This window comes from Telluria sp. ZT3P39 (assembly GCF_059685935.1).
In genome coordinates, this window is record NZ_JCASIH010000017.1 from 1 (window position 1) to 90146 (window position 90146).

Genomic DNA, 90146 nt, shown 5'->3' on the forward strand with positions numbered 1-90146 from the left:
CGTAGAATCTTCCATGTGAGCCGGTTGCATGTTGATCTCCTAAGTCTAAGTTTCGAACTCTCAGGTTAGGACTCAATCTGCAAATCGGCTCACTTTCTTTTCATCATAGGATCTACGTGTCAACGCAAGGCCAAGCGCAGGCGCGCAGCTTCGTATTCCGCTTTAAGCCGCTCGACCATCTCGGCCACGGTCGGCACGTCGTGCATCAGGCCCACGCCCTGGCCGGCGCCCCAGATGTCGCGCCAGGCCTTGGCGCTGGCCGAACCAAAGCTCATCTTGCTCTTGTCCGATTCCGGCAGGTTGTCCGGGTCGAGCCCGGCCGCGACGATCGACTTCTTCAGGTAGTTCCCGTGCACGCCGGTGAACAAATTCGTGTACACCACGTCCGCCGCGCTCGACTCGACGATCGCATTGCGGTACTCGTCGCTGACGTTCGATTCGCGCGTGGCCAGCCAGCGCGAGCCGATGTAGGCAAAATCGGCCCCCATCGCCTGCGCCGCCAGGATCGCGTCGCCGGTGGCGATCGAGCCGGACAGGGCCAGCGGTCCCTTGAAAAATTTGCGCACCTCGCCCACCAGCGCGAACGGCGACAGCGCGCCCGCATGGCCGCCCGCGCCCGCCGCCACAAGAATCAAACCGTCCACCCCTGCTTCCAGCGCCTTTTCCGCATGCCTGATCGACACCACGTCGTGCATCACGATGCCGCCATAGGCGTGCACGGCGTCGAGCATCTCTTTTGGTGGCGCGCGCAGCGAGGAAATGATAATCGGCACCTGGTGCTTCACGCAGACTTCGACGTCGTGTGCCAGGCGGTCGTTCGACTGGTGCACGATCTGGTTGACCGCGATCGGGCCGACGCGCACGCCCGGGTTGGCGTCCTGGTAGGCGGCCAGCTCGCGCTGCAGGTCGGTCAGCCAGGTGTCGAGCAGCTCGGCCGGGCGCGCGTTGAGCGCCGGGAAGGAGCCCACGATGCCGGCCTTGCACTGGGCCGCCACCAGCGCGGGTCCGCTGGCGATGAACATCGGCGATGCGATGACGGGAAGGGACAGGTGTTGCAGCACGGGTGGCAAGGTCATGAAGGCTCTCGCTGGTCAGGTTGAATGCGGTTGAAGGACAGGGGCTCCGGGCATTATGCAATGAAAAAAGAACGGTCGTGCTAGATTCTGGCCTCTAAACGTCGGCGTCGAGCAATTGGCCGCCCTCGATGCGGGCGGCGCCGGCCCGTACCAGCGCGTTGCTCGCCCACGCCGCCAGCTCGCCTGCATCGCGCTCCAGCAAGCGGGTGCGCACGCGCTCGACCAGCGGAATCGAGGCCAGCAGCCCGGGCAGCGCATCCAGCGCCAGCGCACGGCGCTCGAGCAGTAAAAACTTGAGCAGCACCTTGACGGCGTTTTCGCCGTTGCGCACCGGATCGGCGCTCAGGTAATCCAGGCGCGAGCGCGCCCGCCCCAGGGCCGCGCCGACGTCGCCAAAGACCACGCCATGGCCGGGAATCACGACACGGGCGTCGAGCGTGGCGATCAGGTCGAGCGTCGCGCCTACCTCGGCGAACCCGGGTTCGCCCGCCAGTTCGGGAAAGACCACGCCGAAGCCGTTTTCCCACAGCGCGTCGCCGGAAATCAGCACGCCTTCCTGCTCGCAGAAGAACAGCAGCGCATGCGGATCGTGGCCGGGCGCGGCCACGATCCGCATGCGCAGGCCGCCCAGTTCCACGACCTCGCCGGGCGCGAGGGTGGCATCGAAAGTAAAACGATCGCATTGCTGGCCGGTGGCGCGGTAACTGAGCGCCTCCTCGTCCCAGGCCGCGACCGTGAAAGCGTCGAGTGCGGGAATCGCCGTGCGGCAGCCATAGGCTGCCTGCAGCAGCGCGTTGCCGCCGCAATGGTCGGAATGCAGGTGGGTATTGAGCAGGCGCGCGAGCGGGCGGCTGCCCAGGGCATGGCGCACCAGCGCCAGGGTCTGCGCGGCGTGGGTGGCATAGCCGCTGTCGACCAGGGCGGCGCCGTCAGGGCCGGTGAACAGGATGTTGTTGGACGAGAGCCAGCCGCGCTCGAACACGCGCATCGATGCGGGCAGGCTCAGGTCCGCGGACACCAATCAGCCCCAGTCGATTGCAGCTTCGCGGCGCCGGATTTCGGCCCATACCGCGCGCTTGTAGTCGTCGCCGGCCGAACCCCAGGCGACGATCTCGTCGATCGTGCGGAGGCACCCCCGGCACAGACCGGTATCGGGCGCCATCTGGCACAAATTGATGCAGGGCGAGGGAACGGGGGTTTGCAGTTCTGGGTTCATCGACATGGTGGTGGAGCAAGGGAACACCGACCATTATCGCCTGTTCCTGGAAAACCGCTTATCGTTCCTCAGGGAAAGGCGATTCGGGCGCAACGGTCGTCAAGTTGCGCCATTGTGTTGTTTTGCGCGCGATTTTTTCAGTGAATCGCGTTGGATCTATCAGGCAACGTTCGTGGATGCCTTCGCACACTTTCTCGATTTCATCCCACGCTTCGACCCGGAAACGCAGCCGCCGCCCCTCGACCGCCAGCACCTCGCCGCGAATGGTGAGGGTCATCCCGGGAGGCGTCGGCGCCAGGTGCTGGAAGCTGACCATGGTGCCCAGGCTCTGTTCGCGCGGCCAGTCCACGTAGGGCATGATCCCGTGCAGACAGGCAAGTTCCATCATTCCGACGAGAAAACCGGTGGCGAGTACGTCGGGCATGTCGCGGCAAAAAGGGGTATCGTGATACAGCCGGGGCACGCTAGCGTGCCCCGGCACCGTATAAGACCATTCGAAACGAAGGCCGGGCAGGAGTTGGGGAGACATGGGCACAAGCTTACCGTACCGGTGTCATGCATGCATGAGTTGCCGGGGACGGAAAGCGTACAGCTGCAAGGCTGCCGTAAGTATGCGGGCCGACATTGAGGCAAGCACAAACAGGAGAGCCAATGAAGCTGAACAACAAACTGCTGGCACAAGTACGTGCCGCTACCCGATCTTTCTGGGGCCGTGGCCCCGCCAACGCCCAAATGGTCGTCGAGGAAACCCTGAAGAACGCCTCGGCCATGCAAAGCGCGGCGCAGCGCCAGATGCGCAGCATCGGCGTCGGCGTCTCCGCCACGGCGACCGATCCCTTCGAAGCCGAACTCGGCGTCAATTTGCCGGGTAAATTTATCGACGGCAGCCACACTACTCCCGCCGGCAGCCGCGACTACAAGCTCTACGTGCCGTCCAGCCACGCCGGTAAGCCGACGCCGCTGATCGTGATGCTGCACGGCTGCACCCAGGATCCCGACGATTTCGCCACCGGCACCAAGATGAACGAACTGGCCGAAGAAATGGCCTGCCTCGTGCTCTACCCCGCGCAGAGCAAGGCGGCCAACGCCTCGCGCTGCTGGAACTGGTTCAATGCGATCGACCAGCAGCGCGACCAGGGCGAGCCCTCGATCATCGCCGGCATGACGCAAGCCATCATGGCATTGCATCCGGTCGACCCGGAGCAGGTCTACGTGGCGGGATTGTCGGCCGGCGGGGCGATGGCGACCATCATGGGCACGCTGTATCCGGACCTGTATGCCGCCGTGGGCGTGCATTCCGGATTGCCGTTCGCCTCCGCCAACGATTTGTCGTCGGCCATGGCGGCGATGAAGGGCGACTTCCTGCGCGCCCAGGCGCCGGGACGGCCGCTGCCCATCATCGTGTTCCACGGCGACCAGGACACGACCGTGCATCCGGCCAATGGCGACGAACTCATTGCCCAAGGCGCGCAACACCTGCACGAGCAGCCGGCCGTGGAGCCGGGACGCGTGCCGGATGGCCATGCCTATACCCGCACCCTGCACCGGCGCAACGACGGCGCCGTCCATGCCGAATACTGGCTGATCCACGGCGCCGGCCATGCCTGGTCGGGCGGCAACGCGCGCGGCAGCTATACCGATGGCCGCGGACCGGATGCCAGCCGCGAAATGCTGCGCTTTTTCCGCACCGCGCGCTAGCCCGGCTCAGCGCCCGGGCTGGGTGCGGCCTCGATGTGCGCACGCAGGCAGGCCGGGCACCAGCAGCCGGTCGACTCTTGCGGCAGCGGCACCGGCACGGCTTGCGGCAGCGCCGTGCACCAGCACGGATCGAGACTGCCTTCCACCATCGCACAATGGAATTCGGCGCCACAACGGGTACACCTGCTCACGTCCTGCTCCTGTGTTGATTGAAATACATGGTTCGATAGAGTCGTGCGGACGGCCATAAAATACAACAAGAGGCCATATAATGAGCACAAGGACTACCCTGTTGCCTTAAAATCTCGCAACATTTATTTTGGACGCTCCATGAACGCACCCCTCAGCAGCTTGAATTCCGACGACCAACGCAACGACCTGACCAAGGTGTCGCCGCAGATCAAGGCACAGATCCTGGCCGAGGCGCTGCCTTACATCCGTAATTTCCACGGCAAGACCATCGTCATCAAATACGGCGGCAACGCCATGACCGACGAGCGCCTGAAGCATGGCTTCGCCCGCGACGTCATCCTGCTCAAGCTGGTGGGCATGAACCCGGTCGTGGTGCACGGCGGCGGTCCGCAGATCGACAATGCACTGAAAAAAATCGGCAAGCAAGGCACCTTCGTGCAAGGCATGCGCATCACCGACGAAGAGACCATGGAAGTGGTCGAATGGGTGCTGGGCGGCGAAGTGCAGCAGGACATCGTCATGCTGATCAACCACTACGGCGGCCAGGCAGTGGGCCTGACCGGCAAGGACGGCGGCCTGATCCGCGCCCGCAAGATGAGCATGCCGGACAAGGAAAAGCCGGGCGAATTCGTCGACATCGGTTTCGTCGGCGAGATCGAAGCGATCAATCCGGCCGTCGTGAAAGCGCTGCAGGACGACGCCTTCATTCCTATCATCTCGCCGATCGGCTTCGGCCAGGATGGCCAGGCCTACAACATCAATGCCGACGTCGTCGCCGGCAAGATCGCGGAAATCCTGAAAGCCGAAAAGCTGATCATGATGACCAATATCGCCGGCGTGCAGGACAAGGCGGGCAACCTGGTCACCGACCTGTCGGCGCGCGAGATCGACGAAATGTTCGAAGACGGCACGATTTCGGGCGGCATGCTGCCGAAAATCTCGTCCGCACTCGATGCCGCGAAGTCCGGCGTCAATACCGTGCACATCATCGATGGGCGCATCGAGCACTCTTTGTTGCTCGAAGTCTTGACCGAACAGGCTTTTGGCACTATGATCCGGTCGCACTAAAACATTTGTGGCGGAAATCTCCGCCACAGATCATCGCGGTGGGCCCTGCCCACCGGGAATCTACCCGCCCTTGTAGCTCAGTGGTAGAGCACTCCCTTGGTAAGGGAGAGGCCACGTGTTCAATCCACGTCAAGGGCACCATTCTCCCCCCAGCACGACCCCTCCCGCTTCAGTACACCCGCTCTACCGTCATGCCGCGTTTGCGCAGCAATTCCGGCACGCCACGCTTGCCGACCAGGTGCAGCAGCCCCACCGCCACCTCGTAGCCCAGCCTTGCGGCATCGTTCACCGCCAGCATGGTCGCCACCATCCAGGGTTTCAATCGTGCGACGGCGGCCGGGTCCATGCCCTGCTGCGTCAATCCGGCTTCGATGCGCGCGCGGCATCGATCTCGAGCGCCAGCGTGGGCGCGGCCGCCACCGCTGCGCGGATGCGCGGCTCGAGCGGATAGTAATCGGCGCGGCCGGCGTGGATGGTGCCGTACAGGTGCAGGGTGTGGCCGTTTGCCGTGACCTTGAACAGCGCGCCGCGCTCGGCCGCGAAGGCCTGGAGCGCCGTCAGGAACAAGCTGAAGAAGACCACTATAATCGAACGTCGCATCCACCTTCTCCCGTCTGGTCCCGAATCGTGTCAAATCATACCCCTGGCTCCCCCGTCTGGCTGTTCGATCTGGACAATACCCTGCACGACGCCTCGCACGCGATCTTCCCCGCCATCAGCGCGAACATGAACACCTATATCGCGCGGGTGCTGGGCGATGGCGTCACGCCCGCCAGCCAGGAGCGTGTGGACGCCGCGCGCCTGGGCTACTGGAAGCGCTACGGCGCGACCCTGCTCGGCATGATCCGCCACCACCAGGTGTGCGCGGCCGACTTCCTGCACGTCACCCACGACCTGGGCGCGCTCGAGAAGCTGGTGCGCTTCGAAAAAGGGCTAGGTACCCTGCTGCGCCGTCTCCCGGGCCGCAAGATCCTGCTGACCAACGCGCCGACGCGCTATTCGACGGACGTCATGCGCCACCTGGGCCTGGGCCGCCATTTTTCGCACCACATCGCCATCGAGCACATGCAGGTGCACCGCCAGCTGCGTCCCAAGCCATCGAGCCTGATGCTGCGCCGCCTGCTGCGCAAGCACGGCGTGGCGGCGCGCCGCTGCATCCTGGTGGAAGACACGCTGGCCAACCTGAAGAGCGCCAGCCGCCTCGGGCTGCGCACGGTCTGGGTCACGCAATACCTGCGCATGGCCGACCCGATTGGAAAAGCGCCGTTGCCGCGGACCCTGAAACGCCCCGGTTACGTCGATGTCAAAGTAAAATCCGTGCGGCAGCTGCCGGCGCGCCTGCACCGGTTGCGCTAAACAGATAACAAACTACTAGGGATCACATGGCAAGTACGAAGCCTGGGCAACGCAAGCTGCAAATCCTCCAGGCCCTGGCCTCGATGCTCGAGCAGCCCAAGGGCGAGAAGATCACGACCGCGGCGCTGGCCGCGCGCCTGTCGGTGTCGGAAGCGGCGCTGTACCGCCATTTCGCCAGCAAGGCGCAGATGTACGAGGGCCTGATCGAATTCATCGAGTCCAGCGTCTTTGGCCTGATCAACCAGATCGCCGAGCGCGAGGAAGACGGCGTGGCCCAGGCCCATGCCATCCTGCAGATGCTGCTCGCCTTTGCCGCCAACAACCCGGGCATGACGCGGGTGCTGATCGGCGACGCCCTGGTCGGCGAGGACGAGCGCCTGCAGCTGCGCATGAACCTCTTCTACGACAAGATCGAGCTGGCCTTCAAGGGCGCGCTGCGCATCGCCGTCACCCAGCAGCACGGCCTCGAGGCCGACGTCGCGGCGCGCGCCAGCCTCCTGGTGAGCTACGTCACCGGGCGCTGGCACCGTTTCGCCAAGACCGGCTTCAAACAGAATCCGGCGGAAGGCACGGCCCTGCAGCTGTCGCTGCTGCTGGCCGCTTGAGCAGGATCGCGAACGACGCCATGGATACGCAGGAAGTCTTCGCACTGCTGGACGATGCCGGCTCGCCCGGCCTTTCCCGCTCGCGCCTGTACAGCCGCCACGCCGGCACGCTGACCTGTGACGAGGCCGCGCAGTGGCCAGGGCTGCTGCAGGCCATGCAGGAAGCCTTGGGACGCGGCCTGTACGCGGTGCCGCTCTTGAGCTACGAATTGGGCGCCCGCCTGCAGCAGCTGCCTGCGCATCCGATCGCGCTGCCCCTGGCCCAGGTGCTGCTGTTCGAACAGTGCGAGCTGCTGGAAGCGGCCCAGGTCGAGGCCTGGATCGCGACGCGCGCGTCGTCCCTGGACCCGTCCGGCGTGGCAGGCATCACGCCGAATGTCGACGAAGCCGTGTTCACCGAGGCGATCGGCCGCATCCGCGACTACATCGCCGCCGGCGACACCTACCAGGTCAATTACACCTACCGCCTGCGCTTCGAGGCCTTCGGTCCCCTGGTCGCCCTGTATGCGCGCCTGCGCGCGCGCCAGCGCGTGCCTTACGGCGCCCTGATCACCCTGCCCGATGGCGGCGCGGTGCTGTCCTTCTCGCCCGAGCTGTTCGTGCGCCACGATGCCGGCACCCTGCTGGCGCGCCCGATGAAGGGCACGGCGCCGGCCAGCGGCGACAATGCCATCGACGACGAGCGTGCGCGTGCGCTGGCGCTGGACACCAAGAACCGCGCCGAGAACCTGATGATCGTCGACCTGCTGCGCAACGACCTGGGACGGGTCGCCGTCACCGGCAGCGTGCAGGTGCCGGCCCTGTTCGACGTGCAGCGCTACGGCAGCGTGCTGCAGATGACGTCCACCGTGCAGGCGCGCCTGCGCACCGGCGTCACCCTGGAAGAGATCTTCGCCGCGCTCTACCCCTGCGGCTCGATCACGGGCGCGCCCAAGCGCCGCACGATGGAGATCATCCACGAACTGGAGCCGGCCGCGCGCGGCCTGTACACGGGCGCGATCGGCTGGTTCGACCCGGGGCCGCCAGGTGCGGCCATCGGCGACTTCTGCCTGTCGGTCCCGATCCGCACGCTGGTACTGGGCGCCTCGCAGGGCGGCACCCGCAAGGGTGAACTGGGCGTGGGCGCCGGCATCGTCCATGACAGCGATGCGCAGGCCGAATACGCCGAATGCCGGCTCAAGGCGCGCTTTCTCACCGGCCTGTCCAACGAGTTCGAGATTTTCGAAACCATCCGCGCGAGCTGGGACGACGGCTGCCGCCACCTGGAGCAGCACCTGGAACGCCTGGCCGGCTCCTGCCGCGCCTTCGGCCATCCCTTCGAGCCCGAAGCCGCGCGCGCCGTCTTGAGGGACGCCTGCCTGGCCCTGCCGCCGGGCCAGCTGCACCGCCTGCGCCTGTCGGTGGCGCCCTCGGGCGCATTGAGCGTGCAGGCCGCGCCGCTGCAGCCCCTGAATGAACCGGTGGCGGTGCTGCTGGCCAGTGAGCCGACCCAGTCGGGCGACGTCTTCCTGCGCCACAAGACGAGCGTGCGCAGCCGCTATGACGCGGCCTGGCGCGCGGCCGAGGCGCATGGCGCTTTCGACACCCTGTTCTTCAACGAGCGTGGGGAATTGACCGAGGGAGGACGCAGCAATGTGTTCGTGCGTTTCGGGACCGCGTGGTACACCCCGCCGGTGTCCTGCGGCCTGCTGCCGGGCGTGATGCGCGGCGTGCTGCTGGGGGCGCCCGCCTGGCATGCGAGCGAGCGCGTGATCACGCGCGCGATGCTGGAAGACGCGGACGACCTGGTGGTCTGCAATGCGCTGCGCGGGCCGCTGCGCGCCGTGATCATCGACGACGCGCCGGACGGCCTGCAGCAGCCCTGAATTACAGCGCGAGCGCCTGCTCGATCTTGCCGACCAGCGCAGGATCTTCCGGCGTCACCTTGCTCGGGAAGTGCTCGAGCACCTTGCCGTCGCGGCCGATCAGGTATTTGGTGAAGTTCCACTTCGGCGCCTGGCCGGTGGCTTTCGTCAGGCTGGCGTGCAGGGGATTCGCATCCGGGCCGGTGACCACGCTCTTGGCGAACATCGGGAACTTCACGCCATAGGTGTTGTAGCAGAGGTCGGCGATTTCTTTCGCGTTGCCTGGCTCCTGCTTGCCGAAGTCGTTCGACGGGAAGCCCAGCACCACCAGGCCGCGGCTGCCGTACTTGGCGTACAGCTTTTCCAGCCCTTCGTACTGCTTGGTGAAGCCGCAATAGCTGGCCGTGTTCACCACCAGCACCACCTTGCCCGCGTACTGGCAGAGGTCTTGCGGGGTTTCGTCTTGCAGGCGCTTGAAGTTCTGCTTGAGGATGGCGGGACAGGCGGCCAGCGGACGCGCCGCGGCCGGCGCCGTGGATGCCTGCGCGGCAGCCGGCTGGGCGAAGCTCACGGCGGCAACAGCGCCGAACAGCAGGATCGTATTCTTGAACATGGCAGGAAGTCCGGGGGGTTATGGTGGCACGATTGTAACGCAGCCGCCCCGCCGCCAACCCGGTGAATGCGGGTCAAGAATGCAGGCTGCGGTGCTCGATCTTGATGCAGTGGTTCATGACGACGTCGAGCCCGGCGGCACGCGCCATGTCGGCGGCCGGCTGGTTCTCGATATCGAGCTGCATCCACAGGCAGCCGGCGCGCACGGCGATGGCTTCGCGCGCGATCGGCGGGATGTCTTCGGACTTGCGGAAGCAGTCGACGATGTCGATGCGCTGGCCGGTCGTGGCCAGCACGTCCGCCACTTCGCGCAAGCTGGCGTAGACCTTCTCGCCCAGGATGGTGTCGCCGGCATAGCTCGGGTTCACCGGGATCACCTGGTAACCGGCTCCCTGCAGGTATTCGGCCACGCCGTAGCTGGCGCGGTCCGGCTTGTTGGACAGGCCGACGATGGCGACGGTCTTGCTGTCGTTGAGGATCTGGGTAATGCTTCTCATGGGTGGCGTTCGCTATGCTTCGATTCAAGGGTCGCCATCAGCTTATCAGGTTTGCATCGTTCCAGCGCGCGCGCTGGCGCCGGGCGGGCAAACGTGAAAAGATGCGCATTCAATCACCCCCAGCTCCTCCCATGCGCCTGCCTGCCCTCCCCTGCCTTGCCGCCGTCCTGTTGACCTTATCTGCTGCCGCCTGCGCCGGCACGCCGCTGTCCGCGGTCGAACAAAGCATCGTGCCCGTTGCGGCCTGGGGCGGCACCCCGGCCGACGCATCCAAGGCGCGCCGCCACACCATCTCGCAGATCACCCTGCACCACCAGGGCGAGCCGTTCAAGCCCGGCACCGATCCGCAAGCCTACCTGCGCCGCCTGCAGGCCTGGTCGCGCGCCACCAAGGGCTGGCTCGACATCCCCTACCACTACGTGATCGACCTCGACGGCCGCGTGTACGGGGCGCGCGACATCGCTTTTGCCGGCGACACCAATACCGACTACGACCCCGCCGGCCACGCCCTGATCGAAGTGGTCGGCAATTTCGAAGAAGTGGAGCCGAACCAGCAGCAGCTCGACGCGGTCGTCGACCTGATGGCGCTGCTGGCGGCGAAATACCAGGTCTCGCTCGACGACATCCGCAGCCACCGCGACCATAGCGACAAGACCGTGTGCCCGGGCGCGAACCTGTACCGCTACGTGAAAGAGGATTATTTCCGGCACAAGGTGGCGCTGCGGCTGGCGGGGGAGCAGGCCGGGAAGTAGGGTGGGCGGCTTCGCCGCCCGCGCGTTCAACCAGCGGACGAATAGCCGCGCGTGGATTGCACGCATGATTTGAACGCGCGGGCGGGAGACCCGCCCACCCTACGGGCAGGCGTATGCCGGCCGATTATCACAGCCTGCGCCCCGGCTGATTACGCCCGCCCTGCTTCAGCACGAAAGTCTGCCCAGGCTGTCCAGCCACCGGCTCGAAGCTGATCTCGGCATCGACGTCGCGCGAGAAGAACAGCGTGTCGCTCGATGGGAAGATCTCGATCTTGCCCTGCCCGGTCGCCTGCGCGAAGTAGCGCTCGCCCTCGCGCGTGAGCTCCATCACGAAGCCGGGACGCAGCTCGTAGCGGCCGGCGAGCGCATCGAAGGACGCGTTGGCCAGCTTGACCGCCTGGCGCGGGGCCGGGGCGTCGCCGGTGCGCGGCTGCAGCAGCTCCTTGCCCTCGGTGTGCTGCACCACGCCGGTGACGGCGCCTTTGGCGTCGCGCTGGAACACGAAATACTCCAGCGTGCCGGGAACGAAGAACTCGTTGGCGGACAGCGGCTTGACCGCAATCTGCCCGCGGCCCGTGCGCTGCATGACCAGGCTGTTGCCCTCGCGGCGGAACACGCGCTGCACGCCTTTCTCGACTTCAAAGCTGCCGGCCAGGCCCTCCAACTGTGCCGGCTGCAGCGCGACCTCGGTGAATTCGCGGTATGGCTTGCCGATCGCAAGGGCGGCCGCCTTGCGCGCCACCACGCCGGGGCTGGCGGGGCCGCTATCGCTGTTGGTCAGCACCGCCACGTAGAGGTGTTGTTCAGGCAGGCGCATCGCATACGTCGAGAAGCCATTGATGCCGCCACCGTGGCCTATCAGCGGCGCGCCCTGCACCTGCGCGATCTCCCAGCCATAGCCGTAGTTGGTCTCTTTTCCGTCGCCCAGGCGGTACGAGGTAAAGGCGTGCTTCAAGCTGGCCGGCTTGAGCAGCCGGCCGCCCTGGAGGGCCGCATCCCAGCGCGCCAGGTCGTCCACGGTCGACACCAGCGAGCCGGCCGCGTAGGGCTGGCTCATGCTCAGCGGCTGCGATGGCCCGAAGCCCTTGTCGGTACGGGTATGGCCGGCAGCGCGCGCACCCTTGCTGCGCTCGAAGCCTTCGTAGGCCGTGTGCTGCATGCCGAGCGGGACGAACAGGCGCTGCTCGACGAATTTCGCATACGGCTGCCCAGAGATCTTCTCGATGATCGCGCCGAGCAGGAAGTAGCCCGAATTGTTGTAGCGGAAGCGGCTGCCCGGCTCGAATTCCAGCGGATCGTTCTTGAACGAGTCGACCATCTGGGCCACGCTCAGGTCCTGGGTCATCCGGCTCATGAAATCCGGCTTGCCGGTGTAGCTCGGGATGCCCGAGGTATGGGTGAGCAGGTGCTCGATGGTGATCTTCTTGCCCTGGGCCGGATAGTCGGGCAGGTGCTTCGTGATGTCGTCGCCCAGGGCCAGCTTGCCCTCTTCCACCAGCATCAGGATGCCGACCGCGGTGAACTGCTTGGTGATCGACCCCAGGCGCAGGACCATGTCCGGAGTCATCTTGACCCCTTGCTTGACGTCGGCCATGCCGTAGGCCTTGCGCAGCACGGTCTTGCCATCCTTGAGCACGATGACGGTGGCGCCCGGCGCGTCAGCCTGGAAATAGGGTGCGATCGACGCATCGATGCGGCTGGCCAGGTCCTGCGCGGCCAGCGGGGCCTTGGCGGTGTCCCCAGCCAGGGCAGGATGGGCATGGCACAGCAGCAGAGCGGCGGCGCAGAGGGTGGTACGAAGCAGCATGGTCGGACTCCTTTATGTTGTTGTTAAACCCATCAATACTGTGCACCCGGCTGGCCGCGGCCGCAATCGGTCGCCGATCAGTGGTCGTTTCGACGGGACCAATGGGCGGATTCGGGGACTGGCCGGTGAAAGCGGCACCGGGGCCGACGACGGAACAAGCTCAGGACAGCCTGGCGGAGGTGAGGAACAGCCAGGTCACGGCGATGACGACCAGGCCGGTGACGGTCATGCACGACCAGGTGAAGAACCAGGCCGACAGCACGGTGGCCTGCAGCACCCGCTCGAACAGCACGCCCAGCGTGAAGTCGAAGGCGGCCAGCAGCGACCAGCGGCGCATGTAGAGGGGCAGGTAGCGGCTCATGCGCTGGTTGTGGCGGCGCGCGGCATGGCGCTCGACCAGGTCGCGTGCGGCGTTCACGTCGCGGAACAGCCAGTCGAAGAACAGGAAGCGGTACAGGGTCTGGCCGAACGGGGCTTCGCCTGGGGCTTGCCGTTCGTCGCCGGGTGGCGGGATCGTTGGCATGGTGGACTCACGGTCACGGTGTCGGGAACATACTAAGCCGAGTACGAGGCCGACACTAGCACGCGCATAAAAAAAAGGCAGCCCGAAGGCTGCCTCTCTTTGGTCCGCTTGACGCGGATGCCGTGAAATCAGCGTCCTTTCGAACGCAGCTTCTGGATCGCAGCCAGCTGCGCGATCGCCGCGGCCATTTCGGCCTGGGCTTTCGCGTAGTCCATCTTCGATTCCTTGTTCAGCATCAGCTCTTCGGCCTGCTTCTTTGCTTCCAGTGCTTTCGCTTCGTCCAGGTCGCTACCGCGGATCGCGGTATCGGCCAGCACGGTCACGCCGTTCGGCTGCACTTCGAGGATGCCGCCGGCGACGAAGACGAACTCCTCGCCGCCGCCAGCCGTCTGGATGCGCACGGCACCGGGACGGATGCGCGTGATCAAGGGGGTGTGGCGTGGATAGATACCCAGCTCACCCGCTTCACCCGGCAACGCGACGAATTCGGCCTGACCGGAGAAGATCTGCGCTTCGGCCGAAACCACGTCCACTTGCATAGTGTTTGCCATGTCTGTCCTTCAGGTTAAGAAACCAGCTTAAGCAGCAGCCAGTTTCTTGGCTTTCTCGATGGCTTCCTCGATGGTGCCGACCATGTAGAAGGCCTGCTCCGGCAGGTGGTCCAGTTCGCCCGATGCGATCATCTTGAAGCCCTTGATCGTGTCTTTCAGCGAAACGTACTTGCCTGGTGCGCCGGTGAAGACTTCGGCGACGTGGAACGGCTGCGACAGGAAACGCTGCATCTTACGGGCGCGGGCGACGACCAGCTTGTCTTCCGGAGCCAGTTCGTCCATGCCCAGAATCGCGATGATGTCACGCAGTTCCTTGTAGCGCTGCAGGGTGTTCTGCACGGCGCGCGCGGTGGCGTAGTGCTCTTCGCCGACGACGAGCGGGTCCAGCTGGCGCGAGGTCGAATCGAGTGGGTCGACCGCAGGGTAGATACCCAGCGAAGCGATGTCACGCGACAGAACGACGGTCGAGTCCAGGTGGGCGAAGGTGGTCGCTGGCGACGGGTCGGTCAAGTCATCCGCAGGGACGTAGACGGCCTGGATCGAGGTGATCGAACCGGTCTTGGTCGAGGTGATGCGCTCTTGCAGGCGGCCCATCTCTTCGGCCAGGGTAGGCTGGTAGCCCACTGCCGACGGCATACGGCCCAGCAGTGCCGAGACTTCGGTACCGGCCAGGGTGTAGCGGTAGATGTTATCGACGAAGAACAGCACGTCCTTGCCTTCGTCACGGAAGGCTTCGGCCATGGTCAGGCCGGTCAGCGCGACGCGCAGACGGTTGCCTGGTGGTTCGTTCATCTGACCGTAGACCATTGCCACTTTCGAGTTGGCAGGGTTTTCCAGGTCGACGACCTTGGCATCGGCCATCTCGTGGTAGAAGTCGTTACCTTCGCGGGTACGCTCGCCCACGCCGGCGAACACGGACAGGCCCGAGTGCGCTTTGGCGATGTTGTTGATCAGTTCCATCATGTTGACGGTCTTGCCGACGCCGGCGCCGCCGAACAGGCCGACTTTACCGCCTTTGGCGAACGGGCAGACCAGGTCGATGACCTTGATGCCGGTTTCCAGCAGGTCGGTCGATGGCGACAGTTCGTCGTAGGCCGGCGCATCGCGGTGGATCGAGGCCATGCGTTCGTGGCTGACCGGTCCGCATTCGTCGATCGGGTTGCCCAGTACGTCCATGATGCGGCCCAGGGTCGGGGTACCGACCGGGACCATGATCGGAGCACCGGTGTTCTGGATGATCATGCCGCGACGCATGCCGTCCGAGCTGCCCAGAGCAATGGTACGGACCACGCCGTCGCCCAGCTGTTGCTGGACTTCCAGGGTCAGATCCGAGCCTTCCATTTTCAGTGCGTCGTACACTTTCGGCATGGCGTTACGTGGGAATTCCACGTCAACCACTGCGCCGATACACTGAACGATTTTGCCATCAGCCATGTTCGTTCCTTCAGAAATATAATTAGATTCTTGTGCTATTTGATCGGTTGGGGACAGAGTACCGCTCGCTTTTGCTCGCTTAACTCTTTCCCCAAGGGCTTAGCTTAGTTAAACAGCTGCTGCGCCGGAAACGATCTCGGAGAGTTCTTTGGTAATCGCAGCCTGGCGGGTCTTGTTGTAGACCAGCTTCAGGTCGCTGATGACACTGCCGGCGTTATCGCTCGCGGCCTTCATCGCGACCATGCGTGCCGATTGCTCGGACGCCAGGTTTTCAGCAACCGCCTGGTACACCAGCGCTTCCACGTAACGCACCAGCAGCTCGTCGATGACGACTTGCGCTTCCGGTTCGTAGATGTAGTCCCAGCTGTGCGCGCCCGCTTCGGTCTGCAGGTGCTTGGCCGGCAGCGGCAGCAGCTGCTCGACCATCGGTTCCTGCTTCATCGTGTTGATGAACTTGGTGTAGCACAGGTAGACAGCATCGAGCTGGCCTTCCTGGTACGCGTCCAGCATCACTTTGACCGGGCCGATCAACTTTTCCAGGTGCGGCGTATCGCCGAGCTGGGTCGCTTGCGAAACCAGTTTCATGCCCATGCGGTTCAGGAAGCCCAGGCCCTTGTTGCCAATGGCAACGGCCTCGACGCGGTTGCCCGCCTGTTCCTGTTCGCGCGCCTTGACGGTTACCTGGCGCAGGATGTTGGTGTTCATGCCGCCGCACAGACCCTTGTCGGTCGTGACGACGATGTAACCAACGGCCTTCGCTTGCACGTGCTTGGCTTGCGCCATGAACGGGTGCGTGTATTCCGGGTTTGCGGTAGCCAGATTGGCGGTGATGTTACGAACCTTGTCACTATAGGGACGGGCGGCGCGCATGCGATCCTGCGCCTTGCGCATTTTCGATGCGGCGACCATTTCCATCGCCTTGGTGATCTTCTTCGTATTCTCTACGCTCTTGATCTTGCCACGAATCTCTTTGCCTGCTGCCATGAGTCCTTACTCCTTCCGCGCACCGGCGCCGCCCTCAGGCGACGCCGGTCCGACGATTAATATGCGCCGGATTTCTTGAAATCAGCAATGGCGGCGGCCAGCGCAGCTTCGCCGTCCTTGTCCAATTGCTTGGTTTCGTCGATCTTCGACAGCAGGGCAGCATGGCCCGACTTCAGGAAGTTGTGCAGTCCATGCTCGAACGGCAGCACTTTCTTGACTTCGATGTCGTCCAGGTAGCCTTTGTTGACGGCGAACAGCGATGCGGCCATCAGCGAGGTCGACAGCGGCGAGAACTGCGGCTGCTTCAGCAGTTCGGTCACGCGCGCGCCACGGTCCAGCTGCTTGCGGGTCGACTCGTCCAGGTCGGATGCGAACTGCGCGAACGCAGCCAGCTCACGGTACTGGGCCAGGTCGGTACGGATACCGCCCGACAGGTTCTTGATGACCTTGGTCTGTGCAGCACCACCGACGCGCGACACCGAGATACCGGCGTTGATCGCAGGACGGATACCGGCGTTGAACAGCGAGGTCTCCAGGAAGATCTGGCCGTCGGTAATCGAAATCACGTTGGTCGGCACGAAGGCCGAGACGTCGCCAGCCTGGGTTTCGATGATCGGCAGTGCGGTCAGCGAACCGGTCTTGCCGGTGACGGCGCCGTTGGTGAACTTCGACACGTAGTCGGCGTTCACGCGTGCTGCGCGCTCGAGCAGGCGGCTGTGCAGATAGAACACGTCGCCTGGGTAAGCTTCGCGGCCTGGTGGGCGGCGCAGCAGCAGCGAGATCTGGCGGTAGGCGACTGCCTGCTTCGACAGGTCGTCGTACACGATCAGCGCGTCTTCGCCGCGGTCGCGGAAGTATTCGCCCATCGCGCAGCCCGAGTAGGCCGAGATGTATTGCATCGCTGCCGATTCCGACGCCGATGCGGCGACGACGATGGTGTATTCCATCGCGCCGTGCGTTTCCAGCGAGCGCACGATGTTCTTGATCGTCGAAGCCTTCTGGCCGATTGCGACGTACACGCAGGTGACGCCCTGGCCCTTCTGGTTGATGATCGCATCGACTGCCACGGCCGATTTACCGGTCTGGCGGTCGCCAATGATCAGCTCGCGCTGGCCACGGCCGATCGGCACCATCGCGTCGATCGACTTGATGCCGGTCTGCATAGGCTGCGACACGGATTCGCGGGCGATGACGCCTGGGGCGATCTTTTCGATCGGGGCGGTCAGCTGTGCATTGACAGGACCCTTGCCGTCGATCGGCTGGCCCAGTGCGTTGACCACGCGGCCACGCAGTTCAGGACCGATCGGCACTTCCAGGATGCGGCCGGTGGTCTTGACGATGTCGCCTTCCGAGATGTGCTCGTAGGCACCCAGGATGACCGAGCCGACCGAGTCGCGCTCGAGGTTCATCGCCAGGCCGAAGGTGTTGCCAGGGAATTCCAGCATCTCGCCCTGCATCACGTCCGACAGACCGTGGATGCGGCAGATACCGTCGGCGACGGAGATCACCGTGCCTTGATTGCGAACGTCAGCCGAACCTTCGAGGCCCTGGATGCGGCTCTTGATCAGTTCGCTGATTTCAGATGAATTAAGTTGCATGAGTGCTAACTCCTAATGTTTTTGATGCGTAGGGCAAGGGCGCGGCGCGGGCGGGCGAAATGCGATGTTCGGTTACGACACCAGCGCAACATGCATCTGTTGCAGCTTGGCGCGTACCGAGGTATCGAGCACCTCGTCGCCGACAACCACGCGCACACCACCGATCAGCGAAGGGTCCACTGTTACCGTTGGGTTCAGCTTGCGGCCAAATTTCTTTTCCAGCGTAGCGACCAGCTGAGCCAGCTGGTCACCCGAGATCTCGAAGGCGCTGAAGATGCTCGCATCGGCGGCGCCTTCGTGGGCGTTCTTCAGTGCCGCAAACTGGACGGCGATCTCGGGCAGCAGGGTGACGCGGCCGTTTTCGGCCAGCATCGCGATAAAGTTCTTCGCTTCAGCGTTCAGCGGCGACTTGACCAGGGACGCAATCGTGTCGCCCAGCTGTGCCGGCGTGACGTTCGGGTTGCTGGCAAAAGCCTGCACGTCGGGATTGGCGCCGATCTGGCCCAATTCCGATGCGATGGCCGACCAGGCGGCCATGTCGCCCGACTGGGCAACACGGAACAGCGCTTCGGCGTAAGGGCGGGCGACGGTTGCGATTTCTGCCATGATCAGAGCTCGGTCGACAGTTTCGACAGCAGGTCGGCGTGGGCCGCTGCGTTCACTTCGCGCTTGAGGATCTGCTCGGCGCCTTGCACTGCCAGTGCGGCAACCTGGCCACGCAGTTCTTCGCGGGCACGGGTTACTTGCTGCTCGGCGTCGGCTTTGGCTGCGGCGACGATACGGGCGGCTTCTTCATTGGCGGTCAGCTTGGCTGCGTCGATGATCTGGGCAGCGCGCTTTTCGGCGTCGACAATGCGCTTCTGGACTTCGTCACGGGCGCCTGCCATTTCAGCCTGCACGCGCTTTTCAGCGGCGGCCAGGTCGGCCTTGCCACGGTCAGCGGCGGCCAGGCCATTCGCGATCCTCTCAGCGCGCTCATCGAGCGCTTTCATCAGTGGAGGCCACACGAATTTCATCGTGAAGCCTGCCAGGATGAGGAAGACCACGAGCTGTGCAAACATCGTTGCGTTAAGGTTCACGGTATTTTCCTTCTCACAAAAACGGATGCCGAACCGTGATGGTTCGGCCCTTCAAAACCTGAGATGCGTCGTCTTAGACTGGGACGAACGGGTTCGCGAACGCGAACAGCATGGCGATACCGACGCCGATCAGGAATGCCGCGTCGATCAGACCAGCCAGCAGGAACATCTTGGTCTGCAGGGTGTTCATCAGTTCTGGCTGACGTGCAGAAGCTTCGAGGTATTTACCGCCCATGATGGCGATGCCGATGCAAGCACCGATAGCACCCAGGCCGATGATCAAACCGCAAGCCAGTGCAACAAAAGAAAGGTCAGTCATGAGTTACTCCAAAAGTTAAATTGAAAACTAGATTAAAAACTACAACTTCTTTACAACCACTATCCGTTCGATGCTTGCGGCGCCGATCAGTGGCCTTCATGGGCCTGACCGAGGTACACAAGCGTCAGCATCATGAAGATGAAGGCCTGCAGGAACACGATCAGGATGTGGAAGATCGCCCAGATCGAGCCTGCGATTACCTGGCCGACGAAACCGAAAATGGTCGCGGTCGAACCAAGCAAAGCGATCAATAGGAACAGCAGCTCGCCAGCAAACATGTTGCCGAACAGTCGCATACCGAGCGACACCATTTTTGCTGCGTATTCGATGATGTTCAGCAGGAGGTTGAACGGCGCCATCCAGATGCCAAACGGTGCTGCAAACAGTTCGTGGAGCCAGCCGCCCAGGCCCTTGATCTTGATGCCGTAGAAGAGCATCAGGATCAGCACGCCGAGCGAGATGCCGATGGTGCCGTTCAAGTCGGCAGTCGGGACCACGCGGTGGTAGGGGAAGACGTTTTCCACACCCGCCAGGCTGAACAGGTACGAGAACATGTCGACCGGCAGGAAGTCCAGCGAGTTCATCAGCGCTACCCAGACGAACACGGTCAGCGCCGCGGGAGCGATGAAGCTGCGGTCGCCGTGAACGATCGCCTTCGACTGGTCTTCGACCATCTCGACGAGCATCTCGACCGCGGCCTGGAAGCGACCCGGCACGCCCGAGGTGGCACGGCGAGCTGCCATCCACATGACCAGGCAGCCGATCACGCCCATGGCGATCGACCAGAACAGCGTGTCGTAGTGAACAACGGAAAAATCGACCGGACCGTTCTGATGCTGGTTCGACAGGTGGCCCAGGTGGTGTTTGATGTATTCTGAAGCGGTTGGCGCGTGTGCCGCTGCGCCATCTACAGTTGGATTCGCCATTATCGGTGCCTAAATAATAAGATGATGTAACTTTTCAGCGCCACGATGAACCCGGCCAACAAGGCCAGCCAGTTCAGCTCGTGGTACAACTTGGCGCTTGCGAACAGGAGCGCAAGCGTCAACGCAATCTTTACAAATTCCCAGATGAAGAATGTCACGGGGCTCGCGCCGCCCGGCCTTTGGGTACCGGCATACAGGCGAACCGCCATGATTGCATTGGGCACAACACAGCACAATCCGCCCAATACCGCAGAAAACATCGCAGCCAGTCCCCCCAGTAGTGCGGCGATGAGGCCTACGACTACCGTTGCCAACAATTGCAGGGAGACGATGCGCAGCATGTTTTTCTTATTCCGCGCTAGCGCATTGGGACGAGTTACGATGTGGTAATTACACGAATCAGCGGGATTATAAGTGGTTATACGGACGCGAGTCAAACGTTTCCGGTCTTATAACTGAGGCGTAAAGATGCTCTGAAAACGACAGAAAAGGTACTGAAATCTCTATCTTTTCAAATACTTAACGGATGAGCGTTCGTAGGGTGGTCGGCTCTGCCGACCGCGCGTTCAACCGGCGGGAGCGTGCAGCGCTGCGAGATGCATACGCTTCTTGAACGCGCGGTCGGGAGGACCCGACCACCCTAGGTCAGGACATCGTTCACGCGCGCAGGCGCGCCAGCACGCCATCGAGGATATCGAGGTCGGCGAAGTCGATGATCAGCTGCCCCTTGCCCTTCGCCCCCATCTTGAACATCACCGGGGTGGCAAGCTTGTCCGACAATTCTTCTTCCAGGCGCACGATGTCGCCCGGCTTGTCCTTGGCCCGGGCGCTCGCTTCCGGGCTCGCCTGTTCCTCGATCGCGCGCGCCACCATCTTTTCGGTCTCGCGTACCGACAGGCGCTTGGCGATCACCTGGTTGGCCAGGGTGATCTGGTGCGCGCTGTCGACCGCCAGCAGGGCCCGGGCGTGGCCCATGTCGATATCGCCCGCCATCAGCATGGTCTGGACCGGCGAGGCCAGGTTAATCAGGCGCAGCAAATTCGAGACCGCGCTGCGCGAGCGGCCGACCGCGTTGGCCGCCTGCTCGTGGGTGAAATCGAAATCGCTGATCAGGCGCTGGATGCCCTGCGCTTCCTCGAGCGGGTTCAGGTCTTCGCGCTGGATGTTCTCGATCAGGGCCATGGCCGCGGCGGACTGGTCGTCCACTTCGCGCACCAGCACCGGGATTTCCTCGAGGCCAGCCATCTGGGCCGCGCGGAAGCGCCGTTCGCCGGCGATGATTTCGTAAGGCACCTTGGCGCCCTCCCCCAACGGACGCACCAGCACCGGCTGCATGATGCCCTGGGTCTTGATCGACGCGGCCAGTTCGCTCAGCGAGGTTTCGTCCATGCGGGTGCGCGGCTGGTATTTACCGGCCTGGATCTGCGTCACGCGCAGGGACGACGGCGCCTGGGGCGGCGCCGGTTCGCTGTCGCCGCCAAGCAGTGCGTCGAGGCCGCGGCCGAGGCCTTTCAATTTTTTGGTTGCCATTTCTGTGTCAGCTCTCTTTTCTGAATTACATAGTCTTGATGCGTTCGACCATTTCGGCGCCGAAGGCGATGTACGCCTGCGCGCCCTTGGACGAGGGGTCGAACACCACGCCGGGGATGCCGTAGGACGGCGCTTCGGCCAGGCGCACGTTGCGCGGGATGATGGTGGTGAACACCTTGTCGCCGAAGTGCTGCTCGAGCTGGCCCGAGACCTGCTGCGACAGCGTCATGCGCGGATCGAACATCACGCGCAGCAGGCCGATGATGCGCAGGTCGGTGTTCAGGTTGGCGTGCACCTTCTTGATCGTGTTGACCAGGTCGGACAGGCCCTCGAGCGCGTAGTACTCGCACTGCATCGGGATGATCACGCCGTGCGCGGCGCACAGGCCGTTCAGGGTCAGCAGCGACAGCGCGGGCGGGCAGTCGACCAGGATGAAATCGTAGTCCTGGCTTACCGCGGCCAGGGCGTCCTTCAGGCGGCGCTCGCGGTTCTCGAGCGAGACCATCTCGACCTCGGCGCCGGCCAGCTCGCGGTTGGCGGGCAGCACGTCGAAGCGCCCTGCCTCCGAGCGCATGCGCGCGGTGGCGACGTCGGCCTCGCCCAGCAGCACCTGGTAGATCGAGCTGGACAGGGACGCCTTGTTGATGCCGGCGCCCATGGTGGCATTGCCCTGCGGGTCGAGGTCGACCAGCAGCACGCGCTGGTCAAGCTTGGCCAGCCCCGCCGACAGGTTGACGCTGGTGGTGGTCTTGCCGACGCCACCCTTCTGGTTCGCTACGCAAAAAATCTTCGCCATCTATTCTTATCCATGGAAGCAATGATACGGTGCAAGGAGCAAGACGCTATACCGTTCATACCGTACAAACCATTTTAATGGTTTGTATTGTATAAACGGTATAAACGATTTATATGGTTTATTCTGTTTAGTTCGAACCTGCCGTGGCGCGCTCGACGAACACCAGGTGGCGTTCCGCCCCCAGCTTTGGCACCTGCAGCGGCTGCAAACCGGTCACTTTCCATTCCTCGGGAATGCGCTCCTGCTCTTCCGGCGGCGCCACCCCTTTCAAGGCGATGAATTTTCCGCCCTCGAGCAACAGGTGACCCGACCAGTTCAGAAAATCGGACAGGTCGGCAAAAGCACGCGAGGTAATCACGTCGAATTTTTCACTCACCTCGAGCTCCTGGACCTTCATCGTGTACACGGTGACATTCACCAACTCGAGTTCCGCTTTGACCTGCTTGAGGAAGGCGGTTTTCTTGTGCACGGTGTCGATCATCGACACTTTCATGTCGGGACGGCAGATGGCCAGCACGATGCCGGGCAAGCCCCCGCCCGCCCCGACGTCCAGCACATTGCGGGCGCCGGCGAAAGCAGGCACGGCCGCGAGCGAATCGAGCAGGTGGTGGGTCACCATCTGCATCGGGTCGCGCAGCGAGGTCAGGTTATAGACGCTGTTCCACTTGTTCATCAGCGCCAGATAATCCAGCAGTTGTTCCTGCTGGGCCTGGGTCAGGTCGAGTTGCATCTCGGCGATGCCGTCCTTCAGTACCTGCGCCAGCGCGGCGCGGTCAAAATACTTCATTCAGCCAGCTCCGCGTCGGTGTTCGTGTTTGTGGTGGTAAAGCCCTTGGCGCCGCGTTTTTTCAGGTGCACCAGCAGTAGCGAGATCGCCGCCGGGGTCACGCCGGAAATGCGCGAAGCCTGGCCAAGCGTCTCCGGACGCCCCTTGTCGAGCTTCTGGCGCACCTCGAAGGACAGCGCGGTGATCTCCAGGTAGTCCAGGTTCTCGGGCAATTTCAGGTTTTCGTAGTGGTCGTGACGCTCCACTTCCTTGGCCTGGCGGTCGATGTAGCCGGCGTATTTCAGCTGGATTTCCACCTGTTCCTTGACCGCTGGATCTTCCACGCCGGGGCCGGCCAGCGCTTGGCCTTCCATGCCATGCATCGTCATCAGGGTGTCGTATTGCACACCCGGGCGGCGCAGCAAATCGGCCAGGTTGTATTCGCGCTCGATCGCCTGCCCTACCACGCGCTCGGATTCGCTTGCTGCCAAAATGCGCGGGTTGACCCAGGTCGAGCGCAGGCGCTCGAGTTCGCGGGCGACGGACTCGCGCTTGGTCTCGAACGCGGCCCACTGGGCGTCGCCCACCAGGCCAAGCTTGCGGCCGATTTCCGTCAGGCGCATGTCGGCATTGTCTTCGCGCAGCGACAGGCGGTATTCCGCGCGGCTGGTGAACATGCGGTAAGGCTCGGCCACACCCTGGGTGGTCAGGTCGTCGACCAGCACGCCAAGATAGGCTTCCGAGCGGCCCGGGGTCCAGGCTTGCTCGCCCTTGGTTTGCAGCGCGGCGTTCAGGCCGGCCAGCAAGCCCTGGGCCGCAGCCTCTTCGTAGCCGGTGGTGCCGTTTATCTGGCCGGCAAAGAACAGGCCCTTGATCGACTTGGTTTCGAGCGAGGCTTTCAGGGCGCGCGGATCGAAATAATCGTATTCGATCGCATAGCCCGGGCGCAGGATGAAGGCGTTTTCCATGCCCTTCATCGAGCGCACCAGGGCCAGCTGCACGTCGAACGGCAGGCTGGTCGAGATCCCGTTCGGGTAGAACTCGTTGGTCGTGAGGCCTTCCGGCTCCAGGAAAATCTGGTGCGATTCCTTGGTGGCGAAGCGGTGGATCTTGTCCTCGATCGACGGGCAGTAACGCGGACCGACGCCTTCGATCACGCCCGTGTACATCGGGCTGCGGTCCAGGCCGGCGCGGATGATGTCGTGGGTTTGCTCGTTGGTGTGCGTGACCCAGCATGGCACTTGGCGCGGGTGCATCGCGGCATTGCCCATGACCGAGAACACCGGCACCGGATCGAGGTCGCCCGGCTGCTCGGCCAGTACCGAGAAATCAATGCTGCGGCCGTCGATGCGCGGCGGCGTGCCGGTCTTCAGGCGGCCTTGCGGCAGCTTGAGTTCCTTCAGGCGGCTCGACAGCGACATCGCCGGCGGGTCACCGGCGCGGCCGCCGGAATAGCTTTGCAGGCCGACGTGGATCTTCCCGTCCAGGAAAGTCCCGGCGGTCAGCACCACCGCGCGGGCACGGAACTGCACGCCAACCTGGGTGACGGCACCGACGACGCGATCGCCCTCCACCATCAGGTCGTCCACGGCTTGCTGGAACAGCCACAAATTCGGCTGGTTTTCGATGCGCGAACGGATGGCCGCCTTGTACAGGATACGGTCGGCCTGGGCGCGGGTGGCGCGTACGGCCGGGCCCTTGGACGAATTCAGAATGCGGAACTGGATGCCCGACTCGTCGGTGGCGATGGCCATGGCGCCGCCGAGCGCGTCGACTTCCTTGACGAGGTGGCCCTTGCCGATACCGCCGATCGACGGATTGCAGGACATTTGTCCCAGGGTTTCGATGTTATGGGTCAGCAGCAGGGTCTTTTGACCGGTGCGCGCGGACGCGAGTGCGGCTTCGGTGCCGGCATGGCCGCCGCCGACGACGATGACGTCGAATTCAGTTGGAAATAGCATGATGTGCGCAAGGCGAGGAGACTGATGCGCGATTATAGATTCTTTTTTCTTGCGGGACTCTTCATCGGTCCGAAAACGACAGATTTTGTTTCACGTGGAACAAACTACGCGGCTAAAAGAAAAGCCGGGCAAGCCCGGCTCTATGTTTCACGTGGAACAATCACCACCCGATCTTGATAAACGCATCGTAGGCCGTCTTGAGGATCAGTCCGGACACGACGACCAGGAACAGCTTGCGGACAAAGCCGCTGCCATGTTTCAAGGCCAACCTGGTGCCGATCAGCGAGCCTGCCACCTGGCACCCCGCCATCATCAGGCCTAGTTGCCACAGCAAGTGTCCGCTGTACCCGAACCACATCAGGGCCGAGAAATTGCAGGCCACGTTGACGATCTTGGCCGCCGCCGAGGCGCTGAGAAAATCGAAGCCGAAGAAACGCACGAACAGGAAGATCAGGAAGCTGCCGGTCCCCGGCCCGAAAAAGCCGTCATAGAATCCGATGGCTGCACCGATCCCGATTGCCCAGTAGCGTTCGGCCAAGCCGCTGTGCACCGGCGCATGCACGGCGCCGAGATCTTTCTTCTTGAATGTATAGACGGCGACCGCCACCAGGATGATCGGCAGCAGCGTCCGTACGAAATCGGCCGGCACCCGCGTGACGGTCCAGGCTCCGGCAAACGACAGGACGAAGGCCGCCATGGCAGCCGGCGCCGCCGTGCTCCACGCTACCCTCACCCGGCGCGCGTAGTTCACCGCCGCGGCACTGGTCCCGAAGATGCTGGCGAACTTGTTGGTCCCCAGCAGCGTCGCGGGAACTTCCTTCGGCAGGACGGAAAAAATGGCAGGGATCTGGATCAGGCCGCCGCCACCGACAACGGCGTCGACCAGCCCGGCGGTAAAGGCGGCAACGCCGAGCCAAGCAAAATCAATCATGGGACAAGTCAAAGGAATGCAGAGGCTGCATTGTACGGCAGCGTTCCGCCCGCCGCGACAGGCTGCGGATGGGGTAAGCTGATGCGATCACACTTGGGGAGACACCGCATGACCGCTTTCGCCTTCAGCACCGTTGCCACGATCCTGTCGGAACCCGGCATCACCACGCGCCTCGGCGAGGTCGTCGCGGAACGCTTTCCGGGCACGCGGCGGGTACTGGTCGTGACCGACGCGGGCTTTCTTCGCACCGGCCTGCTCGACCTGCCTCAACGGAACCTGGAGCAACACGGAGTGAAGGTCGCGGTGTTTTCCGGTGTCGTAGCCGATCCGCCAGAAGCCGTCGTGCTCGATGCGGTCGATGCCGCCCGACGCCTGGAGGCCGATCTCGTGCTCGGCTTTGGCGGCGGCAGTTCGATGGACGTGGCCAAGCTGGTGGCCGTGCTGGCGGCATCAACACAGCCGCTCGGCGAAATCTACGGCATCGGCAAGGTGACGGGAAAACGCCTGCCGCTGGTGCAGGTGCCGACCACGGCCGGTACCGGATCGGAAGTGACGAACATCGCCATCGTCACCACCGGCGCCACCGCCAAGATGGGCGTGGTCGCGCCGCAGCTGTATGCGGACCTGGCCATCCTGGACGCGTCCCTGACCCTGGGCCTGCCGCCGCTGGTCACGGCCGCCACCGGCATCGATGCGATGGTGCACGCCATCGAGGCCTATACCAGCAAGCACAAGAAGAATCCGTTGTCGGACGCGCTGGCGCGCGAAGCGCTGTCGCTGTTATCACGCAACCTGATCCGGGCTTGCGAACAGGGCAGCGACCTCGAAGCGCGACAAGCCATGCTGCTCGGCGCTTGCCTGGCGGGCCAAGCTTTCTCGAACGCGCCGGTGGCGGCCGTGCATGCGCTGGCCTATCCGATCGGCGGCATCTTCCATGTACCGCATGGACTGTCGAACTCGCTCGTGCTGCCGCATGTCCTGCGCTTCAACCTGCCGCAGGCGGGCAAGCTGTACGCGGAACTGGCCGGCATCGTGGTGCCGGAAGCAAGCGGGAGCGAGGGGGCGCGGGCGGAGGCGTTAATTGCTTTTATGCAACAAATAGCCAAGCTGACGGGAATTGAGACGACGCTGCGCCAGCTCGGCATCCAGGAATCGGACCTCGACCGGCTGGCGCATGACGCCATGCTGCAGACCAGGCTGCTCGGTAACAACCCGCGCGACGTCACCCTCGCCGACGCCCGCGCGATCTACGCTGCTGCCTTATAAAGCAGCAGGGTGCCGCTTGAACCGCGCACCTAGTTCCCCAACAATTCCACGGCGGAACAAGAGCACGCAGATGATAAAGATCAGGCCGATGACCATGCCGACCGAGTCGCCCAGGGTCGCAAACCATTCGATGCCGAGCGTCTCCGCCAGCCAGGCGCCCAGGTCGCCCAGCTTGTTTTCCAGCGCGATCACCAGGAAGGCGCCGAGGATGGGCCCGGCCATCGTTCCCATGCCCCCTACGAGCGTCATCAGGATCACCAGGCCCGACATGGTCCAGTGCACGTCGGTCAGGGTCTCGAAGCCCAGCACGACCGTTTTGGTGGCCCCTGCGAGCCCTGCCAGCGCCGCCGACAGGACAAAGGCGAGCAGTTTGTAGCGGTCGACGTCGTAACCGAGCGAGATGGCGCGCGGCTCGTTCTCCTTGATCGCCTTGAGCACCTGCCCGAAGGGCGAATGCACGATCCGCACGATCAGCGCAAAACCCGCCACCGCGATCGCCAGCACCACGTAATACATCGTCAGGTCGCTGGACAGGTCGAGCACCCCGAACAGGCGCCCGCGCGGCACGCCTTGCAGGCCATCCTCGCCGTGGGTCAGCGGCGAGCGCAGCGCGGCGAAATACACCATCTGGGCCAGCGCCAGCGTGATCATCGAAAAATAGATGCCCTGGCGGCGGATGGCGAGCGCCCCGATCAGCAGTCCCAGCAGGCTGGCGGCCGCCACGCCCAGCAGGATGCCCAGCTCGGTCGGCAGCCCGACGACCGTCAACAGGTGCCCGGTCACATAGCCGGCGCTGCCGAAAAAAGCGGCATGCCCGAAAGAGAGCAAGCCGGTGAAGCCGATCAAGAGGTTGAAGGCACAGGCGAACAGCGCGAAGCACAGCAGCTTCATCAGGAAGACGGGATAGGCGAAGAAGGGCGCCGCCAGGAACAGCGCCAGCGCGAGCAGCGCAGGTAAGTACGCGATTTTCTTGTTCATTATTTCTCCTTGCCAAACAGTCCGGCCGGGCGCAGCAGCAGGACGATCACCATCACGACGAACACGACAACTTCGGAGCCTTCCGGATAGAACACCCGCGTGAGGCCTTCGATGACGCCCAGCGCCAGCCCGGTGAGGATGGAGCCGAGGATCGAGCCCATGCCGCCGATCACGACCACGGCGAACACGACGATGATCAGGTTCGAACCCATCAGCGGCGTGACGTTGATGACGGGGGCCGCCAGCACGCCGGCAAAGCCCGCCAGCGCCACGCCGAAGCCATAGGTGAGCGTGACCATCAGCGGCACGTTGATGCCGAAGGCTTCGACCAGTTTCGGGTTTTCGGTGCCAGCGCGCAGGTAGGCGCCCAGGCGGGTCTTCTCGATGACGAACCAGGTCGACAGGCAGACGACCAGGGAGGCGAGCACCACCCAGGCGCGGTAGTTCGGCAGGATCATGAAGCCAAGGTCGGTGGCCCCGGCCAGCTGTTCCGGCACGTCGAGCGTCTGGCCGGAGACGCCGAAGAAGGAGCGGAAGGTCCCTTCCAGCAGCAGCGTGATGCCGAAGGTCAGCAGCAGGCCGTAGAGGTGGTCCAGCTTGTACAGCCAGCGCAGCATGGTGCGCTCGATCAGGATGCCGAGCAGGCCCACCAGGATTGGCGCCAGCAGCAGCATCGTCCAGTAGTTCATGCCGAAACTGGTGACGCCGATATAGGCGGCAAAGGCGCCGACCATGTAGAGCGCGCCGTGGGAAAAGTTGATGACGTTGAGCAGGCCGAAGATCACGGCCAGGCCGAGCGAGAGCATGGCGTAGAAGGAGCCGTTGACCAGGCCCAGCAGGAGCTGGCTGAGCAGGGCTTGGTGGGGGATGCCGAAGATTTCCATGGGGACGCTTGAACTAGGGGATCGTTTCGGAACGGATGAGGCAATTCATGCCACGCCTTGGTCCCGCTGCTCTAACACGTCGTCCCGGCCTTCGCCGGAACGACGGTTTTACGGTTGGCGGTGCAATCAGTCGGCAGCGCTGCTCTTCACTTCCACAACGCGCACTTGCTCTCCGCCTTCTTCGTATATGCCTGGTCGCCCGGGATGGTGGCGACCACCTTGTAGTAATCCCAGGCGCCCTTCGATTCCTTCGGCGTCTTCACTTGCATCAGGTACATGTCGTACACCATGCGGCCGTCCGCGCGGATGACGCCGTTCTTGGCGAACATGTCGTTCACCGGGGTTTTCTTCAGCTGCGCCATCACCTGGCCGGCGTTGTCGGTGCCGGTGGCCTTGACGGCGTTCAGGAACTGCATCGTGGCCGAGTAGTCGCCCGCCTGCAGCATCGACGGCTGCTTCTTCATCTTGGCGAAATAGCGCTTGGCCCAGGCGCGCGACTCGGGGGTGCGGTCCCAGTACCAGCCGTCGGTGAAATACATGCCCTGGGTGGTGTTCAGGCCCAGGGTGTGGATATCGTTGATGAAGACCAGCAGGCCGGCGATCTTCATCTTCTTGTTCAGGCCGAACTCGTTGGCGGCCTTGACCGCATTGATCAGGTCGCCGCCGGCATTGGCCATGCCCAGCACCTGGGCCTTGGAGGCCTGCGCCTGCAGCAGGAAGGACGAGAAGTCCGAGGCCGACAGCGGGTGCTTGACGCTGCCCAGCACGGTGCCGCCGCCCGCCTTGACGACGTCGGACGTGTCTTTCTCGAGCGACTGGCCGAAGGCATAGTCGGCGGTCAGGAAATACCAGGATTTGCCGCCCTGCTTGAGCATGGTCGAGCCGGTACCGCGCGCCAGCGCCACCGTGTCGTAGGCGTAGTGGACGGTGTAGGGCGTGCACTGTTCGTTGGTCAGTTGCGCGGTGCCGGAACCGATCGCGATGAAGACCTTTTTCTTTTCCGCGGCGACCTTGGCCATGGCCAGGCTGGCGCCCGAGTTGGTGCCGCCGATCAGCAGGTCGACGCCCTGCTGGTCGAACCATTCGCGCGCCTTCGAGGCCGCGATGTCCGGCTTGTTCTGGTGGTCGGCCACGACCAGCTGGATCTTCTTGCCGTTGACGGCCCCGCCCATGTCGGCGATCGCCATGCGGATGGCTTCCGCGCCGCCATTGCCGTCGACGTCAGAGTAGACGCCGGACAGGTCGGTAATAAAACCAATCTTGATGATGTCGCCCGAGATGGCGGCGGCGGGCGCTTGTGCCGCGGCGGACATGGAGAGGCTGAGGCAGGCAGCAGTGGCGAGGGCGATGGCGGTAGGTTTCATGTTGTCTCCGTTATGGTTATACACATGCGTTTGCGGTTGATTACACGCCGAGCAGCTCGGTGAGCACCGGCATCCTGGTGGTGAGTTCCGCGGCAGCGATGGTCTCCACCACCTGTCCGTGTTCGATCACATAAAAGCGGTCCGCCAGCGGGGCGGCGAAGCGGAAGTTCTGCTCGACCATGACGATCGTATAGCCCTTGGCCTTGAGCGTCGTGATCATGCGCGCCAGGCTTTGCACGATGACCGGCGCCAGCCCTTCGGAAATCTCGTCCAGCAGCAGCAGGCGCGCGCCGGTGCGCAGGATGCGCGCGACCGCCAGCATCTGCTGCTCGCCGCCCGACAGGCGCGTGCCTTGGCTGTTGCGGCGCTCGTACAGGTTGGGAAACATGGCGTAGATCTCGTCGAGCGTCATGCCCGTCCCTGCCCCGCCTGCTCCCTTTGTGCTGAGCTGGGGCGGCAGCATCAGGTTTTCCTCGGCCGACAAGGAGGCAAAGATCCCCCGTTCTTCCGGGCAGTAGCCGATGCCGAGGTGGGCGATTTTGTGGGTGGGCAGGCCGATTGCTTCGACACCATTGACCCTGATCGAGCCGGTGCGGCGCCCGGTCAGGCCCAGGATGGCGCGCAGCGTGGTGGTGCGCCCGGCGCCGTTGCGACCCAGCAGCGTGACGACTTCGCCCGCTTCCACGGTCAGGCTGATGCCGTGCAGGATGTGGGATTCGCCATACCAGGCGTGGAGGTCGGCGATCTCGAGGGCGGCCGTCATGGGTGCGCTCCTTCGAGGCCCGCATCGCTGGTGCCCATATACGCTTCCATCACCTGCGGATTGCGCGAGACCTCGGCATAACTGCCTTCGGCCAGCACGGCGCCGCGCTGCAAGACGGAAATGCGGTCGCAGATGCCGGCCACGACACGCATGTTGTGCTCGACCATCAGGATGGTGCGCCCGCCCGAGACCTTCTTGATGAGTTCGGTGACCCTGTGGACATCTTCATGGCCCATGCCCTGGGTAGGCTCGTCGAGCAGCATCAGTTCCGGTTCCATCGCCAGGGTGGTGGCAATTTCCAGGGCGCGCTTGCGGCCGTAAGGCAAATCCGCCGTGAGGGTGGTGGCAAAACTCTCCAGGCCGACTTCGGCCAGCAGCGCCAGCGCCCGTTCGTCCAGCTGCTTCAAGTGTCGGGTGCTGCGCCAGAAGTGATAACTGGTGCCGAGCTGGCGCTGCAGGCCGATGCGCACGTTTTCCAGCACGGTCATGTGCGGGAAGACGGCGGAGATCTGGAAGGAACGGATGATGCCCATGCGGGCGATCTGGGCCGGCCGGGCGGCGGTGATGTCGCGCCCGTTGAAAAGAATCTGTCCGGACGTGGGAACCAGGAATTTGGTCAGCAGGTTGAAGCAGGTGGTCTTGCCGGCGCCGTTCGGGCCGATCAGGGCGTGGATGTGGCCGCGCTCGACTTGCAGATTGACCTCGCTGACGGCCGTGAATCCCTTGAACTCCTTGGTGAGTTGTCTTGTCTCCAGGATGACATCCGCCATTGAATCTCCAGACAGGTGGTGCTGCAAACGACAAAAGCGCGCGAGGATACCTTGTTAAATAATACATACAAGGCCGGATTGTCACAATACGGCCGCGCTGCGAGTTCAGTGCAAATCTGCCGTACCGGCGCAAGCCGGTTGTGCAAGTTTGCACAAGCACGCCCGCCTGATCAGCCGGCTCGGGTTTTCTGGGCCAGGATGTCTTGCGCCGCCTTTTCCGCGATCATGATCGTCGGTGAATTCGTGTTGCCAGAGGTGATGAACGGCATGATCGAAGCATCGACCACGCGCAGCTTGCCGACACCGCGCACGCGCAGGCTGCTGTCGACCACCGCCAGCGGATCATCCAGGCGCCCCATGCGGCAAGTGCCGACCGGATGGAAAATCGTGGTGCCGACCAGCCCTGCCGCCTCGGCCAGCTCGTCCTCGGTCTGGTATTGCGGGCCCGGCACGAATTCCTGCGGCTGGTAGCCGGCCAGGGCCGGTGCGGCCACGATGCGGCGCGTCAGCGCCAGCGCCGCGGCGGCGGTCTTGCGGTCAAGCTCGGTGCTCAGGTAGTTCGGCGTGATCTTCGGCGCGGCATGACTGTCGCTCGAGGCAAGGCGCACGTGGCCACGCGACGTCGGCTGCAGGTTGCAGACGCTGGCGGTAAACGCCGGGAAGCGGTGCAGCGGATCGCCGAACTTGTCCAGCGACAGCGGCTGGACGTGGAATTGCAGGTTTGGCGCTGGCAGGTCCGGCGACGAGCGGGCAAACGCACCGAGCTGGGACGGCGCCATCGACATCGGCCCGCTCTGGAAGCAAGCGTATTCGAGCCCGATCAGGGTCTTGCCGAACCAGTTGGTGGCGCGCGTGTTCAGGGTGGTGACGCCCTGCACCTTGAAAATCATGCGCAGCTGCAGGTGGTCTTGCAGGTTGGCGCCGACCCCGGGCAAGTCGGCCACCGGCGCAATACCGTGGCGCTGGAGTTCGCCCGCGTCGCCGATGCCGGACAATTGCAGGATCTGCGGCGAGCCGATCGCACCTGCGGCGAGCAGGGTTTCGCGCTGCGCGGTGGCAGTCAAAGCCTGTCCACCGCCGGTAAATTGCACGCCGGTGCAGACCGGGCCCTGGGGCGTCTCGGCGAACAGCAAACGCTCGACGTGGCAGCCGGTCATGATGGTCAGGTTCGGGCGCTGCGCCGCCGGCTTGAGGAAAGCCTTGGCCGTATTCAGGCGGATGCCGCGGCGCTGGTTGACCTCGAAATAGGCAGAACCCTCGCCCAGGCCGGCATTCAGGTCGCCGATTTTCGGGATGCCGGCTTCGGCCGCGGCATCGCGGAAGGCATCCAGGATCTTCCACGACAGCCGCTGCTTTTCGACCCGCCATTCGCCGCCGGCGCCATGCAATTCGCTGGCCCCGGCATAGTGGTCTTCGCTGCGCCGGAACAGTGGCAAGACCTGGTCCCAGCGCCAGGAATCGTCGCCCGTTTCTTCGGCCCAGCGCTCATAATCGAGCGCTTGCCCTCGCATGTAGATCATGCCGTTGATCGACGAGCTACCGCCCAGCACTTTCCCCCGCGGATAGATGAGCGAGCGGCCGTTCAATCCTGCCTCGGCTTCGGTGCGGAACAGCCAGTCGGTGCGCGGATTGCCGATGCAATGCAGGTAGCCGACCGGGATGTGAATCCACAGGTAATCGTCCCTGCCGCCCGCCTCGAGCAGCAGGATATTCAGGTTCTTGTCGCGGCTCAGGCGGTTGGCCAGCACGCAGCCCGATGTGCCGGCCCCGACGATGATGTAGTCGTACTCGCCAGCCGATTCCACGGGCTAGCGTCCTCGCAAACAGGCCGTGCGGCCGGTACGGTTTTCGTTGGCGAATGGACCTGCATTGCCTTCCCAAGGCCTGGCTGGCCTGACCAGTCCACACAGCGCATCGAGCTCCACGGCCCCTCCGTTTGCGATTCGTTGAGGCAAGCTTACCAGAACGTAAACGGATGTCCATAGCCCACCTGTGGATAAGGTTCTTGATATCCACAGGTACGGTTTGTGCAGAACCGAGGCATTTTGGCGCTTCCAAATTCTTGTCCAATGTTTCGCCCAGCTGGACATGCACGCCGTACACCACCTTATACCTTCTGTAAGCGCTTGATTCTTCGGGTGTTAACTACCTTCTCCACAGAACAGGGCTGCCGTTAACTACTACTATTATTTTGTATATCTATTTAACTTGTAAACCTTTGAAAACTTTCTGAATTTTTTTTTCGTGCTCGCGTCGTGTCGATCCGACAAGCCGGAAGCTGCAAACGACGACGCGTCACTTCGCTGCATCGCCTTGCTGCCAAACCGCCTGCAGGTTTTACAAAAAAACGGTCTGCTCGCACCTGTGGAAAACAGTTGGGATATCCACAGGATCGAATGTGTAGAACAGCTCGGTAAACGGCCAGTCCCGAATTCTGTCCAACTTCCCTACAGTTTACAAACACCGCTTGTACAGCAAGTTGAAACTGCCCTAAGTCCTTGATGCTGTGGAAAAAACCAGGCTTATCCACAAATAATGCGGCGTTTACTATTACTACTATTTTGTATACAACCTAGTTAACTAAAACAATAAACCAGACAAGTTGCCGGAATTCGTCGCCCCAAGGGCTGGCAAACCAGCAGCACGAGCGCTACAGGCGAACCAGTTCGTCCAGTAGGGACAGGACTTGATCGCCAACAGCAGCAGCTGCTCGGTCGCCAGGTTCGTTAAGCATCGATACCTGACAACTTTTGTCCGCTCAACAAGTCTGGCAACACCAGGACTGCCGAACCCTTATCCGTTACCAGGGTCGCCAACGCAGCGAGATCGCTGTCGCGCTGAACACCAACCCGCCTGCAAAACCGCTTTTCGGCTGAATCTGGACGGCCCATCTGTGGACAAGCCCATGTATATCCACAGGAGCAGATGTGCAGAACAGGACAATTTCCGATCGGCTCAAAATCTGTCCACCATCCGTTCAATCTGCACACACCCTTTGTCCCGCCCAAAAATGAAGGCGCAAGTGCTTGATCTTGTGGAGTAAACGCGACTTATCAACAGAAGAGCCCACGTTTACTAACTACTACTAGTTTTATATATACATCTTAGTTAACTAAACCCCTGAACTGCCGGCTTTGGAAAACCCCAAGGACGGCTTTGCCCTCCTTCCACCGGTAAGACAAGCAAAACGGGAAGGCAACTGCAAGGGAAAAGGCGATCCATGAGCTCGATCAAACGGTGGATATCCATGGAAGAACTCGCCTGGCCGCAGCTGCGCATGGCGCTATTGCCGGCAGATCGCGATCAACATCCGCAAAAAATGGACGAACACTGTGAACAAGCTGGACCTTATGCACAGTTCATTGCCCCAAGCCATTCGGATTCCTCTTTATGGCGTATTGACAACAACTGCTCAGTTCCTCTCAGAAAGTGCTTGTTTGTCATCAATGTGTCATGCATTGTTGTCAGACTTTGTACTTTTCATAACAAAAGAGAAAAGAGGGGACTCACATGCACCACGTTCGCACCTTGAAATTGCTTCCACTGGTTTTGGCGCTTGGCTTCAGCCACGCGGGTTTTGCTTCCGAAGCGGATCACCGGGAGTTCGAAGCGACCTTGCATGCGCCGTACAATGCGACGGCATCTGCACAGGAAGGGCGCTTATTTGCGCTCAATTTCAGCTATCCTTTCGTCGAGCAGGCCCACGACATCGCCTGGCGGCTGGAACTGGTCGACCCGGCGCAACGGGTGATCGAGCGCTGGCAAGGAAGCGAACTGCTGTCGAACAAGCCGGTCGACGTCAAGGTGAAGTGGGCGGGACGCAGCAGCGACCCTGCCCTGCGTGACGGCATCTACCAGGTGCGATTGATCGCCGTGGCGAAGGAAAAGGATGCACGCGGCAACCGCAAGCTTGCCAGCGAGGAGATCGACGCTTTACTGCAGGGCGAACAGGGCCACCGCATCGAGCAAAGCTGGGACATCGCCGTCGGCGACCCAGGCGCCGCGCCGATGCCGGCCTTCCAGCCACTGCCCACGGGTGCAAGCCAGGACACCAAGCCTGCCGCAAAATCGGGCACGAGCCAATCGATTCCGGGTACGGTGTCGCCCGCCTCGGTGCCGGCCACCGCCTCGCTGCCCTACACCGTCTACTACGCCAACCTGCACAGCCAGACCAACCATAGCGACGGCGGCGGCGCACTGGCTTCCTGCACCAGCTCGCAAAGTCCTCAGACCGGCGCCCTCGGACCGACCGACGCTTTCACTTATGCCAAAAACAAGGGCCTGGACATCCTGCTGGCGTCCGAGCATAACCACATGTACGACGGTTCGAGCTCGACCAACACCTCGGCCAGCCCGGCGACCGCCAAGGCGCTGTATGCGGCCGGCCTGAAAGCGGCTTCGGACTTCAACCTGGCCAATCCGAACTTCCTCGCGGTGTACGGCCTGGAATGGGGCGTGATCAGCAATGGCGGCCACCTCAACATCCTGAACAGCACCGAACTGCTGCAATGGGAATACAACGCCAGCAACGAGCTGCTGGGCGATGCGTTCACCGCCAAGACCGACTATCCGGCGCTCTACACCCTGATGAAGAACCGCGGCTACATCGGCCAGTTCAACCATCCCGAGACCAGCGGCCAGTTCCTCGCCAACGGCGTGGCGCTGGGCTATACGGCCGATGGCGACGAGGCCATGGTGCTGTGCGAAGTGATGAACACCTCGGCCTTCTCGACCAACACCACGGAATCCGAAACCAGCCGCAGCACCTATGAAAGCGCCTGTAAAAAAGCGCTGGAGGCGGGCTTTCACGTCGCGTTTTCCACCAACCAGGACAACCACTGCGCCAACTGGGGCGCGTCCTACACCAACCGCACGGGCGTGTTGATCCCCACCGGCACGGCCTTGAGCAACACCAGTTTTGTCGACGCGCTGCGCGCACGGCGCGTGTTCGCGACCATGGACAAGACCTCGCAGCTGGTGCTCACCGCGAACGGGAGCGTGATGGGCGAGCGCATCACCAACAGCGGTTCCCTGAACCTGGTGGCGAACTTTGCCAACACCTCCGGCAAGACCGTATCGACGGTCGCGATCTTCGAGGGCGTCCCCAAGCGCAACGGCACCGTGACCCAGTTGTCCAGCACGGCCAGCACCACCATCACGCCAAGCCTGGGCGAGCATTTCTACTATGCGAAGATCACGCAAAGCGACGGCAAGATCCTGTGGTCGGCGCCGATCTGGGTGACGCAGACGGCAGCCTCCGGCGACACGGTCGCGCCAACCGTGAGCGCCAGCGAGTCCGGCACCAGCGGCACCATCACGCTGTCGGCCAGCGCCAGCGACAACGTGGGCGTGAGCAAGGTGGAGTTCTATGTGGATAACCTGCTGAAGGGGACCGATACCGCTTCGCCCTATTCGATGACGCTGGATTCCACCCTGCTTGCCGACGGCGGCCACACCCTGGTGGCCAAGGCGTACGACGCGGCCGGCAACGTCGGCAGCTCGAACGCGGCGGCGTTCAGCATCACCAACGGCGGCGGCGGCACCCAGCTGCTGGCCAATCCGGGCTTCGAGTCGGGTGCGGTGTCCTGGAGCGGCGGCAGCGGCATCATCAACAACGTGGCGGCCACCGTGCCGCGCACCGGCAGCTGGGAAGCGAAATTTGCCGGCACCGGCGCGACCCGCACCGACAACCTGTACCAGCAAATCGCGATTCCCTCGAGCGCGGCCAGCGTGACGCTGTCGTTCTGGCTGCAGGTCGGGTCGGCGGAAACGACGACGACCTCCGTCTTCGACACGCTCAAGCTCCAGGTACGCAGCAGCGGCGGCACGATCCTGGCCACGCCGGCCACCTATTCGAACCTGGACAAGGGCACCGGCTATGTGCAGAAGACCATCGACCTGACGGCCTACAAGGGCCAGACGGTGCAGGTCTTCTTCGCCGCGGCCGAGGATTCGTCGCTGCAGACGACCTTCCTGGTGGACGACGTGGCGCTGACGGTGCAATAAGCGCTGCCTGGCGCGGCAGCCCGGGGTTTTTCGCCCGGGCTGTGCGCGCCGGTTATCATCGCGATCCGGCAATCACGGTAGAAAATCATGCGGTTAGGGATCATCAGCGCACTGGCGGAAGAACAGCAGGGGCTCGTGGAGGCCATGAGAGGCCCCGCCACGCTCATCCACGGAAAACGTGAGTACCGCAGTGGACAGCTGTGGGAAATCGACGCTGTGTGCGTCCTGTCGCGAATTGGGAAGGTTGCGGCGGCCATGACTGCCACCACGCTTGTGGAAAAGTTCGGAGTTACCCACATCCTGTTCACCGGCGTGGCCGGCGCCGGGGACAAAACCGTGCAGGTAGGCGATATCGTGGTGGCCGAAGCCCTGGTCCAGCACGATATGGACGCCAGCCCGCTGTTCCCGCGTTTCGAGGTGCCGCTGACGGGCATGAGCCACTTCCAGCCCGATCCGCACTTGTCGATGCACCTGTCGCGCGCCGCCCATGATTTTCTGGAGCACCATTTCGAAAACGCGGTGAGCGAAACCGAACGCCGCGCATTTCGCCTGCAGCAGCCGCGCGTGCACCGCGGCCTGGTGGCCAGCGGCGACCAGTTCATGACCGACCGCGCCCACCTGGAGGGCCTCAACGCGGCCTTGAGCGGGCTGGTGGCGGTGGAAATGGAAGGCGCCGCGGTGGCGCAGGTGTGCTACGAGCTGGGCGTGCCCTGCGCGGTGATCCGCACGATTTCCGACAACGCCAATGAAAACGCGGCCATCGATTTCATGCGTTTCGTGAAATCGGTGGCCGCGCAGTATGCCTTCCACATTACCCGGCGCGTGTGCCGGGATCTGGCGCAAGCGTCCTTCTAGCCCAGCAGCGACTCGGCCGGTACGTAGTCGTAGCCGAGGTCGCGCGCCACGGCCTGGTAGGTCACCTTGCCCTGGCAAACGTTCAGGCCATTGCGCAGGTGGACATCGTCAAGCAATGCCTGGCGCCAGCCCTTGGTCGCCAGCGCCACGGCATGGCCGATGGTGGCGTTGTTCAGCGCAAAGGTCGAGGTGCGCGCCACCGCGCCCGGCATGTTCGCCACGCAGTAGTGGATCACGCCGTCGACGACAAAGGTCGGGTCGGCATGGGTGGTGGCGTGCGAAGTCTCGAAGCAGCCGCCCTGGTCGATCGCCACGTCCACCACCACCGCGCCCTTCTTCATGCGCGCAATCATGTCGCGGGTGACCAGCTTGGGCGCCGCGGCGCCCGGCACCAGCACGCCGCCGATCACCAGGTCGGCGGATAGAACCGCTTCTTCGATCGCATGCGCGTTGGAGTACACCGTGGCGATACGGTTGCCGTAGACGAGATCGAGCTGGCGCAGGCGGTCGACGTTCTTGTCGAGCACCGTCACGCGCGCACCGGTGCCGACCGCCATCTGCAGCGCATTGGTGCCGACCACGCCGGCGCCGATGATGACTACGTGGCCAGGCGCCACGCCCGGCACGCCGCCCAGCAGCAGGCCCATGCCGCCCTTGGATTTCTCGAGGTGGGCGGCGCCCGCCTGGATCGACATGCGGCCGGCCACTTCGCTCATCGGCGCCAAGAGCGGCAGCCCGCCGCCGGCACCGGTGATGGTTTCATACGCGATGCAGACCGCGCCGGATTTCACCAGCGCCGCGGTCTGCTCGGGATCGGGAGCCAAGTGCAGGTAGGTGTAGAGGATCTGCCCTTCACGCAGCATCGCGCACTCGGTCGGCTGCGGTTCCTTGACCTTGACCACCATGTCGGCGCGCGCAAAGATTTCCTTGGCCGTGGCGACCATGGTGGCGCCGGCCGCCACGTACTGCTCGTCCGACAACCCGATCTGCTCGCCGGCGCCCTGCTGCACGATCACGTCGACTCCGCGCAAGGTCAGCTCGCGCACCGACGGGGGCGTGAGCCCGACCCGGTACTCGTGGTTCTTGATCTCCTTTGGTACGCCTACTAGCATGTCTGCCTCCATTTATAAGAATTGTCTCCAGCTGCTACGGTGCTTCTGCTGCAATGAATCGGTAGGGTGGGCGGGTTCTCCCGCCCGCGCGTTCAACGACACGGTGAATCGATACTTATCGGCCATGTAAGGCTGCTTGAACGCGCGGCCGGCAAAGCCGGCCACCCTACGATACTCCTACTTCGATAATTACACCCCCAGCGTCATCAGGCTTGCGTTGCCGCCAGCCGCGGTCGTGTTGACGCAGACCGCGCGCTCGGCCACCAGGCGCCACAGGGCAACCGGCCTGGCAGCATCGGTATCGACGATGCCGACGATCGCGCCGGTGCGCGCCGCCAGTTTGGTACGCAGGGGACCGCCCAAGCCGGCTTCCACCAGCGCGACCTGGAATTCGCCCGCATCGATTTCATCCATCCCGACGAAGCGCACGCGCTCCTTCACCAGCGCCGGCAGGTTGGCCGGGATCAGTTCCGGCGCCGCCAGTACCAGCGCGCGGTTGCCGGTGGCCAGGCTTGCGGCCACCTGGTTGAGCAGGCCGGCAGCCGTGGCGGGCGCGCACAGCACGGTGCCGCGCGAGGTGAACGCCAGCGTATTGCGCTCGCCGGTCGGACCCGGCAGCACCATCTCGACGCCGGTGAGCGCAGTGCGGCCGTAGCCGTCGGCAAGCAGGGCGACGTCCTGGTGGCCATTGGCGCGCATCCAGCCCAGCAGGGCTTCCAGGCCCGCGTCGACTGCGCGGCTGTGCTGCATCAGCGCCGCAGCATTGCGCTGCAGGCGCTTCAGGTAGAGCGGGCCGCCGGCCTTCGGGCCGGTGCCGGACTTGCCTTCGCCGCCGAACGGCTGCACGCCGACGACCGCGCCGACGATGTTGCGGTTCACGTAGATGTTGCCGACGTGCGCACGCGCGACGATGAAGTCGATGGTCTCGTCGATGCGCGAGTGCACGCCCAGGGTCAGGCCGTAGCCGGTGGCGTTGATGGTGTCGATCACTTTCGCCAGGTCCGCACGGCGGTAGCGCACGATGTGCAGCACTGGGCCGAAGACTTCATGCTTGAGCTCCGCCAGCGAGCCGATTTCCAGCACGGTCGGCGGCACGAAGGTGCCGCTGTCCGCCACGCCGGCCAGCAGTTCCAGCGCGAAGTGGCTGCGTGCGGTGGCGCGCATGCGTTCGATGTGGGCCAGCAGGTTGCGCTGGGCTTCGGCATCGATCACGGGGCCGATGTCGGTCGCCAGGCGGTCCGGACTGCCCACGCGCAGTTCCTGCATCGCGCCCTTGAGCATCTTGATGGTCTTGTCGGCGATGTCTTCCTGCAGGAAGAGCACGCGCAGCGCCGAGCAGCGCTGGCCGGCCGAATCGAAGGCCGAGGACAGCACGTCCGACACCACCTGCTCCGGCAGCGCCGACGAATCGACGATCAGCGCATTCTGGCCGCCGGTTTCGGCCACCAGCGGGATGTCGATGCCCTCGGTTTCGGCACGCTTGGCCAGGGTACGGTTGATCAGCTGCGCCACTTCGGTCGAGCCGGTGAAGATCACACCTTTGACGCGGGCGTCCGCGGTCAGGGCGGCGCCCACCACTTCGCCGCGGCCCGGCAGCAGCTGGATCGCCGCGCGCGGGAAGCCAGCTTCATGGAACAGTTCCACCGCGCGGTGTGCGATCAGGGGAGTCTGCTCGGCCGGCTTGGCCAGCACCACGTTGCCGGCGGCCAGCGCCGCTGCCACCTGGCCGGTGAAGATCGCCAGCGGGAAGTTCCAGGGGCTGATGCAGCTCACTGGTCCCAGCGCGCCATCGGCTTGCGATGCGCGCACCTGTACCGCGTAATAGCGCAGGAAGTCCACCGCTTCGCGCAGTTCGGCGATCGCATTCGGCAGCGACTTGCCGGCTTCGCGCACGGCCAGTGCCATGAGTTCCAGGCCGTTCTGTTCGAACAAATCGGCGGTGCGCTCGAGCATGGCGGCGCGGCTGTCGGCGCTCGTGCTTTCCCATTCGCCGGCAAAGGCGCTGGCAGCGACCAGCGCAGTCTCGACGTCGGCGCGCGAGGCTTCGACCACCTGGCCGACGACATCGGTCGACTGCGCCGGATTGACGATGTTCGCGTGTTCGCCCGCTGCCACCGTACCTGCGATCAGCGGGGCGGCGATGTGCCGGCGCTGCTGGGCCAGGCCGTCGGCGACGATACGCAGCGTGTTTTCGTTGACCAGGTCCAGGCCCGCGGAGTTCGCGCGCTCGGCGCCGAACATCTGCAGCGGCAGGGCAATCGCCGGGTGCGGCTTGCCTCCGGCGGCGCGCGCCTGGTCGAACGGATCGGCCAGCAGCGAATCGATGGCGACGCTTTCGTCGACGATCTGGTTCACGAACGAGGAGTTGGCGCCGTTTTCCAGCAGGCGGCGCACCAGGTAGGCCAGCAGGGTTTCGTGCGAACCGACCGGCGCATAGATGCGGCAGGCCTTGTCCAGCTTGTCCTTGCCGACCACCTGGTCGTACAGGGTCTCGCCCATGCCGTGCAGGCACTGGAATTCGTAGTTGCTTACGCCATCGGCCTTGGCCCAGGTGTAGATCACCGCCAGCGAATGCGCATTGTGGGTGGCGAACTGCGGATACAGGATGTCGGCGGCCGCCAGCAGCTTGCGCGCGCAGGTGAGATAAGACACGTCGGTGTAAACCTTGCGGGTATAGACCGGATAGCCCGGCATGCCTTCGACTTGCGCACGCTTGATCTCGGCGTCCCAGTAGGCGCCCTTCACCAGGCGCACCATGAATTTCTGGCCGCTGCGTTTGGCCAGGTCGACCAGATAATCGATCACGAAGGGGCAGCGCTTCTGGTAAGCCTGCACCACCAGGCCGATGCCCTCGAAACCTGCCAGCTCCGGGTCGAAGGCCAGCACTTCGAGCATGTCGAGCGAGATCTCGAGGCGGTCGGCTTCTTCCGCATCGATGTTGATGCCGATGTTGTAGCTCTTCGCCAGCAGCACCAGGCTGCGCACGCGCGGCAGCAGTTCGCCCATCATGCGCGCATGCTGCGAGCGGCTGTAGCGCGGGTGCAGGGCCGACAGCTTGATCGAGATGCCGGGGCCGTCCTTGATGCCGCGGCCGTTCGAGGCGCGGCCGATCGCATGGATCGCGGTTTCGTACGAAGCGTAGTAGTTCTTCGCGTCGTTTTCGGTCAGCGCGGCTTCGCCCAGCATGTCGTAGGAATAGCGGTAGCCGCGGGTTTCGTTCTCGCGGCTGTTCTTGAGCGCCTCGCCGATGGTCTGGCCGGTGACGAACTGGTTGCCCAGCATGCGCATGGCCATGTCCACGCCCTTGCGGATCAAGGGTTCGCCGCCCTTGGCGATCAGGCGCGTCAGCGCCGAACCCAGGTTCTTTTCGCTGCTGGTCGAGACCAGCTTGCCGGTGATGAGCAGGCCCCAGGTGGCGGCGTTGACGAACAGCGAAGGCGATTCGCCCAGGTGCTTGCGCCAGTCGCCGCGGCTGATCTTGTCGGCGATCAGGCGGTCGGCCGTTTCGCTGTCCGGGATGCGCAGCAGCGCTTCGGCCAGGCACATCAGCGCCACGCCCTCTTCCGACGACAGCGAGAACTCGTGCATCAGCGCGTCCACGCCCGAGGAACGGGTGCGCTTTTCACGCACGCTCGAGACCAGGCGGTGCGCCAGCTGATGGGCGTCGCCGTTGGCGCTTGCTCCTTCAGCCAGCAGCCACTGCACGGCTTCGGACTCCTCGCGGCGGTAGGCGGCCGTGATGGCGGCGCGCAGGGGAGTCTGGTCGTGCTTGAGCTCGCGCTGGAGGGCGTCGAAGGGAACGAAAGTGGTGGCAGGAAGGGCGGCAGTCTGCATGGCGAATTCTTCTAAAAGGGAAACGGGTGTGGTCGACCGCCCAGCAAAAAACGCCGCGCTGCGCAACAGGCAGCCGGCGCGTTCCGGGAGTCGATCAATGATTCAGTGGAATGATTCGATTGTAGAAGGAAATCTTCTGGATTAATTCTGTTTTTACGACAGACTAGCAATAGATAGTTTTTGATGAGACAATCTGACCAAATAATATTTACATGGCAGGAGATGACCATGCTCGACAAGATCAGCAAGAAAATTCTGGCAGAGCTGCAAAACGACGGCCGCATCAGCAACGTCGAGCTGGCCGCCCGTGTGAATCTTTCTCCTGCCGCTTGCCTGGAGCGCGTGCGCAAATTGCACGAGTCCGGCTACATCATGGGCTATACGGCCCAGCTCAACCCGCAGCTGCTGGACGTCTCGCTGCTGGTCTTCATCGAAGTGGTACTCGATCGTACCACTCCCGAAGTATTCGACGCATTCAAACAAAGCGTGCAAATGATCCCGGAAGTGCTGGAATGCCACATGGTGGCAGGCGGCTTCGACTATCTGGTGAAAGCACGCGTCAAGGATATGGCGGCCTACCGCGAATTCCTGGGCAAGACCCTGCTGCAAAAAGGCGTGCGCGAGACGCACACCTATGCAGTGATGGAAGAGGTCAAGAACACCACCAAGCTGCCGATCAGGTAGGCGTGATCTGGTAGGGTGGTCGGCTCTGCCGACCGCGCGTTCAAATCACGTATTCAATACTGGCACGGCTATTCTATTGCTGGCTGAACGCGCGGTCGGCGAAGCCGACCACCCTACGAAACCCCAATCACTCCACTTTGCGTGCGCCGGTCTTCGGCGCCGCGGTCTCTGCCAGGCTTTCCAGATTGGTGCGCAGCCAGCGGTGCGCGTGGCTGCGTCCGTCGCGCTCGTGCCAGAGCATGTCGAGGTGCACGGCCGGCAGCTGGAAAGGCAGCTCGCGCCAGATCAGGGCATCGGTCGAGCCGGTCGAGGCGATCAGGTGCTTCGGCAGCACCGTGATCAAATCCGAATTCGCCACCACCCGCCCTGCCGTGAAGAACTGGTTCACCGTCAGCAGGATGCGGCGCTCGCGGCCGATCTGGGCCAGCGCTTCATCGACCAGCCCGTGGGCACGGCCCGAGAAGCTCACCAACAAGTGATTCGCCTTGCAATAGGTGTCGAGGTCGAGCTTTTCCTTGGCCAGCGGATGGTCCTTGCGCATCACGCACACATACACCCCCGAATACAGGCGCTCGTGGCGGATCGGCGAACCGGTCTCGTAGGACAATTGCGCCGCCACGCCCGGGAAGAAGCCGACCGCCAGGTCGATGTCGCCGCGCAGCAGCATCGGCCGCGGCTCGCGCGTGGTGAGGGGCACCATGCGGATGTTCACGCCCGGCGCTTCGCGTTCGATCGAGCGCATCAGCGAAGGCAGCCACAGGGCGGCGGTGGCGTCGGCCATCGCCATCCGGAAGGTGGCTTGCGCCTTCGAGACGTCAAAGGTTTCCGGCATCACGGCCGCTTCCAGCGCGGCCAGGGCCTGGCGCACGGCCGGCCACAGCGCTTCCGCGCGCGGGGTCGGCTTGACGCCGTAGGCGGTGCGGATCAGGAGTTCGTCCCCGAGGCTTTCACGCAGGCGCTTGATCGCATTCGAGACGGCGGGCTGGGTCATGGCCAGGTGGCCGGCCGCGCGGGTGAGGTTTTGCTCGGTCATCACCGCGTCGAAGACGCGCAGCAGGTTCAGGTCAAGCGTGAGAAAGCTCATGGACGAATAAAGGCAGGTCGGAGGATGGGGGAAGTGTACCGCAACTATTCACAGAAGGCATAAGCGTCATCAGTGAACGGAATTAGATTTATATGTTGCATCGCACTATATTGTCGGGATGTCTTCCATGCTCACCCTGATCCAGACCGCCGGCAGCGCCTTGAGCGCCCTGCCTGTGGCCCAATTCGTCCGTAGCGCCGTCGTGCTGGCGCTGCTTGGCGGGGCGGCCATGGTGTTCCGCCCCCTGTTAGTGGGACTCGGCCGCGCCGCCATGCTGGCCGTGCGCCCCCGCCCGCAGAAGCTGCACCTGGTCAAGCGCCACTGATTCCCGCCCCTTTCTGTTTGACGCGGCCTCCGACCTGGACGCCGCGTTTTTTTACGTCCATTTTTTCCCGTTTCCCTCTCGGTATCGACCGTCCGTGAATAGTTCGAAGACGACTCTTCGTTACCGGGGTTTTCTCGTTGGTTTGATTTAACAAAGTTCACAAAGAGTCAACAACGGCGAATGTGGGTCTTGCGCGAATATCTGTGGTTGCTGAGGTGTTAAGCGACGTTGTAGTGAAGATGGCTCAACAATATCAACAATAGAAGCAAGAAGCAAAATGCATGACGGCATGCCTGCGGTCGGCTAACAATTCGGTGAATTGGCATACATAAATGCAGTTTCCTTGCAATAGGACTAGCAATGACTCCTATTACACGCAGTTCACGTTCACTCATTCTTGATGGATGAGTGTTGGTAATCGCAGATGCGAAAGCCGGCCTGGAGTCGACTATTTGCGTTCGCAGTTGAGCTGGGCGCCCGACTCTTCGATGATCGACAGCACGGCTTCGGTATCGGTCGGCCTGGACAGCTCTTCGGCCTCGCGGTCGACCTTGTTGCGGACATTGGGCAGGTCGCGGCGCAGTTCTTCCAGCATCGCGATGATCTTGCTGCTTTTTTCTTCCGCCAGCAGATTGACCTGCAAATCGAGGTGGGCGTGCTGGTTGGCCAGGGCCGACATGCGGTTCTGGCGAATCAGCACGGCGGTGGAGATGACGAAGGCGTTCAGGGCGATGAAGCCCTGCAGCCAGAAGAAGGGCGGCTCGTCCCACTGGTCGAAGCCCAGGTCGGGCGCGAGCAGGTTCCAGCCGATCCAGAGGACGACGCCTACCAGGTTGGCGCCGACATAGGATGGGGTGCCGAGGACCAGGCTGATCTTTTCGAACAGGCGCTGTCCGGCCGTGGCTTCCTGTTCATGCCGGGCATAAAAATCGGACACGGTTCCGACGTGCTCGTGCAGGGCGGAGGGAACGGTTTCCTTGGGCTCGATGGGTGTATCCATGAAAATCAGGATAGCACGCAGAAAAACCGTCTTATGCGCGTGTCCGCACACATGGGCGGTGCATCCAGGTCAGGCCAGGGACGGGAAAAAAGAAAGCCGGCTGGGTAGCCGGCTTGGAAATCTAAGCGTTTGCCTTGTCGGCGGTGAGGCGTTCGTATTTCGCCTGCAGCTCTTCGCGCGTTTCGCGCCAGGCCGGGTCGAGCGGGATGCAGGCGACCGGGCACAATACCTGGCAGGTCGGCTCGTCGAAGTGGCCGACGCATTCGGTGCATTTATGCGGATCGATCTGGTAGAACTCGGCGCCCATCGAAATGGCGTCGTTCGGGCATTCGGGTTCGCAGACGTCGCAATTGATGCAATCGTCGGTAATCAGGAGGGCCATGCTGTGCTCTCTTTATTGCTCGCTCAGGCTTCCGGCGCCGCGGCCTTGATGGCCGCTATTTTCTTTTGCAGCCAGCGGTCCACCGACGGGAAGACGAATTTGGAGACGTCGCCGCCCAGCATCGCGATCTCGCGCACGATGGTGCCGGAGATGAACTGATACTGGTCGGACGGGGTCAGGAACAGGGTTTCGACATCGGGCAGCAAATAGCGGTTCATGCCCGCCATCTGGAATTCGTATTCGAAGTCGGACACTGCGCGCAGGCCGCGCACGATCACGCGCGCATCATGCTTGCGCACGAAATCCTTGAGCAGGCCGGAGAAACTCTCCACCTGCACGTTCGGATAATGGCCCAGCACTTCATTGGCGATTTCCAGGCGCTCGTCGAGCGAGAAGAAGGGCTTCTTGTTCTTGCTGTCGGCCACGCCAACTACCAGGCGGTCGAACAGGCCCGAGGCACGGCGAACGAGGTCCTCGTGGCCACGCGTGAGCGGATCGAAAGTACCTGGATAAACGGCTACAACCATTGCGGCTCCCTGGAGAATCACCTAATCGGAACGCGCATTATGCCTGAAAATCCGGCAGCCGCCCCAGCCTGGGGCGGTGTCTGCCCAATCCTTGTGCAGAATAAGGGCTGGTCTGGCGCTCAGGCCAGTTCTTCGTGCGTTTTGAGCAGGTAGTAATAGACCATGCCGGCCTTGTCGGCGCGGATGGCGTCCCACCCGAGCAGCCAGTCGGGAACGTCGTCGCCTTCCTGCGGCAGCGGCTCGCCGGTTTCCGCATACACCAGGCCGCCTTCGTTCAGGATGGCCGGGCACAGCGGCAGGATCTGGCTGAGCAGGCCCAGCTGGTAAGGCGGATCGAGGAAGATCACGTCGAAGCGCTGGCCGCGGGTGGCCAGGTCTTTCACCAGCGCCAGCGCATCGGTGCGCAGCACCCGCACATTGGCCGCTTTCAGTTTCTCCCGGTTCTCGTCGAGCTGGCGTGCTGCCGGGCCATGGTTGTCCACCATGGTCACCGAGGCCGCGCCGCGGCTGGCCGCTTCGAAACCGAGGGCGCCGGAGCCTGCGAACAGGTCGAGGAAGGCGGCATTGCCCCAATCGCCGCCGAGCTGGTGGTTGATCCAGTTGAAAACCGTCTCGCGGACGCGGTCGGGCGTGGGACGCAGGCCTTCGGCATCGAGGACCGGGAGCAGGACGCGTTTCCAGGCGCCGCCGATGATGCGGACCTGGCGCGGCGCCAGGCGCGGGGCGCCGTGGGCCTTGGGTTTGGCTGGCTTTTTTTGCATGGGCGGCACTATAGCATGGGGGCCAGCGCCGATATGGCCGCGCCCTGCCCTTCCGCCCAGCTCTATTTACCGGCTGCCAGGCCCTGGAAATCCGTAATCCAGCCCTGCATGCGCTCCTGCGCGTGCTTCTTTTGCGCCGGGGTCGCAATGCGGATCGCGGTCAGGATGTATTTCGTGGTCTGGTCGGCGCTGGCGTCATAGAAGGCCTTGCGTTCCGGCGACTCCAAGCGGGCGAACAACTCGCGCTGCATGGCCTGGATCTGCGCGGTCGCCTGCTCGCGGTTCATCTTTTCCTGCTGAATCTTGCGCAAGGTGCCGATGATGCGGCGCTGGCGCCAGACCCGCTCTTCCAGCCAGCCTTCGTTGTCCAGGGGACGGGCGTCGGAGGCGCGGCGCAGGGTCGCTTCCTGTTCGCTGCTGAAATTGCCGAACCACAGGTCGAACTGCTCCATCGACTTCTTGAAACGGGCTTTCTGGCGTTTTTCGATACTGCCCTGGATGAATTTCTTGCGGTATTCCTCGTTTTTCGAATTGAATTTGCGCTCGATGTTAGCAATCTGGTCCGGTTTGATCGACAGTGCGAGGGTGGTGATTTCCGGCACGGCGCGCGCAGCCAGGCGCTCGCCGCGGATGCGGATCTCGCGGTAGGCATGGAGCAAATCGGCCTGGGTCGGGCTTCCGGCCAGTTGGCGCTGGAAGCCGCCGAGCAGGGCCGCGTAGTCGCGCAACTGGGTCTGGCGGTGCCATTTGAACAGGTTGTCGATGTCGCGCTTGGCGATGTCGGCTTGCTGGCCTTCCAGGTCGGCATAGGAATCCATCCACCAATACAGTAAGGTATCTCCTTGGTTGTAGGTGAATTTGACCGAGCTGCAGCCTGCCGCAAGGGCGAGCACGGCAACCATGAAGAGCGCAATCGTGCGCCGGAGCAAGTTGTCTGGCGTGTTAAACTTTTTCATATTATCAACTTTTTGAGAACGGCTTATGAACGTTGTGATCCTCGCCGCCGGCATGGGAAAGCGCATGCAATCTGCGCTGCCGAAAGTCCTGCATCCACTGGCGGGGAAGCCGCTGTTGCAGCATGTCATCGATACGGCGCGAACCTTATCCTTGAGTAAATTATGCGTGATTTACGGTCACGGGGGCGCAGCGGTGCCGGAGATGCTCGCCAAGCTGTCCGCGGCGACCGGTACCGCGATCGATACGGCCCTGCAGCAGCCGCAGCTCGGCACCGGCCACGCGGTCATGCAGGCAGTGCCGCAGCTGGATGAAAACGTGCCGACCCTGGTGCTGTACGGCGACGTGCCGCTGACCGCCGCCGCCTCGCTCGCCAGCCTGGTCGAAGCCGCCGGCAGCGACAAGCTCGCCATCCTGACCGTCGAGCAGGCCAACCCGTTCGGGCTGGGCCGCATCGTGCGCGAGAACGGCAGCATCGTGCGCATCGTCGAAGAAAAAGACGCCAGCGAGGCCGAGCGTGCCATTCGCGAAATCAACAGCGGCATCATGGTCGTGCCGACGCCGCATCTGAAAAAATGGTTGTCCGCGCTGTCGAACAACAATGCGCAGGGCGAGTATTACCTGACCGATATCGTGGCCCAGGCCGTCGCGGATGGCGTGCCGGTGGTATCGGCCCAGCCTTCGGCCGAATGGGAAGTGGCGGGCGTGAACAGCAAGGTGCAACTGGCCGAGCTCGAGCGCCGTCACCAGCTGAATATTGCCAACGCGCTGCTGGAAAAAGGGATCACCCTGATGGATCCGGCCCGCATCGACGTGCGCGGCGAACTGATTTGCGGCCGCGATGTCACCATCGACGTCGGCTGCGTGTTCGAAGGCCGGGTCGAGCTGGCGGACGGCGTCACCGTCGGCCCGCACTGCGTGCTGGTGAATACGAAGATCGGCGCGGGCGCCACCATCAAGCCCTTCTGCCATATCGAACAGGCCGTCGTCGGCGCTCAGTCCCAGATCGGCCCCTACGCGCGCCTGCGCCCGGGCACCGAGCTGGGCGAGGACGTCCATGTGGGTAACTTCGTCGAGATCAAGAACAGCACGGTGGCCGCGCACAGCAAGGCCAACCACCTGGCCTATGTGGGCGACGCCACGGTCGGTTCGCGCGTGAACATTGGCGCCGGCACCATTACCTGCAATTACGACGGCGCCAATAAATTCCGCACCGTGATCGAAGACGACGCCTTCATCGGCAGCGACAGCCAGCTGGTGGCGCCGGTCACCGTCGGCAAGGGCGCGACCCTGGGCGCGGGCACCACCCTCACCAAGGATGCGCCGGCTGGCAAGCTGACCATCTCGCGTCCGAAGCAGATGACCATCGACGGATGGACCCGTCCGGTGAAGGCCAAGAAGTAACCCACCGGCCATTCACAGCCAACGCACAGGATAAGCACAGGGTTGTACCGTGCTTGTCCCGTGGTGCTTCCACTGCTAATCCACAGCTTTATCCACAGCAGCTTACACCGCGACGCGGGTGTCGAACTTGCTGCGGTGGGTGGAGAAATAGGCTTTGACGTTGCGCACGTTGGCATGCGCCGTGAACAGGCGGTGGGCCAGCTCGTGGTAGGCCGGCATGTCCGCCACCTGCACGACCAGCACGAAATCGGGGCCGGGCGTGACGCGGTAGCACTGCAGGGCGGCACTTTCTACCGCCACCAGCCGTTCGAACTCATCCATGCGCTCGGCAGCCTGCACGTCCAGCGTGATCTCGACGATGGCAGTCAGGCGGGCGCCGAGCTTGTCCGGAGACACGATCGCTACTTGCCGCTCGATAACACCATTCTCGGTGAGCTGTTTTACGCGGCGCAGACAAGTGGGCGGAGACACGTGCACCAGTTCCGCCAATTCGGCATTCGTATGCGATGCATCAGCTTGCAAGGCATTGAGGATGCGACGATCAAGCTCGTCGAGAAGTAATTGTTCTGACATGGTTTGAAATAAATAACAAATAAGTGCGATCTAAATGAAATAATATTTCATCCTTGGTTGCGCATGAAATAATCTGTCAAATATAACCGAAATCTGAAAGCTTATTTCATCGTAGTTGCTCTACGATAGAATTAATTGCTAATTTTTAAACGAGGTCAATCTATGTGCGGTATCGTCGGTGCAGTCGCCAAGCGCAACATCACTCCAGTCCTGATCGAGGGCCTGAAGCGCCTCGAATACCGCGGTTACGACTCCTGCGGCGTTGCCGTGCACCTGGACGGCAAGCTGACCCGTTCGCGCAGCACCTCGCGCGTGGCCGAGCTCGAGTCGCAGGTGCGTGAAGCGCGCCTCGAAGGCTTTACCGGCATCGCCCACACCCGCTGGGCCACCCACGGCGCACCGGCTTCGCACAATGCCCACCCGCACTTCTCGCCGGCCGAAGACAATGCCCGCATCGCCCTCGTCCACAACGGCATCATCGAAAACCACGACGAGCTGCGCGCCGAACTCACCGCTCTCGGCTACGTCTTCACCAGCCAGACCGATACCGAAGTCATCGCCCACCTGGTCGACCACATGTACACCGGCGACCTGTTCGAGACCGTCCAGCAGGCGGTGAAACGCCTGCACGGCGCCTACGCCATCGCCGTGTTCTCGCGCGAAGAACCGCACCGTGTGGTCGCGGCCCGCCAGGGCTCGCCGCTGATCCTGGGCGTGGGCGAAGGCGAGAACTTCGTCGCCTCCGACGCGATGGCGCTGGCCGGCACCACCAACCAGATCATCTACCTGGAAGAAGGCGACGTGGTCGACCTGCAACTGGCGCGCTACTGGATCGTCGACGTCGACGGCCGGCCGGTCGAGCGCGAAGTGAAAACCGTGCACGCCCACACCGGCGCAGCCGAGCTGGGCCCGTACCGCCACTACATGCAGAAGGAAATCTTCGAGCAGCCGCGCGTGATCGGCGACACGTTAGAGGGCGTCACCGGCATCATGCCGGAACTGTTCGGCGACGGCGCCTACGGCGTGTTCAAGGAAATCGACCGCGTCCTGATCCTGGCTTGCGGCACCAGCTATTACGCCGGCCTGACCGCGAAATACTGGATCGAATCCATCGCCAAGGTCCCGGTCAACGTCGAGATCGCCAGCGAATACCGCTACCGCGACAGCGTGCCGCACCCGCAGACCCTGGTCGTGACGATTTCGCAAAGTGGCGAAACCGCCGACACCCTGGCCGCGCTCAAGCACGCACGCAGCATGGGCATGCCGCATACGCTGACCATCTGCAACGTCTCGACCAGCGCCATGGTGCGCGAGTGCAAGCTGAACTACATCACCCGTGCCGGTGTCGAAGTTGGCGTCGCCTCGACCAAGGCCTTCACCACCCAGCTGGCGGCCCTGTTCCTGCTGACCCTGACGCTGGCGCAAGTCAACGGCCGCCTGACCGAAGAAGCCGAAGGCCAGCACCTCAAGATGATGCGTCACCTGCCGGTCGCGATCTCCGCGGTGCTCGCACTCGAGCCGCAGATCATCGCCTGGGCCGAAGAATTCGCGCGCAAGGAAAACGCCCTGTTCCTGGGCCGCGGCATGCACTACCCGATCGCCTTGGAAGGCGCGCTGAAGCTCAAGGAAATTTCCTACATCCACGCCGAAGCCTATCCGGCTGGTGAACTCAAGCACGGCCCGCTGGCGCTGGTGACCGAAGAGATGCCGGTCGTCACGATCGCCCCGAACGATGCGCTGCTGGAAAAGCTGAAATCGAACATGCAGGAAGTGCGCGCCCGCGGCGGCCAGCTCTACGTGTTCGCCGACGTCGATTCGCGCATCACCTCCGGTGACGGCGTGCACGTGATCCGCCTGCCGGAACACTATGGCGACCTGTCGCCGATCCTGCACGTGGCCGCGCTGCAGCTGCTGGCTTATCACACCGCGCTGGCGCGTGGCACCGATGTGGACAAGCCACGTAACCTGGCGAAGTCGGTGACGGTCGAATAAGCAGACTGTCGGCTCATTGAAACGCCTGAAGAGTGCGAGCTCTTCAGGCGTTTTTTTATTTGATGACAAGGGGCAAGGCGCCGCGGCGGCACATGCTAGAGCCCATGCGGCTTCCGCCGTTCTAGCAAGGTGAACGGCGGAAATGTTCGTTGGATTTCTGCGTCGTCGCCTGTCCAGCTCAGGCGGGAATTCGGTTGACTTCGCAAATGAACAAACTTATCTTAAATTTAATCGATGAGCAGCCAGCCGCTTCTGATGAACCTGTTAATCAAGCCGCCGCTGCCTTGCGGACGGGGTCGCTGACGCGCGCCGCGTCGTGCCCTTGCTTGGTCGAATGGAGGACGCATGAACGTGTTAATGGTTGGTGCAGGCAATGCCGGATGCGCGCTCGGCGCCATCCTCGCGCAAGAGGGAAACCGCGTCGTCCTGTTCAAGACGTCCCACTCGCTGCATGACGAGAATTTCGACACGGTGCGCGAATCGCGCACGATCCGCATCGTCAGCAATCCCAAAGGAGGCGAGACCAGCATGGCCTCGATCGCGCTGGCCACGCGCGACGTCGACGAAGCCTTTGCCGTCACGCCGGACGTCGTCTACATCACCACCCAGACCCACTGCCATGCCGACATCGCCGCACTGATCGGCCCCTACTTGAAGGCGCACCAGCTGGTGCTGCTGGCGCCCGGCTATATGGGATCCTGCTACTTCCTGCCCTACCAGGCGCAGCAAGGGTTCCTGCTGGCCGAAGGCGAAAGCCTGCCCTACGATGCGCGCATCACCGCGCCGGGCGTGATCAATGTGCTGTTCCGCAATACGCGCAATGCGCTGGCCTTCCTGCCGCGCGAGCGTGCCGCCGAAGGACTGCAACGCGCCGCGCAATTGTTCCCGACCTATGTCGCAACGCGCAGCAATGTCGTCGAGTCGGCGATGCACAATCCGAACCTGATCGTGCACACCATCGGCTCGCTGCTGTCGGCCAGCCGCATCGAATATGCGCAGGGCGAATTCTGGATGTACCGCGAAGCGTTTACACCTTCCGTCCTGAACCTGCTGTACCGGCTCGATGCGGAAAAGAGCGCCGTCATTGCTGCAACCGGCGGCAAGCCTTCGCCCTACTTCGACGAATGCAAGTTCCGCAACGAAGAAGACCTGTCGCAGCCTTCGTTGTCGGTATTTCGCCGCTACGCCGCCGAGGGCGGGCCCAAGGGACCGACTACCCTGCAAACGCGCTTCATCACCGAAGACGTGCCGATGGGCCTGGCATTGCTGTCCTCGATCGGCCGCCTGATGGGGGTGCCCACGCCCACGGCCGATGCGCTGATCGTGATCGCCAGCGGCCTGCTCGACCGCGACTTCACCGCGGAGGCGCGCACCCTGGCCAGCCTGGGACTGGGTGAGGTATCCCCGGACGAATTCAAACGCATCCTGAACGGGTGACGCGTGGCCCTGCACGACGTTCTTTCCAAGCATTACTACGCATGGCGCCGCTATATCCCGAGCCGCGTCCTCTATCATCCCGACTTTTTCCGCGTGCGCGAACTGTTGGCGCAGGACGGCACTGCCATCGCCGCGCAAGCCGGCCTGCGCCTGCGCCAGATCCTGGTCCATGCGCTCGAGCACGTGCCGCACTACCGCCGCACGGTCAGGCTCAGCGCCCTCGAGGCGGCAAACGAGCCCTTGCAGGAGGTATTGGCAGCCTTCCCTTATCTCGCCAAGGAAGAGTTCATGGCGCAGCAGCGCGAGTTTCTTGACGACCGGCTCGACCCATCCAAGCTGATGTACGCCACCAGCGGCGGTTCGTCCGGCCAGGGCATCGGCATGTGGCGTACCAAGCGGCTGGCGGACATCGAAAAGGCCTTCTTTACCCATGAATGGGGCAAGCTCGGCTTTTCCTTCGACAAGTCCCGCATCCTGCGCATCGGCGCCGACGCGCGCCGCCTGGCCCACGAAGAACCGTGCCGCGTGGTTGGCAACCGGCTGATGCTGTCGCCCTATCATGTGCATGGGCAGCACAAGGCGGCGATCCGCGATGCGATTGCTCGCTTCCGCCCCGAGTATGTGCATGGCTACCCGAGTTCAGTGACCGCGCTGGCCGATCTGCTCCAGCCGGGCGAACTCGACGTGCAGGTGAAGGCGGTGCTGCTGGCGTCGGAACCGGCAACGCCGGCGCAGCTCGGGTCGATCCGCCGGCTGTTCCGCGCCCCGGTGTCATTGAACTACGGCTTGTCGGAGCGCACCAACCTGGCCTTCCTGAATGTGGATGAGCAAGGAAGGTCCGACTACATGTTTCAGCAGCTCTACGGCTGGAATGAAAACCGCATGGATGGCGAGCGTGCAGAAATCGTGGGGACTTCGCTGTGGAACGACGTCATGCCCTTGATCCGTTACCGCACGGGCGATTATGGGCGTATCGATGCGGACGGCCGCTGCCCGGTGATCGACGGCCGCGGACATGAATTCCTGGTCGATCGGGCCGGCAAGCGCATTCCGGGACTGGCCATCGTGATCGACGAGGTGACCTGGGATTTCGTGCGCCTGTACCAGGTGCGGCAGGCACGGGCCGGCGAGATCACGCTGGCCGTGGTGCCGCGTCACGGCAGCCTGAATCCTGAACAGCGCGCTTTTGTACTCGACGCCCAGCAGCGGCGCTGGGGCGGCTTCTTCGACATCTCGCTGCAGGAAGAAGACGATATTCCCCTGGCGGCGAACGGCAAGCGCAAGCTGGTGGTGAACTCGCTCGAGGTTTAAGTATTTCCCTCGGCTGCGCAGTTCGCCGGGCGCACCAGTGCGGCGCTGCGCAGGTAGGGATCTTCGTTGCTGATGCCCAGGACCGGCGCACTGCGCTCGCGCGCATAGTGGCATGCCAGGGCCAGCACCGTCAGGAAAGGCACGGCGCCGCAGCTTCCACTACCGAGGCCAACGCGTACGATATCGTCGGATGCATCAATTTGCGGGATCGCCGGTGCGCTCAAGCCCATCAGCTCGAGGACACGCATCGGGCGATGGGCGGTATCGGCCACGATCATGGCGATCTGCGCCAGTTCGGTGGCGCTGGCCTTGCAGAGCTGCTCCGTCATTTCCAGCAGCAGCGCAGGATCGGCGCGGCGGGCCTCATCGGCCGAGCTGTCCCGGCGACGCTCGTGAAGCGGGCCCAGCAGCACCATGTCTGCGCCCTTGATCGACTCTGCCTGGCGCAGGTCGGTCAGCAGCAATCCGCACGCACCCTCGCCCGGGATGTGGCCGCTGCCCTTCGATGAGTTGAACAAAGCCGAGTTTGCGGCTAGGCGGTCGACGCTTTCCTGGCCAACCAGCGACGCGCAGGCAATCACGATCGCCACCAGGGGTTTCTGATCTGCCGATGGCGTGGGCAGCTGCTGCGTGAGCATGGTGGTTGGGGTGCTCAGGTGGAGTTGCTCGGGTCCCGGCGTTGCGATGGCCGTATCCGGCCAGCCGTGCTGGCTGACGGTATGCCGGAGCCACATGATCGCCGCCCGGCGAACTTCCACGCTCCAGTCGTGCTGAAGCATCAGCTTCAGTTGCAGCATCGGAGGCTGGCCCTCGGCCGGCATGCAATCGGCGGCGGCGAGGCTAGCGAGTTCCCCTGCCACACTGCTACCCAGGATTAGCGCGCGCCATTGTTCTTCCGTGAAATGCATTGCCGGCATTCCTTGGCTGGCCAGCCATTCGGCGATCTCATCCTGTAGCATGTCATCGTCTGCACCGTCGACGCGCGCCGTCACGATCGGGAAACCATTGTCATCGACCAGTTCCTGGTCCAGGTCGGCACGAGCGTCGTTATCGGCGATGGCGCTGGCAAGCTCGTCTACCGACGCACCGTAGGGGGAACGCAGTGCTATGGCCATGATGGCCAGTACAGGCGCTGTTGCCGCCGCATGGATTGCCGACGAAGCTGATGCCGGCTTCGACAGGTCTGCAGCAGGTAGTACACCAGCCCGCGCCGTGACGACTTTATGGCCGCCCCAAAAACCGAGTAGCAAGCCCAGCGGCAGGAGGAATAGCGCCAGCGCCAGGTCACCCGTTCCCGGATTGTGATTGGTCGCATGCCAATACCAGATCACGATTGCCCAGCACACGACAAAGGTTGTCGTGATCACTGCGCCTAGCTTGAGCCACTCACCGGGTTGGCGCGTTGGTGCCGGTGCCGCCGAGGCCGAAATAGTCGTCATGTTTGTCGCTCAGAGTTTGTCGATCGTTGCCTGCTGGCCTGCGATTAGGGAGGCGCCACAGGCGGTTTTGTCGCCATGCCGTGCTGCCGGCTTGCCGTCGATGATCAGCGACGAGTCGCCACTGATGATCGGACTGGAACCGTGTTTGGGGCAGACTGTTTTGTCACCCATGCGGGCAATGCCGACGCCGCCAGTGTCGCTCTGTGTGGAAGCTTCGATAACCGTGCCGCCGTGGGAGGTTTTGTCACCAAGTTTGATTAAGGGGCCTGCCATGATTTCTCCTATCAGCGCTATAAACTTCTGAATTTCAGATGGGAGTTCTATTTCTGTTGTTGGTCCCACTGCCAGATGGTTTTTCCATAGGCCGAGTCTAGCGCTGGGAACATTTCCCCAGCACGAAAATACCGACGAGAGTCGGTAGAGGCTGGGGTGAAATAATATCCGTTCATCCTGCATTCTTCACCCGATTCGAAACGCTGCTCAATGAAAGTCAACGGATCAGCCTCGTCCTCTAGCTTCTCAAACTCGCCTTCTACCAGTTCTACATAACACCATTTTGACGGTGCAGAAGTGAACGCGTTCCGCGCTACGAGGCTTGGGGCAAGCACAGGGGTGTGGGATTTCGCGAAATACGAATCGTCGAGCAGCTCAGGCGAATTAAGGTTTTTCTGGACAAAGCCAAGCATCGCATCTCCATCCACCCATAACTTCGATCGACCAACTGTCGACAGCGCATCTCTACCAAGCCTGTTAAAAATCGAACATTCCCGGAGTATTCCGTACTCATCGCCGTTCCATGCGAACTGCAAGGACCCATCAGGATGATCGGTCGAAATATAAACCCCCGTTTTTGGAGGAATATTTCCGGTTTCACCGACGATGTCTTCCCGAATTCTGAATTTTGGAAAATTAATAAAGTGAGCGGAATGTCTAGCCCAAGTCATGGTCAATCCAAAATCAGTCCATCGTCCAGCACGATGCGACCTGTCCATTGTCTTATCGATATACATCGCGTACCACCCGACCGACTCAAGCATGTCGTCGAATTTTTGTTGCTCCTCTGCGGTAGTCCATTGCATCGAGAATTCCGCCATGCCACGAGCACATTGATTTGCCCCTGTAATGTGATAGATTTGAGATTGTCTATCCGCCATGGCTCGAATTGTGGAAAGTCCAAAGTCCCTCAGAAATGACCAAGCATTATTTCCCCAGTTTTCGCTTGTATCGCGATTACCCCAGCGAGCGTCTCGAAGAAACCTATCCCTGCCTTCCAAGCGACTTTTATCTAATATCCCATCAGCGAAGTCCTGAAGCTGATGTACACGTTCATATAGCCCCTCCAGGTAGTTATAGGATGCAAAAAAATAAAGCAAGGCAGCTTGTTTTTTTTGCCACGATGTCAATTTGCTCGTTGATGTCATACAGCCTCCGAGAAGTATTGATGTTTTATCGGTTGAGCGAAGTGAGTTGTCCCGGCAGGGTCGGCAGGCCAATCTTGTCCATCAGACCTGAACCATTGAAATCGGTATAGCCCCAACCCGTCTCAAACGGTCCACTAATGTTCGGGTGATTGATCCTCTCGCGAATTCCTACATGTAGTGCTTTTTGGGCGTCAGTAAGATTATCGAAATTTTTTTGATTAATCCACTCATCGGTAATATTTTTTCCGGTCGTATTCTTTTTGTAGTAGCGCATGGTGTCGTTGCGTGAGTCCGTTCTGCTGAGGTTGAAGATGATTTGCTCATATCCACCTTCCAGATGCCGGCCTGATACACCGTCTTTCGTTTGGCTGGAAGCCGGTCCCTTCCATACTTTTAGTGTTTCCCCAAGCTTCACGTCGTAAACGACGAACTGCCCGTTGACATTCCAATCCGGCCAAACGGCGAGAAACTTTCTCCAGGCAGCTTTTGGATCGGGAGAATTCTGTATGTCATTGAACACTTTCTCGCTGATCCAGCAATCGCTCATTGCACGGCTGTTCGGTGACAGGATTCGAATGAGCTTGGCAGGACCTTTGATCACATCTGGAATTAATTTATGAAACGACTCAATGTTTGATTTAGTTAAAGGAGGATGACCATTTCTAACCGCATCCGCAATCAATTGCTGAGTATCTTCCAGATCAGCACTAGGCCATCTGATATTCATGTCATCGTTGAGCCAACCCGGACATGGGTTTGGCTTGCGCATTAAGGTAACCGCAGTCGCCTCCGGCAATGCACCACGATAGTGGACATTGTTCAGGTTAACGATCGCTTTCTTGCTCAGCGCTGCTTGACCTTCTACCAGCAATATTATTTTTTCAAAAATGGCATTGATGGTCAGGTCGACTTTTGCTATCCCTTCAGCCGCTCTTGAGCGCACCCAAAGAACCTGTTCCAACGCATCAGCTGCGCGCTTGCCAACGACGGGAATATTCTTGACCTTGCCAACCAACTGACGCATCGTGCCAATGGCGGAATCGAAAGCCTTTAACAGCTCAGTGGGAGTGATTTTTGACTTTACGATCTTTAATTCTTTCGCTAGCCAATCGAACACTTCATCGATGTTATGGTCGCGCAAATATTTCTGAAAGACTTGCCGACGCATGAGCGTCACGACCCATGTCAAGGCGCCATTTACTGCCGTTGCGATGGCATCGCCCCCTGCACGCCGGATGAAGGCGAAAAAGACTTTGAGTACGCCTTTTAAAAAGGAGCCCAGGAAGGGAATGAGGCCTATCAGGGTCAAGACAAGCGCTACCCAAGCCCATGTATCCGAAGCATCTTGTCGCAGTTTTCTGCAATTTGCTATCAAGTCACGAACATCACAGACCTGGTCGACCAGCGGGATCATCGATATCGCAGCATCGACAACAATCTGTCCAGTCGAGCGATTGTCATTGAAGTCGCCTTGCACCGCTTGCCAAAACCACACCCATGGGTTGGAACTTACCTCTTCTTCGGGGGGCTGCTTATCCGTTGTCCATGCAACTGCATTCCGCATCTGGGTCGGGTTAATTTCCGGCATACGTCGCTCCAACAGGGCGTTATATAAGAAACGCAATTACCCAAGCAGGGATTGCAGAGGATCATGCGGCTTCTCTTTCTTGGGCTTGCGTGGCTTATATACGACCTTTTTTACGGGCTTGTTCTCGACGTTCTCGTGCCGTGCTTTTCCGTCCTGATCCAATGTCCCGGTCAAGACAGTCCCTTTTTCAAAATGGATTTCGTATTCCACTTCTGGAATACCTTTACCAATCTCTGCGTCCAGATAGTCAAGCGCGATGAAATTAGGCGGCTCTTCGCTTAACTCGCTCGGCAAGTTCTGCAGATTCGCGCTCTGGCGGCCTCCCTTATCAAACACATGCTGCCCCCCCTTCACCGAAAACGTCCCCGGACACGCAAACGTAATATCCCCACCCTCCAGCGTGATCGACGACTGCCCCGCCTGCAGCACGATCTTTTCCTTGGCCTTGATTTCGATGCAGTCATTCACCGAGATCACCACGACTTCCTTGTCCGCCAAAATCTCCAGTGCATCCGTATGCGCCTGCAGCGACACCGGCCCATTCGCCGCAATCGCCTGGATCCCGCCCGCATGCGTAAAGAAACTGGCCGCGCCGCCCGCAACGGAGGAAAACGTGTGCCCCGCCGTCATGTGCAGATCCGACTGCGTGGTCCACTGCAGGTGTTTGCCGGCATACAGCACGGTCGATGCCGGCGTTGCCCAGTTGATGCTGGCCGCCGAATCCATCAGCACGATGGGCGAACCAAACTTTTCCACAGGCTGCGACGAGTCGACCTCGCGCGAGCCTGCCTTGGCCTTGAATGCCGACTGCCCGTTGACCGGCCCCTCATACTTGCCCTTCACCTGCGGATCGATCTGCTCGATGAGCTCGGCCTGCGCCTTGGCCGCATCCTTGCTGAACAGCGCCTGCTGCGCCGCCGCCGCATCCCCCAGCGCAGTCGTCAATTCCTGCGCCCCCTTGAACTGCGCAACGGCTTCTGCCGCATCCATCTGCGTCGAGCTCACGCTGCTCCCGAGAACCGGACGCGCACGCGTCGACAGCAGCACGCCCTCGCCGCCGCGGATGACGGCCCAGGCATCGGTGCGCAGCTCGAAGCCGCTGCCGCGATAGGCGCCACGCTGCGCCGTCCCAGGCTCCTGCTGGATCAGGTAGCCAAGGTTCAATTGCGTCGCCCCGAGGCTGGTGGCCAGGCGCATGCGGACCTGGCCGGACGTGTCGTCGATCTGCCACTGGTTATAGCCGCTGCCATCGAAGTTCCGCGTGTGGATGCCCGACAGCGCACCAGCGTGATTGGCGCCCGAATCCACGCCGGCCGAGAACGGCGGCAGATCCGCGCCGTTGTACAGCTGGGCCACGATCACCGGCCGGTCGATATCACCCTCGATAAAATCCACCAGCACTTCGGTGCCGATGCGCGGCGTGAAGACGGTGCCCCAGTTGGGCCCGGCCAGCGCTTCGGCCACGCGCACCCAGGTGCCGGAGGTCTCGTTGCCCGGTGCGCAGCCCTTGCCGTCCGCGTTGTGCGCCATGCCGCCCGCGTTGGGATTGGCGCCGCGCTGCCATGCGAACTGGACGCGCACCTGATGGTCGCGGTTGGTGGTCGAGACGTCGTTTGCCAGTCCGACCACCAATGCGCATTGCGGTCCCGGAGCGGTGATGCGCTGCGGCGCGGCGGTCGCGCGCGGCACCAGCGGCACCACTTCGCGCACGCAGGCAAAGGTGTTGCGGTAACTGCCGTTTTCGACAGCGGCCCCATCCAGCCCGACGGTCCCGGTCTGGAAATTGTTGCGGGCCTCATGCCGCACCCACAGCACCTTGAATGCATTCGCCCCCTCGGGATAGCGGTCGTGCTGGGTCAGCTGGAAGGCGCAGCCGGCCGCCAGCCTGCGCACGGCGCCCGTTCCCTCGAATACCTTGTTCTCGAGTTCGAGTGCCTGCAGCATCAGTTCGCCGTGCGAGTTCGCCGCCTGACGCGCGGCGGCAATGCGTTCACCGCTGCCGTCATAAACCTGCAGGAAGGGCAATTCGCCCGCATCCAGCATGGATTCGTGCTCCGCGCCCGGGGCCAGCAGTTGCGCCGGATCCCAGCTGCTGATCGACACGGCGTTCGCCTGCACCGTGCGGCGCGCCCGGAAACCGTCGATAGCGTCGTCGAGTTCTGTTGCGCGCACGCCATGGAAGCGCAGCAGCTCACCGCCAGGCGTCGAGGGTGCCGTCGCCCGGCTGTCGAAGATCACCAGCTTGTGGCGCGCCTGGCCGTGCGGCCGATCGCCACGGTCGTCCGCCTGGTCGTGTTCGAAGCGCCAGTTCAGGCCTTCCGAGGCCAGCAGGCGCAGCAGGAAATCCAGGTCGCTCTCGCGGTACTGGGTGCAGACCGCGCGCGGTGCGAGTTCTTGCGACACTTCGAAATCGAAGCGCACCTGTGGATAATCCGCGAGTAATTCACAGGCGATGTCGCGGACGTTCTTGTCCTGGAAGATATAGCTGTCGCGGCGCAGCGCCAGCATGGCCAGCGCCGGTTCCAGGCGCAGCCGGTAGCGCGCCACGCCGCCATCCGCGCCCAACCAGGATGCTGCCGTGCACAGCCCGTGCCACATGCGCCGGCTGCCGTCGGGCTGCAGCAGGCCGACGGTGAGTTCTTCTCCGATGAACAGCGCCAGGTCGAGGTCGGTCGAGGTGCTGAGCGCCTCGACGTCGAAGGCAAACAATTCGTTGACGGCCTCAACCCCGCTGAACCCTTCCGCCACCAGCGATTCGGGCAGGCTGCTGTCCTGGGCGCTGGCCAGCGTGATCAGGCGCGCATGCTGGCTCAGCCCAGTACCGAACAGCCCCAGCGCGACGCCCAGGGCAGCCACATCCAGTGCCGCGTTCATGCAGCGACGGCCAGCAGTTCCAGGCGCAGCTCTTTCATGCCGGCCGGGACATAGATCGAGATCGATTGCGCCTTGAGCATGCGCTCATACATCGGCCCCTTCGCCTCGAGGATGAAATAGCAGGTCTCGGGCCGCACCGGCACGGCGGCGGGCAATTGCGGCGCATATTGCAGGCGCACGCCCGGCAGGGCCGACAGCACGAATTTCTCGACATCGTCCGGCGCACCGACCTTGAAGCGTAGCGGCACCACGTCCACCAGTTCCACCGCGGGGATCGCGGCCGACACCGCGACATAGAAGGTGGTCTTCTCGTCGATCTTGCCGGAGTCGAGCATGCCGATGTGGTAGGACGGCCGCACTTCGTTGAGGGCAATCGAGAAATACTTCGACGAGATCACGGTATCGAGCAGCTCGCGGATGATCGTCAAGAGCTTGGCAAAGGCCGGGCCCGGATCGCCGTGCTGGTAGGGCGGCAGATCGGCCAGCGTCCAGCTCTTGGAGAAGGTCATCAGGCCGCCCGCCACGTCGAGCAAGCCTTCATACAGGCGCTCCGGATGCAGAGCGGGATGATGGAAGTGGTGGGTCAGGCTGGCGTAGGCCGAGCTGGCCGTATGCAGCAGCCAGAACGAGGACATGTCGCCGGAGCGGAACTCCACCACGTTGCGGCTGGGCTCGCGATGATGGCCGTAGAGCGCGGCGACCTTGGCCTGCAGCGCGTCGAGCAGGCGGCGCAAGCCCTGGAACAGCACCGGCGCCGCGCCCAGGGACAGCGAAGGCGGCACGAAGCTGTCGTCGATCTCGAAGCCGCCGGTGGCCGCGCGCCGCAGCCGCAGCAGCGGGAAGTGAACGTAGGAATCGCGTGGCTCGAACTCCGAGACCAGCCGCACCGCCTTTTTGAGGTAGGCCAGCTGCACCGGGGCGGCTTGCGTGTACAGGTCGGGCGTGTCCGCGTTGTCCTGGACGAAGCGCGCCGTATTGGTGGCCTGTCCGGGCGGCGCGAAATTGCCGCTGAACGGTTTCAATCCCGGCAGGGCAATGTAATAGGTGACGGTCTGCTGCGATTGCTGCAGCAGGCTCAGGTCCACCGGCTCGGGCAGCGCGTCGATCTCCGGCGCGTCGACCAGCTCGCCATCCTGGAAGCGCACCGACAGCGACTGCAGCCGCAGCATGCTGTTGGCCAGGGCTTCGCGGTCGACCTGCAAGCCCTCGACGCCCCAGGCGTAGGGGTGCACGGCCTTGATGCCCTTGTGCAGGCATTGCTCGTGATAGTGGTCTTGCCGCTGGAAGTGCTGTGGACGCAATAACAGGCCTTCGCCCCAGAGAACCTTGCTGGTCATGTCTCTGCCTTCTCTCAAGTCGGATTCGGTGGAACAACTCTCCGGAAACCATAACAACTTGAAAGGGTTGCCCATGTGAAGTTGATCAAACGTTGGTGCTGCGTGGCATGGCAACATCGGGTTTGGTTTTTTTTCCGTCCACACGCGGTGCCCGGGTCAACCGGAGACAGGTAGAGGAAAGCCCCATGAAGGGATTTACACCAGGCTTGTTCGACCGCCTGCTGGGTGTGCCGAAGCGCGGGCCGGGCCAGACCGCGGCGGCGCGCATGACCATCGAGGAGCTGAAAGACACGGTGGCGCGCGACCTCGAGTCGCTGCTCAACACGCGCTCCAGCGTGGCGGAGGGCGACTTGACGTCTTACCCGGAATGCAGCCGCTCGATGGTCACCTATGGCCTGAACGACTTCGCCGACCTCTGCCTGTCGAGCCCGACCGACCGCGCGGCGATCTGCGCCAGCATCGAAAAAACCATCGGCTGCCACGAGCCGCGCTTGCGCAACGTGCGCGCGCTGCTGGAGATGCGCGACGATTCCGTCAACCGCCTGAATTTTTCGATCACGGCCGTGCTGGTGGCGAGCGTGTCGCAGGAGCCGGTCAACTTCGACGCCGTGCTCACGCCCTCGACCCTGCAATACAGCATCTGCAAGGCCGGCAAGGCGATGCGTCCGGCGCCGGTCGGGGCTTGAGCATGGAACAATTGCTTCCGTACTACGAAAGCGAGCTGGGCTATCTGCGCCGCAACCTGCGCGAATTTGCCGAACGCTACCCGCGCATCGCCGGGCGCCTGTTGATCAGCGGCGAGGTGTGCGAAGACCCGCACACCGAACGCATGATCGAATCCTTCGCGCTGCTCAATGCGCGCATTGCGCGGCGTCTGGACGACGACTACCCTGAATTCACTGAAGCCCTGTTTGAGGTGCTGTACCCGCACTACCTGCGCCCCTTCCCCTCCTGCTCGATCGCACGCATGGATGTGAGCGGCGCGGCCAAGCAGGGCGGCGCCAGCACCATTGCGCGCGGCACCGAGCTCAATACGCGGCCGGTGCGCGGCGCCGCCTGTACCTTCCGCACCGTGTATCCGGTCGACGTGGCGCCGGTGGCCTTGAGCCGGGCCAGGTTTTCCGCCATCATCGACGCGCCCGAGGCCGTGCGCCTGCCGGGGGCGGCATCGTCCAGCGTCAGCCTGACTCTGGACTGCACCGCCGAACAGGGCTCGCTGGCCCAGCTCGCGCTGCCCGGCCTGCGCGTCTTCATCGATGGCGAGCCTTCGTTCTGCGCGGCCCTGCGCGACGCGCTGTTCATGCGCACGGTCAGCGCCTATGTGGAAGCCGGCAGCAGCGGGCGCTGGACGGCGCTGCCCGTGGTGCCGGTGCGGCCCGCCGGCTTCGACGAAGACGAAGCGCTGATCGACTTCCCGGCGCGCTCGCACGCCGCCTACCGGCTGCTCACCGAATATTTCTGTTTTCCCGAAAAATTCAATTTCTTCGACATCGACCTGGCCGCGCTGGCCGCCGCCGCGCCGCCGGGCACGCGCAGCGTGACCCTGCACCTGGCGCTGTCCGGCCTGCGCTCGGACTCGAACACGGCGCGCATGCTCGGCACCCTGTCCACCAACAATGTGCAGCTGGGCTGCACGCCGGTGATCAACCTGTTCCGCCAGCGCGGCGAACCGATTCGCGTGACGCATACCAGCGCCAGCTATCCGGTGCTGGCCGATGCGCGCCGTGCCTTTGCCTACGAGGTGGTTGCGATCGAATCATTGAGCCTGATGCGCCAGACGCCGCAGGGCGAAACCCTGGTGCAGTTTCGCCCCTTCTATGCGTTGCGGCATGCGCAGACGCCGGAAGACGCCGGCCATTATTACGCGGTGAGGCGCGACGAATCGCTGCTTGAAAAAAGCCCCGGCTTCGAGACCCAGGTCTCGATCGTCGACATCGATTTCGACCCGGCTGAAGTCGAAACCGATACCCTCAACATCGAGCTCACCTGCACCAACCGCGACCTGCCCGCCTCGCTCAGCTACGGCCAGGCGGGCGGCGATTTGTTCCTCGAAGGCGGGTCGAACGTGCGCGCCATCGCTTTCCTGCGCAAACCCACGGCCTCGTATCGCTTCGCCAGCGGCCGCGGCGCGCACTGGCGCCTGATCTCGCACCTGGCGCTGAACCACCTGTCGCTGGCCGATGGCGGGGTCGAGGCCTTCCGCGAGATGCTGGCGCTGTACGACCTGCCGCGCTCTCCCTCGTCGCAGCGCCAGATCGGCGGCATCAAGTCGATCGCGCAGCGTCCTGCCACCACCTGGCTGGCCGGCAATCCGTTCACCTGCCTGGTACGCGGCGTCGAGGTGCGCCTGAGCATCGATGAAGAAGCATTCGTCGGCAGCGGCATCCACGCCTTTGCCCAGATCATCGAGCGCTTCCTCGCCCTCTACGTGCATGCCAACAGCTTCACCCAGCTGGTGATCGTGTCGAACAAAACCGGAGAAGACTTATTGACATGCCAGCCACGCAGCGGCGATTTGAGCCTGCTGTAATCGACCGCCTGTTCCGCGAGCCCTACCGCTTCGAGTATTTCCAGGCGGTGCGCATGCTCGAGCTGTGGGCGCGGCGGCGCGGGCTGCCGCGCAAGGAACTGGTGGCGAACTTCCTGCGTTTCCAGAATTCGCTCTCGCTGGGTTTCCCGGCCAGCCAGGTCGAGGCGATCCAGGCCGAACCGCGCGACATCGACACCGAAGCGGCGGCCCTGGGCGCGGCCCTGCAGGACGGCTCCCTCAAATACATCCGCCTGACGCCCTCGTTCATGGGCCTGCTCGGTGGCCAGGGCATCCTGCCCCTGCACTACACCGAGCGCATCGCCGAACACCAGTCGCTGGAAAAGGACGAAGGCGCGCGGGCTTTCCTCGACACCTTCTCGAACCGCTCGCTGGCCCTGTTCTACGAAGCCTGGCGCAAGTATCGGCTGGCGCTGCAATACCAGCTCGACGGCCAGGACAGCTTCCTGCCACTGCTGCTGAGCCTGGCAGGACTGGGCGACAAGTCGCTGCGGCAGCGCCTGGCGGGCAGCGAGGATGGCACGGTGCTGGACGAATCGCTGGCGTATTTCGCGTCCTCGATCCGGCACCGCCCGGCGTCGAGCGTGCAACTGGCGCGGGTGCTGGCGGAATACTTCGGCCAGCAAGTCGTCGCCGAGCAGTTCGTCGGCTGCTGGTATGACGTGCCCCCAAGCCAGCAGACCATCCTGGGGAGCAGCAATGCGGTGCTGGGCGTGGGCGCCATTGCCGGCGCCCGGGTCTGGCAACGCGACCTGCGCCTGCGGCTGGTGGTGGGACCGCTCGACCGCGCCGGCTTCAACAATTTTTTGCCCGGCGGCCTGGCTGCACGCGCGCTCAAGAGCATGCTGTCGATGTTCACGGGGGTGTGCCTCGAATACGAAGTCGAGCTGGTGCTGCTGGCGGCGGACGTGCACAACATCCGGCTGGCGGGCGACGAGGGACGCCTGGGCTGGGATGCCTATCTGGTGGAAGGCTTGCAGACGCAGGACCGGCGCGACGTGCGCTACGAGCTGCACAGCCTGTAGCACGGCCGCTAGCGGTTCAGCGCCCGCTCCAGGTCGACGCGCAGCATGTAGATGGTCGGCGTCAGTCCGCGGTCGCCCGGCGTATAGAAAATGCCCGGCAACACGCCGTCTTCCTCGAGTTGCGGCAGCAGGTCGGTCATCAAGTCGTCGAGGGGGAAGGATTGCGGCTCGTAGCCCTCCCATTCGAATTCGGCGCAGAGGTCGGCGAATTCGCTGGCCGGCCACATGGCAAAGACCAGGGTGCCGTCATCGGTCTTGGCCAGCGCCCAGCCGTCGCGGTACAGCCCCCACACTTCGCGGTTTTCGGCCACCTGCCGCACGAAATGCGTGTAGCGCCGCGGCGCGGGCAAGGTGACGACGTCCGCCAGCTGCTGCGCGCCCAGCTTGATTGCTGAAAGAGTGTGCTCGCTCAAGGTGTCCACCGCATGTCGTTGCTGGCTTTAATGCCGTGAGCATGAGAATACGCCACATCGCGAAACGGCGGCGCAGGCAGCCGGATCACGCCCACAGGCCCGGGCGCCAGGCCCAGGCCGCCTCAGGCCGCGAGCTGCCCCAGCAACTCCTGGACCACGGCCAGCTGCACCGGCTTGGTGAGGTGATGGTCGAAGCCGGCCTCGTTCGACTTCTGGCGATCGCTGTCGGCGCCCCAGCCGGTCAGCGCCACCAGGGTCATGCCGGCCAGCTCGGGCACCTGGCGCATGGCCCGGGCCGTGTCGTAGCCATCCATGCCGGGCATGCCGATGTCGAGGAAGGCCACTTGCGGACGGAAGCTGCGCGCCACCTCCACCGCCGCGGCGCCGTCGTGGGCCACCTGCGCCGTGTAGCCGCAGGCTTCCAGGATCATCGACAGCGTCACGGCGGCGTCGACGTTGTCGTCCACCACCAGGATCTTCATGCCTTCGCCGGCGCCGCCCGCACTCGTGGCGACCGCGGCGCCCGCGGCTGCAGCATCTTCGTCGAGGGCCGCCAGCGGCAGGCGCACCGTGAACACGCTGCCGGCCTGCGGCCCCCTGCCGGCGGCCGAAACCCAGCCGCCATGCATGTCCACCAGCCGCCGCACCAGCGACAGGCCGATCCCCAGACCGCCCTGCGAGCGGTCGGTATGGTCGCCGATCTGGCTGAACATCTCGAACACCGAGGCCAGCGCGTCTTCCGGGATGCCGATGCCGTTGTCGGACACCGTGATGACCGCTTCCCAATCGTCGACCGCCATCGACAGGCCGATCTTGCCGCCGGCCGGCGTGTACTTGGCCGCGTTGTTGAGCAGGTTGGCCACCACCTGGGCGATGCGGGTGACGTCGACGTCGGCCATCACAGGCAGCTCCGGCAGGTCGACCGACAGCTCGTGCCGCCCGCTCTCGACCAGGGGCAGGCTGGTCTCGATGGCGCTGGAGAGCACGGCGCGCAGGTCGGCGCGCTCCTTCTTGAGTTCGAGCTTGCCGCCGCTGATGCGGGCGATGTCGAGCAGGTCGTCGATCAGGTGCACCATGTGGCTGACCTGCCGTTCCATCATCTCGCGCACGCGCGCCACCGTGGCCGCGTTATCGCCCTTCAGGCGCATGACGCTCAAGCCGCTGCGGATCGGGGCCAGCGGGTTGCGCAGCTCGTGCGCCAGGGTGGCCAGGAATTCGGTCTTGCGGCGGTCCATCTCGGCCAGGTCGGCGGCCAGCTTGCGCAGGGTGTCCTCGGACTGCTTGCGGGTCGTGATGTCGCTGAACAGCAGCGCCACCTTGTAGTTGCCCGGCGCGCCGATGCGGGTGGCGTAGACGTCGAACCAGCGGCCCATGGCCGGCGCCTCGTTCTCGAAGCGCACCGGCTCGCCCGTTTGCGCGACCCGGCCGTAGGTCTCGAACCAGAAGCTGTCGAGCGTGGGCAGCAGCTCTTTCGCGGTCTTGCCGATCGCGTCGTGCAGGCCGGTGTGCGACTCGAACATCTTGTTCATCTCGAGGAAGCGGTAATCGACCGGCCGCTCCTGCTCGTCGTAGATCATCTCGAAGATGCAGAAGCCCTGGTCGACCGATTCGAACAGGGTGCGGTAGCGTTCCTCGCTGGCGCGCAGCTTTTCGGCGGCGCGTTTGGCGTCCGTGGTGTCGACCACGATCGCCACCAGGCCCTGGAATTCGCCATTCGGGCCGCGCAGCGCATTGACGCTGCTGGTGGCCGGCATCAGCGAGCCGTCGAGCCGCTGGTACTGCTTGTCGACGATCACGCCGGCCTCGCCCTCGGCCAGGCGGCGCACCGCCTCGAGCGTGACCGGCAACGAATCGGGCGCGGTGACGTCGAGTACGCTGGCGCCCAGCAGTTCGGCTTCGGTGCGGCCCACCATGTCGCAGTATTTCTGGTTGACGAGGGTGATCCGGCCTTGCGGATCCATCTGCACCACGCCGGTGGCGGCCTGGCTGACGATCTTCTCGAAGCGCTCGCGGCTTTCGTACAGCCCGATCTCGGCCAGCTTGCGCTCGGTCTGGTCCACGCCGTGCACCAGGATTCCGGTGACCCTGCCTTCGGGGTCGCGCAGCGGCAGGTAGACCTGGTCGACGAAGCGCCGCTCGAGCGGCGCGCCCGGGCGCCGCCGCAGCATGACCGGGACGTCGGTGCCGGTAAACGGCTCGCCGGTCTGGTACACGCGGTCGAACATCTCGATGAAACCCTGGCCGGCGATCTCCGGCAGCGCCTCGCGCAGCGGCACGCCGACCGGATCGCGCCCGCCCACCAGCTCCAGGTAACGCTCGTTGATCATCTCGAACACATGGTCCGGGCCGGTGAGCACGCACATGAAGGCCGGCGCCTGGCGGAACACGTCTTCCATGCGGTCGTTGGCGGCACGGAGCTGGCGCACCAGGCGTTCGCGCTCGGCGTCGGCCTCGACCTGCGCCGTGATGTCGCGCGAGATCACCAGCAGCCCATTGCTTGGCGCGCCCACCGCACTGACCGTGACGTCCCACCATTTTGGCGTGCCGGCGGCGGTCGGGCAGGCGCCGCGGAAATGGCCGTTGCCCTTGCTGCGCGCAGCGTCGATCGCCGCATCGATGTCGGCGCGGCTGGCATCGGGCCACAGGGTCGACCAGACATTGCCGACCAGCCGGGTGACGTCGGTGATGTCCATGGCGCGCTGGCCGTTATGGTTCATGGCGACGATGCGGCCCTCGGCGTCAAGCAGCTTGACGCAGTCGGGACTGGCTTCGAAGAGTTGCAGGCCGAGGGCGGCCGGGTCGATGGTCGGGGCGGGGGTACTGCGATGCTGCATGCAATCTGTCCTTGGTAGCGGATGCTGCGCGATATGGGAGGGGCCTCGGCAGTATATCCGCATGGCGGGAGGGAGGGGCGCGGGATACGCCGGCTTGTCACGGAACTGTTATCGAAGCGTCACGAGGCAGTCATCTTGGCTGCCTACCATGCACGGACTTACCCCCCACCGAACAGGACCCTCCGTGAACAAGCCGTTTGATCTCGCCCGCATCCCTGTCGACCATGATGACACCGACACCAACGTTTCGTCGAATGAGCATTTCAGCAGCGTGCTGGAAGCGCGCCTGAGCCGACGCAGCCTGCTGCGCGGCGGCGCCGCCTCGGCCGCCACCGCGATGCTCGGCGCCCTGGGGCTGGGTGGCTGCGGCGGCTCGGCCACCGGCACCCCGCCGGTCGCGGTCACGCCGCCGACCGACAAGCTGCTCGGCTTTACGGCCGTGTCCAAGAGCCTGCTTGACGCCGTGGTGGTACCGGCTGGCTACACGGCCAGCATCCTGTACGCGATGGGCGACCCGCTCACCGCGTCCACGGCCGCGTTCAAGAACGACGGCAGCGATACCGATCATGAAAATCGCGCCGGCGACCAGCACGACGGCATGGAATTCTTCCCGCTCTCCGGCGCCGGCGCGGCATCGACCACTGCCAACGACCGCGGCCTGCTGGCGATCAACCACGAAGCCACCATCGACGAGAAGCTGTCCGCCTTCTTCCTGCACCCGAACGGCGGCACCATGAGCCTGCCGCGCCCGGCCGCCGAGGTGGACAAGGAAATGGCGCTGCACGGCCTGTCCGTGGTCGAAGTACGCAGGAACGGCGCGAAATGGGAATACCTGAAGGATTCGCCCTTCAACCGGCGCGTGCACCAGCAGACCGAGATCGAGATCTCGGGTCCGGTGCGCGGCAATGCGCTGGTCGTCACGCGATATTCGACCAACGGCACCAGGATCCGCGGCACGCTCAACAACTGCGGCACCGGCAAGACCCCGTGGAACACCTATTTGTCGGGCGAAGAAAACTGGTCGGGATATTTCACCCGCGCCGCTGCGGACGATGCCGCGCGCGCCGACAAGAGCGTGGTCTCGCTCAAGCGCTACGGGCGGGACGCCGGCGCGGCCTCGCGTCACGGCTGGGAAACCGGCGGCCTGGATGACAAATACGCACGCTGGAACCTGGGCCGGAAGGGCGCATCGGCGGACGGCAGCGACGACTACCGCAACGAGATGAACGGCATGGGCTATATCGTCGAGATGGACGCCTATGACAAGACCCGCGTCATCAAGAAGCGCACCGCCCTGGGGCGCTACGCCCACGAAAGCGCGGCCTTCGGCAAGGTGGTGGTGGGCCAGCCGCTGGCCGTGTACATGGGCGACGACTCGCGTAACGAATACATTTACAAGTACGTGTCGACCGCGCGGTGGAGCGCTGACGATGCCACGGCGCCGGACCGCATCGCCACCGGCGACAAATACCTCGACGACGGCAAGCTGTACGTCGCCAGATTCCTGGCCGACGGCAGCGGCCAGTGGATCGAGCTGTCGATCGCCCATCCCCTGATCGCCGCCTACGCCGGCTACGCGTTCGCCGGCCAGGCCGACGTGCTGGTCAACGCCAGGCTGGCGGGCGACGCCGTGGGCGCCACCAGGATGGACCGCCCCGAATGGTGCGCGGTGAACCCGGTCAACGGCGAGATCTACTTCACGCTCACCAACAACAGCAACCGCCGCGTCGAGCCAGGCGGCGCAAGCCAGAGCGCGCCGGACGCCGCCAACCCGCGCGTCTACACCGACATGAAGGGCAGCACCGCGCAGGTGGGCAACCCGAACGGCCACATCATCCGCGTCAGGGAAGGAACTGCCGGCCCGGCTGCCACCAGCTTCCGCTGGGACGTCTACCTGTTCGGCGCCGAAGCCGCTGCCGCCGCCACGGTCAACCTGTCCGGCCTCTCCGCCGACCAGGATTTTTCCAGCCCGGACGGCCTGGCTTTCAGCGCCGCCACCGGCATCTGCTGGTTCCAGACCGACGACGGCGCCTACACCGATGTCACCAATTGCATGATGCTGGCCGGCGTGCCGGGCCAGGTCGGCGACGGCAAGAAGGTCTCCCTGAGCTACCCGCGCGCCAACGGTACCATCCTGAACGTGGACACCTATGTCGGCCTGGCCGCTACCCCCGACACACTCAAGCGCTTTTTGGTCGGTCCGGTCAGCTCGGAGATCACCGGCATCGCTGAGACTCCGGACGGCAAGGCGCTGTTCGTGAACATCCAGCACCCGGGCGAGAGCACGGCGTCCGCGAATGTCGGCGACCCCACCAGGTACACCAGCCAGTGGCCATCGAATGCGGGCTACGGCGCCGGCAAGCGCCCGCGTTCGGCGACGATCGTGATCACGAAAAATGACGGGGGCCGCATCGGCACCTGATCGTGGACACAAGCGTTCTCGGTGTCCCTTCTTCGTCCACCGCAAGAAGCGTTCAAGGCAGGCATGGCAGCATCGGGAATGCGCAATCTTTGCAGCAGGAGCAGGCCATGCCGACCATGTCGTTATCAAATTACTTCCACATCACCCGTGCCAGCGCGCTGTACGACATCGTCGTGACCGCGCCCTTCGCCACCCCCTGGACCTTCGCCATGCTGCATGCCCAGTTATCAAGCACCAATGTCTGGATGGGCGGCGAGCCGCTGGCGCCGTTCGCGCTGGTGAACATCCTGATCACCTGCCTGATGGGCAGCCTGGTCATGCTGTGGTCCGCCATGCGGCTGTTCCAGCCCAGCCTGGCGCTGGGACGCTACGACGGGGTCGGGCGCTTCCTGTTCGCGGGCTGGATGATCTGGGCGCTGGCCGAGGGCGGGCTGCCGCTGGTGTGGCTGTTCCTGATTCCCGAAGTGCTGTGGGGCGTGGCGCAGTGCTGGCCGGTGGAACGCTCGCCTGGCGTGGAGCGCCGCCGGCCTTCGCGCCTGCGGCTCGTCAGCCTGTCGTCGACCTCCTAAGGAAGCGGCAGCAGCACGCCGCGTGCGGCCTTCAGGAGCGCGGCGCCCATGCGCTCCAGGCGCGGCGGCTGGATGCGCCAGGCGTGCCAGTACAGTGGCACGTCCACATGCAGCGGCGGGGTCAGGTCGACCATGGTTCCGTCAACCAGCATCGCCTCGCACTGCTCCAGCGGCAGCAGGCCATACCCCATGCCGAGGCGGATCGCCTGGCCGTACGGATCGCTCGCCGGCACGTAGTGGAAGGGATAGGCGCCTTCCGGCAGCCCGAAGTGCTTCAGTAAAAAGGCCGACTGCAGCGAATCCTTGCGGTCGAACACCACCACCGGCGCGCGTTGCGCGGCGTCGCGGTTGAAGCCATCGGGGAACCAGGTGCGTGCAAAGGCGCTGGAGGCCACCATCCGGTAGCGCATCAGGCCCAGCGTGCTCACCGTGCAGCCATGCATGGGCGTGGCTTCTCCCGCGATGCAGGCCACCACCCGGCCCTGCTCCAGCAGGGCGAAGGTATGGCCCTGGTTATCGAGCACGAATTCCACCAGCAGCTCTTCCGCTTTCAATATCGGCGCCAGCACCGGCAGCAGCCAGGTGGCGAGGGTGTCGTTGTTGACCGCCAGCGCTACCCGCACCGGCCCCTCGTCCATGCCCATCTCGGCCAGGAATTCCGATTCCAGCAGGGTGCTGCGGCGCAGGTATTGCAGCAGGCGCGTGCCCGGCCCGGTGGGCCGGCAGGGACGGCTGCGCACCAGCAGCGGCGTGCCGAAATCCTGCTCCAGCGCCGAAATGCGCTGCGAGACGGCCGACGGCGTGATGGCCAGCTGCGCGGCCGCCAGCTCCAGGCTGCCGGTATCGACGGCGGCCATGAAGGCGGCGCTGCGGCGGGGATCGATCTGCATTGGATTAATTTTTCTTATGCGTCTTTAAATATCATGAATATATTTGAATTACGGTGCCTTGACATGGAACATGCCGGTTCTCACAAGGAGTCCGCATGTTTTCGCAACAGGTTTATCTGCAGGGGCTGGGCCTGGGCGCCAGCCTGATCATGGCCATCGGCGCCCAGAACGTCCACGTCATCCGCACCGCCGTGCGCGGCCAGCACGTGCTGGCGACGGTTGTCACCTGCATCGTGGTCGACGTGCTCCTGATCGCCCTCGGCATTGCAGGGCTGGGCGCCATCGTCGAAGCCTCGCCGCTGCTGCTGGCCGTGGCGCGCTACGGAGGCGCCGTCTTCCTGGTCTGGTATGGCTGGCGCTGCTGGAAGAGCAGCCTGCAGGGAAGCGCCTCGCTCGAGCTGTCGGGGCAGGGGGCGCAGACGCTGGGCCGCGCGCTGGCCACCGTGCTGGCACTGTCGCTGCTCAACCCGCACGTCTACCTCGACACCGTGGTGCTGCTCGGCGCGGTCGGCAGCAGCCTGGCCGGCGACGCCAGGCCCTCGTTCGCGGCCGGTGCGATGACGGCGTCGGTGCTGTGGTTCGCGGGACTCGGCCTCGGCGCCCGGCGCTACGCCCCGGTGCTGGGCCGCCCGGCGGTGTGGCGCGCCATCGAAGCCTTTACCGGGACCCTGATGCTGGTGCTGGCCGTCGTTCTGGTGCGCTCAGCGTAAGCGCGCAGCTCTCGCTATACTCGTGTTCCGACCTTCCTTTCGCCGGAGCCGATCATGCGCGCCAACCTGCTGTCGATGCTGAACATCCGCCACCCGATCATCCAGGCCCCGATGGCGGGGGTCTCGACCCCCGCGCTGGCCGCGGCCGTGTCGGAAGCAGGCGCCCTCGGTTCGATTGCAGTGGGCACGAGCACGCCGCAGCAGGCGCATGCGGCCATCGCCGCCGTGCGCGAAAAAACGAACAAGCCCTTCAACGTCAACGTGTTCACCCATGCGCCCGCAAGGAGCGACCCGGCGCGCGAAGCGGCCTGGCTGGAATGGCTGCGCCCGCATTTCGCCCGCTTCGGCGCCGAACCGCCGGCGGGCTTGACCGAGATCTACCGCAGCTTCCTGTCCGACGAGGCGATGTTCGAATTGCTGCTGGCCGAGCGCCCTGCCGTGGTCAGTTTTCATTTCGGCCTGCCGGAGCAAAGGCAGATCGATGCGCTGAAAGCGGCCGGCATCGTGCTGTTCACCACCGCGACCTCGCTGGAAGAAGCGCTGCAGATCGAAGCGGCCGGCATCGACGTGATCGTCGCCCAGGGCATCGAGGCGGGTGGGCACCGCGGCATGTTCGATCCTTCCGCGCCAGACGCGGCGCTGTCCACGTTCGACTTGCTGCGCCGGCTGTCCGGCAAGGTGTCGGTGCCCCTGGTGGCCGCCGGCGGCATCATGGACGGGAACGATATCCGCACCGCGCTCCAGCATGGCGCCAGCGCAGTCCAGATGGGCAGCGCCTTCATCGCCTGCCCGGAATCCTCGGCGCCGCCGCACCACCGCGCGCTGATCGCGCAGGGCGCCGGGTTGCAGACCGAACTCACGCCGGTCATTTCGGGACGGCCCGCGCGCGGCATCGTCAACCACTTGTTTACCGAGATCGGCGCACCCGGCCATCCGCCGCTGCCGGACTATCCGATCGCCTACGACGCCGCCAAGGCGCTGCAGGCCGCGGCGTCCAGCAAGGGCAGCCAGGATTACTCCGTCAACTGGGGCGGCACCGGCTTCGCCCGGGCGCGCAGCATGCCCGCCGGCGAACTGGTGGCCGCCCTGGCCGCCGAAATCAACGCAGCACAATCAACACCCTGAACAGACATGACATTTACTGTCGTTTGACCATGCCCTGGCAATGCTGCATGTCCAGCACCATCCGCTTGTAGGCATCCAGCGGCGGCATCTTGAGCGCCGCGCGGCGCGCTTCCACTTTCGCCCGGTCTTCCAGCGGCGAGAAATCGAGGTCGCAGGGGTTGCTGGATGTCGACTCGAGCTGCGTGCCATAGGGCTGCGGGCGTTTTTCCGCCACCGCGATCCGGTCCGCGAGATAGGCCAGGTTGCTGTTTACGCCTTCGCCGCTCGCGGCGGCCGCCTGCTCGATCAGCACCAGCGCCTGCTTCTGGAACGCGGTGTCATGGTCTGCATGCTGTGCCAGCAGCCAGGCGCTGCCCGCAGCCTGTTCCCCAAATTTTGCCTTGGTCGGCCACCCACAGCGCGCCACCCATGCCTTCAGGCGTTCGGTGTTGGTACGGTCGACCAGCATCAGCTGCCCGCGCAGCTTCACCTGCGCAGGATTCTCCGGATCGAGGAAGTCCAGGCGATGCCGCAGCGCCTGGTCGGCGCCGGTCATGGCCGCGAGGTCGGCGGCGATACCGCTGCACGCCTCGGCGGCCTGCGCGGAACCGGATATGCCGAAGCTGGCCGCCAGCAGCGCGGCAGGTAAAAACATGCGGTGCATCTTGTCTCCCGAAGTGTCGCGGCTAGTCTACCGAGCCGCCCTGCCCCGGTCCATGCGGGCCGCATGGAAGCAGCTTTTCCATGAAGACCGAGCGCAGCGCGATTCCGCTGCGGTGCGGGTAGAGCTCTTCGCGCAGCGCGACAAAACCTGCGCGTTCGTAGAAGGGCACCGCGTTGAGCGAGGCCGAGAGAAACAGCCGTGTCAAGCCGCGGGCCACCGCCATCGCTTCGAGCGCCGCCAGCAGCCGCAAGGCGATGCCGCGTCCCTGCTGGCCTGGATCGACGAAGACCGCATCGACTTCGCCGCTGTCCAGGTCGAGGATGGCGTAGCCGAGCATGCATCCATCTTGTTCCTCCACCAGGGCGCCGCCGGCGGCCACCAGGCCGGGGAGCGATTCCGGCGCCGGGCTGGCGCACCAGGTGTCGATCACCTCGGACGGATAATGCGAGGCGCAGGAAACGCGGACCGCACGGGTGCGCAAGGCCCACATGGCGGCAAGGTCGGCCTGGGTGGCGGGACGCTGGTTCGGCATGGCGGAAGGGTGCAAGGTCGATGAATGCTCAGCTTAGCCGATCCCGCAGCCGTGCGCGCATGTCGCCGAAAACTGACGGTGGCTCGCAGCACCCGGGCGTAGAATGGCTTGTCCTTTCCATCACTGGAGTGTGCCCATGAAACGCTGGTTCCTGCTGGCCGCATTGGTGGCCACCACAGCCTCCGCCCACCACGGCTGGAGCGAGTACAACGCCGACAAACCGCTCACGCTGGCCGGCACCATCGCGGAGTCCGGCTACATGCAGCCGCATGGCTACGTTCGCCTCAAGACGGCCGACAAGACCTGGCTGGTGGTGCTGGCCCCGCCCGGACGCATGGAAAACCGCGGCCTGCCGAAGGAAAACCTGGCGGTCGGCGCCCAGGCCACGGTGATGGGTTATCCACACCGCAGCAAGGCGGACGAGCTGCGCGCCGAACGCATCACGATCAAGGACAAGACCACGGAGCTGCGCTGATTCCGGTGCAAGACATGCGCGCAGGCGAGACGGCCGCCTGGGCCGCGTCCCTGCCGCTGGCGCTGGCCCTGCGCGAACACCCCTGGCTCTACCCGATCGTCGAGACCCTCCACATCCTCGGCTTTGCCGTGCTGGTGGGGGCGGTGGCGATGTTCGACCTGCGCGTGCTCGGCTTCGGCCGCCAGCTCCCGGTCAAGGCGCTGGCGCGCCACCTGCTGCCCTGGTCGGCCGGCAGCATGCTGCTGGTCGTGCCTACCGGACTGCTGCTGTTCATCGCCGATCCGGTGGCGTTGCTGGCCAACCGCGTCTTCCTGCTCAAGCTCGGCCTGATCCTGGTTGCGGGCATCAACGCCCTCGCCTTCCATGCCGGGCCTTACCGGCAGGCGGACGCCTGGACCGGGCGTGCGCCGCCGGTGGCCGTGCTGCACGCGCTGCTGTCGCTGGCCTTGTGGATTGCCGTGATCACCGCCGGGCGGCTGATTGCCTACTACTAGCCGCGCCGGCGGTTGCCAAGCTGCGTCCGCAGCACTATGCTGGCCACATCATGTGCGTCAACTACCACACCCCCACCCGCGAGCAATTCGGCACGCTCGGCGCCTTCAGCGATTTACCCGCCGACTGGCGCTGGCCCGACGAAGTCTGGAAAGATTACCTGGCCCCGATCGTCAAGCGCGGCAGCGACGGCGGGATAGAGCCTTGCCTGGCCAGCTACGGCATGGTGCCGCGCCGGCACATCCCGCCCGGCGTCAAGCCCTTCGACACAATGAATGCGCGCGCCGAATCGCTGGGCGAGCGGCGTTCGTTCGCGCCAGCCTGGCGCCGGCTGCAGCTGTGCGCCGTGCCGATGGCCTGGTTCTACGAACCCTGCTACGAAAGCGGCCGCGCGCAGCGCCACGCGATCGGGATGCAGGACGACAGCCTGTTTTTTGTAGCGGGCCTGTGGCGCGATTGGGTTGATGCCGATGGCGCGATGTCGTCCTCGTTCACCCAGATCACGATCAATGCCGACGACCACCCGCTCATGTCGCGCATGCACAAGCCGGACGACGAAAAGCGCTCGCTGGTCGTGATCGCGCCCGATGAAGTCGGGGACTGGCTGGCCTGCCGCGACGTGGAGATGGCGCGCAGCTTCCTGCGGCCGTATCCGGCGGGGCGCATGAAGGACTGGGCGGCGCCGCAGACGGTGCGCAAGGCGCCAGTTGAATCGTCGAACCTCTCGCTGTTTTAAATAGGGTCATGCTACAGTCGTCACCATGCTGAAACGACTCGCCACCTTCGCCCTCGCCTGCACGCTCGCCGGCGCCGCCCAGGCGGCCGTTCCCCTGTACGGCTTCGTCGTCAAGAACGCCTACCCGCACGATCAGAAGGCCTTCACGCAGGGCCTGTTCTTCCGCGACGGCCACCTGTTCGAGACCACGGGCCGCGCCGGCAGCTCCTCGCTGCGCAGGGTGGACCTGGGCAGCGGCAAGGTACTGCAAAAAGCCGACATGCCGGCCGACGTCTTCGGCGAAGGCTCGACCCCGGTCGGCCACGACATCGTGGCGCTGACCTGGACCTCGCAGGTCGGCTATGTCTTCGACATGAAGACCTTCAGGCTGAAGAACACCTTCAAGTACGCGGGCGAAGGCTGGGGCCTGGCCAGCGACGCGAAGCAGGTCTACATGAGCGACGGCAGCGCCACTATCCGCGTCCTCGCGCCAAACAACTACCAGGAACTGCGCCGCATCCAGGTCACGCACGAAGGCAAGCCGGTCACCCAGCTCAACGAGCTCGAAATGGTCGACGGCGAACTGTTTGCCAACGTCTGGGGCAGCGACCTGATCATCCGCATCGACCCGGCCAGCGGCAAGGTCAAGGGCGTGATCAACCTGGAGGGCCTGCTGCCGCCCGCGCAGCGCCGCACCGCCGACCCGGACGCCGTGTTGAACGGCATCGCCTGGGACAGCAAGCGCCGGCGCCTGTTCGTCACCGGCAAGCTGTGGCCGAAGGTGTTCGAGATCGAACTGGTACCGATCAAGCGGTAATCAAGACCGGCCGGTCACGTCGATCACCACCTTGCCGAAGTGCGAGCCCGATTCCATGTAGCGGTAAGCCTCCTGGGCCTGGGCGAAGGGGAAGACGCGGTCGATCACGGGCTTGATGCCGGCCACGTCGGCAAAGCGCATCACCTCGTCCAGCATGCCGCGGCTGCCGACAAAAATGCCGACCAGGCGCTTGGCCGTGGCCAGCAGTGATGCCGGGTTCACTTCGCCCCCGAAGCCGCTCACGCCACCGATGATCGCCACCGTCCCGCCCATCGCCGCCGACGACACCGAGCGGTTGACCGTGCCCTTGCCGCCCACTTCCAGCACCACGTCCGCGCCCTTGCCTTGCGTGAGGGCCAGCACTTCCTCATGCCATTCCGGGATCTCCTGGTAGTTGATCGTGTGGTGGGCGCCGAGCTCGCGCGCGCGCTGCAGCTTGTCGTCGCTGGACGAGGTGATGATGGTGCGCAGGCCGGCCGCCTTGGCCAGCTGCATGCCCAGCACCGAGACACCGCCGGTCCCCAGCAGCAGCACGGTGTCGCCCGGTTTGATGCCGTTACTCGACACGAAGATGGCATTCCAGGCGGTGACGCCGGCGCAGGGCATGGTGGACGCTTCCACGAAGCTCAGGCTGGCCGGGATCTTCGCCAGCGCGTCCTCGTGCAGGACGACTTCTTCGGCCAGCATGCCGTCGATGTCGCCGCCGAGCGAACGGCGGATTTTCTCAGGCGAGGTCTTGCCGTCGGCCCAATGCGGGAAGAACGAGCCGACGACGCGGTCGCCCACCTGCACGCGCGTCACGCCCGGCCCGGTCGCCAGCACTTCGCCGGCGCCGTCCGAGCACGGGATGATCGGGTCGTCCACGTTGACCAGGTAGTTACCGCTGGCGACCATCAGGTCGCGATAGTTCAGCGACACCGCATGCACGCGGATGCGCACCTCGCCCAGCGCCAGGTCGCGGTCCGGGTAATCCACACACTGCAGCCCGTCGATGTTCGCACCGGGAAGAATCTGGTAAGCCAGCATGATTTTCTCCTTTTAAATCAGCTTGTTATGTATTTCGGACGGGCCCGGCCGCTGCGCTCGCCGCTGCACTCGCAAATCGGCGCGCCAGCCGAACGGATTGTTCGGTATTGTGGTCAAGCCAACAACATTCACATCCATGCATTCTGTTACCGAATCTGAAGGGGATCTCATGCAAGACTGGACCACGACACTACAGCGGGGCATCGTTTCCGGCGCCGCCTCGAGCATCCTGTCGACGGTGGCGCTGGCCATTGTCGGCAAGAAGGAAACCGGCAGCGCTTTCGCGCCGACCAATGCAGTCAGCCATTACGTGAACGGCGAGAACGCGGCCCTGCACAACAAGCCTTCGATGCGCTACACCGTCCCGGGCTACCTGATCCACCATGCCAGTTCCACCTTCTGGTCCATCGCGTTCGAAAAAGTGGCAGGCAAATACCTGGACCGCAAGACGCCAGTCGGCATCCTGACTGCCTCTGCCGCCACCTCGGCCTTTGCCGCGTTTGCCGACTACAAGCTTACTCCCAGGCGCTTCCAGCCGGGCTACGAGAAGCGTATCTCCACGCCGGGCCTGGCGATCGTCTACGCAGCGCTGGCGCTCGGACTGGCTGCCGGGACCGCCCTGACGCGCAAGGACGAGCCGACGCCGCCATCAGTCTAGGCCAGAAGAAAAAAACGCGCCGTCCGTTGCCGGGGCGCGTTTTCCAGGAAGCAGGCGGTGCTCAGTGCGCCACGGCCTTTTTGCCGCGCATGCGCTGCACCAGGGTGACCACCACCAGCACCAGCGCACCGACGATCACGCCGGCAATCGCATCGACCACGGTCGGCGCGATCGCCGCCAGCACGCCGCCGATCGCCGGTACACCCGCCACCATGCCGGCAGTGCTTTCCGAGAAATGGTGCAGCGGCGCCCAGGCATGGGCAATGATGCCGCCGCCGACCATGAACATGGCCGCGGTGCCCACCACCGACAGGAATTTCATCAGGCGCGGGGCCGTGGCCAAGAGCAGCTTGCCGGTGTTGCGCGCCAGGCCGCCGGCCTTCTGGCTCAGGTACAGGCCGGCGTCGTCCATCTTGACGATGGCCGCCACCAGGCCGTACACGCCGATCGTCATCGCCAGCGCAATGGTGACCAGCACCATGACCTGCTGGCTGAATGGGGCGTTTTCCACGGTACCCAGGGCGATCACGATGATTTCCGCCGACAGGATGAAGTCGGTACGCACCGCGCCCTTGATCTTGTCCTTTTCCAGTTCGACCATGTCGACCGCAGGATTGGCCAGGGCGGCCGACAGTTCGGCCTTGTGCTGGGTGTATTCTTCCTTGTGCAGGAATTTGTGGGCGAGCTTCTCGGCGCCCTCGAAGCACAGGAAGGCGCCGCCGATCACCAGGAGCGGGGTGATCAGCCAGGGCACGAAGGCCGAGATGGCCAGCGCCGCCGGCACCAGGATCGCCTTGTTCTTGAACGAGCCCTTGGCCACCGCCCACACCACCGGGATTTCGCGCTCGGCATGGACGCCGGTCACCTGCTGGGCGTTCAGCGCCAGGTCGTCGCCAAGCACGCCGGCGGTCTTCTTCGCCGCCACTTTGCTCATTACCGCTACGTCGTCGAGGACGCTTGCGATGTCGTCCAGTAATAACAGCAGGCTGCCAGCCATTGATTGCTCCAATTGTGTCAAGTTTGCATCATCTTACCGGAGGCAGGATTCCCAGTCACACGGTTCAGCGCGGCTTTTTGCATTCCAGTCGCGTAAATCTGCATCTCGTCGCTTTTGGCGGGCGCAGGCAGGGGCGCGACCGTATATTGCACACTGTTGGCTGCGGTACAGCAGCCTCGCCCACCGAAGGAGACGCCATGAATACCGAATCGACCCTGCAGGCAGCCCACGTTGCAGCACCGGCGCGCCGTGTCCGCCCGCCGAAGCGCAAGACCCGTATCACGATCTACCTCGACGACGAAGTCCTGAACGAATTCCGCAACCTGTCCGAGCGCTGCGGCACCGGCTACCAGACCCTGATCAACGCCGCCCTGCGCCACCGCCTGGCCGCACCGGCCGGTGAAACCGGGCTCGCTTAAGACCCGGACTGGATTCGCCTCCGGCGAGCGAGATTACACATAGCAATATTTATGCTAATCTTCCCGCTCTTTTAACCCCGGAGAGACTTATGAAAAAAGGCGAACTGATCGCGGAATTCGCGAAGCGCACCGAGATGTCCGGCGCTGCCGCCAATAGCGCCGTGAACACGATCATCGAGATCATCACCGAGCGCCTGAAGAAAGGTGACACCGTCGGTATCACCGGCTTCGGCACGTTCTCGGTCACCAAGCGCGCTGCGCGCAAGGGCCGCAACCCGGCAACCGGCGAGGTCATCAAGATCGCTGCATCGAAGTCCCCACGCTTCGCTGCCGGCGCGACCCTGAAAGCCGCCGTCAATCCAAAGAAGAAGTAAGGCAGGTCCCAGGGCTCGCGCTGCGCACCGGACTCCCCGGACGCGCGCGCCGGCCCCTTTTCGTTGTCCCCTCCTCTCCCCATTCTCCCCGCCCGCAGCATGAGCTTCGCCACCTGGATCGCCTTTGTCATCGCCGGCACCCTGATCGCCATTTCGCCCGGCTCCGGCGCCGTGCTGTCGATGTCGCACGGGCTTGCCTACGGCCTGAAGAAAGCCAGCGCCACCGTGCTCGGCCTGCAGTTCGGCCTGATCCTGGTGCTGGTCATCGCCGGCGCCGGCGTCGGTTCGCTCCTGCTGGCATCGAGCGTGGCGTTCACGATCGTGAAAACCATCGGCGCGCTCTATCTGATGTGGCTCGGCATCCAGTCCTGGCGCGCCAAGGCCGAAGCGACCTCGGTGAACACCGCCGGCCTGGCCGCGCACCCGAGCTTCGGCAAGCGCGTGATGACCGGCTTCCTCACCAACGCCACCAACCCGAAGGGCATCATCTTCATGGTGGCGGTGCTGCCGCAGTTCATCTCCAAGGACGCGCCGCTGCTGCCGCAGCTGGCGATCCTGGGCGTGACCATGGTGACCATCGACTCGATCGTCATGCACGGCTATGCCGCGCTGGCTTCGTCGATGCAGCGCTTCTTGCGCGACGTGCGCGCCGTGAAGATCCAGAACCGCATTTTTGGCGCCGTGCTGGTGCTCATGGGCTCCCTGCTGTTCCTGGTCGAGCCAGGACGCCGCGCCTGAGGACGGGTGCCGGATCCGTGTATCCGTTACACAGCAGTTGCAACTTTCTGTAAGTACCGTAGTCGTTGTGCGCCCCCGTGCGTTGTAATCTGGTAGCCGTACTTCGTCCACGCCCTTTGCAGACCTCCAGCCGGAGCACACCATGAACAACCGATTCGCCAAGACTGCCGTGATGCTCGCGCTCACGGCGCTATCCACTGCCGCGCTGGCGCAAGGCATGCTCGATACCGAGCCGCCGGGCCGCGTCGGCCGCGTCTCGCTCGCCCAGGGCAAGGTCAGCATCAGCACCGACGTGGGCGACACCGCCACCGAGGCATTGGTGAACTGGCCGGTCACCACACGCAACCTGATCACCACCGCGCCCAACGGCCGCACCGAGCTGCGCATCGGCTCGACCGCGATCCGGGTCGACGGCGACAGCTCGCTCGAAGTCACCGAGCTCGATGACGACAGCCTGCGCCTGCGCCTGCATTACGGCAGCGCCAGCATCCGCATCCTGAGCGAAGACGTGCTGCCCGAATTCGAGCTGGTCACGCCGCAGGGGCGCGTGCGCATGCTGCAACCGGGCCGCCTGCGGGTGGACGCCGAGCGCGTGCGCGACACCAGCGTGGTGAGCGTGTTCGACGGCGAAGCCCAGGTCGACGGCGGCGGCGCAAGCCTCACGGTGCGTGCCGGCCGCAGTGCCGAGCTGCGCGACGACGACGTGCGTACCCTGCAGGCCCGCCGCGACAGTTTTGACGACTGGGCGCTGGCGCGCGACCGCCAGGACGACAGCGCGCGCTCGAGCCGCTACGTCACCACCGAGATGACCGGCTACGAAGAGCTGGACCGCCACGGCATCTGGCAGGACGACGCCGAATACGGCGCGCTGTGGATCCCGCAAGTGGCCACCAGCTGGGTGCCCTACCGCGACGGCCGCTGGACCTGGATCGCCCCCTGGGGCTGGACCTGGGTCGACAACGCGCCCTGGGGCTATGCGCCCTCGCACTACGGTCGCTGGGTGCATGTGCGCAACCGCTGGGCCTGGGCGCCGGGCCAGCGCGAGCGCCGCCCGATCTGGGCGCCGGCGCTGGTCGGCTGGGTCGGCGGCAGCGGCTGGAACGTGAATTTCAACCTGCATGGCTCGCGTCCGGCGACCGGCTGGTATCCGCTCGGTCCGCGCGACCATTTCGTGCCGGGCTACCGGCTGTCGGACGAACGCCTGCGCCGGATGAACAGCTGGCGCGACCGCGATGGCGGCCGCCGCGACGACCACCGCCGTGACCGCGACGGAGACCGTGGCGACGGACCGGGCAAGCCGGATTACCGCCAGCGCGGACTGACCGTGGTCCCGCACGCGAACTTTGGCGGGCGCGGGCAGGTCGTGGTGTCGAACGTACCGCGCGCAACGCCGCAACTGGCCTTGCCGGGCGCGCCGGGTGCGGCGCCGCCGCCGCCGCAGGGATGGCGCGGCACCGGTGCGCGCCGCGACCTTGATCGCGACGGTATTCCCGACCGCGCCGACCGTGACCGCGACGGCGACGGCATCCGCAACCGCGTCGACCGCGACCGCGACGGCGACGGCATCCCGAACCGCCTCGACCGCGATGACCGCGGCCGCAACGACGACCGTTTCAATCGCGGCCAGCGCCAGCCGGTGCTGACGACCAATCCGGTGCCGCGTGCGCCGGTGGCGGCAGCGCCTGCACCCCAGGCGCCTTTCCAGCCCGGTGCGATCACGACCGCGCCGGCGCCGGCAGCGGCGGTGGTCCAGCCTTCCCGGCCGCAAGGCTGGCGCCGTGGCGAACGCGACGACGATCGCAGCGGCTTCGACCGTGCCGACCGGGGCGAGCGCTTCGAGGGCCGCCGCGAGCGCCCGCAGGCGATGCCGCAGCCGCAGGTGCAGGCACAGATGCAGGCACCGCAGCCCCAGGTCATGGCCCCGCCGCCGCGTCCTGCTGCTCCGCCGCCGCAAGCCGTGGCGCCGCCTGCACCACGCGCCGTGGCCGCACCAATGCCTGAGCAGTCCGGCCCGCCGCCGGGACGCCAGCGCGAAGGACGGGCGCGCGAAGCGCGCGGCGAGCGCGAGCAGGAACGCTGAACAAGCAGGGCCGGATGGATCATCAATCATCCGGCCCTTCTTTTTTGGACGCGGGGGGCGATTCCCGCCGCCGAACGCGCGGAAGCTTTCGATTGATGAGGTAGTGGCGCTCGGCTTGCCCCGATGAGCCTGATAAACACCAAGAACATCGCTCGCCGCATAAACAAATCTCTCCGCTCGGCATTGCGCCGCGAGAGCACGGATACGCCATTCAAGTTGCCTGATGAGATGAAGCGTATTAGATGAGAGACGTCAGTCTTTCCATTCCCTGACGATCTGTGCCAGGTCTTCACGAGTCATCTTGCGCGCCTTTAGTATCCGGACAAGATCCTCTTTAGAAACCGGTGTGTCCGCCAGTAACAACGGAAGGTCTTCAGGTCTCACCGGTTCGCCCCATAGGGGGGCGATAAAGTTCGGCTTGTCGGAAACTACCGTTTTGGTCGCAACCTGGGCCTTAATGTTGACATAAACGATATACCGGGTATGACCCTCAGGGAACGCATAGTCCTTGTAAAGGGCGGTCCCAGAAGGCAGCATGTGGTAGTCCCTCTGCTGTGCTTCAGGCTCAAGGACTTCCAGCAGCAGTGGCTCCTGCAATACTAGGTAGGTTGTTTTCTGCATCATTGGAACTCCAAATTTTTGAAATATCATGCCGCCACCGAATATGGCCGCCAGGAGGGCTGTGAAGCCGAGAATGCGCGGTACGTTCACTGCTTGCCTCCATACTTGTTGATTTTTTTCGCCTTTTTAGCCGAAGGACTTTCTAGCATCGCCTGTAAATCCGCAGGCATGAAGATGTAGTTCGGCCAGCCTTTAGCTGAGACTGCAGCCTTTTCCATTACTCCGAGACCGCGTCCTTTTTGAAATGCCGACCAATCTCGGTCAATATCAGGAAAAACAGTCTTGATCGCCGCAACACTTAGCGTCGTGCAATTTGGCCCAAGGGCGTAGTAGGTATCAATCTTAACAACCTTTTTGATAGGTCTATCCGAGAGTACCGGCTTACCGGCAATTTTTTTATCGAAGAACTCCAATATCTTTTGGGCGTTTTCGTCCGTAGTCTCATAAACAAATCCTGTCGTGCCCCGTCCCAAAGCATTTTCTTCGGCAATATAAGCATTGAAGTTGGTCCAAATTCTTAATATTCCTTCCCCCTCGGATTTTCCGAAGCCCCACGCGTTGCCGTAGCGGCCGTAGTCAAACACCCGATCAAGTTCTGCTGTGGTTACGCGAAGTGCGGCATGACCGTAGGTGTGGTCACCGTACGGCCCACCGACCAGCAGCTCAACAGACGCCAGCCGCACCTGAATTGTGGTGCGCTTATTCGTAGAGATCGCGACGCCCTCTTTCGCGGTTCTCGCCGGTACGCTCAGGATCGGCATGAGTCTATAACCATCGAGTGCCCCAGTTCGGGAAAATTGACTTGGCACTGTCCAGCTTTAACTGGTGCGACCCGGGCAAAGCCATTCTGGTCGAGCCGCCCGTGATACTCAGCACCGTTCGGATCAACGACAACAAACGTTTGGTTAGCGATAGGGCTGTCCTTGCCATCAGTCAGCTGGAATTCAATCCAATGCTCTTCATTCAAGAGGTCGGCTGTATCAGGAATATATGCAATGCCAGCATCAGCTGCGACTGGCACCTGGGCGATGCTTGTTGCCGCGTGCGCGTCTCCATGAAAATCATTGTTGTTAGAAAGGCAGGTGCATCCCGCAGAGGTTTGAGCACCGTGCAGAGCCATTGCCGAACCGTCGATAATCTCCGTCAAGTTACCGGTAACGATAACGCAGCTTTTCTTGCAGGCGATCTTGTCACCAATTCGGGCAATTTCCCGCCCTTTTACAGTCGAAAAGGGCGATCCGGTGATTACTGTTCCACCGCAAGAGGTCTTATCGCCGACACAGATACTTCCGAGAATTGCGAACATGTCGTCGCCTTATAAGGGCTGTTGGCACCTTCGTGGAAAATTTCCAAAAGGTACTTTGCGCCAGCGATACAAGGTCGACGTTGATTATGCACAACGTCCCGGTATCTCATTCTGTACTCTTCTAGGGAAAGCAGTAACGCGACTCCAGCACTGCAGATGAATCGACTGTTTACCCCGCAGGAACAAATCCAGGCCTGAATCGTGCACCTGATTCGCAACTCGACCACGCTGGCATCATGGCAGGATCGTCAAGGCCTCGCTGCTGCGCTCAAGCCCGTGATGCGCCACGCAAGGGCGAGCATTCAACAGAATCAAAGAGTTATGAGGACCGTGGGGGAGGTAGGGGATTCCCGCCGCCAGCGCCGCCCATTCCATGCTTTGCACCGCCCGTCGCGGCAAAACGCAGTTCGTCACATTCCGCTCGCGGCGGGGGCGCCGCATGGGTAAAGTGGCATCACTCGCTCGAGGCAGCAGCGCTGCTCCGAGCGGCCCGAATGTCCCGCTATTTCTCCCAGGTAGACAGAAATAGTTCAGGCCGGCTACATGCCGGCCTCTTTTTGTGCGCCCAGCATGGGCGCACTCTTGCGGGTGAAAGTCCCGTCGCGAGCTGACCACAGTGAGCGAAGCGAAACGCAACTGCGGAAGGGTGACCGACCGTGGGGAGGAAGCGT

88 protein-coding genes and 1 tRNA gene are annotated in these 90146 nt (G+C 63.6%); 33 read left to right on the plus strand and 56 right to left on the minus strand.

Features of this window, described 5'->3' with window-relative positions:
* Window positions 1–119: 119 nt before the first annotated feature.
* The 4 genes from AC56LR_RS15570 to AC56LR_RS15585 all read right to left on the minus strand — a co-directional run bounded on the left by AC56LR_RS15570 (window position 120) and on the right by AC56LR_RS15585 (window position 2821).
* Complete coding sequence (locus AC56LR_RS15570; RefSeq protein ID WP_497131710.1) at window positions 120–1076, minus strand: NAD(P)H-dependent flavin oxidoreductase; 957 nt, start codon at window positions 1074–1076, stop codon at window positions 120–122.
* A gap of 94 nt (window positions 1077–1170) precedes the next feature.
* Window positions 1171–2064 carry an MBL fold metallo-hydrolase gene (locus AC56LR_RS15575; protein WP_497131817.1) on the minus strand — a complete coding sequence of 298 codons (894 nt, stop codon included), beginning with the start codon at window positions 2062–2064 and terminating at the stop codon, window positions 1171–1173.
* A gap of 33 nt (window positions 2065–2097) precedes the next feature.
* A complete protein-coding gene (locus AC56LR_RS15580; RefSeq protein ID WP_497131712.1) occupies window positions 2098–2298 on the minus strand; it encodes a DUF1289 domain-containing protein in 201 nt (66 codons plus the stop codon).
* A gap of 52 nt (window positions 2299–2350) precedes the next feature.
* Entirely contained in the window at window positions 2351–2821 is a 471-nt protein-coding gene (locus tag AC56LR_RS15585; protein ID WP_497131714.1) for a thioesterase family protein, read from the minus strand.
* A gap of 122 nt (window positions 2822–2943) precedes the next feature.
* Here AC56LR_RS15585 and AC56LR_RS15590 point away from each other — a divergent pair, with 122 nt between their 5' ends.
* Entirely contained in the window at window positions 2944–3990 is a 1047-nt protein-coding gene (locus AC56LR_RS15590; protein ID WP_497131716.1) for an extracellular catalytic domain type 1 short-chain-length polyhydroxyalkanoate depolymerase, read from the plus strand.
* Here AC56LR_RS15590 and AC56LR_RS15595 read toward each other — a convergent pair.
* Window positions 3987–4181 carry a cysteine-rich CWC family protein gene (locus AC56LR_RS15595; RefSeq protein WP_497131718.1) on the minus strand — a complete coding sequence of 65 codons (195 nt, stop codon included), beginning with the start codon at window positions 4179–4181 and terminating at the stop codon, window positions 3987–3989. The two genes, AC56LR_RS15590 and AC56LR_RS15595, sit on opposite strands and share 4 nt — an antisense overlap.
* Window positions 4182–4320: 139 nt before the next feature.
* On the opposite strand from AC56LR_RS15595, the gene argB reads away from it, so the two are divergent.
* A complete protein-coding gene (gene argB / locus AC56LR_RS15600; protein ID WP_497131720.1) occupies window positions 4321–5250 on the plus strand; it encodes an acetylglutamate kinase in 930 nt (309 codons plus the stop codon).
* A gap of 66 nt (window positions 5251–5316) precedes the next feature.
* Window positions 5317–5391 (plus strand) — tRNA-Thr (locus AC56LR_RS15605).
* A gap of 28 nt (window positions 5392–5419) precedes the next feature.
* On the opposite strand, the gene AC56LR_RS15610 is transcribed toward AC56LR_RS15605, so the two are convergent.
* Both AC56LR_RS15610 and AC56LR_RS15615 read right to left on the minus strand, forming a co-directional pair.
* The gene (locus AC56LR_RS15610) at window positions 5420–5596 is read right to left on the minus strand and encodes a TraB/GumN family protein (protein WP_497131722.1); all 177 of its coding nucleotides are present in this window, start codon (window positions 5594–5596) and stop codon (window positions 5420–5422) included.
* An 11-nt stretch (window positions 5597–5607) separates the two neighbouring features.
* Window positions 5608–5850, minus strand: coding sequence for a TraB/GumN family protein (locus AC56LR_RS15615; RefSeq protein ID WP_497131724.1), 243 nt, complete (start codon window positions 5848–5850; stop codon window positions 5608–5610).
* Between the two features lie 27 nt (window positions 5851–5877).
* Here AC56LR_RS15615 and AC56LR_RS15620 point away from each other — a divergent pair, with 27 nt between their 5' ends.
* The 3 genes from AC56LR_RS15620 to AC56LR_RS15630 are packed head-to-tail and all read left to right on the plus strand — an operon-like array spanning window position 5878 to window position 9076.
* On the plus strand, window positions 5878–6606 hold the full coding sequence (locus AC56LR_RS15620) for a pyrimidine 5'-nucleotidase (RefSeq protein WP_497131726.1): 729 nt from the start codon (window positions 5878–5880) through the stop codon (window positions 6604–6606).
* A 26-nt stretch (window positions 6607–6632) separates the two neighbouring features.
* The gene (gene slmA, locus AC56LR_RS15625; protein WP_497131728.1) at window positions 6633–7211 is read left to right on the plus strand and encodes a nucleoid occlusion factor SlmA; all 579 of its coding nucleotides are present in this window, start codon (window positions 6633–6635) and stop codon (window positions 7209–7211) included.
* 20 nt (window positions 7212–7231) lie between these two features.
* Entirely contained in the window at window positions 7232–9076 is a 1845-nt protein-coding gene (locus tag AC56LR_RS15630) for a chorismate-binding protein (RefSeq protein ID WP_497131729.1), read from the plus strand.
* A gap of 1 nt (window position 9077) precedes the next feature.
* On the opposite strand, the gene AC56LR_RS15635 is transcribed toward AC56LR_RS15630, so the two are convergent.
* Both AC56LR_RS15635 and AC56LR_RS15640 read right to left on the minus strand, forming a co-directional pair.
* Window positions 9078–9668 carry a glutathione peroxidase gene (locus AC56LR_RS15635; RefSeq protein ID WP_497131731.1) on the minus strand — a complete coding sequence of 197 codons (591 nt, stop codon included), beginning with the start codon at window positions 9666–9668 and terminating at the stop codon, window positions 9078–9080.
* 73 nt (window positions 9669–9741) lie between these two features.
* Complete coding sequence (locus tag AC56LR_RS15640; protein ID WP_497131733.1) at window positions 9742–10164, minus strand: CoA-binding protein; 423 nt, start codon at window positions 10162–10164, stop codon at window positions 9742–9744.
* A gap of 131 nt (window positions 10165–10295) precedes the next feature.
* Here AC56LR_RS15640 and AC56LR_RS15645 point away from each other — a divergent pair, with 131 nt between their 5' ends.
* Window positions 10296–10916: a peptidoglycan recognition protein family protein gene (locus AC56LR_RS15645; protein ID WP_497131735.1), complete on the plus strand. Its 621-nt coding sequence runs from the start codon at window positions 10296–10298 to the stop codon at window positions 10914–10916.
* Between the two features lie 127 nt (window positions 10917–11043).
* Here the strand turns inward: AC56LR_RS15645 and AC56LR_RS15650 are convergent, their stop codons facing one another.
* The 16 genes from AC56LR_RS15650 to AC56LR_RS15725 all read right to left on the minus strand — a co-directional run bounded on the left by AC56LR_RS15650 (window position 11044) and on the right by AC56LR_RS15725 (window position 26121).
* Window positions 11044–12723 carry a serine hydrolase gene (locus AC56LR_RS15650; RefSeq protein WP_497131737.1) on the minus strand — a complete coding sequence of 560 codons (1680 nt, stop codon included), beginning with the start codon at window positions 12721–12723 and terminating at the stop codon, window positions 11044–11046.
* 160 nt (window positions 12724–12883) lie between these two features.
* On the minus strand, window positions 12884–13246 hold the full coding sequence (locus AC56LR_RS15655) for a hypothetical protein (protein ID WP_497131739.1): 363 nt from the start codon (window positions 13244–13246) through the stop codon (window positions 12884–12886).
* A 128-nt stretch (window positions 13247–13374) separates the two neighbouring features.
* On the minus strand, window positions 13375–13797 hold the full coding sequence (locus AC56LR_RS15660) for a F0F1 ATP synthase subunit epsilon (protein WP_497131741.1): 423 nt from the start codon (window positions 13795–13797) through the stop codon (window positions 13375–13377).
* Window positions 13798–13824: 27 nt separating this feature from the next.
* Window positions 13825–15231 carry a F0F1 ATP synthase subunit beta gene (gene atpD / locus AC56LR_RS15665; RefSeq protein ID WP_171087281.1) on the minus strand — a complete coding sequence of 469 codons (1407 nt, stop codon included), beginning with the start codon at window positions 15229–15231 and terminating at the stop codon, window positions 13825–13827.
* A 108-nt stretch (window positions 15232–15339) separates the two neighbouring features.
* Entirely contained in the window at window positions 15340–16215 is an 876-nt protein-coding gene (gene atpG / locus AC56LR_RS15670; protein ID WP_497131742.1) for a F0F1 ATP synthase subunit gamma, read from the minus strand.
* Window positions 16216–16271: 56 nt separating this feature from the next.
* Window positions 16272–17813: a F0F1 ATP synthase subunit alpha gene (gene atpA, locus AC56LR_RS15675; protein WP_497131744.1), complete on the minus strand. Its 1542-nt coding sequence runs from the start codon at window positions 17811–17813 to the stop codon at window positions 16272–16274.
* Window positions 17814–17885: 72 nt separating this feature from the next.
* On the minus strand, window positions 17886–18419 hold the full coding sequence (locus AC56LR_RS15680) for a F0F1 ATP synthase subunit delta (RefSeq protein WP_497131746.1): 534 nt from the start codon (window positions 18417–18419) through the stop codon (window positions 17886–17888).
* Between the two features lie 2 nt (window positions 18420–18421).
* Complete coding sequence (locus tag AC56LR_RS15685) at window positions 18422–18892, minus strand: F0F1 ATP synthase subunit B (protein WP_497131748.1); 471 nt, start codon at window positions 18890–18892, stop codon at window positions 18422–18424.
* 73 nt (window positions 18893–18965) lie between these two features.
* Window positions 18966–19211 (minus strand): F0F1 ATP synthase subunit C, encoded by a 246-nt coding sequence (gene atpE, locus AC56LR_RS15690; RefSeq protein ID WP_183554857.1) that lies wholly within the window; start codon window positions 19209–19211, stop codon window positions 18966–18968.
* Between the two features lie 86 nt (window positions 19212–19297).
* A complete protein-coding gene (atpB, locus tag AC56LR_RS15695; protein WP_497131750.1) occupies window positions 19298–20137 on the minus strand; it encodes a F0F1 ATP synthase subunit A in 840 nt (279 codons plus the stop codon).
* Window positions 20137–20478, minus strand: a complete 342-nt coding sequence (locus AC56LR_RS15700; protein ID WP_497131751.1) for an ATP synthase subunit I — start codon at window positions 20476–20478, stop codon at window positions 20137–20139. The genes atpB and AC56LR_RS15700 overlap by 1 nt, the downstream gene beginning before the upstream one ends.
* A gap of 316 nt (window positions 20479–20794) precedes the next feature.
* Window positions 20795–21667, minus strand: coding sequence for a ParB/RepB/Spo0J family partition protein (locus tag AC56LR_RS15705; RefSeq protein WP_497131753.1), 873 nt, complete (start codon window positions 21665–21667; stop codon window positions 20795–20797).
* Window positions 21668–21692: 25 nt separating this feature from the next.
* The gene (locus AC56LR_RS15710; protein ID WP_497131755.1) at window positions 21693–22463 is read right to left on the minus strand and encodes a ParA family protein; all 771 of its coding nucleotides are present in this window, start codon (window positions 22461–22463) and stop codon (window positions 21693–21695) included.
* Window positions 22464–22590: 127 nt separating this feature from the next.
* Window positions 22591–23250 carry a 16S rRNA (guanine(527)-N(7))-methyltransferase RsmG gene (rsmG, locus tag AC56LR_RS15715; protein ID WP_497131757.1) on the minus strand — a complete coding sequence of 220 codons (660 nt, stop codon included), beginning with the start codon at window positions 23248–23250 and terminating at the stop codon, window positions 22591–22593.
* Window positions 23247–25190 carry a tRNA uridine-5-carboxymethylaminomethyl(34) synthesis enzyme MnmG gene (gene mnmG / locus AC56LR_RS15720; protein ID WP_497131758.1) on the minus strand — a complete coding sequence of 648 codons (1944 nt, stop codon included), beginning with the start codon at window positions 25188–25190 and terminating at the stop codon, window positions 23247–23249. The genes rsmG and mnmG overlap by 4 nt, the downstream gene beginning before the upstream one ends.
* 160 nt (window positions 25191–25350) lie before the next feature.
* The gene (locus AC56LR_RS15725; protein ID WP_497131760.1) at window positions 25351–26121 is read right to left on the minus strand and encodes a sulfite exporter TauE/SafE family protein; all 771 of its coding nucleotides are present in this window, start codon (window positions 26119–26121) and stop codon (window positions 25351–25353) included.
* Window positions 26122–26229: 108 nt separating this feature from the next.
* Here AC56LR_RS15725 and AC56LR_RS15730 point away from each other — a divergent pair, with 108 nt between their 5' ends.
* Complete coding sequence (locus tag AC56LR_RS15730) at window positions 26230–27387, plus strand: iron-containing alcohol dehydrogenase (protein WP_497131761.1); 1158 nt, start codon at window positions 26230–26232, stop codon at window positions 27385–27387.
* Here the strand turns inward: AC56LR_RS15730 and AC56LR_RS15735 are convergent.
* The 6 genes from AC56LR_RS15735 to AC56LR_RS15760 form a co-directional block, all read right to left on the minus strand.
* The gene (locus tag AC56LR_RS15735; protein WP_497131762.1) at window positions 27382–28365 is read right to left on the minus strand and encodes a branched-chain amino acid ABC transporter permease; all 984 of its coding nucleotides are present in this window, start codon (window positions 28363–28365) and stop codon (window positions 27382–27384) included. The genes AC56LR_RS15730 and AC56LR_RS15735 overlap by 6 nt on opposite strands.
* On the minus strand, window positions 28365–29249 hold the full coding sequence (locus AC56LR_RS15740) for a branched-chain amino acid ABC transporter permease (protein WP_497131763.1): 885 nt from the start codon (window positions 29247–29249) through the stop codon (window positions 28365–28367). The genes AC56LR_RS15735 and AC56LR_RS15740 overlap by 1 nt, the downstream gene beginning before the upstream one ends.
* A 146-nt stretch (window positions 29250–29395) precedes the next feature.
* Entirely contained in the window at window positions 29396–30613 is a 1218-nt protein-coding gene (locus AC56LR_RS15745) for an ABC transporter substrate-binding protein (RefSeq protein WP_497131764.1), read from the minus strand.
* A 40-nt stretch (window positions 30614–30653) separates the two neighbouring features.
* Complete coding sequence (locus AC56LR_RS15750; protein WP_497131765.1) at window positions 30654–31376, minus strand: ABC transporter ATP-binding protein; 723 nt, start codon at window positions 31374–31376, stop codon at window positions 30654–30656.
* Window positions 31373–32146 carry an ABC transporter ATP-binding protein gene (locus tag AC56LR_RS15755; protein WP_497131766.1) on the minus strand — a complete coding sequence of 258 codons (774 nt, stop codon included), beginning with the start codon at window positions 32144–32146 and terminating at the stop codon, window positions 31373–31375. Before AC56LR_RS15755 ends, AC56LR_RS15750 begins: the two co-directional genes overlap by 4 nt.
* 170 nt (window positions 32147–32316) lie before the next feature.
* The gene (locus AC56LR_RS15760) at window positions 32317–33951 is read right to left on the minus strand and encodes a GMC family oxidoreductase (RefSeq protein WP_497131767.1); all 1635 of its coding nucleotides are present in this window, start codon (window positions 33949–33951) and stop codon (window positions 32317–32319) included.
* A 1442-nt stretch (window positions 33952–35393) separates the two neighbouring features.
* Here AC56LR_RS15760 and AC56LR_RS15765 point away from each other — a divergent pair.
* The 3 genes from AC56LR_RS15765 (at window position 35394) to AC56LR_RS15775 (ending at window position 39007) form a co-directional block, all read left to right on the plus strand.
* Window positions 35394–35678 (plus strand): hypothetical protein, encoded by a 285-nt coding sequence (locus AC56LR_RS15765; RefSeq protein ID WP_497131768.1) that lies wholly within the window; start codon window positions 35394–35396, stop codon window positions 35676–35678.
* The gene (locus AC56LR_RS15770; RefSeq protein WP_497131769.1) at window positions 35657–38152 is read left to right on the plus strand and encodes a CehA/McbA family metallohydrolase; all 2496 of its coding nucleotides are present in this window, start codon (window positions 35657–35659) and stop codon (window positions 38150–38152) included. Before AC56LR_RS15765 ends, AC56LR_RS15770 begins: the two co-directional genes overlap by 22 nt.
* A gap of 87 nt (window positions 38153–38239) precedes the next feature.
* Entirely contained in the window at window positions 38240–39007 is a 768-nt protein-coding gene (locus AC56LR_RS15775; protein ID WP_497131770.1) for a 5'-methylthioadenosine/adenosylhomocysteine nucleosidase, read from the plus strand.
* On the opposite strand, the gene ald is transcribed toward AC56LR_RS15775, so the two are convergent.
* Together ald and putA are read right to left on the minus strand one after the other, a co-directional pair.
* Complete coding sequence (gene ald / locus AC56LR_RS15780; RefSeq protein WP_497131771.1) at window positions 39004–40119, minus strand: alanine dehydrogenase; 1116 nt, start codon at window positions 40117–40119, stop codon at window positions 39004–39006. The two genes, AC56LR_RS15775 and ald, sit on opposite strands and share 4 nt — an antisense overlap.
* A 189-nt stretch (window positions 40120–40308) precedes the next feature.
* The gene (gene putA / locus AC56LR_RS15785; RefSeq protein WP_497131772.1) at window positions 40309–43953 is read right to left on the minus strand and encodes a trifunctional transcriptional regulator/proline dehydrogenase/L-glutamate gamma-semialdehyde dehydrogenase; all 3645 of its coding nucleotides are present in this window, start codon (window positions 43951–43953) and stop codon (window positions 40309–40311) included.
* A gap of 228 nt (window positions 43954–44181) precedes the next feature.
* Here putA and AC56LR_RS15790 point away from each other — a divergent pair, with 228 nt between their 5' ends.
* On the plus strand, window positions 44182–44637 hold the full coding sequence (locus AC56LR_RS15790; protein WP_005664065.1) for an Lrp/AsnC ligand binding domain-containing protein: 456 nt from the start codon (window positions 44182–44184) through the stop codon (window positions 44635–44637).
* Between the two features lie 127 nt (window positions 44638–44764).
* Here AC56LR_RS15790 and AC56LR_RS15795 read toward each other — a convergent pair whose 3' ends face one another.
* Window positions 44765–45721, minus strand: a complete 957-nt coding sequence (locus AC56LR_RS15795; RefSeq protein WP_497131773.1) for a LysR family transcriptional regulator — start codon at window positions 45719–45721, stop codon at window positions 44765–44767.
* 127 nt (window positions 45722–45848) lie between these two features.
* Here AC56LR_RS15795 and AC56LR_RS15800 point away from each other — a divergent pair, with 127 nt between their 5' ends.
* Entirely contained in the window at window positions 45849–46046 is a 198-nt protein-coding gene (locus AC56LR_RS15800; protein WP_497131774.1) for a hypothetical protein, read from the plus strand.
* Between the two features lie 448 nt (window positions 46047–46494).
* Here AC56LR_RS15800 and AC56LR_RS15805 read toward each other — a convergent pair whose 3' ends face one another.
* From AC56LR_RS15805 to AC56LR_RS15825, 5 genes are all read right to left on the minus strand, one after another.
* Complete coding sequence (locus AC56LR_RS15805) at window positions 46495–47046, minus strand: DUF1003 domain-containing protein (protein WP_497131775.1); 552 nt, start codon at window positions 47044–47046, stop codon at window positions 46495–46497.
* Between the two features lie 121 nt (window positions 47047–47167).
* A complete protein-coding gene (locus tag AC56LR_RS15810) occupies window positions 47168–47428 on the minus strand; it encodes a YfhL family 4Fe-4S dicluster ferredoxin (RefSeq protein ID WP_497131776.1) in 261 nt (86 codons plus the stop codon).
* Between the two features lie 23 nt (window positions 47429–47451).
* A complete protein-coding gene (gene coaD, locus AC56LR_RS15815) occupies window positions 47452–47955 on the minus strand; it encodes a pantetheine-phosphate adenylyltransferase (RefSeq protein ID WP_497131777.1) in 504 nt (167 codons plus the stop codon).
* A gap of 119 nt (window positions 47956–48074) precedes the next feature.
* Complete coding sequence (gene rsmD / locus AC56LR_RS15820; protein WP_497131778.1) at window positions 48075–48716, minus strand: 16S rRNA (guanine(966)-N(2))-methyltransferase RsmD; 642 nt, start codon at window positions 48714–48716, stop codon at window positions 48075–48077.
* A 62-nt stretch (window positions 48717–48778) separates the two neighbouring features.
* Window positions 48779–49534: a DUF6279 family lipoprotein gene (locus AC56LR_RS15825; RefSeq protein WP_497131779.1), complete on the minus strand. Its 756-nt coding sequence runs from the start codon at window positions 49532–49534 to the stop codon at window positions 48779–48781.
* Between the two features lie 163 nt (window positions 49535–49697).
* Here AC56LR_RS15825 and glmU point away from each other — a divergent pair, with 163 nt between their 5' ends.
* The gene (gene glmU, locus AC56LR_RS15830; RefSeq protein WP_497131780.1) at window positions 49698–51074 is read left to right on the plus strand and encodes a bifunctional UDP-N-acetylglucosamine diphosphorylase/glucosamine-1-phosphate N-acetyltransferase GlmU; all 1377 of its coding nucleotides are present in this window, start codon (window positions 49698–49700) and stop codon (window positions 51072–51074) included.
* Between the two features lie 102 nt (window positions 51075–51176).
* Here the strand turns inward: glmU and AC56LR_RS15835 are convergent, their stop codons facing one another.
* Window positions 51177–51647: an Lrp/AsnC family transcriptional regulator gene (locus tag AC56LR_RS15835; RefSeq protein ID WP_497131781.1), complete on the minus strand. Its 471-nt coding sequence runs from the start codon at window positions 51645–51647 to the stop codon at window positions 51177–51179.
* A gap of 162 nt (window positions 51648–51809) precedes the next feature.
* On the opposite strand from AC56LR_RS15835, the gene glmS reads away from it, so the two are divergent.
* The 3 genes from glmS (at window position 51810) to AC56LR_RS15850 (ending at window position 56387) form a co-directional block, all read left to right on the plus strand.
* Entirely contained in the window at window positions 51810–53639 is a 1830-nt protein-coding gene (gene glmS / locus AC56LR_RS15840) for a glutamine--fructose-6-phosphate transaminase (isomerizing) (RefSeq protein ID WP_497131782.1), read from the plus strand.
* A 345-nt stretch (window positions 53640–53984) separates the two neighbouring features.
* On the plus strand, window positions 53985–55076 hold the full coding sequence (locus AC56LR_RS15845) for an NAD/NADP octopine/nopaline dehydrogenase family protein (protein WP_497131783.1): 1092 nt from the start codon (window positions 53985–53987) through the stop codon (window positions 55074–55076).
* A 3-nt stretch (window positions 55077–55079) separates the two neighbouring features.
* Window positions 55080–56387: an acyl-CoA synthetase family protein gene (locus tag AC56LR_RS15850; RefSeq protein WP_497131784.1), complete on the plus strand. Its 1308-nt coding sequence runs from the start codon at window positions 55080–55082 to the stop codon at window positions 56385–56387.
* Here AC56LR_RS15850 and AC56LR_RS15855 read toward each other — a convergent pair.
* The 6 genes from AC56LR_RS15855 to tssK are packed head-to-tail and all read right to left on the minus strand — an operon-like array spanning window position 56384 to window position 65046.
* Complete coding sequence (locus AC56LR_RS15855) at window positions 56384–57826, minus strand: hypothetical protein (RefSeq protein ID WP_497131785.1); 1443 nt, start codon at window positions 57824–57826, stop codon at window positions 56384–56386. The two genes, AC56LR_RS15850 and AC56LR_RS15855, sit on opposite strands and share 4 nt — an antisense overlap.
* 9 nt (window positions 57827–57835) lie before the next feature.
* Window positions 57836–58099: a PAAR domain-containing protein gene (locus tag AC56LR_RS15860; protein ID WP_497131786.1), complete on the minus strand. Its 264-nt coding sequence runs from the start codon at window positions 58097–58099 to the stop codon at window positions 57836–57838.
* 47 nt (window positions 58100–58146) lie between these two features.
* Window positions 58147–59247, minus strand: coding sequence for a hypothetical protein (locus AC56LR_RS15865; protein WP_497131787.1), 1101 nt, complete (start codon window positions 59245–59247; stop codon window positions 58147–58149).
* A 25-nt stretch (window positions 59248–59272) separates the two neighbouring features.
* Complete coding sequence (locus AC56LR_RS15870) at window positions 59273–60835, minus strand: hypothetical protein (protein WP_497131788.1); 1563 nt, start codon at window positions 60833–60835, stop codon at window positions 59273–59275.
* A 36-nt stretch (window positions 60836–60871) separates the two neighbouring features.
* Window positions 60872–63709, minus strand: coding sequence for a type VI secretion system Vgr family protein (locus tag AC56LR_RS15875; RefSeq protein WP_497131789.1), 2838 nt, complete (start codon window positions 63707–63709; stop codon window positions 60872–60874).
* Complete coding sequence (tssK, locus tag AC56LR_RS15880) at window positions 63706–65046, minus strand: type VI secretion system baseplate subunit TssK (protein ID WP_497131790.1); 1341 nt, start codon at window positions 65044–65046, stop codon at window positions 63706–63708. The genes AC56LR_RS15875 and tssK overlap by 4 nt, the downstream gene beginning before the upstream one ends.
* 185 nt (window positions 65047–65231) lie before the next feature.
* Here tssK and tssE point away from each other — a divergent pair, with 185 nt between their 5' ends.
* Genes tssE through tssG form a run of 3 tightly spaced genes read left to right on the plus strand, consistent with a single transcriptional unit; the run spans window position 65232 to window position 68619 of the window.
* Window positions 65232–65732, plus strand: coding sequence for a type VI secretion system baseplate subunit TssE (gene tssE / locus AC56LR_RS15885; RefSeq protein WP_497131791.1), 501 nt, complete (start codon window positions 65232–65234; stop codon window positions 65730–65732).
* A 2-nt stretch (window positions 65733–65734) separates the two neighbouring features.
* Window positions 65735–67576, plus strand: a complete 1842-nt coding sequence (tssF, locus tag AC56LR_RS15890; protein ID WP_497131792.1) for a type VI secretion system baseplate subunit TssF — start codon at window positions 65735–65737, stop codon at window positions 67574–67576.
* On the plus strand, window positions 67540–68619 hold the full coding sequence (gene tssG, locus AC56LR_RS15895; protein ID WP_497131793.1) for a type VI secretion system baseplate subunit TssG: 1080 nt from the start codon (window positions 67540–67542) through the stop codon (window positions 68617–68619). Before tssF ends, tssG begins: the two co-directional genes overlap by 37 nt.
* Before the next feature lie 8 nt (window positions 68620–68627).
* Here tssG and AC56LR_RS15900 read toward each other — a convergent pair whose 3' ends face one another.
* Together AC56LR_RS15900 and AC56LR_RS15905 are read right to left on the minus strand one after the other, a co-directional pair.
* The gene (locus tag AC56LR_RS15900) at window positions 68628–69041 is read right to left on the minus strand and encodes a DUF2750 domain-containing protein (protein WP_497131794.1); all 414 of its coding nucleotides are present in this window, start codon (window positions 69039–69041) and stop codon (window positions 68628–68630) included.
* A 113-nt stretch (window positions 69042–69154) separates the two neighbouring features.
* On the minus strand, window positions 69155–71866 hold the full coding sequence (locus AC56LR_RS15905) for a PAS domain-containing protein (RefSeq protein ID WP_497131795.1): 2712 nt from the start codon (window positions 71864–71866) through the stop codon (window positions 69155–69157).
* 184 nt (window positions 71867–72050) lie between these two features.
* Here AC56LR_RS15905 and AC56LR_RS15910 point away from each other — a divergent pair, with 184 nt between their 5' ends.
* Window positions 72051–74288, plus strand: coding sequence for a PhoX family protein (locus tag AC56LR_RS15910; RefSeq protein ID WP_497131796.1), 2238 nt, complete (start codon window positions 72051–72053; stop codon window positions 74286–74288).
* A 107-nt stretch (window positions 74289–74395) separates the two neighbouring features.
* Complete coding sequence (locus AC56LR_RS15915; protein ID WP_497131797.1) at window positions 74396–74857, plus strand: hypothetical protein; 462 nt, start codon at window positions 74396–74398, stop codon at window positions 74855–74857.
* Here the strand turns inward: AC56LR_RS15915 and AC56LR_RS15920 are convergent.
* Window positions 74854–75747: a LysR family transcriptional regulator ArgP gene (locus tag AC56LR_RS15920; protein ID WP_497131798.1), complete on the minus strand. Its 894-nt coding sequence runs from the start codon at window positions 75745–75747 to the stop codon at window positions 74854–74856. The genes AC56LR_RS15915 and AC56LR_RS15920 overlap by 4 nt on opposite strands.
* A 95-nt stretch (window positions 75748–75842) precedes the next feature.
* Between AC56LR_RS15920 and AC56LR_RS15925 the strand changes: the two genes are divergently transcribed.
* Together AC56LR_RS15925 and AC56LR_RS15930 are read left to right on the plus strand one after the other, a co-directional pair.
* Window positions 75843–76457: a LysE/ArgO family amino acid transporter gene (locus AC56LR_RS15925; RefSeq protein ID WP_497131799.1), complete on the plus strand. Its 615-nt coding sequence runs from the start codon at window positions 75843–75845 to the stop codon at window positions 76455–76457.
* Window positions 76458–76511: 54 nt separating this feature from the next.
* Window positions 76512–77582 (plus strand): NAD(P)H-dependent flavin oxidoreductase, encoded by a 1071-nt coding sequence (locus AC56LR_RS15930; protein ID WP_497131800.1) that lies wholly within the window; start codon window positions 76512–76514, stop codon window positions 77580–77582.
* Window positions 77583–77595: 13 nt separating this feature from the next.
* Here the strand turns inward: AC56LR_RS15930 and AC56LR_RS15935 are convergent, their stop codons facing one another.
* Both AC56LR_RS15935 and AC56LR_RS15940 read right to left on the minus strand, forming a co-directional pair.
* On the minus strand, window positions 77596–78225 hold the full coding sequence (locus AC56LR_RS15935; RefSeq protein WP_497131801.1) for a DUF6624 domain-containing protein: 630 nt from the start codon (window positions 78223–78225) through the stop codon (window positions 77596–77598).
* Between the two features lie 22 nt (window positions 78226–78247).
* Window positions 78248–78772: a GNAT family N-acetyltransferase gene (locus AC56LR_RS15940; RefSeq protein ID WP_497131802.1), complete on the minus strand. Its 525-nt coding sequence runs from the start codon at window positions 78770–78772 to the stop codon at window positions 78248–78250.
* 121 nt (window positions 78773–78893) lie between these two features.
* Here AC56LR_RS15940 and AC56LR_RS15945 point away from each other — a divergent pair, with 121 nt between their 5' ends.
* Genes AC56LR_RS15945 through AC56LR_RS15960 form a run of 4 tightly spaced genes read left to right on the plus strand, consistent with a single transcriptional unit; the run spans window position 78894 to window position 81256 of the window.
* On the plus strand, window positions 78894–79232 hold the full coding sequence (locus AC56LR_RS15945) for a DUF6152 family protein (protein WP_497131803.1): 339 nt from the start codon (window positions 78894–78896) through the stop codon (window positions 79230–79232).
* A 14-nt stretch (window positions 79233–79246) separates the two neighbouring features.
* The gene (locus AC56LR_RS15950) at window positions 79247–79726 is read left to right on the plus strand and encodes a DUF6644 family protein (protein ID WP_497131804.1); all 480 of its coding nucleotides are present in this window, start codon (window positions 79247–79249) and stop codon (window positions 79724–79726) included.
* A 50-nt stretch (window positions 79727–79776) separates the two neighbouring features.
* Entirely contained in the window at window positions 79777–80460 is a 684-nt protein-coding gene (locus AC56LR_RS15955; protein WP_497131805.1) for an SOS response-associated peptidase, read from the plus strand.
* Window positions 80461–80485: 25 nt separating this feature from the next.
* Window positions 80486–81256 (plus strand): glutaminyl-peptide cyclotransferase, encoded by a 771-nt coding sequence (locus tag AC56LR_RS15960; RefSeq protein WP_497131806.1) that lies wholly within the window; start codon window positions 80486–80488, stop codon window positions 81254–81256.
* Here AC56LR_RS15960 and AC56LR_RS15965 read toward each other — a convergent pair whose 3' ends face one another.
* A complete protein-coding gene (locus AC56LR_RS15965; RefSeq protein ID WP_497131807.1) occupies window positions 81257–82282 on the minus strand; it encodes a zinc-dependent alcohol dehydrogenase family protein in 1026 nt (341 codons plus the stop codon).
* A gap of 169 nt (window positions 82283–82451) precedes the next feature.
* Here AC56LR_RS15965 and AC56LR_RS15970 point away from each other — a divergent pair, with 169 nt between their 5' ends.
* The gene (locus tag AC56LR_RS15970) at window positions 82452–82940 is read left to right on the plus strand and encodes a hypothetical protein (RefSeq protein WP_497131808.1); all 489 of its coding nucleotides are present in this window, start codon (window positions 82452–82454) and stop codon (window positions 82938–82940) included.
* Between the two features lie 61 nt (window positions 82941–83001).
* Here AC56LR_RS15970 and AC56LR_RS15975 read toward each other — a convergent pair whose 3' ends face one another.
* Entirely contained in the window at window positions 83002–83937 is a 936-nt protein-coding gene (locus AC56LR_RS15975; protein WP_497131809.1) for a DUF808 domain-containing protein, read from the minus strand.
* A 197-nt stretch (window positions 83938–84134) separates the two neighbouring features.
* On the opposite strand from AC56LR_RS15975, the gene AC56LR_RS15980 reads away from it, so the two are divergent.
* From AC56LR_RS15980 to AC56LR_RS15995, 4 genes are all read left to right on the plus strand, one after another.
* The gene (locus tag AC56LR_RS15980) at window positions 84135–84356 is read left to right on the plus strand and encodes a BrnA antitoxin family protein (RefSeq protein WP_497131810.1); all 222 of its coding nucleotides are present in this window, start codon (window positions 84135–84137) and stop codon (window positions 84354–84356) included.
* An 89-nt stretch (window positions 84357–84445) separates the two neighbouring features.
* On the plus strand, window positions 84446–84730 hold the full coding sequence (locus AC56LR_RS15985) for an HU family DNA-binding protein (protein WP_497131811.1): 285 nt from the start codon (window positions 84446–84448) through the stop codon (window positions 84728–84730).
* A 99-nt stretch (window positions 84731–84829) separates the two neighbouring features.
* On the plus strand, window positions 84830–85468 hold the full coding sequence (locus AC56LR_RS15990) for a LysE family transporter (protein ID WP_497131812.1): 639 nt from the start codon (window positions 84830–84832) through the stop codon (window positions 85466–85468).
* 142 nt (window positions 85469–85610) lie between these two features.
* Window positions 85611–87548: a DUF6600 domain-containing protein gene (locus AC56LR_RS15995; RefSeq protein ID WP_497131813.1), complete on the plus strand. Its 1938-nt coding sequence runs from the start codon at window positions 85611–85613 to the stop codon at window positions 87546–87548.
* A gap of 252 nt (window positions 87549–87800) precedes the next feature.
* Here AC56LR_RS15995 and AC56LR_RS16000 read toward each other — a convergent pair whose 3' ends face one another.
* Genes AC56LR_RS16000 through AC56LR_RS16010 form a run of 3 tightly spaced genes read right to left on the minus strand, consistent with a single transcriptional unit; the run spans window position 87801 to window position 89475 of the window.
* Complete coding sequence (locus tag AC56LR_RS16000; protein WP_497131814.1) at window positions 87801–88259, minus strand: hypothetical protein; 459 nt, start codon at window positions 88257–88259, stop codon at window positions 87801–87803.
* A complete protein-coding gene (locus AC56LR_RS16005) occupies window positions 88256–88930 on the minus strand; it encodes a hypothetical protein (protein ID WP_497131815.1) in 675 nt (224 codons plus the stop codon). The genes AC56LR_RS16000 and AC56LR_RS16005 overlap by 4 nt, the downstream gene beginning before the upstream one ends.
* The gene (locus AC56LR_RS16010; RefSeq protein ID WP_497131816.1) at window positions 88918–89475 is read right to left on the minus strand and encodes a PAAR domain-containing protein; all 558 of its coding nucleotides are present in this window, start codon (window positions 89473–89475) and stop codon (window positions 88918–88920) included. Before AC56LR_RS16010 ends, AC56LR_RS16005 begins: the two co-directional genes overlap by 13 nt.
* Window positions 89476–90146 lie beyond the last annotated feature (671 nt).

Coding starts and splice junctions, on each gene's coding strand:
- AC56LR_RS15570 (WP_497131710.1), bottom strand. CDS start 1,076: ATGACCTTGCCACCCGTGCTGCAACACCTGTCCCTTCCCGTCATCGCA.
- AC56LR_RS15575 (WP_497131817.1), bottom strand. CDS start 2,064: ATGCGCGTGTTCGAGCGCGGCTGGCTCTCGTCCAACAACATCCTGTTC.
- AC56LR_RS15580 (WP_497131712.1), bottom strand. CDS start 2,298: ATGTCGATGAACCCAGAACTGCAAACCCCCGTTCCCTCGCCCTGCATC.
- AC56LR_RS15585 (WP_497131714.1), bottom strand. CDS start 2,821: ATGTCTCCCCAACTCCTGCCCGGCCTTCGTTTCGAATGGTCTTATACG.
- AC56LR_RS15590 (WP_497131716.1), top strand. CDS start 2,944: ATGAAGCTGAACAACAAACTGCTGGCACAAGTACGTGCCGCTACCCGA.
- argB (WP_497131720.1), top strand. CDS start 4,321: ATGAACGCACCCCTCAGCAGCTTGAATTCCGACGACCAACGCAACGAC.
- AC56LR_RS15610 (WP_497131722.1), bottom strand. CDS start 5,596: ATGGACCCGGCCGCCGTCGCACGATTGAAACCCTGGATGGTGGCGACC.
- AC56LR_RS15615 (WP_497131724.1), bottom strand. CDS start 5,850: ATGCGACGTTCGATTATAGTGGTCTTCTTCAGCTTGTTCCTGACGGCG.
- slmA (WP_497131728.1), top strand. CDS start 6,633: ATGGCAAGTACGAAGCCTGGGCAACGCAAGCTGCAAATCCTCCAGGCC.
- AC56LR_RS15630 (WP_497131729.1), top strand. CDS start 7,232: ATGGATACGCAGGAAGTCTTCGCACTGCTGGACGATGCCGGCTCGCCC.
- AC56LR_RS15635 (WP_497131731.1), bottom strand. CDS start 9,668: ATGTTCAAGAATACGATCCTGCTGTTCGGCGCTGTTGCCGCCGTGAGC.
- AC56LR_RS15640 (WP_497131733.1), bottom strand. CDS start 10,164: ATGAGAAGCATTACCCAGATCCTCAACGACAGCAAGACCGTCGCCATC.
- AC56LR_RS15645 (WP_497131735.1), top strand. CDS start 10,296: ATGCGCCTGCCTGCCCTCCCCTGCCTTGCCGCCGTCCTGTTGACCTTA.
- AC56LR_RS15650 (WP_497131737.1), bottom strand. CDS start 12,723: ATGCTGCTTCGTACCACCCTCTGCGCCGCCGCTCTGCTGCTGTGCCAT.
- AC56LR_RS15655 (WP_497131739.1), bottom strand. CDS start 13,246: ATGCCAACGATCCCGCCACCCGGCGACGAACGGCAAGCCCCAGGCGAA.
- AC56LR_RS15660 (WP_497131741.1), bottom strand. CDS start 13,797: ATGGCAAACACTATGCAAGTGGACGTGGTTTCGGCCGAAGCGCAGATC.
- atpD (WP_171087281.1), bottom strand. CDS start 15,231: ATGGCTGATGGCAAAATCGTTCAGTGTATCGGCGCAGTGGTTGACGTG.
- atpG (WP_497131742.1), bottom strand. CDS start 16,215: ATGGCAGCAGGCAAAGAGATTCGTGGCAAGATCAAGAGCGTAGAGAAT.
- atpA (WP_497131744.1), bottom strand. CDS start 17,813: ATGCAACTTAATTCATCTGAAATCAGCGAACTGATCAAGAGCCGCATC.
- AC56LR_RS15680 (WP_497131746.1), bottom strand. CDS start 18,419: ATGGCAGAAATCGCAACCGTCGCCCGCCCTTACGCCGAAGCGCTGTTC.
- atpE (WP_183554857.1), bottom strand. CDS start 19,211: ATGACTGACCTTTCTTTTGTTGCACTGGCTTGCGGTTTGATCATCGGC.
- atpB (WP_497131750.1), bottom strand. CDS start 20,137: ATGGCGAATCCAACTGTAGATGGCGCAGCGGCACACGCGCCAACCGCT.
- AC56LR_RS15700 (WP_497131751.1), bottom strand. CDS start 20,478: ATGCTGCGCATCGTCTCCCTGCAATTGTTGGCAACGGTAGTCGTAGGC.
- AC56LR_RS15705 (WP_497131753.1), bottom strand. CDS start 21,667: ATGGCAACCAAAAAATTGAAAGGCCTCGGCCGCGGCCTCGACGCACTG.
- AC56LR_RS15710 (WP_497131755.1), bottom strand. CDS start 22,463: ATGGCGAAGATTTTTTGCGTAGCGAACCAGAAGGGTGGCGTCGGCAAG.
- rsmG (WP_497131757.1), bottom strand. CDS start 23,250: ATGAAGTATTTTGACCGCGCCGCGCTGGCGCAGGTACTGAAGGACGGC.
- mnmG (WP_497131758.1), bottom strand. CDS start 25,190: ATGCTATTTCCAACTGAATTCGACGTCATCGTCGTCGGCGGCGGCCAT.
- AC56LR_RS15725 (WP_497131760.1), bottom strand. CDS start 26,121: ATGATTGATTTTGCTTGGCTCGGCGTTGCCGCCTTTACCGCCGGGCTG.
- AC56LR_RS15730 (WP_497131761.1), top strand. CDS start 26,230: ATGACCGCTTTCGCCTTCAGCACCGTTGCCACGATCCTGTCGGAACCC.
- AC56LR_RS15735 (WP_497131762.1), bottom strand. CDS start 28,365: ATGAACAAGAAAATCGCGTACTTACCTGCGCTGCTCGCGCTGGCGCTG.
- AC56LR_RS15740 (WP_497131763.1), bottom strand. CDS start 29,249: ATGGAAATCTTCGGCATCCCCCACCAAGCCCTGCTCAGCCAGCTCCTG.
- AC56LR_RS15745 (WP_497131764.1), bottom strand. CDS start 30,613: ATGAAACCTACCGCCATCGCCCTCGCCACTGCTGCCTGCCTCAGCCTC.
- AC56LR_RS15750 (WP_497131765.1), bottom strand. CDS start 31,376: ATGACGGCCGCCCTCGAGATCGCCGACCTCCACGCCTGGTATGGCGAA.
- AC56LR_RS15755 (WP_497131766.1), bottom strand. CDS start 32,146: ATGGCGGATGTCATCCTGGAGACAAGACAACTCACCAAGGAGTTCAAG.
- AC56LR_RS15765 (WP_497131768.1), top strand. CDS start 35,394: ATGGAAGAACTCGCCTGGCCGCAGCTGCGCATGGCGCTATTGCCGGCA.
- AC56LR_RS15770 (WP_497131769.1), top strand. CDS start 35,657: ATGCACCACGTTCGCACCTTGAAATTGCTTCCACTGGTTTTGGCGCTT.
- AC56LR_RS15775 (WP_497131770.1), top strand. CDS start 38,240: ATGCGGTTAGGGATCATCAGCGCACTGGCGGAAGAACAGCAGGGGCTC.
- ald (WP_497131771.1), bottom strand. CDS start 40,119: ATGCTAGTAGGCGTACCAAAGGAGATCAAGAACCACGAGTACCGGGTC.
- putA (WP_497131772.1), bottom strand. CDS start 43,953: ATGCAGACTGCCGCCCTTCCTGCCACCACTTTCGTTCCCTTCGACGCC.
- AC56LR_RS15790 (WP_005664065.1), top strand. CDS start 44,182: ATGCTCGACAAGATCAGCAAGAAAATTCTGGCAGAGCTGCAAAACGAC.
- AC56LR_RS15795 (WP_497131773.1), bottom strand. CDS start 45,721: ATGAGCTTTCTCACGCTTGACCTGAACCTGCTGCGCGTCTTCGACGCG.
- AC56LR_RS15800 (WP_497131774.1), top strand. CDS start 45,849: ATGCTCACCCTGATCCAGACCGCCGGCAGCGCCTTGAGCGCCCTGCCT.
- AC56LR_RS15805 (WP_497131775.1), bottom strand. CDS start 47,046: ATGGATACACCCATCGAGCCCAAGGAAACCGTTCCCTCCGCCCTGCAC.
- AC56LR_RS15810 (WP_497131776.1), bottom strand. CDS start 47,428: ATGGCCCTCCTGATTACCGACGATTGCATCAATTGCGACGTCTGCGAA.
- coaD (WP_497131777.1), bottom strand. CDS start 47,955: ATGGTTGTAGCCGTTTATCCAGGTACTTTCGATCCGCTCACGCGTGGC.
- rsmD (WP_497131778.1), bottom strand. CDS start 48,716: ATGCAAAAAAAGCCAGCCAAACCCAAGGCCCACGGCGCCCCGCGCCTG.
- AC56LR_RS15825 (WP_497131779.1), bottom strand. CDS start 49,534: ATGGATTCCTATGCCGACCTGGAAGGCCAGCAAGCCGACATCGCCAAG.
- glmU (WP_497131780.1), top strand. CDS start 49,698: ATGAACGTTGTGATCCTCGCCGCCGGCATGGGAAAGCGCATGCAATCT.
- AC56LR_RS15835 (WP_497131781.1), bottom strand. CDS start 51,647: ATGTCAGAACAATTACTTCTCGACGAGCTTGATCGTCGCATCCTCAAT.
- glmS (WP_497131782.1), top strand. CDS start 51,810: ATGTGCGGTATCGTCGGTGCAGTCGCCAAGCGCAACATCACTCCAGTC.
- AC56LR_RS15845 (WP_497131783.1), top strand. CDS start 53,985: ATGAACGTGTTAATGGTTGGTGCAGGCAATGCCGGATGCGCGCTCGGC.
- AC56LR_RS15855 (WP_497131785.1), bottom strand. CDS start 57,826: ATGACGACTATTTCGGCCTCGGCGGCACCGGCACCAACGCGCCAACCC.
- AC56LR_RS15860 (WP_497131786.1), bottom strand. CDS start 58,099: ATGGCAGGCCCCTTAATCAAACTTGGTGACAAAACCTCCCACGGCGGC.
- AC56LR_RS15865 (WP_497131787.1), bottom strand. CDS start 59,247: ATGACATCAACGAGCAAATTGACATCGTGGCAAAAAAAACAAGCTGCC.
- AC56LR_RS15870 (WP_497131788.1), bottom strand. CDS start 60,835: ATGCCGGAAATTAACCCGACCCAGATGCGGAATGCAGTTGCATGGACA.
- AC56LR_RS15875 (WP_497131789.1), bottom strand. CDS start 63,709: ATGAACGCGGCACTGGATGTGGCTGCCCTGGGCGTCGCGCTGGGGCTG.
- tssK (WP_497131790.1), bottom strand. CDS start 65,046: ATGACCAGCAAGGTTCTCTGGGGCGAAGGCCTGTTATTGCGTCCACAG.
- tssE (WP_497131791.1), top strand. CDS start 65,232: ATGAAGGGATTTACACCAGGCTTGTTCGACCGCCTGCTGGGTGTGCCG.
- tssF (WP_497131792.1), top strand. CDS start 65,735: ATGGAACAATTGCTTCCGTACTACGAAAGCGAGCTGGGCTATCTGCGC.
- tssG (WP_497131793.1), top strand. CDS start 67,540: ATGCCAGCCACGCAGCGGCGATTTGAGCCTGCTGTAATCGACCGCCTG.
- AC56LR_RS15905 (WP_497131795.1), bottom strand. CDS start 71,866: ATGCAGCATCGCAGTACCCCCGCCCCGACCATCGACCCGGCCGCCCTC.
- AC56LR_RS15915 (WP_497131797.1), top strand. CDS start 74,396: ATGCCGACCATGTCGTTATCAAATTACTTCCACATCACCCGTGCCAGC.
- AC56LR_RS15920 (WP_497131798.1), bottom strand. CDS start 75,747: ATGCAGATCGATCCCCGCCGCAGCGCCGCCTTCATGGCCGCCGTCGAT.
- AC56LR_RS15925 (WP_497131799.1), top strand. CDS start 75,843: ATGTTTTCGCAACAGGTTTATCTGCAGGGGCTGGGCCTGGGCGCCAGC.
- AC56LR_RS15930 (WP_497131800.1), top strand. CDS start 76,512: ATGCGCGCCAACCTGCTGTCGATGCTGAACATCCGCCACCCGATCATC.
- AC56LR_RS15935 (WP_497131801.1), bottom strand. CDS start 78,225: ATGCACCGCATGTTTTTACCTGCCGCGCTGCTGGCGGCCAGCTTCGGC.
- AC56LR_RS15945 (WP_497131803.1), top strand. CDS start 78,894: ATGAAACGCTGGTTCCTGCTGGCCGCATTGGTGGCCACCACAGCCTCC.
- AC56LR_RS15950 (WP_497131804.1), top strand. CDS start 79,247: ATGCGCGCAGGCGAGACGGCCGCCTGGGCCGCGTCCCTGCCGCTGGCG.
- AC56LR_RS15955 (WP_497131805.1), top strand. CDS start 79,777: ATGTGCGTCAACTACCACACCCCCACCCGCGAGCAATTCGGCACGCTC.
- AC56LR_RS15960 (WP_497131806.1), top strand. CDS start 80,486: ATGCTGAAACGACTCGCCACCTTCGCCCTCGCCTGCACGCTCGCCGGC.
- AC56LR_RS15965 (WP_497131807.1), bottom strand. CDS start 82,282: ATGCTGGCTTACCAGATTCTTCCCGGTGCGAACATCGACGGGCTGCAG.
- AC56LR_RS15970 (WP_497131808.1), top strand. CDS start 82,452: ATGCAAGACTGGACCACGACACTACAGCGGGGCATCGTTTCCGGCGCC.
- AC56LR_RS15975 (WP_497131809.1), bottom strand. CDS start 83,937: ATGGCTGGCAGCCTGCTGTTATTACTGGACGACATCGCAAGCGTCCTC.
- AC56LR_RS15980 (WP_497131810.1), top strand. CDS start 84,135: ATGAATACCGAATCGACCCTGCAGGCAGCCCACGTTGCAGCACCGGCG.
- AC56LR_RS15985 (WP_497131811.1), top strand. CDS start 84,446: ATGAAAAAAGGCGAACTGATCGCGGAATTCGCGAAGCGCACCGAGATG.
- AC56LR_RS15990 (WP_497131812.1), top strand. CDS start 84,830: ATGAGCTTCGCCACCTGGATCGCCTTTGTCATCGCCGGCACCCTGATC.
- AC56LR_RS15995 (WP_497131813.1), top strand. CDS start 85,611: ATGAACAACCGATTCGCCAAGACTGCCGTGATGCTCGCGCTCACGGCG.
- AC56LR_RS16005 (WP_497131815.1), bottom strand. CDS start 88,930: ATGCCGATCCTGAGCGTACCGGCGAGAACCGCGAAAGAGGGCGTCGCG.
- AC56LR_RS16010 (WP_497131816.1), bottom strand. CDS start 89,475: ATGTTCGCAATTCTCGGAAGTATCTGTGTCGGCGATAAGACCTCTTGC.